General features: G+C 47.6%; 91 protein-coding genes, 1 tRNA gene and 1 pseudogene (1 of these 93 only partly in view). 42 read left to right on the top strand and 51 right to left on the bottom strand.

Features of this window, described 5'->3' with window-relative positions:
- Nucleotides 1-1,796, bottom strand: partial view of an amylo-alpha-1,6-glucosidase gene (locus tag J0L70_RS14105; protein ID WP_017291327.1) — the 5' portion only. 469 nt of this gene lie to the left of the window's left edge; 1,796 of the gene's 2,265 nt are visible here — the first part of the coding sequence; it begins with the start codon at nucleotides 1,794-1,796; its stop codon lies beyond the left edge, outside the window.
- A 411-nt stretch (nucleotides 1,797-2,207) separates the two neighbouring features.
- Here J0L70_RS14105 and pyk point away from each other — a divergent pair, with 411 nt between their 5' ends.
- Together pyk and J0L70_RS14115 are read left to right on the top strand one after the other, a co-directional pair.
- Nucleotides 2,208-3,989: a pyruvate kinase gene (gene pyk, locus J0L70_RS14110; protein WP_017291326.1), complete on the top strand. Its 1,782-nt coding sequence runs from the start codon at nucleotides 2,208-2,210 to the stop codon at nucleotides 3,987-3,989.
- 360 nt (nucleotides 3,990-4,349) lie between these two features.
- Nucleotides 4,350-5,519: an ATP-binding response regulator gene (locus J0L70_RS14115; protein ID WP_287455072.1), complete on the top strand. Its 1,170-nt coding sequence runs from the start codon at nucleotides 4,350-4,352 to the stop codon at nucleotides 5,517-5,519.
- On the opposite strand, the gene J0L70_RS14120 is transcribed toward J0L70_RS14115, so the two are convergent.
- The 4 genes from J0L70_RS14120 to J0L70_RS14135 form a co-directional block, all read right to left on the bottom strand.
- Nucleotides 5,508-6,674: an Lpg1974 family pore-forming outer membrane protein gene (locus J0L70_RS14120; protein WP_017291324.1), complete on the bottom strand. Its 1,167-nt coding sequence runs from the start codon at nucleotides 6,672-6,674 to the stop codon at nucleotides 5,508-5,510. The genes J0L70_RS14115 and J0L70_RS14120 overlap by 12 nt on opposite strands.
- 79 nt (nucleotides 6,675-6,753) lie before the next feature.
- Nucleotides 6,754-24,882, bottom strand: coding sequence for a DUF4347 domain-containing protein (locus J0L70_RS14125; protein ID WP_287455073.1), 18,129 nt, complete (start codon nucleotides 24,880-24,882; stop codon nucleotides 6,754-6,756).
- 220 nt (nucleotides 24,883-25,102) lie between these two features.
- On the bottom strand, nucleotides 25,103-25,924 hold the full coding sequence (locus tag J0L70_RS14130) for a peptidylprolyl isomerase (RefSeq protein WP_287455074.1): 822 nt from the start codon (nucleotides 25,922-25,924) through the stop codon (nucleotides 25,103-25,105).
- Between the two features lie 239 nt (nucleotides 25,925-26,163).
- Nucleotides 26,164-28,071: an acetate--CoA ligase family protein gene (locus J0L70_RS14135; RefSeq protein WP_287455075.1), complete on the bottom strand. Its 1,908-nt coding sequence runs from the start codon at nucleotides 28,069-28,071 to the stop codon at nucleotides 26,164-26,166.
- A gap of 143 nt (nucleotides 28,072-28,214) precedes the next feature.
- Here J0L70_RS14135 and J0L70_RS14140 point away from each other — a divergent pair, with 143 nt between their 5' ends.
- Both J0L70_RS14140 and J0L70_RS14145 read left to right on the top strand, forming a co-directional pair.
- Nucleotides 28,215-28,484 carry a hypothetical protein gene (locus J0L70_RS14140; protein WP_287455076.1) on the top strand — a complete coding sequence of 90 codons (270 nt, stop codon included), beginning with the start codon at nucleotides 28,215-28,217 and terminating at the stop codon, nucleotides 28,482-28,484.
- 88 nt (nucleotides 28,485-28,572) lie between these two features.
- Entirely contained in the window at nucleotides 28,573-29,424 is an 852-nt protein-coding gene (locus J0L70_RS14145) for a cyanophycinase (protein WP_017291319.1), read from the top strand.
- Between the two features lie 37 nt (nucleotides 29,425-29,461).
- Here J0L70_RS14145 and J0L70_RS14150 read toward each other — a convergent pair whose 3' ends face one another.
- A complete protein-coding gene (locus J0L70_RS14150) occupies nucleotides 29,462-29,704 on the bottom strand; it encodes a hypothetical protein (RefSeq protein WP_287455077.1) in 243 nt (80 codons plus the stop codon).
- Nucleotides 29,705-29,794: 90 nt separating this feature from the next.
- Nucleotides 29,795-32,419 (bottom strand): ATP-dependent chaperone ClpB, encoded by a 2,625-nt coding sequence (gene clpB / locus J0L70_RS14155; RefSeq protein WP_190652586.1) that lies wholly within the window; start codon nucleotides 32,417-32,419, stop codon nucleotides 29,795-29,797.
- Between the two features lie 159 nt (nucleotides 32,420-32,578).
- Between clpB and J0L70_RS14160 the strand changes: the two genes are divergently transcribed.
- Complete coding sequence (locus J0L70_RS14160) at nucleotides 32,579-32,824, top strand: DUF5678 domain-containing protein (protein ID WP_268242191.1); 246 nt, start codon at nucleotides 32,579-32,581, stop codon at nucleotides 32,822-32,824.
- 19 nt (nucleotides 32,825-32,843) lie between these two features.
- Complete coding sequence (locus J0L70_RS14165) at nucleotides 32,844-33,266, top strand: pepsin/retropepsin-like aspartic protease family protein (RefSeq protein ID WP_287455078.1); 423 nt, start codon at nucleotides 32,844-32,846, stop codon at nucleotides 33,264-33,266.
- A gap of 81 nt (nucleotides 33,267-33,347) precedes the next feature.
- On the opposite strand, the gene J0L70_RS14170 is transcribed toward J0L70_RS14165, so the two are convergent.
- From J0L70_RS14170 to J0L70_RS14185, 4 genes are all read right to left on the bottom strand, one after another.
- On the bottom strand, nucleotides 33,348-34,244 hold the full coding sequence (locus tag J0L70_RS14170; RefSeq protein ID WP_287455079.1) for a hypothetical protein: 897 nt from the start codon (nucleotides 34,242-34,244) through the stop codon (nucleotides 33,348-33,350).
- Between the two features lie 89 nt (nucleotides 34,245-34,333).
- Nucleotides 34,334-34,492: a PCP reductase family protein gene (locus J0L70_RS14175; RefSeq protein ID WP_017291315.1), complete on the bottom strand. Its 159-nt coding sequence runs from the start codon at nucleotides 34,490-34,492 to the stop codon at nucleotides 34,334-34,336.
- A 174-nt stretch (nucleotides 34,493-34,666) separates the two neighbouring features.
- Nucleotides 34,667-36,829, bottom strand: a complete 2,163-nt coding sequence (locus tag J0L70_RS14180) for a tetratricopeptide repeat protein (RefSeq protein WP_287455080.1) — start codon at nucleotides 36,827-36,829, stop codon at nucleotides 34,667-34,669.
- An 84-nt stretch (nucleotides 36,830-36,913) separates the two neighbouring features.
- Nucleotides 36,914-37,375, bottom strand: a complete 462-nt coding sequence (locus tag J0L70_RS14185) for a hypothetical protein (protein WP_287455081.1) — start codon at nucleotides 37,373-37,375, stop codon at nucleotides 36,914-36,916.
- Between the two features lie 237 nt (nucleotides 37,376-37,612).
- Between J0L70_RS14185 and J0L70_RS14190 the strand changes: the two genes are divergently transcribed.
- A complete protein-coding gene (locus J0L70_RS14190) occupies nucleotides 37,613-38,152 on the top strand; it encodes a C39 family peptidase (protein ID WP_287455082.1) in 540 nt (179 codons plus the stop codon).
- A 5-nt stretch (nucleotides 38,153-38,157) separates the two neighbouring features.
- On the top strand, nucleotides 38,158-38,466 hold the full coding sequence (locus J0L70_RS14195) for a hypothetical protein (RefSeq protein WP_287455083.1): 309 nt from the start codon (nucleotides 38,158-38,160) through the stop codon (nucleotides 38,464-38,466).
- Nucleotides 38,467-38,582: 116 nt separating this feature from the next.
- Here J0L70_RS14195 and J0L70_RS14200 read toward each other — a convergent pair.
- The 4 genes and pseudogenes from J0L70_RS14200 to J0L70_RS14215 form a co-directional block, all read right to left on the bottom strand.
- Nucleotides 38,583-38,762: pseudogene (locus J0L70_RS14200) on the bottom strand (DUF4351 domain-containing protein); the annotation flags it as partial.
- Nucleotides 38,763-38,934: 172 nt separating this feature from the next.
- Nucleotides 38,935-39,585 (bottom strand): peptidase, encoded by a 651-nt coding sequence (locus J0L70_RS14205; protein ID WP_268242195.1) that lies wholly within the window; start codon nucleotides 39,583-39,585, stop codon nucleotides 38,935-38,937.
- Entirely contained in the window at nucleotides 39,570-39,878 is a 309-nt protein-coding gene (secG, locus tag J0L70_RS14210; protein ID WP_263970843.1) for a preprotein translocase subunit SecG, read from the bottom strand. Before secG ends, J0L70_RS14205 begins: the two co-directional genes overlap by 16 nt.
- Before the next feature lie 3 nt (nucleotides 39,879-39,881).
- On the bottom strand, nucleotides 39,882-40,457 hold the full coding sequence (locus tag J0L70_RS14215) for a hypothetical protein (RefSeq protein ID WP_287455084.1): 576 nt from the start codon (nucleotides 40,455-40,457) through the stop codon (nucleotides 39,882-39,884).
- Nucleotides 40,458-40,808: 351 nt separating this feature from the next.
- Here J0L70_RS14215 and J0L70_RS14220 point away from each other — a divergent pair, with 351 nt between their 5' ends.
- The 5 genes from J0L70_RS14220 (at nucleotide 40,809) to J0L70_RS14240 (ending at nucleotide 45,939) form a co-directional block, all read left to right on the top strand.
- A complete protein-coding gene (locus tag J0L70_RS14220; protein ID WP_190652577.1) occupies nucleotides 40,809-41,474 on the top strand; it encodes a hypothetical protein in 666 nt (221 codons plus the stop codon).
- Between the two features lie 129 nt (nucleotides 41,475-41,603).
- Nucleotides 41,604-41,930, top strand: coding sequence for a hypothetical protein (locus tag J0L70_RS14225; RefSeq protein ID WP_287455085.1), 327 nt, complete (start codon nucleotides 41,604-41,606; stop codon nucleotides 41,928-41,930).
- Nucleotides 41,931-42,126: 196 nt separating this feature from the next.
- Nucleotides 42,127-43,797 carry a transglutaminase-like domain-containing protein gene (locus J0L70_RS14230; RefSeq protein ID WP_287455086.1) on the top strand — a complete coding sequence of 557 codons (1,671 nt, stop codon included), beginning with the start codon at nucleotides 42,127-42,129 and terminating at the stop codon, nucleotides 43,795-43,797.
- Between the two features lie 159 nt (nucleotides 43,798-43,956).
- Nucleotides 43,957-45,081, top strand: coding sequence for a glycosyltransferase (locus tag J0L70_RS14235; protein ID WP_287455087.1), 1,125 nt, complete (start codon nucleotides 43,957-43,959; stop codon nucleotides 45,079-45,081).
- Between the two features lie 102 nt (nucleotides 45,082-45,183).
- Entirely contained in the window at nucleotides 45,184-45,939 is a 756-nt protein-coding gene (locus J0L70_RS14240; RefSeq protein WP_287455088.1) for a hypothetical protein, read from the top strand.
- Nucleotide 45,940: 1 nt separating this feature from the next.
- Here the strand turns inward: J0L70_RS14240 and J0L70_RS14245 are convergent, their stop codons facing one another.
- Nucleotides 45,941-46,519: an Npun_F5749 family FMN-dependent PPOX-type flavoprotein gene (locus J0L70_RS14245; RefSeq protein WP_017291303.1), complete on the bottom strand. Its 579-nt coding sequence runs from the start codon at nucleotides 46,517-46,519 to the stop codon at nucleotides 45,941-45,943.
- 55 nt (nucleotides 46,520-46,574) lie between these two features.
- On the opposite strand from J0L70_RS14245, the gene J0L70_RS14250 reads away from it, so the two are divergent.
- Nucleotides 46,575-47,276: an esterase/lipase family protein gene (locus J0L70_RS14250; RefSeq protein WP_017291302.1), complete on the top strand. Its 702-nt coding sequence runs from the start codon at nucleotides 46,575-46,577 to the stop codon at nucleotides 47,274-47,276.
- Nucleotides 47,277-47,339: 63 nt separating this feature from the next.
- On the opposite strand, the gene J0L70_RS14255 is transcribed toward J0L70_RS14250, so the two are convergent.
- On the bottom strand, nucleotides 47,340-48,158 hold the full coding sequence (locus tag J0L70_RS14255) for a hypothetical protein (RefSeq protein ID WP_287455089.1): 819 nt from the start codon (nucleotides 48,156-48,158) through the stop codon (nucleotides 47,340-47,342).
- Nucleotides 48,159-48,330: 172 nt separating this feature from the next.
- Nucleotides 48,331-48,846 carry a L,D-transpeptidase gene (locus tag J0L70_RS14260; RefSeq protein WP_287455090.1) on the bottom strand — a complete coding sequence of 172 codons (516 nt, stop codon included), beginning with the start codon at nucleotides 48,844-48,846 and terminating at the stop codon, nucleotides 48,331-48,333.
- Between the two features lie 139 nt (nucleotides 48,847-48,985).
- Between J0L70_RS14260 and J0L70_RS14265 the strand changes: the two genes are divergently transcribed.
- Together J0L70_RS14265 and J0L70_RS14270 are read left to right on the top strand one after the other, a co-directional pair.
- Nucleotides 48,986-49,279: a DUF2470 domain-containing protein gene (locus J0L70_RS14265; RefSeq protein ID WP_017291298.1), complete on the top strand. Its 294-nt coding sequence runs from the start codon at nucleotides 48,986-48,988 to the stop codon at nucleotides 49,277-49,279.
- Between the two features lie 123 nt (nucleotides 49,280-49,402).
- Nucleotides 49,403-50,503 (top strand): glycosyltransferase family 4 protein, encoded by a 1,101-nt coding sequence (locus J0L70_RS14270; protein ID WP_287455091.1) that lies wholly within the window; start codon nucleotides 49,403-49,405, stop codon nucleotides 50,501-50,503.
- A gap of 126 nt (nucleotides 50,504-50,629) precedes the next feature.
- On the opposite strand, the gene J0L70_RS14275 is transcribed toward J0L70_RS14270, so the two are convergent.
- Entirely contained in the window at nucleotides 50,630-51,643 is a 1,014-nt protein-coding gene (locus J0L70_RS14275; RefSeq protein WP_017291296.1) for a type I glyceraldehyde-3-phosphate dehydrogenase, read from the bottom strand.
- Between the two features lie 828 nt (nucleotides 51,644-52,471).
- Between J0L70_RS14275 and murC the strand changes: the two genes are divergently transcribed.
- The 4 genes from murC (at nucleotide 52,472) to J0L70_RS14295 (ending at nucleotide 56,167) form a co-directional block, all read left to right on the top strand.
- Nucleotides 52,472-53,947, top strand: coding sequence for a UDP-N-acetylmuramate--L-alanine ligase (gene murC / locus J0L70_RS14280; RefSeq protein WP_017291294.1), 1,476 nt, complete (start codon nucleotides 52,472-52,474; stop codon nucleotides 53,945-53,947).
- 103 nt (nucleotides 53,948-54,050) lie between these two features.
- Complete coding sequence (gene murB, locus J0L70_RS14285) at nucleotides 54,051-55,076, top strand: UDP-N-acetylmuramate dehydrogenase (protein WP_287455092.1); 1,026 nt, start codon at nucleotides 54,051-54,053, stop codon at nucleotides 55,074-55,076.
- A 280-nt stretch (nucleotides 55,077-55,356) separates the two neighbouring features.
- On the top strand, nucleotides 55,357-55,704 hold the full coding sequence (locus tag J0L70_RS14290) for a YbaB/EbfC family nucleoid-associated protein (RefSeq protein ID WP_017291292.1): 348 nt from the start codon (nucleotides 55,357-55,359) through the stop codon (nucleotides 55,702-55,704).
- Nucleotides 55,705-55,771: 67 nt separating this feature from the next.
- On the top strand, nucleotides 55,772-56,167 hold the full coding sequence (locus tag J0L70_RS14295; RefSeq protein WP_190652571.1) for a hypothetical protein: 396 nt from the start codon (nucleotides 55,772-55,774) through the stop codon (nucleotides 56,165-56,167).
- Here the strand turns inward: J0L70_RS14295 and J0L70_RS14300 are convergent.
- From J0L70_RS14300 to J0L70_RS14315, 4 genes are all read right to left on the bottom strand, one after another.
- Nucleotides 56,164-57,192, bottom strand: coding sequence for a serine/threonine-protein kinase (locus J0L70_RS14300; RefSeq protein ID WP_287455093.1), 1,029 nt, complete (start codon nucleotides 57,190-57,192; stop codon nucleotides 56,164-56,166). The genes J0L70_RS14295 and J0L70_RS14300 overlap by 4 nt on opposite strands.
- 115 nt (nucleotides 57,193-57,307) lie before the next feature.
- A complete protein-coding gene (locus tag J0L70_RS14305) occupies nucleotides 57,308-57,964 on the bottom strand; it encodes a nucleoside triphosphate pyrophosphatase (protein ID WP_287455094.1) in 657 nt (218 codons plus the stop codon).
- Nucleotides 57,965-57,968: 4 nt separating this feature from the next.
- The gene (psbP, locus tag J0L70_RS14310; RefSeq protein WP_287455095.1) at nucleotides 57,969-58,520 is read right to left on the bottom strand and encodes a photosystem II reaction center PsbP; all 552 of its coding nucleotides are present in this window, start codon (nucleotides 58,518-58,520) and stop codon (nucleotides 57,969-57,971) included.
- Between the two features lie 121 nt (nucleotides 58,521-58,641).
- A complete protein-coding gene (locus tag J0L70_RS14315; protein WP_287455096.1) occupies nucleotides 58,642-58,824 on the bottom strand; it encodes a hypothetical protein in 183 nt (60 codons plus the stop codon).
- A gap of 126 nt (nucleotides 58,825-58,950) precedes the next feature.
- On the opposite strand from J0L70_RS14315, the gene J0L70_RS14320 reads away from it, so the two are divergent.
- The 3 genes from J0L70_RS14320 (at nucleotide 58,951) to J0L70_RS14330 (ending at nucleotide 61,551) form a co-directional block, all read left to right on the top strand.
- Nucleotides 58,951-59,586, top strand: a complete 636-nt coding sequence (locus J0L70_RS14320; protein ID WP_026149027.1) for a DUF3038 domain-containing protein — start codon at nucleotides 58,951-58,953, stop codon at nucleotides 59,584-59,586.
- Nucleotides 59,583-61,097, top strand: coding sequence for a DUF4335 domain-containing protein (locus tag J0L70_RS14325; protein ID WP_287455097.1), 1,515 nt, complete (start codon nucleotides 59,583-59,585; stop codon nucleotides 61,095-61,097). The genes J0L70_RS14320 and J0L70_RS14325 overlap by 4 nt, the downstream gene beginning before the upstream one ends.
- 97 nt (nucleotides 61,098-61,194) lie before the next feature.
- Nucleotides 61,195-61,551 carry a DUF6464 family protein gene (locus J0L70_RS14330; protein ID WP_017291284.1) on the top strand — a complete coding sequence of 119 codons (357 nt, stop codon included), beginning with the start codon at nucleotides 61,195-61,197 and terminating at the stop codon, nucleotides 61,549-61,551.
- On the opposite strand, the gene cbiE is transcribed toward J0L70_RS14330, so the two are convergent.
- Nucleotides 61,548-62,729 (bottom strand): precorrin-6y C5,15-methyltransferase (decarboxylating) subunit CbiE, encoded by a 1,182-nt coding sequence (gene cbiE / locus J0L70_RS14335; protein ID WP_287455098.1) that lies wholly within the window; start codon nucleotides 62,727-62,729, stop codon nucleotides 61,548-61,550. The genes J0L70_RS14330 and cbiE overlap by 4 nt on opposite strands.
- Before the next feature lie 49 nt (nucleotides 62,730-62,778).
- Between cbiE and J0L70_RS14340 the strand changes: the two genes are divergently transcribed.
- Together J0L70_RS14340 and J0L70_RS14345 are read left to right on the top strand one after the other, a co-directional pair.
- Nucleotides 62,779-62,850: transfer RNA gene (locus J0L70_RS14340), tRNA-Lys, on the top strand.
- Between the two features lie 296 nt (nucleotides 62,851-63,146).
- Complete coding sequence (locus J0L70_RS14345; RefSeq protein ID WP_144056292.1) at nucleotides 63,147-63,509, top strand: hypothetical protein; 363 nt, start codon at nucleotides 63,147-63,149, stop codon at nucleotides 63,507-63,509.
- Between the two features lie 151 nt (nucleotides 63,510-63,660).
- Here the strand turns inward: J0L70_RS14345 and J0L70_RS14350 are convergent, their stop codons facing one another.
- Nucleotides 63,661-64,326, bottom strand: a complete 666-nt coding sequence (locus J0L70_RS14350; protein WP_287455099.1) for a hypothetical protein — start codon at nucleotides 64,324-64,326, stop codon at nucleotides 63,661-63,663.
- A gap of 77 nt (nucleotides 64,327-64,403) precedes the next feature.
- Entirely contained in the window at nucleotides 64,404-68,081 is a 3,678-nt protein-coding gene (cobN, locus tag J0L70_RS14355) for a cobaltochelatase subunit CobN (protein ID WP_287455100.1), read from the bottom strand.
- Nucleotides 68,082-68,338: 257 nt separating this feature from the next.
- Between cobN and J0L70_RS14360 the strand changes: the two genes are divergently transcribed.
- Nucleotides 68,339-70,084 carry a sensor histidine kinase gene (locus J0L70_RS14360; protein ID WP_017291241.1) on the top strand — a complete coding sequence of 582 codons (1,746 nt, stop codon included), beginning with the start codon at nucleotides 68,339-68,341 and terminating at the stop codon, nucleotides 70,082-70,084.
- 28 nt (nucleotides 70,085-70,112) lie between these two features.
- A complete protein-coding gene (locus tag J0L70_RS14365; RefSeq protein ID WP_287455101.1) occupies nucleotides 70,113-70,865 on the top strand; it encodes a TRP family putative cation channel in 753 nt (250 codons plus the stop codon).
- Here the strand turns inward: J0L70_RS14365 and ispD are convergent.
- Nucleotides 70,843-71,544 carry a 2-C-methyl-D-erythritol 4-phosphate cytidylyltransferase gene (gene ispD, locus J0L70_RS14370; RefSeq protein ID WP_287455102.1) on the bottom strand — a complete coding sequence of 234 codons (702 nt, stop codon included), beginning with the start codon at nucleotides 71,542-71,544 and terminating at the stop codon, nucleotides 70,843-70,845. The two genes, J0L70_RS14365 and ispD, sit on opposite strands and share 23 nt — an antisense overlap.
- Before the next feature lie 125 nt (nucleotides 71,545-71,669).
- On the bottom strand, nucleotides 71,670-72,431 hold the full coding sequence (locus tag J0L70_RS14375) for a pentapeptide repeat-containing protein (RefSeq protein WP_287455103.1): 762 nt from the start codon (nucleotides 72,429-72,431) through the stop codon (nucleotides 71,670-71,672).
- Nucleotides 72,432-72,578: 147 nt separating this feature from the next.
- Between J0L70_RS14375 and J0L70_RS14380 the strand changes: the two genes are divergently transcribed.
- Nucleotides 72,579-73,775 (top strand): WD40 repeat domain-containing protein, encoded by a 1,197-nt coding sequence (locus tag J0L70_RS14380; RefSeq protein ID WP_287455104.1) that lies wholly within the window; start codon nucleotides 72,579-72,581, stop codon nucleotides 73,773-73,775.
- A 73-nt stretch (nucleotides 73,776-73,848) separates the two neighbouring features.
- Here the strand turns inward: J0L70_RS14380 and dapB are convergent, their stop codons facing one another.
- Nucleotides 73,849-74,670 carry a 4-hydroxy-tetrahydrodipicolinate reductase gene (gene dapB, locus J0L70_RS14385; RefSeq protein ID WP_017291236.1) on the bottom strand — a complete coding sequence of 274 codons (822 nt, stop codon included), beginning with the start codon at nucleotides 74,668-74,670 and terminating at the stop codon, nucleotides 73,849-73,851.
- A 95-nt stretch (nucleotides 74,671-74,765) separates the two neighbouring features.
- On the bottom strand, nucleotides 74,766-77,210 hold the full coding sequence (locus J0L70_RS14390; RefSeq protein WP_287455105.1) for an AMP-binding protein: 2,445 nt from the start codon (nucleotides 77,208-77,210) through the stop codon (nucleotides 74,766-74,768).
- Nucleotides 77,211-77,478: 268 nt separating this feature from the next.
- On the opposite strand from J0L70_RS14390, the gene J0L70_RS14395 reads away from it, so the two are divergent.
- Nucleotides 77,479-77,634 carry a hypothetical protein gene (locus J0L70_RS14395; protein ID WP_287455106.1) on the top strand — a complete coding sequence of 52 codons (156 nt, stop codon included), beginning with the start codon at nucleotides 77,479-77,481 and terminating at the stop codon, nucleotides 77,632-77,634.
- Here J0L70_RS14395 and hemC read toward each other — a convergent pair.
- From hemC to psbQ, 3 genes are all read right to left on the bottom strand, one after another.
- Nucleotides 77,631-78,599: a hydroxymethylbilane synthase gene (gene hemC, locus J0L70_RS14400; RefSeq protein WP_017291233.1), complete on the bottom strand. Its 969-nt coding sequence runs from the start codon at nucleotides 78,597-78,599 to the stop codon at nucleotides 77,631-77,633. The genes J0L70_RS14395 and hemC overlap by 4 nt on opposite strands.
- 305 nt (nucleotides 78,600-78,904) lie before the next feature.
- Nucleotides 78,905-79,981, bottom strand: a complete 1,077-nt coding sequence (locus J0L70_RS14405) for an NAD(P)/FAD-dependent oxidoreductase (RefSeq protein WP_287455107.1) — start codon at nucleotides 79,979-79,981, stop codon at nucleotides 78,905-78,907.
- Nucleotides 79,982-80,029: 48 nt separating this feature from the next.
- Entirely contained in the window at nucleotides 80,030-80,473 is a 444-nt protein-coding gene (psbQ, locus tag J0L70_RS14410; protein ID WP_017291231.1) for a photosystem II protein PsbQ, read from the bottom strand.
- 175 nt (nucleotides 80,474-80,648) lie between these two features.
- On the opposite strand from psbQ, the gene J0L70_RS14415 reads away from it, so the two are divergent.
- Complete coding sequence (locus tag J0L70_RS14415; protein ID WP_268242220.1) at nucleotides 80,649-81,833, top strand: HhoA/HhoB/HtrA family serine endopeptidase; 1,185 nt, start codon at nucleotides 80,649-80,651, stop codon at nucleotides 81,831-81,833.
- Nucleotides 81,834-81,853: 20 nt separating this feature from the next.
- Here J0L70_RS14415 and J0L70_RS14420 read toward each other — a convergent pair whose 3' ends face one another.
- Nucleotides 81,854-82,177 carry a DUF760 domain-containing protein gene (locus J0L70_RS14420; RefSeq protein WP_017291229.1) on the bottom strand — a complete coding sequence of 108 codons (324 nt, stop codon included), beginning with the start codon at nucleotides 82,175-82,177 and terminating at the stop codon, nucleotides 81,854-81,856.
- Between the two features lie 90 nt (nucleotides 82,178-82,267).
- On the opposite strand from J0L70_RS14420, the gene tadA reads away from it, so the two are divergent.
- Nucleotides 82,268-82,771 carry a tRNA adenosine(34) deaminase TadA gene (gene tadA, locus J0L70_RS14425; protein ID WP_017291228.1) on the top strand — a complete coding sequence of 168 codons (504 nt, stop codon included), beginning with the start codon at nucleotides 82,268-82,270 and terminating at the stop codon, nucleotides 82,769-82,771.
- A 41-nt stretch (nucleotides 82,772-82,812) separates the two neighbouring features.
- On the opposite strand, the gene hemB is transcribed toward tadA, so the two are convergent.
- Nucleotides 82,813-83,796 carry a porphobilinogen synthase gene (gene hemB, locus J0L70_RS14430; RefSeq protein ID WP_017291227.1) on the bottom strand — a complete coding sequence of 328 codons (984 nt, stop codon included), beginning with the start codon at nucleotides 83,794-83,796 and terminating at the stop codon, nucleotides 82,813-82,815.
- A 166-nt stretch (nucleotides 83,797-83,962) separates the two neighbouring features.
- On the opposite strand from hemB, the gene J0L70_RS14435 reads away from it, so the two are divergent.
- Complete coding sequence (locus J0L70_RS14435; RefSeq protein ID WP_287455108.1) at nucleotides 83,963-85,108, top strand: FIST signal transduction protein; 1,146 nt, start codon at nucleotides 83,963-83,965, stop codon at nucleotides 85,106-85,108.
- A 3-nt stretch (nucleotides 85,109-85,111) separates the two neighbouring features.
- On the top strand, nucleotides 85,112-86,167 hold the full coding sequence (locus J0L70_RS14440; protein ID WP_287455109.1) for a sensor histidine kinase: 1,056 nt from the start codon (nucleotides 85,112-85,114) through the stop codon (nucleotides 86,165-86,167).
- On the opposite strand, the gene J0L70_RS14445 is transcribed toward J0L70_RS14440, so the two are convergent.
- Nucleotides 86,159-87,337 carry a bifunctional sterol desaturase/short chain dehydrogenase gene (locus tag J0L70_RS14445; RefSeq protein WP_017291224.1) on the bottom strand — a complete coding sequence of 393 codons (1,179 nt, stop codon included), beginning with the start codon at nucleotides 87,335-87,337 and terminating at the stop codon, nucleotides 86,159-86,161. The genes J0L70_RS14440 and J0L70_RS14445 overlap by 9 nt on opposite strands.
- Nucleotides 87,338-87,407: 70 nt before the next feature.
- Nucleotides 87,408-88,355, bottom strand: a complete 948-nt coding sequence (locus tag J0L70_RS14450) for a cation diffusion facilitator family transporter (RefSeq protein WP_017291223.1) — start codon at nucleotides 88,353-88,355, stop codon at nucleotides 87,408-87,410.
- Nucleotides 88,356-88,417: 62 nt separating this feature from the next.
- Here J0L70_RS14450 and J0L70_RS14455 point away from each other — a divergent pair, with 62 nt between their 5' ends.
- The gene (locus tag J0L70_RS14455) at nucleotides 88,418-89,242 is read left to right on the top strand and encodes a Cof-type HAD-IIB family hydrolase (protein ID WP_287455110.1); all 825 of its coding nucleotides are present in this window, start codon (nucleotides 88,418-88,420) and stop codon (nucleotides 89,240-89,242) included.
- A 177-nt stretch (nucleotides 89,243-89,419) separates the two neighbouring features.
- Here the strand turns inward: J0L70_RS14455 and J0L70_RS14460 are convergent, their stop codons facing one another.
- Nucleotides 89,420-90,382, bottom strand: coding sequence for a DALR anticodon-binding domain-containing protein (locus J0L70_RS14460; RefSeq protein ID WP_287455111.1), 963 nt, complete (start codon nucleotides 90,380-90,382; stop codon nucleotides 89,420-89,422).
- A gap of 199 nt (nucleotides 90,383-90,581) precedes the next feature.
- Between J0L70_RS14460 and J0L70_RS14465 the strand changes: the two genes are divergently transcribed.
- Complete coding sequence (locus J0L70_RS14465) at nucleotides 90,582-91,301, top strand: Crp/Fnr family transcriptional regulator (RefSeq protein ID WP_017291220.1); 720 nt, start codon at nucleotides 90,582-90,584, stop codon at nucleotides 91,299-91,301.
- A 250-nt stretch (nucleotides 91,302-91,551) separates the two neighbouring features.
- Here J0L70_RS14465 and ndhD1 read toward each other — a convergent pair whose 3' ends face one another.
- A complete protein-coding gene (gene ndhD1, locus J0L70_RS14470; RefSeq protein ID WP_017291219.1) occupies nucleotides 91,552-93,156 on the bottom strand; it encodes a photosynthetic/respiratory NAD(P)H-quinone oxidoreductase subunit D1 in 1,605 nt (534 codons plus the stop codon).
- A gap of 151 nt (nucleotides 93,157-93,307) precedes the next feature.
- Nucleotides 93,308-95,380, bottom strand: coding sequence for an NAD(P)H-quinone oxidoreductase subunit 5 (locus J0L70_RS14475; protein WP_268242225.1), 2,073 nt, complete (start codon nucleotides 95,378-95,380; stop codon nucleotides 93,308-93,310).
- A 301-nt stretch (nucleotides 95,381-95,681) separates the two neighbouring features.
- On the opposite strand from J0L70_RS14475, the gene J0L70_RS14480 reads away from it, so the two are divergent.
- Nucleotides 95,682-97,457: an autotransporter domain-containing protein gene (locus J0L70_RS14480; RefSeq protein WP_287455112.1), complete on the top strand. Its 1,776-nt coding sequence runs from the start codon at nucleotides 95,682-95,684 to the stop codon at nucleotides 97,455-97,457.
- Nucleotides 97,458-97,563: 106 nt separating this feature from the next.
- Here the strand turns inward: J0L70_RS14480 and J0L70_RS14485 are convergent, their stop codons facing one another.
- The 3 genes from J0L70_RS14485 to J0L70_RS14495 all read right to left on the bottom strand — a co-directional run bounded on the left by J0L70_RS14485 (nucleotide 97,564) and on the right by J0L70_RS14495 (nucleotide 99,798).
- Complete coding sequence (locus J0L70_RS14485) at nucleotides 97,564-98,160, bottom strand: hypothetical protein (RefSeq protein WP_017291215.1); 597 nt, start codon at nucleotides 98,158-98,160, stop codon at nucleotides 97,564-97,566.
- 106 nt (nucleotides 98,161-98,266) lie between these two features.
- Nucleotides 98,267-99,517, bottom strand: coding sequence for a glutathionylspermidine synthase family protein (locus J0L70_RS14490; RefSeq protein WP_017291214.1), 1,251 nt, complete (start codon nucleotides 99,515-99,517; stop codon nucleotides 98,267-98,269).
- Nucleotides 99,514-99,798: a hypothetical protein gene (locus J0L70_RS14495; RefSeq protein WP_144056291.1), complete on the bottom strand. Its 285-nt coding sequence runs from the start codon at nucleotides 99,796-99,798 to the stop codon at nucleotides 99,514-99,516. Before J0L70_RS14495 ends, J0L70_RS14490 begins: the two co-directional genes overlap by 4 nt.
- Before the next feature lie 149 nt (nucleotides 99,799-99,947).
- Between J0L70_RS14495 and J0L70_RS14500 the strand changes: the two genes are divergently transcribed.
- Entirely contained in the window at nucleotides 99,948-102,041 is a 2,094-nt protein-coding gene (locus tag J0L70_RS14500) for a S8 family serine peptidase (RefSeq protein WP_287455113.1), read from the top strand.
- A gap of 165 nt (nucleotides 102,042-102,206) precedes the next feature.
- Here the strand turns inward: J0L70_RS14500 and J0L70_RS14505 are convergent, their stop codons facing one another.
- From J0L70_RS14505 to J0L70_RS14520, 4 genes are all read right to left on the bottom strand, one after another.
- Nucleotides 102,207-102,629 carry an ASCH domain-containing protein gene (locus tag J0L70_RS14505; protein WP_287455114.1) on the bottom strand — a complete coding sequence of 141 codons (423 nt, stop codon included), beginning with the start codon at nucleotides 102,627-102,629 and terminating at the stop codon, nucleotides 102,207-102,209.
- Nucleotides 102,596-104,074 carry a GNAT family N-acetyltransferase gene (locus J0L70_RS14510; protein ID WP_287455115.1) on the bottom strand — a complete coding sequence of 493 codons (1,479 nt, stop codon included), beginning with the start codon at nucleotides 104,072-104,074 and terminating at the stop codon, nucleotides 102,596-102,598. The genes J0L70_RS14505 and J0L70_RS14510 overlap by 34 nt, the downstream gene beginning before the upstream one ends.
- 227 nt (nucleotides 104,075-104,301) lie before the next feature.
- Nucleotides 104,302-104,652 carry a hypothetical protein gene (locus J0L70_RS14515; protein ID WP_268242228.1) on the bottom strand — a complete coding sequence of 117 codons (351 nt, stop codon included), beginning with the start codon at nucleotides 104,650-104,652 and terminating at the stop codon, nucleotides 104,302-104,304.
- Nucleotides 104,628-104,987: a DUF5674 family protein gene (locus tag J0L70_RS14520; protein WP_287455116.1), complete on the bottom strand. Its 360-nt coding sequence runs from the start codon at nucleotides 104,985-104,987 to the stop codon at nucleotides 104,628-104,630. The genes J0L70_RS14515 and J0L70_RS14520 overlap by 25 nt, the downstream gene beginning before the upstream one ends.
- A 383-nt stretch (nucleotides 104,988-105,370) precedes the next feature.
- Between J0L70_RS14520 and secY the strand changes: the two genes are divergently transcribed.
- The 4 genes from secY (at nucleotide 105,371) to J0L70_RS14540 (ending at nucleotide 108,979) form a co-directional block, all read left to right on the top strand.
- The gene (secY, locus tag J0L70_RS14525; protein WP_017291208.1) at nucleotides 105,371-106,675 is read left to right on the top strand and encodes a preprotein translocase subunit SecY; all 1,305 of its coding nucleotides are present in this window, start codon (nucleotides 105,371-105,373) and stop codon (nucleotides 106,673-106,675) included.
- Nucleotides 106,675-107,226: an adenylate kinase gene (locus J0L70_RS14530; RefSeq protein ID WP_287455117.1), complete on the top strand. Its 552-nt coding sequence runs from the start codon at nucleotides 106,675-106,677 to the stop codon at nucleotides 107,224-107,226. The genes secY and J0L70_RS14530 overlap by 1 nt, the downstream gene beginning before the upstream one ends.
- A gap of 142 nt (nucleotides 107,227-107,368) precedes the next feature.
- Nucleotides 107,369-107,800, top strand: coding sequence for a hypothetical protein (locus J0L70_RS14535; RefSeq protein WP_287455118.1), 432 nt, complete (start codon nucleotides 107,369-107,371; stop codon nucleotides 107,798-107,800).
- Nucleotides 107,801-108,979, top strand: a complete 1,179-nt coding sequence (locus J0L70_RS14540) for a cation:proton antiporter (protein WP_287455119.1) — start codon at nucleotides 107,801-107,803, stop codon at nucleotides 108,977-108,979. It begins immediately after the preceding gene.
- Here the strand turns inward: J0L70_RS14540 and J0L70_RS14545 are convergent.
- The gene (locus J0L70_RS14545) at nucleotides 108,976-110,940 is read right to left on the bottom strand and encodes an FHA domain-containing protein (protein WP_287455120.1); all 1,965 of its coding nucleotides are present in this window, start codon (nucleotides 110,938-110,940) and stop codon (nucleotides 108,976-108,978) included. The two genes, J0L70_RS14540 and J0L70_RS14545, sit on opposite strands and share 4 nt — an antisense overlap.
- Nucleotides 110,941-110,952: 12 nt before the next feature.
- Nucleotides 110,953-111,480, bottom strand: coding sequence for an FHA domain-containing protein (locus tag J0L70_RS14550; RefSeq protein ID WP_017291202.1), 528 nt, complete (start codon nucleotides 111,478-111,480; stop codon nucleotides 110,953-110,955).
- A gap of 350 nt (nucleotides 111,481-111,830) precedes the next feature.
- On the opposite strand from J0L70_RS14550, the gene J0L70_RS14555 reads away from it, so the two are divergent.
- Nucleotides 111,831-112,067 (top strand): hypothetical protein, encoded by a 237-nt coding sequence (locus tag J0L70_RS14555; RefSeq protein WP_287455121.1) that lies wholly within the window; start codon nucleotides 111,831-111,833, stop codon nucleotides 112,065-112,067.
- A 63-nt stretch (nucleotides 112,068-112,130) separates the two neighbouring features.
- On the opposite strand, the gene pntB is transcribed toward J0L70_RS14555, so the two are convergent.
- Nucleotides 112,131-113,519: a Re/Si-specific NAD(P)(+) transhydrogenase subunit beta gene (pntB, locus tag J0L70_RS14560; RefSeq protein ID WP_287455122.1), complete on the bottom strand. Its 1,389-nt coding sequence runs from the start codon at nucleotides 113,517-113,519 to the stop codon at nucleotides 112,131-112,133.
- A 9-nt stretch (nucleotides 113,520-113,528) separates the two neighbouring features.
- Nucleotides 113,529-115,217 (bottom strand): Re/Si-specific NAD(P)(+) transhydrogenase subunit alpha, encoded by a 1,689-nt coding sequence (gene pntA, locus J0L70_RS14565; RefSeq protein WP_287455123.1) that lies wholly within the window; start codon nucleotides 115,215-115,217, stop codon nucleotides 113,529-113,531.
- Nucleotides 115,218-115,343: the final 126 nt, after the last annotated feature.

The following is a 115,343-nucleotide window of genomic DNA, read 5'->3' on the forward strand; positions in this document are numbered from 1 at the left end:
TAAGCAGGCGACAAACTACTCAATGTCCGAATGCCCCAACCATTGAACATATCCGGCGCACGTAACCGTTCCGCCACACTGTAAGCTTTCTCCGGCGTGAAAATGCCCAAGCTCAAACAGTGCCCTGGATTTGAGGTAATACTATCGACTGGATTGCCATCACCATCTAATGCCAAAGCACAGAAATCTTGATCTTCCATCCAGAAATCGCGATTGAATCGAACTTTCAGATCTCTTGCTTCCTCATCCCAGCGATCGGCAAGATCAATCCGCTTCTTCATCCGGGCAATATGGCTCAGCCGAACTTTCGCAGAATACACATAGCCTTGAACCTCGCAAAGCGTAATCGCACCTTGAGCGAGTCTACCTTTACGATCGACAATACAATTCCCCGAATCTTTCCAGCCTTGATTGTCCAGCCCTCGCTTTGACGTGCGGTGATAAGCAAGATAGCCCGTTTCTCGCATATTGCGATCGATCCAATCCATCGCAGCTAGTGCAGAATTCCATAAGCGATCGAGCGTCTCATAGTCTGCTGTCCAGGAAAAATACTCTGCATACAGCATTAACCACAACGGGGTTGCATCCACCGTTCCATAGTAAGGAGTGTGCGGAATCTCCTGACAGCGCGCCATCTCACCAAATCGAATCTCATGCAGAATTTTTCCGGGTTGCTCTTCGCGCCATTCATCATCTGCTTTGCCTTGATAGTGCGCCAGAATTGCTAGCGTTTCTTTCGCAATTTGGGGATCAAGGAGTAACGTCTGAGAAGCGGCAATGATGGAATCGCGTCCAAACAACGTCGAGAACCACGGAACGCCAGCCGATAACGCTTTATTTCTGCCAAAGGTTTGTCTGAGCAGGTACACATCTTGCTCGGCTCGCTCGATCACTCGATTGAAAGTATTTTTATCCGATCGAATCTGAGTCACCTGCTGCCGCCAATGTTGCTCCTCGGAAAGTTCTGCCGCTTTGGCTTGGGAAAGCGTCATCGGCGTGCTGACTCGCGAAACCGGACGACCGTTACTCAACGGCTGCAAGCGGTAGCCAAATTTCTGAGTCTCATGCGGCTGCAATTTGAGTTGCCATAGGGCTGTATAGCCTTTGAGAAAGTGCGGCTGATGATGCACGAAGTCGATTCGGGATTCTAAAACCGAGCCATCTAACCCTTGATATGCCAGAGTCAGTTCAACCTGAGCGGTTTCTGGTGCTTCAAACGAATCCGGATCTGACTCAACTTCTTCAACAGGTTTGGTCATCTCGACGGGTAAATGTCGAAGCAGAGTGCCGCGTTGAGATCGATCAAAGCCCCGTACCTCAAACAAATCAATAAAGTCTGCATCAAAGCTAAGACTTAATTCAAACTCAATCGGTTCGGTACTATAGTTCGCGATCTCGATCTCCTCAAAGAGTCCTCCATTTAGCACCAATTCGCGTTTGATCCCGATCGTTTCAGCAGGAATGCGATCGTCAATGCGAGGATTCGTACACAGCACAGATAGTACAAATCCTTTTTCTGCCGTGCTGCTCAGCAAAATGGGAGGGCGACCATCGATCTGAAACTCTAACCGATTCAGAAAGCGCGTATCATGACAAAACAATCCTAAACCGCTACTGCGTCCCTCATCTGAGGAGCCGCCAATGTTGCCAAACGTATCCGTGAGTAGAAACAGATCATCATCTTTGAGCGTCAAAATGGGTTGGGGGCGCTCATTCAACACAGAAGCCCACTCTGGAATGGGCAACTCTTCAGCCGGAACAAACTTTTTACCGTCGATTTCAATGATTTCTGACATTGGTCAAGAAAAATGGGCAAGGGGACAGAATAAAACTTTTCGAAGTTCGTTTAAGGATTAAAACGAGTTATAAATCGTAACCATTTTAACGATGAAGTGATCCGTAGATTTGAGGTTTCGATCTTTTGCTTCTCTTTTTCTTTGATTGCAATTGTTTTAGTTTATTCATGAGTTGTCAGGCTGAACGCGACCAACAATATGTTTTGTAAGCAATTGTCTGTGCCTTGTGTAACATTTTGCTTAAAGTCTTCGTCAATCTCTGTCTGGATGCCATTTTGAGATCGACCTAAACGTGGTAGTATCCCAAGTGCCCTAGATCAGCATTTTGAACGTCCTGGGTCTTACTGCTTTTCGACGAACGGAGAAAGCAGGTTTGGTTTATTTGATCGTCTATAGAGTTGTTCACCGTACATGCCGCTGCCATCTTCCCACCGTCGAACTAAAATTGTCGCTACGATCGGTCCTGCAACCAGTAGTCCCGAAGTCTTGCGCGACCTCATTGAAGCGGGTGCAACAACACTCCGCCTCAACTTTTCCCACGGAACGCACGATGACCATCTCCGAAGCATTCGCTTAATTCGGCAGATTTCCTTTGAATTGAATCAGCCCGTCGGGATTTTACAGGACTTACAAGGACCAAAGATTCGACTTGGGCGCTTCGAGAATGGTCCAATTACGCTGAAAAAAGGCGATCCCTTCATCCTCACCAGTCGCACCGTTCCCGGAACTCAAGAGATTAGCTCAGTCACTTATGATCAGCTCTCCGAAGAAGTTCCTGAAGGTGCAACGATTCTGCTTGATGATGGCAGAGTCGAAATGAAGGTAGAAAAAGTCGATCAAGCTGATCGATCGCTGCATTGTCGAGTTGTTGTCGGTGGTCCGCTTTCTAACAACAAAGGGGTGAATTTCCCTGGCGTTTACCTCTCGATCAAAGCTTTAACCGATAAAGACCGCAAAGATTTGGTCTTTGGCTTGGATCAAGGTGTGGATTGGGTGGCATTGAGCTTTGTGCGCAATCCTCAAGATGTTTTAGAGATCAAAGAACTGATCGCCAGTGCAGGTAAGTCTGTTCCAGTAATTGTGAAGATCGAAAAGCACGAAGCGATCGAGCAAATGGAAGCGATTCTCTCGATCTCAGATGGAGTCATGGTCGCGCGGGGCGATTTAGGCGTTGAACTTCCGGCTGAAGATGTGCCGATTTTGCAGAAGCGGTTGATCAAAACGGCGAATCGTTTAGGGATTCCGGTGATTACTGCAACTCAAATGCTCGACAGTATGGTGAGCAGTCCTCGCCCGACTCGTGCAGAAATTTCGGACGTGGCGAATGCGATTTTAGACGGCACCGATGCAGTGATGTTGTCGAATGAAACGGCAGTTGGGAAATACCCGATCGAAGCGGTTTCGCAAATGGCAACGATCGCAATTCGGATCGAGCAAGAGCATTCTCAAAAACTGTTGGAAAATACAGGTCGATCGATTCCGAATGCGATCAGTCAAGCGGTCGGTAATATTGCGATGCAGCTAGATGCAGCCGCAATTATGTCCCTGACGAAGACCGGAGCGACAGCGCGGAACGTGTCAAAATTCCGTCCGAGAACTCCGATTTTGGCAATTACGCCGCACGTAGATGTAGCACGGCAGATGCAACTCGTTTGGGGTGTAAAACCTTTACTCGTTCTAGATTTGCCTTCTACAGGTCAGACCTTCCAAGCGGCATTGAACGTGGCACAAGAAAAAGGCATGGTGTCTGAAGGAGATCTAGTCGTGCTCACGGCTGGAACACTTCAAGGGGTCGCGGGTTCGACTGATTTAATCAAAGTTGAAGTCGTCACAGCAGTCCGTGGCAAAGGCGTAGGAATCGGACAGGGATCAGTCAGTGGTCGCGCCCGGTTAGCTTCCACCATTCGGGAAATCCACCAATTTCATTCGGGTGAGATTTTAGTTGCACCGAGTACAACGGCAGAGCATATTGATGCGATTCGCAAAGCGGCAGGGATTGTCACAGAAGACAGTAGCCTCACAAGCCATGCAGCGGTGATTGGCTTGCGGTTAGGCATTCCTGTGTTAGTGGGTGTGAAAAATGCAACAGGTGTCATCCGCGATGGTGAAATTGTGACGTTGGATATGCAACGAGGATTGGTTTATTCCGGTTCGAGTGGTGCGACCCAGACCGATGCAGCCTTGTCAGTCTAGATTTTAGTCTCGACTTGCGTTGAAATGAGAAGCATAAGGCACAGAGAGATAGGAAATTCTCGTGTCTTATGCTTCGATTGCTATGTAGCAATGATAGCAACTGGTACGGATTGACATTGATTCCCAAACGTCAGAATCTAATAAGGCAAAGGTTCGCATACTTAGGAATAAGAATTGATTCTCTGCAATGTCTCGAACTTGCTCTCATTTTCGATCCGTCTTCCGGTTTGGGAGCAAAGGTCGTTTAAGATGGAGGCAAAGCCGTTCAGAGTTGTAGATCATTAAATTCATGACTCTTGGCACCGTTGAAGTCTGGCTCTTTCTGCATCTTCCTCATAGGTGTTTCCCTGGCAGAATGATATGAAGCAGTTCTGCACTCTTCTCCTGATTCGCCGATCTCAGTTTGACAATGCTCTCTTTCAGCGATCGCTCAGTCAGTCCCCTGACATTGACTGGAATATCGTTGTAGCACGTTCAGGCAATGCGGCGCTGAATATTTGTTGCCATGCTGCTCCAGATGCGATTTTGATGCACTCCGATCTGCATGATATGGAAGGCGAACAATTTATTAGCAAACTCAAGCAATTTGAAGACACAGTTCCGATCGTTGTGATCGCGCACACATTAGAAATTGCATCGCAACTTCTAAAAGCAGGTGCAAAAGATTACATCCTCTCGCACAAAGTAACGCCAGAAGTATTACAACATACACTGCAGAGCGTAGTACTGCGGCAAATGATCGAGGGAAACCAAAAGGATCGATTAAATCAACAGCTTAAACAAAGTCAAATTGCGCTGAGAAGAGCGATCGCGCAACGCGAAGAAGCAGAAACCGCAAATCAAAATAAAGACGAATTTCTCGCTGTCGTTACGCACGAACTGCGCACACCACTCAATGCCATTTTAGGCTGGGCGAAATTACTGCGATCGCGCAATCTCGATTCTGAAAGTATCGATCGAGCCTTAGAAACGATCGAGCGCAATGCCCAATCTCAATCTCAATTAATTGAAGACCTCTTAGACATTTCACGCATTATTCGAGGTCAATTGCCGATCAAAGTCATGATGGTCAATTTATACGCAGTCATTTCTGCTGCGATCGAGGGCGTTCGACCAACAGCAGCAGAAAAGAACATTCAGCTTGAATTTAGCTCGATGGATTTAGATCTGGTCATTTCAGGCGATCCGAAACGATTGCAGCAGATTTTATTAAACTTGCTCACCAATGCAATTAAGTTCACTCCAGCAGGCGGAAAAGTTACAGTTCAACTCACTGAACTAGATGGAATGGCATACGTCAAAGTGATCGATACCGGGATTGGGATTCAGCCTGAATTTTTACCGCATATTTTCGATCGCTTTCGTCAGGATGAAACCAATGCTGCTTCCGCAGACGGGTTAGGGTTAGGTCTGACGATCGTGCATCAACTCGTCGAACTGCATCGGGGTTCAATCACCGTTGAAAGTGAAGGCAGCGATCGCGGTACGACTTTCACCGTCCAGTTTCCACTTGCTTCGCTAAAACTCTGAACTGATCCCAAGTTTCATAAAGAAGCCTTGAAAACTGAAATCATTCTGGCTTTCAGAAAATACGCCTGGACTCGCTCCATCGACAAATCGAATCGAATTCGACACATTAAAGAGATGTTGATATTCATAACCCGCACTCAGATTCAAAGTCGCTTGCTGACTGATTTTGGGTTGCCAACTCACTCCTAAAGCAAACTCCAAACCTGGCACAAACGTTTGATATTTATCCTGCGAAATCCGAGCAACCAGATCAGCACGATTGTTATCGGTTTCTTCGTAGCTCGTTGTCCGATTGCCCACTAGAATCATTCCTGCACCGCGACCAAACAGACTAAAATCTTTGCCCAACCTGAGATCTGCTTGAGCACCCATGCGAGGTCCAAACCCACTTAATCGATTCTCAATCCGAGCCGTTGCCTGGTTAAAATCTCGCCCATCATAGGCAACATTCATCACTTGATTCACAGTCGCAAATCGCAATCCTCCAAACACTCGCACACCCAAGCTTTGTCCAATTTTGAACCGATAAGCAAGTTCGGCATCAGTCGCAGCATAATTCATCCGCGCACTGGCGTCCGCCGTATTGGCAGAATCATTCTGAACCGGATGCGTCAACGTAGAGTACAAGAACCCTTGAGTCGGTCGAACGGCACTTTGCTGCCCGCCAGTATTGAAAAACATATGAGTTGCAGCCACTTCCCAAGCCGTCTTTTCAGGACGATAGGTTAAACCCACGCGCAGCGCCGTTGGATCTTCATATCGAACTCTTGCCAGATCCCCACTAACTGCTAGTGCTTGTCCTGAGTCTACGATCGCGAAATCCATCGCGTTACTCGTTCGAGCCTTTAAGAATAATGCTTCTGCCGAGACTTCAAACTGTTGAGGACGTTTTTCAGGAGCAGTCACCCCGACTTGATCAGAAGTAGGCTTTTTAGCAGTGCCGGATTGTGGCGAAATCTGCTGCCGTAAGCTTTCAATTTCTTGTTCTAGCTCTTGCTGCTTTTGCTCTAGTAATTGGAGCTTTCTAATTAGCTCTGCATTAGGAGAAGCTTGAGCGATCGTCGAAGGAGCAGGAGAAACTTCAGTCGCAAAAGCACTGAAAGGAGCGAGAAAAATTGCGGAAGCTGCAATCCAAGGGGCATGAATCTTTTTCACGGGAAAGTCCTAACAGGTAAGTGAGCTGGCAAAGGAAGCGTATTACTTATAACTCAATACGCTCGGCTTACTGAAAAAATTAATCCGGGAAGGAAAGCTGGAACCGTCCTTCGAGAGTGAGTTTGTTTTTCTCTTGATCTAGCTCTGAGATATAGCGCTGGAGAGCAGGACTGAGGAAGTTCACAAGATAGGCGTTGATGCGAGGATTGATGATTGTGCTGTCCCCTGCACTGGGATTTGTTGCTCGGATCACATTTGTTCCTAATGTGTCATTCAGCACATCCGTCTCTGCACCTCCAAACAAGTAATCATCTCCAGCATCTCCTTGCATCGTATCAACGCCTCGAAGTCCAAACAGGATGTCATTTCCATCGCCGCCTGTCATCGTATCTTCAGCAAATCGCGTTGCTCCTAGATTTGAATTGCGGTAGATCAAATCGTACTGATGAGGTAGACCTTGACTGAAGTTGTAAGATTCGTCGCTGGAATCGAGATAGCCTCTGACGATTTCAAAGCTGAGATTGATTTGTCGATCGACGATCGGGAGCAGCAGCGTTGCATTATCTCCTAACATCACGTCGTCGCCTGCTTCACCATTCATCACATCGTTTTGAGCAATCAGGGTATGAGACTGATTGTTATTGACATACTCAATGCCGTGATTGGTATTGTGCAGGTCGCGAATGAAGGTTCTGACATCTTCAGCAAACAGTTCGAGATCGCGTTGGAATTGTAGGCGATCGCTTTGAGTGACAGGCGCTTGATTTGCGAGCGGCAGAATCACATTACTATAACCAGCAATCATTAAGTCATTTCCAGAACCACCATTCACCAAATCGTTGCCGAGCTTCAGGTTAAACTCGCGCAGCGTAGAACGAGCAGGCTGATCACCGCCGATAAGTGCATAGTTCCAGAAGCTGCCTTTCACATAGTTGGGATTGCTGAAGTTAGGAGCAAGAACAAAAGTGTCATCAGCGAGAAGCTTGTCATCGCCACTATTTCCAGTGATTTGATCATTGCCGATCGCTAAAGTAAACGGCTGATTCATGGGTCGAGTGGTGAGCGGATCTAATACCGTATCAACGGTGCGATTGAAGTTCGCAATTAATTGCTGAAGATTTCCGACCATTGTGCTAATCGCCGCAGCATTACTCGGTGATTTAATCGTTAAGCCCCCGATCAAGAAGGCATTGTCACCCATGACTAAATCGCGATCTCCCCCTGCATCAATCACATCTCCACCGCGTGTAATTTCTCGTGCAGTCGCGCCACTCGTTCCAGTCAGCGCAAGTTCTAAGCCGTGAAGGTCATAGTTCAACTGATACAGCGATCGCATCATTAGATCCAACGATTGATCAATTCCAGCAACTCCTGTTCTCAGCGGAATGGTATTCGTATAGTTATCTCCCACAACCGTGTCTAAACCAGCACCCGCCGAAATCTGGTCATTTCCTGCTAGTAAATCAAGATGATTGATCACATCAGGAATGACAGCAGCTAGCGTTTGGAACGTTACACCCGAGGTTGTACGAAGCGCACCCGTGATCGGAGTCGGAGAATGATCGCGCGTTAAAGTCGGCGAGAGCGTCAAGGCTGGCAGCAAGCCCGAAATTGGGTCAGGCGTTAAGGTCAAGTTTGGCGTAACGATCGTCCCGAAGAAATCGAGAGCTAGGTTTGCATTCTGCTTGATCAGGTGAATCGCACGAGTGACGATCGGGAGTTCCGTATTAAACGGTGGCAGATTCGAGGTGTCATCTCCAACGATGAAGTCATCGCCTGCAAGATCATCAATGAAATCATTGCCTGCATTGCCTTCAATGTAATCATTGCCTGTTCCACCTTGAATTGTGTCGTTACCGCGCTGACCGAAGAGCGCATCATCTCCAGATCCCCCATCAATTGCGTCATTCCCATCTGCTAGGAGTGCGACCTCATATCCAGTTGATTCAGTCAGTAACAAGAGATCTGGATTTTGGAATTGTGCCGCAGTCGGTGTTCCGCTGACGGTTCCAGTCACGCGACCAACATCAGTTAGAATCACATCTCGATGCCACGAACCATTGAGATTCCGACGAGCTGAACCATCTGGATTGACATCGCGAGTAATGATACCGACATCTCCTAAAATCGTGTCTTGTCCGTCTCCACCTTGAATGATGTCATTGCCCAGTTGCCCATAGAGTTCATCATCTCCAGCACCACCATCAATGAAATCGTCTCCACGCTGACCTTGAATGATGTCATCGCCAGTTCCTCCGACCATCGTGTCATTGCCAGCGATGCGATCGACATCATCAAAGCGCACGATATCTCGAATAACCGTCGCAAACGGTGCCACAAATCGCTGCCACGCATTGTTCACCCAACGCCGAGTAATCGTGCCGTTATCACCGAGCATCACATCTGAGTCTGCTTCTCCATCCATTGAATCATTGCCATCGGCACCACCTAGCACATTGTGACCGCCAGTCATGTCATCTTCACCTGCACCACCGTACATGATGTCGTTGCCTTGCTGACCGAGCAGAATATCATCGCCTTGATTGCCATACAGCACGTCGTCTCCACCGCCATCGGCTGCTTGTGTGTCGATCGAGACGAAATTGCGATCGCGCTGCAATGCCTGATAGACGATGGCATGATCACCCATGACCAAATCATCTGATGCACCAGTGGACACAGGTTTTGAATCTCCTTGACGGTAGAGCGCTGTATCATCAATCTGCACGCCATTGATCATCCACACCGCAGCATCTCCGGTCGCAGCATCCCGCCAGACAAACTCAGCCTTACCATCGTTGTTCAAGTCACTAATCGCTTTGACTTCCCAGTTAAAGGGCACACCCGAAATGATCACGGCGGCTCCTGCCAGTTGAGTGCCATTGATCAACCACACCGCAGCATCGCCATTACCGCGATCGCGCCAGGCGATATCGCTCTTGCCATCATTGTTAAAGTCGCCAATTCCTTCAATCGTCCAATTGCTCGGAATTCCAGCTAGAACAATTCCAGATCCAGCAATTTGCAACCCATTCATCAACCAAACAGCAATCTCACCGTTCGTTTGCCCTCGCCAGAGCAGATCGGCTTTGCCATCGTTGTTAAAATCGCCAATTCCCTGAATGTTCCAGTTCAACGGCACACCGGGGAGAACAATTGCAGATCCAGCAATTTGCATACCATTCATTAACCAAACGGCAACATCGCCATTACTGCGATCGCGCCAAATCAAATCAGCATTACCATCGCCATTGAGATCATCAACGCCTTCAATGGTCCAGGTCAACGGTACGCCTGGAACGACGACTGCGGCTCCCGCAATTTGCGAACCATTCATTAGCCAAACAGCAACATCGCCATTACTGCGATCGCGCCAAATCAGATCCGCTTGATTGTCGTTATTCAGGTCAGAGATCCCTTCAATTTCCCAACTCAGTGGCACACCCGGAAGCACAATCGCAGCAGTGTCAATCTTTCTGCCGTTCATTAACCAAAGGGCAACATCGCCATTAGCACGATTGCGCCAGATAAAATCATCCTTGCCGTCTTTGTTGAAGTCGTCAATTCCTTCGATCGTCCAACTCAAAGGCACACCGGGTAAGACCACTGCGAAATCGAGTATTTCTTTGCCATTCATCAACCAAACGGCAACATCCCCCCGAACTTGATTGCGCCAAACGAGATCGGTTCGATCATCTCCGTTAAAGTCACCTTCATCAACAACTGTCCATTCCCGGGTCAAGACAACGTTTGGATCAGCTCCGTTATCGCCTGCAACAAAGTCAGAACCTGAGCCACCGATTACTTGATCTTCACCTGCACCGCCAAAGATACTATCGTCACCGCCCAAAGTTGGATCAGTAGTTGTGATGATATCCAAGGTTGATAGGTCAGAATCGGCTCCAACGACCGCATCCCCTGCAAAAGCAAAATCGAATCGACCGTTATCACCTAAGATTCTGTCATTGCCAGCATCGCCGTAGAGAATATCATCGGCAAATCCACCCAGAATCAGATCAGTCCCATCGCCCCCGGAGACGACATCATCTCCCCCAATGCCTGGGTCGATGCTATCTACGAGTTTTACCCGTCCGCCTGTTAACGTAATTTCAGCCTGATCTCCAATTAGAATGTCGTCTCCCGCATCTCCGGTGACAGTATCGTTTGCGGCTCCAGCGATCGCAATATCATTGCCGTCATTCCCTGCGATTTGATCGTTACCACCCAAGGTTGGATCAGTGGTCGTAATCAGATCGAGGGTTGTAAAGTCGCTATCGACTCCATAGTTAAGGAGTCCATTGTCACCGAGAATGATGTCTTGTCCTGCATTACCTTGAATGGCATCCGCCCCATTTCCACCAAGAATGCGATCGTCACCCTCATTGCCTTGAATATTATCGTTTCCACCAATTGCTGGCGAGGTTGTGGTGATCAAATCTAAGGTTGTGAGGTTACTATCTAGCGTGTAATCTAGGCTGCCGTTATCACCGAAGATCACATCGTTGCCTTCATTCCCTGTGGTCGTGTCGTTTGCGGCTCCACCGAATAAGAGATCGTCGCCTGTATTTCCAGCGATCGTGTCATCTCCACCTTGGTCTGCAAAAGTTGATTCAATCTTCTCAATGACATCGGCATTATTGCGAGTGATGTAAGCATGATCACCAAAGATGACATCGTTGCCTTCATTGCCTGTGATGCGATCGTTGTCTGCCCCTCCCAGGATGATATCGTTGCCCAATCCACCCGTGATGATGTCTTTTCCACCATTTGCTGGATCAGTTGAGTAGATATCATTTGCTTGAGGTGTTCCATCGGCTCGAACAATGACCCCGTGATCACCCAAAATCACATCATCTGCAAGATCAGAGCCTCCAGTAATCGTGTCATCGCCAGCGCCACCAAGAATAAAGTCGCCTTGGTCATCGCCATCGATCGCATCATTGCCACCAAGGGTAGGATTCGTTGTTTCAATGCGAGCTACAACTCCATTCGGCATCGTCACTTTCGCATTGTCTCCAGCGATGAAGTCAATTCCAGTACCACCCATGATGGTATCGTTCGCGGCTCCACCGATGAGAATGTCATCGCCTGCATTGCCTTCAATCACATCATCTCCGCCTTGAGATGCGAAGCGTGCTGTGATTTCTTCTACAACATCCGATGCATTGCGAGTGATGTAAGCATGATCGCCATACACAATGTCATTCCCTTCATTACCTGTGATGCGATCGCTCTCAAATCCGCCGAGAATCAAATCATCTCCTAGACCGCCAGAGATACTATCTTTTCCGCCACTCACGTCATCGGTTGAGAAGACATCATTTGCTTGGGCTGAGCCATCGGTACGAACAACTACGCCATTGTCTCCAAGGATAGTGTCATTGTCTGCTCCTCCCGCGATCGTATCGTCGCCAGAGCCACCCAGAATAATATCTGTGCCATCATTCCCTTGAATGGTGTCATTGCCGCCACTGAGTGCTTCTGCCGTCTCAATCCGGGCTACAACCCCATTCAGCATGGTGATTTTGCCGTTATCTCCGAGGAGGATGTCGCTACCGACATTGCCCTGAATGGTGTCATTGGCGAACCCACCGAAGATTAAGTCATTGCCATCATTACCCGTAATATTGTCGTCGCCGCCATTCGATGCGAAAGAGGTTGCGACTTGCTCAATTTGGTCGTTACTATCGCGAGTGATATAAGCATTGTCGCCAATGATCCAGTCATCGCCTTCGTTTCCTGCCAGGATGTCACCGCCTAGACCCAGTGCATCATTGCCACCAGAACCACCGATGATCAAGTCATTGTCTAACCCTCCCGTGATCGTGTCTTTGCCACCGAAGGTTGGATCAGTTGAGTAAATATCATTGGCTTCAATCGTGCCATCGGCTCGAACTACAACGCCATTGTCACCAAGTAAGACATCTCGACCGATCTCTCCAGAAACCGTATCGTCTCCAAATCCGCCGATCGCGATGTCGTTGCCTTCATTTCCAGCGATCGCATCATTTCCTCCGAGTCCTGGATCAATCGATTCAATTCTCGTTAAGATGCCTGCCGAAAATTGCGCGCGTCCGTTGTCTCCAATTAAGAAATCATCTCCAGCATTTCCAGAAATCGTGTCATTTCCAAATCCCCCGATCGCGATGTCGTTGCCTTCATCGCCATTTAGCGTGTCGGTTCCGCCAACATTTGCTTCTGTCGTTTCAATCTTGGTGACTGCACTATTCACAAAGTCAATCACACCTTGATCACCGATTAAGCGATCGTCTCCCAAGTTTCCAGAAATCACATCATTGCCGGCTCCACCAAAGAGAGCATCATTACCAATTCCACCGGAGATCGTATCGTTACCATCTCCTGCAACCGAAGCATTCGCGGCGCGAGTCACTTCTCCTGTCGGAGCAAATGTGAGCGTTCCAGTATCCCCAAAGATGTAATCCGCCGCGCCGTTATTGTCATTGAAAACCGCGATCGAGCGATTGACATCAATCGTGGCATTATCGCCAGCAATCACATCATTTCCGGCTCCACCAAACAGATAGTCCGTTCCATCTGCGACATTCGCAGTAAAACTACCTCCAACGATGTTGTCATCGCCACCTTCCCCATAAACGGTATCGCTTCCAATTCCACCGGAAATTGTGTCATTCCCTTGAGAAGTTTGCTGTGTAGCACTTGGACGCGATCCAGCAGGAGCCGTCATCACATTCGCATCAAAGGTAAAGCTGTTATAAGCCGCATCTGTTGCTTGAACCGGGAAAGTCGAATCGCCATAGATTTCATCATTTCCGGCATTGCCATCAATACGATCGTTCCCTGATCCGCCGCCGATCAAATCGTTGCCTGATCCGCCTTGTAGCGTATCGTCGCCATCTCCACCATTGAGAACAATACCGCGTGTGGATGCAGTTGCATTCACCACATCATTGCCTGCTTCACCATTTACAACTAATGTTCCACCTGGAGGGATCACCGAAACCGTTACGTTATCATCGTTTGCGCCTGCATTAACGGTCGTTGCGCCTGTATTGGATTGAACTGCGATCGTATCAGCACCCGCAGCACTATTTAGAGTCGTAGAACCTGTGTGTGTACTTTGAATCGTAAAGGTGTCTCCACCTGAACCGAGCGTAATGTCTAAAGCTTCAACAGTGTCGTAGTCGATTGCACCTGCCATTCCTAAGCCCGAGACGCGAGTGCTGGTTAAATTGCCTGTGTTTGCAGTAGTATCACCCGAGTCAATCACGTTGAGAGTATCAGTACCCGCATCCCCTTGAACCGTTAGAGTCGCGCCAATATCGTTAACAGTATTGCTCGCGTTTCCAACATTAATTGTGTCGTTGTCTGCACCTGCATTGACTGTAGTCGCGCCTGAGATCGATTGAACATTGACAGTATCCGCGCCTGCATTCGCATTGACCGTAGTTGTTCCTGCGATCGTGCTAGCAACAGTAAACGTATCAGCCCCAGAACCGAGTGCGACCTCGATCGCTTCGACTCCTGCGTAGTTGATCGTGCCTGTCATACCCAATCCGAGCAATTGAGTATTCGTGAGGGTTCCAGTGTTTGCGGTTGTATCACCTGAGTCGTCTGCTTTGAACTGATCGTTTCCGGTTCCTCCGTCGATCGTCAAATTCGCACTGATCCGATTTAGAGTGCCATTCGTATTTGATGTAGGCGTGGAATTACTGCCGATATTGATCGTATCATCACCATCTAAGGTTCTAATGGTTACAGGTGAACCCGTCGAAACATTGGTGAGATTGACGCGATCGTTGTTGCTATCTCCAGTAATTTCGACAACTGGAGCTTGGAGGGTTCCGCGAATGTCGATCGTGCTTCCCACACTATCAGCGTTGCCCTGGTCGCCTTTAATTAGAATTTGAGTTGCAGCCGCGATCGTACCCGTTGGATTCAATGTGAAGTTGTCGCCTGCAAGTAGAGAAATACTAGCACCTGTACTTTCGACTTTCGTATTGGCGACAACTTCAATGTCTTCGCCTTGATTTTGTGTATCTGTTGTCGTGACTTGAACATTCCCAGAAGCCGTCACATTCTCACTGACCGTTACCGATCCTGCATTAGTTAGAGACAGATCACCGGTGATGGTTAAACCAATCATCGGGCTAATTCCGCCGATCGATAAATTCCCAGTGTTGTTAATCCACATTCCCCCTGAACCATTCGCTTCGAGTCGAGAAACGGCTGTATCGATCGCATTACTGCTAGACCCGATTCCAGCAGTAGCTTGCAGAATTGCATTTTGAGCAATAATGTCTGCACCGACAGTATTTACATCAACTAATTGTCCAACCGTTTTTAGATTCACTGTGCCAGATTGAGCCTGGACTTTGCTAATATTTGCGGTGCCTTGAGCAATGTCAACTTTGACAGAACCTTGAGTCGAAGAGAGATTCTTGAGATTGTAAATTCCATCGATCACAACGCGAGACAGCACAAAAGTATTGAGATCAAATTGATAAATATCAGCTTGTCGAATGGCGAGATCAATGTCCTGCCCAGCTGTAATGCTGCTGAGATCTAAACCATCAAGCTGCGTAAGGCCCGTGTTGAGTGAATTGCTTGAGAGTTGAAGATTGAGAGAGATGCTCTGTCCAGCATTTGCCTCCAATGCTGCATTCGTTGTCTCATCAAACAAGCGTAAATTCAAACGATTTGTTAGATCTCCAATTCGACCCTGTGCCGCATTCAAATTCGCGCTCGCATTCTCTAGCTGGACATTGCTACCCATGAGAATACTTCCGCCTTGATTGGCGACCAGCAAGCTACCCGTTGAGTTCTCGATCAGCCCTGCAAAAATTACATTAGAAGCAGTATTGTTCTGAATAGTGATGGAAGGCAGACCGACAACATCTGTAACCGTTGTGACATTGGCGGTATTGATATCGGCTCGAATATCCAAATCAGGAGACTCAACTGCATTATTGATCGTCCGAATCCGATTAATTCGCAGATCCTTCGTTGAGTTATTCGTAATGTCAACGCTTTCTAGAACGCTATTTTTGTGAATGATTACATCTCCAGTCACCGTTCCGAAAGGAGAGTTAATTAAGATCTGTCCAGGTGGCATTGTCGTCACATCGCTGACCACGACTTCATTTCCAACAATCTGGGCTGAAATATTCCCCTGAGTCAGAACAGACAAATCTGGATTCACTACCAGAGAGGCACGACTGGGTGCACCTTGATAGATGTCGCCTGCAAGATTAATTGTATTGTTACTGGAGAAGTTACCAGAGCGTTTTGCTTCTGCTTCGCTGTTCAGAATTTGCTCAACGAGCTTGATGACTGTCCGAGTCACCCATTTCACAAACCAACCAATAATCGGAATTTTACTTACGACTTTGACGACTTCTTCTACTGCTGTCAAGACGTAGTTCACAACAGTTTTCGCAACAGTTTCAGGATCGAGAACATAGATCGCATTGCGATCTTGAGGAGAAACGGCTTCTAGTAAAATATCAATCCCAGAGAGCTGCGATTGTGACAGGATATCAATATCGGCATCGAGATCCATATTGTTATGCGCCGTCGCAAACACTGAACCTGTCAGACCTGCGGCAATTTCTGCTTTTGCTTTACTATCTGTATCAACTCCATCGATTCGCGAGATGATTTCAAGACGGTTTTGACCATTTAAACTTGCGCCAATTCCATTTGTAACTTTGGTGTCAACATCAGTATTGACATTCGACTGAGCATCCGTTGTAGAATTCGCTGCGATCGTCTTTGAGTAGGCATCTGCATCCACATCAAGTTTAGTGACTTTTGAGTGCAGTTGAATGCGATCGCTGAGTAGACTCGCACCATCTCCGATAGTTGTACGGACTTGAGAAGTGACATTACTCGTTGACTCGGTACGGTTCTTCGTAACTGCACCACCCGTTGAAATTGACCCACGACTACGCGCCTCATTACTAACCAGCGATTCAACCTTAATTGTTCCGTTAAGAGCCGTAATGCGAGTATTTACCCCGACGGATGCTGTTGTATTGTCAGTAACGATTGTGGTTCCAGAAGTACTTGCTCCAGCGAACACTCCACCTGCACCCCCGATCGCTTCTGAACGTGTCACTTGATTATCAGACTGAGCCGAAACCGTAACATTCTGTCCAGCATTAATTTGTACGTTCGTGCCTGTAGAAGCCGTACTTGCATTGTCAATTTCTGCTCGCGCTGAGGTCACTCCTGCTGCTGCTATCCCAAGCGCTTGTCCGCTGGCATAAGCATCGACGACGTTTCCGGATAGGGACTGAATAGAGACATTCCCTTCCGCTGTTAACGTCACATTACTAGCAACGGAAGCAGCTAAATTGGTTGTCATCTTAGCTTCAGCGTTCGAGCCAGTTAAGCCAATCAATGCCCCTGCTGAGGAGGTTGCAGATGCTTTGACTTGTTTGCCAGAAATAAGCTGACCGTTCGCATCTCGATTAAATCGGCTTGCAAGAAGAATATTTGTACCTGCATCCAGCATCACCCCATTTCCAACATTTGTTGTCAGGGTTGTCCTGACTTGAGATTTTGCGTCCGATAAACCAACCGCGAGTCCTCCCGCATTCACCCCAGCAACATCTGTTGAGACATTCGCAGTCCCACTTGATACAACATCAATGTTTCGTAAGGTCTTGATATCTGCTCCTGCACCAATGCTTGCAGAAATCGTCGGACTAAAATCAGCGATCGCAACGTTCGCACTCCCAGAACCAATTCCAACTGAGAGCGATCGAGTGGTTGCAGTTGCAGTGAGATTCGCATCGGCTGAGACAGACAGACTGCCGACAGTGCTGCCAGCAACCTGACCAATTTGAGCATCGTTGTCAACGAGAGCTTGAGTTGAACCCTTTCCTGTTAATCGAGCGATCGCGGCTCCAGCAACATAGCCTCCAACTTGCAGGTTAACCATTGTGCTTGTATTTGTTCGATTCGCAAGAGCATTGACCAAGACATTATTGGCTTGATTAATTCTGGCTCCGTTGCGAATTGCTGCAAGTTGACGACTATCATCGTTGACAATTACAACTTGAGCACCTAAGCCCACCAGTCCACCCTGTCCTGCACCTGCAATGCTATTTAGGGTATTCGTAAAGTTCGCAGTCACATTGATATTGTTACCTGCATTGACGATCGAGCCTTCTGCCAAGAATGCTTGAGTATTGCCGTTGATATTTGCGATCGCAACCGATCCTCCAACACCGACTGCGCCGACTGTAATGTTACCGATGCCCTGATTTAGTGTAATCGTCTCAGTCGCAGTCACATTGACATCTGCACCAGCGTTGACGATCGCATTCACACCCACAAAAGCACTGGTTCCATTCAGCACTGGAGCAGTCGCCCCAAATCCTGTCGTTCTCATCCCGACAGTCTTGCTATCAGCCTTGGTCTTCGCACGAGTCGCAAAGCTGGAATTACCCAAACCGCTATCGATTTGGCTCTTATCCAATTGTTCATCCGTTTCAGATTGAGTCGAGGCGACAGAACTCGTGCCATCGCCAGACATGCCGCTGCCGATATTGACGACAGAGACAGCACCCGCGACACCAGCCAACCCTCCTGCAAATGCCATTACACCAGTTGTTACTGTTTTGCTAGAGTCGGCATCTACAACAATATTGCGTCCTGCACTGACCGTCGCGCCGTCTCCAATCGATGCTGAAGTTGTATTCCAGATCCCCGATACCATGACCGAAATTCCAGCACCTACTGCTCCTACCCCCAGCGCTGCAACACCCCCGGTCAACGTTGAATTATTTTCAGCTTTCACTTGGACATCTTGTGTTCCAGTGCGGTACGCCAAATCTTGGTTGACTCGGCTCGTTCCATCGATCGTCGCGATCGTATCAGTTGTGAGCGAGGAAACCAATACTGTTCCAGCCACTCCTCCAAACAGTGCTGCCCCTAAAGATGCGCCGCCTGTTGTCACGCTTTCTACCGAATTTGCCTTAACTTCAGTCAGTCCACTTGCATTCGTCGTAGAGCTTGTGATTTTCGCAGTTGTAGAATTGGCGATCGTAATGACGGAAATCGTCGCACCAAACCCAACTCCCTTACCCGCAAGTCCTGCTGCTCCTGAGGCTCCAGTTGCTTCGACCCGATCATCAGCAATCACTCGCAGATTACCAAAGGTATTAATGGTCGAACCTGCAATGAATGCTTCATTCTGACTGCGAATATCACTGACTAGAAGTGAACCTGCTACCCCTGCAAAAAATCCACCTGCACCACTTGCAACAACAGACCCAAATTTTTCGCGAGTGAAGGACGTGACATCAATGCCAGCTTGAGCATTCACAATCGGAGCATTGTTAATCAAGGCACGAGTCGTATTTCCAATCACAGTTACATCAACGGTTGCACCAACACCGACTGCGCCACTCCCTGCGATCGAACCTGCTTTAATGTCAACATCAGAATGATTGAATGCCTTAACCTTGACGGTTTGACCCGCATTTGCCCCAGTGTTATTTGCGTTAACGGACGCACCATCAATCGATGCTGTCGTCTGACTTTCTAAAACGGTGACAGATGCTGTTGCTGCTACACCTGCTTTGCCACCTCCTGCAAGATTGACGGATACGACATCAACTTGCTCTTCGCTGGTCGCGATGACTGCAACGCCGCGTGTGAGTTCACTGGTTCCAGTACCATCCGCTTTTGAAATCGAACTTGTCGCGTTGCCCTTTGCGGTAACACTTGCACCTTGGCGAATTGCAGCTTGGGTTGTATTTGCGATCGTATTAACATTCGCAAGACCGCCAACCCCTGCTACGCCTCCAACCGAAATTGTCCCTCCATAAAAATCGATCGCATTTTTGCTGTTTGCCAGTACGAGTACGTTGTCATCTGCGCTGACGGTTCCACCGACGATCTCTGCTGTTGTGGTATTCCCCATCATGCTGACGGAGGCAGAACCCGCAACACCAACCTTACCTGCACCAGAGCCTCCGACAGAAATCGTTCGCACTGTGTCACGAGAATCTGCACTGACAATCACATTGCCTTGAGAACTTGTAACTGTAGAGCCTGAAATCCGTGCGATCGTTCTATTTTCTAGATCATTCACGGCCAGTGAGCCTGCAACACTCACTTTACCTGCACCTGCTAAAGCGCCCCCATTCGCCTCTAAAGTTGAAGATGCGATCGCTTCGACTTTCACATCTTGAGCCGCAGTCACTGTCGCACTATCTGCAATATGGCTATCTACTGTTTTACGAATCAAGTTAACAGAAACAGATCCCCCAATCGCAACGCTTTGAGCACCCGCGCCTCCGACTGTAATCGTTTTAATCGTTGCGCTTGCTTCAGCAACAGAACGAACCCCTGCATTTTGTGACGTAACCGTAGATTTCTCAATGTAGCTTGTCGTCGTCGTTGAAATATCATTAACTGAGATTGCTGCTCCGATCGCGGCTGTTTGAGAGCCTGCAATTCCGCCTGACAAGCCTTCGATCGTACTCGTATCTTTCGCCTCCAGATTAATTTGACCGCCTGCAAGTAGAACTGTGTTTTGGTCAATGAAAGCACGAGTTCCACCCCGGATCATATTGATCGCAACAGAGCCACCTAGACCGAGTTCTTTTCCACCTCCAACGCCTAGCGTTAGCGATTTGATTGTGCCTGAAGATTCTGCTGTGATCTCTGCTCCTGCTGTCGTCGCTAGTGTAGACTCGCTGACAAAAACTTGAGTGTTGTTTGTGATGCCATTGTAGGCAACGGCTGCGCCAAAGCCGACAGTTTGACCGCCTCCAACCGCGCCTGCTAAAGATTCAATCGTTGCAGTGTTTTTCGCAGATAGTGAGATCACGCCTGTGGGTAAAGTCGCGTTGATAGTTCGGTTCGTTTTAGTAACAGAAGCTTCTGTGGTTAGGGTAATGTTATTTACAGAAACGGTTCCCGCTGCACCGATTCCATTTTGTTGTGGAGAAATCCCAAGTGATGCTGCAATTGCTTGAATCTCAGAGCTATTCAGAGCAGACAAAGTTAGACTTGTACCAAGATCGAGCGTGGTGTTACTGCTATTCGCTTTAACCGTATTCTTAATAATATTCACACCCACGCCTGCGCCAAATCCAGCCCGTCCAACCAGACCTGCTACTGCACCCCCGAGCGCAAAAATTCGAGAGTTATCTTTCGCATCCAACGAAACGCTGCCAGCAATGGTCGCTTGTACACCATTTAAATAAGCTTCAGTTGTATTTGTAATGCGGTTGACGGAAACAGAGCCAGCGATCGCAATGCCATTCTTACCAGGCGCACCAGAACCACTCGCCGACAGTGCAAACAGATCTCCGCTGCGAATCGCTTTTAAGGAGAGTTGATCCGCTGTGAGCGCGAGTTTCTGCCCCCCTGAAGCAGTGCCCGTAATAAAAGCATTTGTCGTGCCTGTTAACGTGTTAATGCTAACAGATCCTGCAATTCCTACCGATGTTGCATTGGCGTCAGCAGATTTAGCAAACGCGGCTGAACCAGAAGCAACTCGCATCACAGTATCATTCGTTGCTTCTAGAGCAACTTTTCCACCGTTGATTACGCCTGCATCATTGATAAAGGCAGACACTCGATCGGTGGCTGTATTGATCGAAACGTCCCCAGAAATTCCAATTCCAGATTTTCCTTGATTGCCCTTGTCATTCGACGTATTTGCAGCACTGTTGTCTGGATTGGCTGCATCTGCTTGTGGAGTCATTTCTCCAAAGAGTGTCGGCAACGTAACCCCGTCTAAGGGATCATCCGAACTGCCTGGAGAATCAGCAACATCAGTCGGTTGTTCGGGAGGATCTTGAGACGCTTGGTCTTGGGGATTTTTAGATGCGATCGCAGCTGCTAGGGAGAATGACCACAAGCCACCTGTTCCCTTCGCCCCAATCGTAATATCGCCCGCATCAATGTCTGTGCCAGTAATGGGTGCCGCCGTTGCGACTTGACCAATAAAGGCAGAAACGGTTCGATCCATGTTATTGAGCGACACAGATAGACCAATCCCAACGTTGCCGCCTTTCGCAACACCCCCGACCGCATTCACGCGCGTCGTTTCGTCTGCGGCTGTAATGTTGAGTGCTCCACCTCGGAACTTCACACCGCTATCAACTTGCGCGATCGTATTGCTTGTCTGATTGGTGTAAACAAAAGTCCCACCGACTCCAAACTGTCCACCGCTTGCACCCGATTGTGCAACGTTAATATCAATGTTTTTAGACTCTGCCTTGACCGTGAGATCTCCATCTGCTCCCGTCCGAATCAGCGCTCCAGATTCAACTTTCGCGATCGTATTGCTATTGTTAAACAAGAGGAACAATGATCCACCCATGCCACCCTTACCAGACTGTGAGCCAGCCGGATTCAGGTCTGCTAGACGATCTTTGGAATCTTTCAATTCTTGAAGCTTTTCGGTCGTCAACTCAAAATCGAAGACACCCGTAATGTTAATTTGATGCAGTTCTGTTTTGGCTTCAACCGAAACCGTCTGTTCATTCGTCTGGAATGCAGCAGTTTGATTTATCTTGGCATTGGAGCCGACGATCGCTTGTGCATTACTCGTAAACTGCTGGAAGTTCACCGAACCCGCAATTCCCAATTTCTCGGCTTTTGCAGTACTCTTCGCCCAAGAGTTGAACAATGAACTCTTGAAGCCCAGAGTTCCATCATCAAAGTGTTCAACTAGACCATCAATTCCATCTTCTTTAAGCTTTCCGAGGATATCAAAATTCTCTTCAACCGTAGAGAGGAATGGATAAATGACTTCAGAACTGATCGTCGTTGCTTTTCGAGCATCAGTTGTTCCCTCAACTTTTGCGATCGCGCTATTAGAATACAAGCCAACAATGACTGCCGCACTTGCTGTTGAAGCTTGTGCGCCTTCATTCGGTTCGACACTCGCCTCTGCTTGCGTTTGATTTTTATTCTCGATCGTGGCTTTCACCGCAATGTCTGCTTCAGATTTGAGTACGCCTGTAAGTCCCACGGTCGCAGCTACAGTGTTACGAACGCTAGAGAACGCAAATGCACCTGCTGCACTAAAGTTCGTTTTAGACCCACTTCCGCCTGCGCCCGCGTTTTGAGAGACATTATTTGCAGTCATTCCCTGGATAAGACTTGCGGGATTCACTTGGGTTTGTGCTCCATCGCCGCTTTGCCCATTCGCCGTGTCTTCTTCTTCTTCGTCACTCACACCTGAGGTTGCGGAAGCTTTATCTTCACTTTCCAGTTGAGCGACAATCCGAATGCCTGGATCTTTGAGGACATGATCGGTACCCTGAACACCCGAATTAGAGACATCGATCGCGGTGTTTTCTTCAGCAGCAGCAGCAGACTCGGCAAGCTTAATGGTGTTGTTATTCACAACAATCACAAAATAAGTATTGCCATCTTCTAATCCATCAATGTCCGAACCACTGCCCTTACTATAGACAACAGCTTGCCCCTGCTTGAAGCCATGATTTGCGACGGTAATAGTGTCCGCATTGTTGTTCACCGCAACAGATGGATTAAAGATCTTTTCAGCCGTTGCACCCGAGGTCACGGTTCCATTGACGATCGCTTGAACATCTGATTTTGTGAACCCTAGTCCAACCGATACGCCCGCTTTTCCACCCTGGCTAGCTTCGGCTTCAGAACCTGCTTCTCGTTCAACCTTCCCAGTTGCAAGAATGTTTGCATTTCTCCCTGCGGTAATGGTTGCTCCTTGTGAAATCGTTGTCTTTGCTGTCAAATTTGCGTTCGCAATTGCGAGCGATACAGCAACGCCAGGAACTGAAGATTGTCCTTGTTCAGGAGGCTTCGTCTCAGTCGTCATACTTGCCGTTGTCGAGGCATCTGAGGCAAGAGTAACATCTGCTCCAGCTGTGATCACGACGGATTGTCCAATGTCGATTGTGGCAGAAGCAGTCGCATTACTCCAACCGACGCTAACAAATTCGCCTTTTGCTTCTGCACTGGCATCTGCTGCCGCAGTCGCAACAATGCTAATATCTTCTGTCGCAAGGATTTGAGAGCCATTGCCGATCGTAATATTTGCTCTAGACTCTCGAACCATCACACTAACCGGCAAGGACGGAACCTGTCCGGCATAAAAATCGATTAACGGCTGAACAATGATACCGTCTATAAATTCATTCAGTCCCTCGGTTGGATTGATATCTTTCGCTTCTGCACTGAAGCTAATATTTTGACCTTGTACAATAACATTGCTGCCTAGTGTAATTCCAGACGACTTAATGTCAGCAGAGACAGGCAGTACTCCAGGCAACAAGCTCTCTAGACTGATCCGCAAATCTTTAGCCGCAAATGCAATGTCTGCCAGCGCCTCAATCCGAACGCTATTCGATACAGTAATAGTTCTCGCTTCGATGTTGAGATTATTTAGCCCACCTGTTCCTACTAAACCGCGAATCTCAACGTTCCCTGTTGCTTTTAGCGTGAGGTTATCAAGCCCGCCTACTCCATCTCCAGTAATCCCGCTTGCATCGATCGTGATATCCCCAATCACGTCTAAAATCGCGTTGCCTGTGATCCGCGCGATCGCACCTGCTGTATTGATGCCCGTATTCGTAAGGGCGCTTCCAGTAAAGCTAATGCCTAGAACAGATTGATAGTCAGCCAGTGCAGCAGATTGAAAGACTATTCCGGCTTCGATCTTGCCGTGTTGATATTCTAAAGTCCAGTCTCCACCTAGCGCTGCGCTTCCAGTCAGATTCGTTGAAGCTGCAACATCTGCCTGCGTCAATTCGCTCAAAATATTGACAAATGCCTGTCCAATTTCGCCCTGTGCAACCTCACATCCGTAGAGCAAGATATCTGCGTCTTGAGTGAGTGCCTTTGACCAACTTCGGAACTGATCCGCATACTGCTCCAAAGCGTTGCTATCGAGCCAGTTCTGTCCTAATGTCAGTCCGCCGCTGCTTCCATGCGAAAGAATGTGAACTGCCGAGATGCTCGTGCGCTCTAGTAGAATGTCGGTGATTTGCGAAACTGCATCTTTGATGGGATCTAGAACATAGATTTCTGTTCCTGAAGCAGCGTTTGCGAGGAGCTTTTCATATCCTTGAATTCCACGATCGACAAATGCAATCGAACTCGATCGAGAGATATCGTTTAGTGCTGGACTTAAGTTAATCTCAAGCGGCGCAGGGGCAATTGCCGTTGTAGAACCTAGTAAAGCATTACGAAGTAGAGCATCAGATTGCATAAGTCGTTACCGGGATTAAGTTTGGATGAAAAGCAAAACTGCGCGATATCTAGAAGCGATCGCGCTCAGGAAATTAGCATGAATTGGATTGGGCTGTTCTCAACCAGAATGCCTATGTTATGAAGGTATTCTGTGCTTTTCAAAGTTTCTCAGTATGCGAGATTGAGGGGCAAAAGTCTGAGGCATTGGCAGAGCTATTCACCCCTACACACCTGATCAACTACATTGTCGCTACCAGTTCCCGTTCTTCTGTCTCAACGGCAGAAGCCTCAGCCAGTTGAGATCCTCCCAATCGAACAGATAACTGCTGGATCTGATCAGCAACCCATTGTTCAAACAGCTGATTTTGTAGCGCAAGCTTTAATTCACCTTCCAAGACAGCAGGAACGACTGCTTCGATGCGGAACACACACCAGCGCTGCTCAACTTCGATTGCGCCCACGGTATCGCCAGCTTGCTTTTGTGCGATCGCAGCTCTGAGATCTTCCGGCAACTGAGCCAAGGAAAAAGTCCGTCTGACCAAACTCACCTGCGGTTCTTCTGCGAGAGCATACTCTCTCGCAACCTTCTCAAAATTGCTTTCTTGTTCAATTTTGTGCTGAATTTCTTCAGCAATTTCTTGACTCGCAGCAATCATATAGTAAAGTTCAACTTGATCTAGCGCGAGCTTTTGCTGATCAAACAATGCTTGCAAATTTGGCTCTGCGATCAATGCTTTCAGCTTGTCCACTTTCAGCCCAATCACAAACCGACTTCTCAATACTGCGAAGTCGATGCCTTGATTGATTAACCATTGCTCAAAGACATCTGCATCAGACAATTGATTGTTGATTCGGAAATTAATGACTGCTTGATCTACCTCAGATTCAAGAATATTCAAGTCGTTGCGAGATTGAATCGTTTGAAAAACAATATGCTGTTCCAGAATGTCTCTAATCCAAGGCATCAGTTTTCCAGAGAGTTGAAAGTACTGAAGTACCGTGCCAAGAGAAAGGGATTGGTTGTCGATCGTCAACAGGGAGATTTGCTCAAAGTCTGACATTGGGTAATTCCTGAGAAGTAATATAACCAGTTGTGACCCTCTAAAAGTAGGGACACACTAGTTAAACGGGGCAACGTCGCTCATGCAAACCAGTAAATTTAGTAAGCACACTAACTTACCAGCTTGCTTCTTTTACGTGCCAATTAACACATAAATTCCACAAGAATCACCCAGTAAAATTACTTAATTCAGAAGAATTCTCTAGAGAACCGATATCTGTCTCTTCAAAGGCATCAGTTTTATAAGATCATTGCCGCGATCGCTTCTAGGTAAACCTGATCGAACGATTCACTTAAAGCATATTGTTCAATCAATCCTTGATATTGAGTTGAAACTTTACTGCCTTGCTTAATCACAACTTTTGCATCTTCAAAAATATTTTTTGCCAACATCATTTCGATCTCTGTTGGATCATTCAGCACAACAAGATTGCTCTTTTCATAAAACATGCCAGAGCGATCGAGAATGGATTCAGGATATTCAGCAATCAGTAAATCTAACTTAGGATTTCTCAGTAGATTCTGAATGTTGGTGTTGTAGTCTGGATGCAGTGGCTTTTCAGAGTGATTGATCAAAATACCATCTTGGCAAGCGGCTCCAATTGTCCAATGCGGATAATGTCGAAGAATGTAAGCGATCGCAGTTTGCAAGTCTGAAAGAGTAACGCGATTGAAGGTGATAATCGGAATTCGAGCTTCTGCACTTGAGTGAAAGAAGGTTTTCAAAATATGAGAAGTCACATCGACTCGATTGCCGATCGCAGGTTTTAAGTGCATAAAAATTCCAGGAGCCGCATTGATTTCAATGATGGCAAAGTTTCCTTCTTTCCAAGAGCGGCTGAGATCGCGGGTCATGATATCAATGCCGAGGCAAGTCAAGCGAAAATGTTGAGCGACATCCTGAGCTAGCACAATGTTATCGGGATGAATGTTCGGTGTTGCATCAATGCTCAGTCCACCAGCGGAGAGATTCGCGACTTTGCGCAAGAAGATTGTGCGATCGCGCTCTAGTACTGTCTCAATTGATAAATTCTGCTCAGCTAGATAGCGGTGCATCGCGTCATCGACATGAATCTTACCCATCGGCGAAGTTGGGGTATCGCTGCGTTCAGGAGAGCGATTCGCTCGGTTGATCAATTCCTCGATCGTGGACATTCCATCTCCGACTACCGAAGCAGGTTCGCGCTTCGTCGCAGCAATGAACTTTCCATCCACACACAACAATCGAAAATCATCGCCTTCAATACTCTGTTCAATAATGATCCGAATCGATTGTTCTGGTTCAACAGCTTCTACTGCTCGATCGAATGCGGCTTCTAGATCTTCATCGGATTGGATATTTGCCGTCACGCCGATGCCTTTATGTCCGACCACAGGCTTTACCGCGACTGGATAACCGATGCGATCAACTGCGTTGAGTGCTTCATTGAAGCTCGAAACAATCCGACCTTTTGGCACAGGAAATCCTAAAGTTTGCAAGAACGCTTTGCAGTCATCTTTGCGTGTCGTGAAGTCTGAATCGAGATGACTATCCCGCTCGAAAGTTGTGGCAATGCCTCTGACTTGCTTTCGCCCGTAGCCATACTGCATCAACCCTTCATCCCACAGATAGAAAGTGGGAATGCCTAGCTCTCTAGCCGATTTGAGTAAAGCATAAACCGTAGGGCCACCATACACCGATCGCCGAAACTGCGCCTGTAGCACTTCGATGTGATTTGCGATCGCAAAATCTTGTCCCTGAGTCATCGCTTCAAACCAGTCCCAAACTGAAAAGATCAGTTCTCGACTGGTTCGAGCATGTAGCGTTTCGACTGCAATACGATCGAACTGTGGATAAGCCGTGACACTCCAGTGCTGCAAATGCAGATCCATCTCCAGTGCACTCACTTTCGCGACGGTCTGAGCAAACAGATCAGCATGAGAAGTAAACGTTTTTTCTCGGAAATCAGGATAGCGATCGCTCACAATCTTGGCATACTGCTCGACGGGCAGCGCATTCTGATTTTTCGTCAGCGTAAAATCGAACACGATGGCAGCCATCGACAAATAGGGATTTGCACCAACGTAAGCACGAATATTAAAAATATCAAACGCATCAGTTTTTCTCGCATTGACGCGGTTGAGTTCGGAGATGCGATCGACAACCATAACTTCACAACATATTTGTACCTTGAGACTCTACAGAAATCGAAGCGTAAACTGCGTCTATCCCAAAGAGTAAAACTCAAGCTAGGTGTCAAAAGATTCTGACCTGTATTACAACTCAGACTAAATCAAGAAAGACTAACATTATGGATACTAATTTACGTGAAGAAGTTCATACCTTAGCGGAAGAAGCGTTTCATCTGCACTTAATTTCAGGCTATGGCGATGGTGAATATGACAATGAGTACCAGATCGTTTACAAAGGCAAACCTCGCCATCTTCCTTTAGAAAGAGCGAAGGCGTTTTTGATTGATTTGATTCAACCTGAGGTCAAGAGCTTTACTCAGCTTCGTCTGGCTTGGATGTTGTTACTTGAAAGCTATCGACGGCGATCGAGAGATTCGCGGGCGCTCTAATTTTTGTATCGAAATCTACCGTTCGGTTGTGATGGAGTGATAACCAAATATGGTTCAGTAACATCAAACTCTTATATTGGAGATGGTTATGGTAAGTCAGATTGAAACGCCTGCTCAGGATGACCCTCAAGAGAATGTCGCTTTACCTGAGACGCATGGTGAACTTGTCATTATTGGTGGAGCCGAGGATAAAGAGGGAGAGTGTAAGATTCTGCGGGAATTTGTGCGGCGATCAGGTGGACTTGATGCGCATATTGTTGTGATGACGGTTGCGACGGGCTTACCAGGTGAAGTTGGCGCGCAGTACATTGACATTTTTGAGCGATTAGGCGCAAAAGACGTTCAGGTTGTCGATACGGGCAAGCGTGAGGATGCGAGTGATCCAAGAGCGATCGAAGCTATCTCTCAATCGACCGGGGTGTTCTTCACGGGGGGAAACCAAGCTCGAATTACAGAATGCTTGAAAGATACAGAGCTAGAAGCTGTCTTGCACAGGCGCTTTTCTGAAGGCATTGTAATTGCTGGAACGAGTGCAGGTGCAGCGATGATGCCCGATATGATGATTGTCGAGGGTGAAGGCGAAACGAATCCTCGACGCGAGGTAGCTCGCATGGATCGGGGCATGGGCTTTTTGCCGAATGTGATTATTGATCAGCATTTCGCACAACGCGGACGACTGGGACGATTACTTTCTGCTTTAGCACAGCAGCCTGCTAGCTTAGGCTTTGGGATTGATGAGAATACTGCGATCTCAATCAATGGCAAAATCTTAGAAGTCATTGGTGAAGGTGCAGTGACGATCGTGGATGAATCGACGGTCACGCACAACAATATGGCTGAACTGTTGCATGACGAAGCTTTAGCGCTCTGTGGTGCAAAGCTGCATATTTTGCCACATGGGTATAAGTTCGATTTGGAACAGCGATCGCCGATTCTCTAGTTGATTCTTCAAGGTTTGATTTGGGCAGACGGGCATTCTAGAAGCATTGGTTTTTACCAAAACACTTAGAATAAAAGCCACAAATCTCGTGAGTTCGTCTCTCACGTCTGAAGATCAAAAAGAGGTGATAGCTACGATCGCGCTGATCAAATCCAATTGGAATCGTTTCAGGAAAGACAACCATGACTTCAACCTCTGCTCCAACAGAACTGTCAGGAACTTCAATCTCAATTCTGTTTCCAGGTAGCACTTTGGCTCTGATCCGGACGGCTGCTTGCATGATGGCTTTTTTCGGTCAATGATGCCTCAATTGGAATTTCATTTGCTTCTAAGCAATGAAGGGGTGAGAGAAGTCTCACCCCTTCATTGCCTATTGCGTGGTCAACACTTCAGAAGGCAAGCGTTTGAATTCTAAGCGCTCCGTTTCACCGACATCGACGAAGATCGTATCGCCTTCAGTGAAGTTGCTGCGTAGAATTTCTTTGGCGATCGTTGTTTCCAACTCCCGCTGAATTGCCCGCTTCAGTGGACGTGCTCCGTAAACTGGATCAAAGCCGACTTCTGCTAAGAAATCGAGTGCTGCATCGGAGAGCTTCAGGGACATCTTCCGCTCTGCTAAGCGACTTTCTAAGCGATGCGTTTGAATCTTGACGATCTCGCGGAGTTGAGCCTTTTGCAGACTGTGGAAGATGATGATCTCATCAATCCGGTTCAAGAACTCAGGACGGAAGTTCGATCGCATTGCTTCCATGACTCTCGATCGCATTTCCTCATAGCGATCGTCATCACCACCATATTCAAAGATGTACTGCGAACCGATGTTCGAGGTCATGATGATAATTGTGTTCTTGAAGTCTACGGTGCGACCTTGGGAGTCTGTCACGCGACCATCATCGAGAATTTGCAGCATCACATTGAAGACATCGGGATGGGCTTTCTCGATTTCATCAAACAGAATCACCGAGTAAGGACGACGACGAACCGCTTCCGTGAGTTGTCCGCCTTCTTCATAGCCGACATATCCAGGAGGCGCACCAATTAAGCGAGAAACAGAATGCTTCTCCATGTATTCGGACATGTCGATCCGAACCATTGCTTCTTCGGTGTCGAATAAGAAAGCAGCCAGTGCTTTCGCAAGCTCAGTTTTACCAACCCCTGTTGGTCCTAAGAAAATGAAGCTAGCCGTTGGACGATTTGGATCAGAAAGTCCGGCTCTCGATCGCTGAATTGCATCCGAAACTGCCGTCACTGCTTCGTCTTGTCCAATCACGCGCTGATGTAAAACATCGTCAAGCTGCAAGAGCTTTTGCATTTCAGATTCAACGAGTTTACTAACGGGGATACCCGTCCATTTAGAAATGATTTCAGCAATGTCTGATTCAAGAACTTCTTCACGGAGCAGCGTCGCTCCCGATTTCTGAGTTTGAGACAGTTGGGATTCCGTTTCTTCAACTTTACGATTGAGTTCGTTGAGCTTGCCGTACTTCAGTTCAGCCGCGCGGTTGAGATCGTAATCGCGTTCGGCTTGCTGGATTTCAAGGTTGACTCGATCGATTTCTTCTTTGAGCTTCTGAAGATCTGTGATCACGCTTTTCTCAGCTTGCCACTGAGCATTCAACTTGGATTGATCTTCTTTGAAATCAGCAAGTTCACGCTCTAATCGTTCTAAGCGATCGCGAGATGCTGCATCGTTCTCTTTCTGCAACGAAAGTCGCTCCATCTCAAGCTGAAGAATTTTACGATCGACTTCATCGAGTTCTTCTGGCTTGGAGGTAATCTCCATTTTGAGTTTGGCAGCCGCTTCGTCTACGAGGTCGATCGCTTTGTCGGGAAGGAAGCGATCGCTGATGTATCGAGTCGAAAGGGTTGCAGCGGCAACTAACGCAGAGTCGGAGATTTTCACCCCGTGGTGAACTTCATAGCGCTCTTTTAGTCCGCGCAGAATCGAGATTGTGTCTTCAACACTCGGCTGATCGACGAAGACTTGCTGGAAGCGCCGCTCTAAGGCTGCATCTTTCTCGATGTATTTGCGATATTCGTCTAGGGTCGTTGCACCGATACAGCGCAACTCACCTCTTGCCAGCATCGGCTTCAGTAAGTTTCCGGCATCCATTGCGCCTTGAGTTGCACCTGCGCCGACAACGGTGTGAATTTCGTCAATAAATAGAATGATGTTGCCACGGGAATCGGTGACTTCTTTGAGAACGGCTTTCAAGCGTTCCTCAAATTCGCCTCGGTATTTTGCACCTGCAATCAGTGCGCCCATATCTAGGGCGATCAGTTTGCGGTCTTTTAGGGATTGCGGCACATCTCCACTGAGAATTCGCTGAGCAAGACCTTCTGCGATCGCCGTTTTACCGACACCCGGTTCACCAATCAAAACTGGATTATTTTTAGTGCGACGGGACAAGATCTGGATCGTGCGTCGGATTTCGTCGTCTCGTCCAATGACCGGATCGAGTTTCCCTTCGCGAGCATACTGGGTCAAATCACGCCCGTATTTTTCTAGGGATTCGTATTTATTCTCAGGAGTCTGGTCGGTCACTTTTTGATTACCCCGAACTTGTTCGATCGCGTTTCTTAATTTTGCTTCATCGATTCTAAATTCTGACAGCAATGCTTTTCCGAATCGACTGTCTTGGGCGTACCCGAGCAAAAGATGTTCGATCGAGATAAAGCTGTCCTCGAATTGCTTGCGATATTCTTCAGCCCGATCGAGTAAGGCATCGGCACTGCGTCCCCAGTATACCGAGGTTCCACTTCCAGAAACTTTTGGCTGACGACGAATAAAATCATCGGTGCGATCGCGCACTCGATCGACGGGGACAGCGAGTTTGTTGAAGATGCTGATTGCTAAGCCATCTTGTTCGAGCAGAGCTTTCATCAGATGCTCTGTCTCGATTTGCTGCTGCTGCGCCTGTTTTACAATCTCTTGAGTACGGATGATTGCTTCCCAGACTTTTTCGGTAAATTTTTCTGAGTTGGTCGGCTGCATCGTGTTCCCCCTTCTGTGTCGATCGTGCTATCGCTATTGTAGAGAAGGGATGGAATCTGGAGAGATCGGAGTACCGTCCTTTGGTGAGCGAGATAGCCGAAAACTTCTCCAATTAGATGTCCTAGAATAGGAGCAAATCCGACAATTGAAGTAGATCAAATGAATACAGATGTACAGACTTTAGCCAAAATAATGGAAGAAGACGATCGCTGGCTTTCTGACCATTTCGATGAGTTGATCGATCGATATCCAGGAAAAATTGTTGCGATCAAAAACAGCCAACTTGTTGGAGTAGGGGATAGTGCGGCAGAAGTTTGTCGCCCATTTCGGGAGGCGGGTGACAAAGTGATGCCGCTTGTGGTTGCAATTCCTTCTGCTACAGAATGGGATAATTTATGGATTTGAAGCTTCAAGTTGAGAATGAATGACAACGGTTAGAGTTCCTTACAAGCAAATCCGAGGAAAAGTTCAGCCTATCATTCCAATTGGAATGAAGTTAGGGGAAACTTGGAAACGTTTTGAAGCTTACGTTGATTCTGGCGCAACTTACACGCTGATTCAAGCACAACAGATCGATCCAGCATTCCTTGATTTTCGGACAGGTGAAAGAGTTGCCATTCAAGTCGGAAGTGGCAGCACGATCGCAGTTTATCTGCATCAGATCCAGCTTCAACTCGGCACAGAACTCCTCACCTGCCCGGTTGGAATTTCTGATCAATTAGGCATTCGATTAAATGTCTTGGGAAAAGCAGGCATCTTCGATCGCTTTCATGTTTGCTTCCGTCAATCGCAAAGAAGCTTACTGTTTGAAAAAATTGAGGTAACCGGAGAGGATAGCAGTGGTTAACTTTGTCTGAATGGATAAACGCTTCACTTTGTGGCATAAGCTATTCTTAGCGGTCAAGTCACAGATATATCCTACGCAGGTTTAGTATTTTCGCCAGTTTGGATCGATTTGAGTCAGCAGGGATTCTGCTGTGTCGCGAGGGACATCATACTCTGATAAGTCTTTTAGATTCATTGCACCGCCGCCTGATGTGAGAACTTTCCAAGTTTCGTTCTCTTTTCTCAACAACATCATGCCGCCTGCTTCGCCTTGTTGCCATTGAATGAGAGCGGTGTTTTCGACGATCGCAGTTTTCTCGATCGTTGCTTTGACAGATCCAGGAGTATTGAGGTGCTGAAGGGCGGTTTGCTCTATAGATTGTGGCTTTGAAGTGCCCGATGGTTGACTTGCGTCTGGATCAAACTGTTCAGAAATCGTCATCAACTGATCTCTCGCACCGAGTTCTAACTGATTCCAGCGAGCTTCATCGGTGATGACATTGATTTGTCGGTTTCCGACAAGTTCAACGATCGTCTTTTTGTCTTCTGGGAGCAGAACGACGACTTCATCAGAATGAAAGTACCGAATTGCGTAAATATCGCTCTGCTCATTTAGCCAATACCCCGCGCCATCGCCTTCGTTCTTCAGAGATGAAGAGGCAGAAACAATGCGGGTAACTCCTTGCGTGTCAGTCATGCTGCAAAGGGTGTAGCGCATATTCCCGACCACTTTTTCCTGCTGTTTACAGGCTGTTTGGGTGAGCCGTTCAAACTCTGTATAAATCGACTCTGCACTGGGTTGAGTCGGCGAGGGGTTTGCTCTGCTTGAGGATGCTTCGGCTTGTCGGGGTTGCGAGGATGGCTTTTGAGGAGATGCGGAAGCGGGCTGGATAGGAGTGCTAGATAAACTTGCAGTGTTGGGTTGCCCACAGGCTAGTAAACCGAAACTGAATACAATTAGTCCGCTCAATTTGGAGAGTACAGCGATTCTTGTGGGCATGGATTTGCTTCGTGATTAGATTGCTGAGTGAGTATACCCCGCAGAGTCTAAGAATCACTTTATACTTTGGTGCAGTTCGGCGATCGAGCTTAGTTACCAAACTGTTGTTTGGCTCGATCGTAGATTTCGACGGTAATTTGAGTTGCACCCATTTCTTGAGCAAGTTTTTCGATTTTCTTGCGGGCGGCGGGTCGCACGAAGAAGGGGATTTCTTTGAGTTTTGCTTCTGCTTCGGCTGTCCATTCCATCGTTCAGAGTCCTCACACCTGGGTTGTGTCTCAATTGTGTGTTCCTATTTTATCGGGTGAATCTGTAGAGAAGCCGATTCGCGATCGAACACCTCCCAAATCTCCAAACCCATCCCCCCACCTAATCCATCTCCCCATCTCCCCATCTCCCCACTCCCCCACTCCCCACTCCCTCTACCGAGTCGATCGAATCCCCAACCAGCCCCTCAGAAACCGAACGAATCGACGCAGAGGACGCAAGAGGCGACGGAAGGCAGAGCGTGGGGGAGTTGGCGGGGGGATGGGTTGCTGTTGTTGGCGAAGGTAAACGAGATTTTTGCGGACGATTTGGGTATCGGGGTGATTGGCTCCTAAGAATTTCTCGCAGAGTTGGAGGGCTTGCTGGTAGTAGATTTCAGCTTGCTCTAGCTTTCCTTGTGCTTTGTAGAGTCCTGCGAAATTGTTGAGGCTGAGTGCCACATCGGGATGGTCGCCATCAAAGAGGCGTTTTCGCATATCGAGAGCTTGGAGATGGAGGGGTTCCGCGTCACTCAATCGTCCTTGTGAGTTGTAGAGGTATGCGAGACTATTAAGGCTGGTTGCCACATCGGGATGGTCGCCATCAAAGAGGCGTTTTCGCATTTCGAGGGCTTGGAGATAGAGGGGTTCCGCGTCACTCAATCGCCCTTGTGAGTTGTAGAGGCATGCGAGATTGTTGAGGCTGGTTGCGATATTGGGATGGTTGCCATCAAAAAGGCGTTTTTGCATTTCGAGGGCTTGGAGATAGAGGGGTTCCGCGTCACTCAATCGCCCTTGTGAGTTGTAGAGCAATGCGAGATTGTTGAGACTAGTTGCCACATCGGGATGGTCGCCATCAAAGAGGCGTTTTCGCATATCGAGAGCTTGGAGATGGAGAGGTTCCGCGTCACTCAATTGTCCTTGTGAGTTGTAGAGCAATGCGAGGTTGTTGAGGCTGGTTGCGATATTGGGATGGTCGCCATCAAAGAGGCGTTTTCGCATATCGAGAGCTTGGAGATAGAGGGGTTCCGCGTCACTCAATCGTCCTTGTGAGTCGTAGAGTGCTGCGAGATTGTTGAGGCTGAGTGCCACATCGGGATGGTCGCCCTCAAAGAGGCGTTGGGTGACAGCTAAACAGTCTGCATATTGTGATTCTGCATCTTTAAAGAGTGCCTGTCCCTTATAGAATCGTGCGAGTCCAATGAATGCCCATAGCAGTTCATCCCCTTCTAGCTCTGCTGTATATCGCTTTGAAATTTCTTGAACGTGTAATTCTAGACCCTTAAACTGATTCACCTGTTTCGTCGTTGGGTTATCCGGCATTTCACTCGCGATCGCGATCATCTCTTTCACAAACGCCGATCGAATCTCCTCTTCCTCCGGCTGATCGCGCAAGAAACTCTGAATCAAGGGATGCAACTGACAATCCCCAATGCGCTCCGGCTCAAATTCCACCAGCGACGCATTCTCTAGCCGCGCCTTCCATTTCCCAAATCGATACTCCTCCCCCTCCACCCGTTGCATCACCCGTTCCGCCAACTCCCACGGCACCCAATCCAACCCGAAATAACTCAACAACCGCGCCACCCGTTTCCCTTCCGGCTCGATCGTCTCCCAAGTCAAATCAAACGCCGCTCTCACTCCCAACTCCGCCGCCATCTCATACTGCGGCGATCGCTCAAGCGCCTCATCCTGCACCCCATTCGCGCTCAACCGCTCCCAAACCTCCGAGAGCGTCAAATGTCGATCGTGCCGCGAATAAGATCCAACCAGCTCGATCGCAAGCGGCAAATTGCCCAATCCGGCACAAATCCGGTCAGCAAATGCTCGATCGTCCTCAACCCGTCCAACCTCCTCCAATGCCGCCAAAAGCGATCGCGCCTGCTCCGGTTCCAGCCGCTTCAACGCGATCGTATGCTGCTGCGGTAAAAGATCGCGCTGTCTCGTCGTCACCAGTACCCGAAAGCGACTATCCACAGGCATCAGCGATCGTACTTCTGCCCAGTCCGCCACATCATCCACCACAATCAGCGTCGGCTCTTTCGGCAACCAATGATCCCAACACCACTTCGCGATCGCTGCCGACTCCTGCAATCGCTCTTTCGCCTTATCCAATCCAGGTAAATGCAGATCGAATTCTGCTTTGTAAATAATCTGAACCGCTAAATCACTGGCGCGACCATTCAGCCAATAGATTCCCCCTGGATACGTCGCCTTGTTCTCCGTCGCATACTTCGCCGCCAATTGTGTCTTGCCCAATCCGCCCATTCCGCTCACAACCGCGATCGCCGCAGACGAAGACGATCGCAAAATCTCCTGCAATCGAACAAGCTCATCCACCCGCCCCACAAAATTCGGCGAGACTCGATAGGGAATTTCAAAAGACGGCGTTACTTTGTCGGAACCGCGATCCGACGAATTCAGTCAATCCTTGCCGTAATTGAAATTAAAGCTGGCATTCTCTCCCGCCTGAATCACAGGTGCAGTCGAATCATTCACCTGCAAGCCTTGTCCACCGTAAATATTTTGAATGTTCTTCCCTTCAATTCTGCCAACGTTAATGATCTGTTCAGCCATTTGCCGCACCTGCGCCGCAAACTCCTGATCCTCAACCATTGCCACATTCAAATAAGCCCCAACCGTTTTCAACGCTTGCTCATCGCCACTTTCCGCTAATGCGATCGCTTGTTCCGCCGTTGCATTTCCCTGCAACTTTTTGACCACGATCGACTTCAATTCCCCTGCTTTCTTCAATCCCGCCTCAAGCGTCTTCTCACCAAGCTTTCCGACGATCGACTCAATAAACTTCTTTCCAGGTTCAGACTGAGCAAAATGACTCAAGAAAGCAAACGCAGCAATACCGAGAGCGCTTAAAGGATCAGTCATAAGAATTTTCCGAAAAGGGGCTGTATCTTTTCTACTCTAAGAGTGAAAGTCGTTCCGAAAAATCTCAGGATTTCTGTAGAAAAGCGACAGATGAGATCTTCGCTGAGATCTTGGAGGATTGGAAGTGAAAGCGTAGTCAACCGCGATCGCAAATTTTCCGCGCAATCAGCAATAATAGAAGCCTTCTAGAATGTGAGTGTCGTTCTAGAAAGGTAATCGTATCTTTACTTTTCGCGAATGCAATCAACCCCATTTGGAGCAGGAGGTCGTTGGATTGTTCTGAACGAACAAGACGACCCAACCGTCATCCAGCAGTTTAATCGAGATGCCTGTGCCGCCGCTTGTGGGGAAATCGTTCTTCGCGATCGCAATATTCAAATCAATCAAAGAGAAATTGCCGCGATCGCAGGCGGTGTGCCAATGGATTTGGAAGACTTGGCAGATGCACTCAATTCAACTCGAACTCTCACAGGACAATGGCGAGGAATTGCTGTAACCATTCCAGGCGCAAGTGATGAAGAACTATTGCAAACACTCAGCCAGACAGGTTCATGGATTGCAGGCTTTTGGGAAGATGAACAACCCATCGGACATGCTGTTGTCGTGGATGGATTTGATCAAAATGGCTATCTGTTGATTCGTGATCCATGGGGATGTGATTTCTTCGATGTATCCCAGAGCCGCACCCTTCAGTCTAAATATGGTTGCAGATATAAAATGGGTGTACAGGCATTTCTAGAAGTTTGGAGTCGGAAGGCTGTTTTTTACCTAAACTGAGTCCTATGAACATTCAAGTTTTGAAAATCGAATCGAATTCCGAAAACCAATGGAGTGTCAAACTGCTGATTGGTCAGCACGAAGCAATTTATCCCTTCACTCAAGAAGAAGTGATGATCGCAGATCGTCCGGTTGTTGGAATTGTTTCTGATCCAACCTTCAGAAAGTTCTTCAAATTTAATCAGCACATCATTAGCAAAATCACTCGCCTACTCGTTCAAAAAGTGAACGGAGAAAGCATTGAGTTTCCGGTTGAAGTGGGACATTTTTTGACCCCTGATCAAGCTCCAGAAAAAGTGCTTTTAGCAGAATAAATTCCACCTCTGCTGCACCCCAGAGCATCTTGGCTCACTGTATTTACTGCACGCTCGATCTTCAGACCATCCCGCACGCCAGAAATAGTATGGCTAAAGATCGCCACCCGCAACCTTTAGCCATGTTCAGCAATCCAATTTTCCAAATCGTCTAAGCTCCGAAAATCTAGTAAAGCTTCGCTGAGATCTTCGAGGACTGGAAGCGAAAGTGTAGTGAGACGCGATCGCACTTCTTCAGGCAATTCTTGTTGCAATCGACGATTCAACATCCGTGTGATTAGAGCGATCGCTTGCTCCTCTTTAGCTTCTCAAATCGCACGAGGTTCTTCAGACAAATTGATTCCTATCATCGTTCTAATCTCCAAGAGGCTTAAGGCTGAAAACTTGTATGCAATGATCAAGGTGACTACATCTATAATCACTTCTCAATCATTTTTCTTTCTCAACCGCGATCGCTCAAACCCTCTCCTACCAACCCAATCGAGTCGGCTGCTCATACACCCGTTTCAACGTATTTACATCTCTCGGTGAAATAGTTGGTGGCGTGCGCACCTGCGAAAAATACATTACATCGGTTTCTAGAGGGCTATGCCCCCAAATTCCTAAAGCATGACCCAACTCATGCCGCGCTGCTAGCAATAAAGAATCATTTGGACGATTGGGCTGAATCCGAATTTTCATCCGATGCCGCAAAACAGAGTTTTGTTTGTAAAGCTCGAACCGAGCATCCGCAAATCGAACTCGCTCCGTTGGAGGAAACCGGAGCGGAATAGAAGCACGATCAAACACAATTCCCGCTTCTTCTCTTTGATCGGTCAACTCTAAGGGAAAATAAGCTTTCCACTCATTCACAGCCTGGATCATCAGCTTTGCCCAAGTCGAATCTCCATGCGGAACATACACTTTGACTGGAAATTCTGACCAAATCAAATACTCCGGCTCAGTTTTCTCAACACGATCAAAATAATCGCCCGATCGATCAGACCACTGCGCCAAAATCGGTGGCATTGCGTGAATCTTTGGAGTCGCCTGCACCGAAATTGCCCAAAACAAAACGCATCCGATCGCGAAACAGATCGAATGCGCTTTGAACCAATTCCACTTTAACGACCGAGCCATCCGGCACTGAGAACCACCGTGATTCCCATACAAATCGTCATTAATAACCAGGTCAGACGATTCAGCGTCGTCTCTGCACTTTTGGTACTGGTAAACAGTTGCGCTTGACCGCCCAAACCGCCCAAACCATCCCCTTTCGGGCTATGCAGCAGCACCAGAATAATTGTTCCTACCGCAGAAACCATCCAAATTATCTTCAGCACTGCAATTAGCGTCATCTCAACAAATCCAATACGATCGACTCGTTTCTCATTATATGAACATTGCAGATACATTGAAGAATTTTCGGACATTCACTACTGCCCTGTATTACTTGGACTGGGGCTTGCAGTCGCTTCAGGAGAAGGAGTAGTCGTTGGTTCACTCGTCGATCGCGGTTGTTCTTGACGGGCAGGCTCCTGCTGTTGAGAACTGGGCGTAGAAGGCGAGGTTTGAGAGTTAGGTCTGGGAGATTCAATTCTGACTTCTGGAGCCGGAACGACGACAGGCGCACTTTGCTGAGGTTGGGGAACCGGCACAATGCGATCGCGCTCAATCACTCGCTCGCGCACCTCTGGAGACGGAGACGGAGACGGGGATGCACTCGGAACCACAATCGTGCGTTGCGGAACCGGAGTACGATCGCGCTGGGTGACAAAATATGCCAAAGCTGCACCGCCTAAAACTAATCCGGTCAACAAGATTCCAATCAAAAAACCATTCGCCGTATTGTTTTCATCTCTGGCTTGCTGTGCATCTGCATACCGCTGCCTTTCAACCGTTTGTCTGGACAAATCGTTACGGTTATAGCTTGGTGGGTTCAGTGGGTCGTTTGAAGTCGAGCCAGGATAATTTGTGCGATCTTGGGGATCACCAGGATTGGGATTTGCCATTTTTGAATAGTCCTTAATTATTTACAGCCAAAATCACTGAGGTTGATGTCTCAGATTGGTATTCATAGATGCTCTAATGCAACCAAAATACTCAAAACGCCAAGGCAAGTCACTCTGTCTGGAGAAGTGAGCCTTGGGCTGAAAAACTGAAAGTTACGTCAACCTTTAGAAAGAGAAGCGCTCAGAGCGAATGACAAGTTCAATACAGCGGGTCGCAGGTCGCAAACTTAGACTTGCCTCAAAATCCACCTTTTGATGTCTCACCCTAATTCTTTAATCGCTGCTTCAATAGAGATATTTCTATCAGGCGATCGAGTATTCTTAGAATAATAATAAGAATTGTTAACAACAATGACCTGGAATTTTTTATTGGAACTCTTTTGGTTTGACCGATCTGTGCCGCTACGGCGAAAGCGCTCTGCCTTTGAGATCGAGGATTTACCTGGATTGTGGCGCATTCATTGGCAACTGGGCAAGACGATAATTCTTTCCACCTTTTACACCCGCATCGACCAAGCTTGTATCCTCTGGGGAGTCATCTCGACTCTCATTTTTGCCACCGCTCAATTTTTAGCGATCGACTGGCAAATTCAAGCCTTCTTATGGTCGGGATTGTCATTGGTGGGCACGCTCTCAATGGCAAAACTTTCTCAGTGTTGGCGCACGATTAAGCCCCTGAAAGATGTGATCGATGCTTGGGTCATCCTGATGCTGGTAGGAATTACTCTCACGGATTTGAGTATATTTCTAAGTTGGGGAGAACTGATGGCGCGGCTGTGCCCTCTGTGGCTAGGCATTAATGCGATCGGGTATTTGTTCACAGGTATCAGGATTCGATCGCGGGCATTTGCTTGGATCGGAGGGCTAAGTTTTTTGGCGATCGCGCTCCTGCCTTATGTCGGTGGATGGGAATTTCTGACTACGGGACTCGTTACGGGAGTGAGTGCGCTCTTGATTGCTGAGTTGCAGTGGGATTCAGGAGATGTCTGCGCTCATCTCAAACGCCTCGAAAGATAGCGAGATCTAAATATTCCTTAAGTAGTATTGGTGAAATATAAACTGTCACGTAAGATACAGAATATAACCCCGAGTTTATAGATTGCCTGGGGAATCCTCAAGCAATAGCCTTTTTAGATTATCTCTCTTATGCGTCACTCCCGGCTTACTCAATCTTATTTGTCTCCGTTTCCCAGTCTCGAGGTGCGAGAAACGGAAATGGGACGGTCTGTGAAACCTTGGACTTGTCAGACGATCGCTCAAATGAGTATTCCAAAAGCTGATGTCCTGGTTGAGAAATCGCCTGTGAAGGCGCGACGACTTGGCATTGTCCGCCGCTCTCATTCTGTTGCAGACGCGCATCGCGTGACAATTCACCGGAATGTCACACGTCGAATGCAGGTTGCGAGAGAACGAGGCGATCAAAATCTTTTACGCGCTTTAGAAGCCGAACTGCGAGAAATGATCTCGATTTAAGCGTGAATTCAGTTTGTAGGTGAAGGTTAGCAGGTGGTATTGGAGATGATCCAATGCCACTTTTACTTTGTGAGATTAAATATTTTGTGAGATCAAAGCCGATCGCACAATTCAAAAACTCGCTGGCTGGGATACATTCGATCGCGCTCAGGTTTACTAGAATTCAGAAGTGTTAACTTATGGCATCTGTTTTTGAATGCTCGACTCTGGTACTTCAACTCCGCATTCCAACCCCCAAGCCGCTTCAGAGTGGTCTGCTCGATCAATCCGACCGATCGGGGCTTATGCGCTGCAAGGTTTAGCGACTTGGCACAATCAACTTGTGACGATGGATGCGATCCGAGGCTATTTGCTTCAGGTCAATCCCCTCAGTGACAATACAACAATTCTCAATTCCTATCACACCGAGCTATTTATCGAAGCAACAGGCTTTGCGGTCTGGGAGGATACGATTTGGTTTGCGAAAGGCAAAGAGGTTTATTGCTGTGACTTTGGACAGTTTGAGCCGCAGTTGTTCACTGTTCTACCTTATGAAGCCGATGGAATCGGCATTTGGGAGTCAACAGTTTATATTACGAGTCAAAAACTGGGATATATTCTGATCTACGAACGTCAAACGAAACGCAAGATTACCCAATTTCCGTTGCCTGGTGTTGGAATTACAAATTTGACGGTAAGAGATGAAGAGCTTTGGCTATGCGATCGCACCGAAGAAACGGTGTATTGTCTTGATCGCGCAACGGGTGAACAGAAGTTCAGTATGCTCACTCCGTTTGAGAATCCAACTGCGATCGCGTTCTTGAATTCAGCGCTGTATGTTTCCTATGCGGGTGAAGAAGCTTACATTCGTGACAATCCGAATGCCGACCCGAATTTAGAGCTGACCTATCGCGATCGAACGTTCATTCATCCCTTACATTTTCGCCATTATCCAGACGAGCGCTACACGTTATCGACTGGATATTTGGTGGAAATGTCGTACGTTGAGGAACTCCTTCCCCTCGATGACGTGGAATTAACCGATCTAGAATGGCGAATTGCATTGCCAACGGAAACGCATCGTCAAAAGATTCGCAGCGTTGAAGCGATCGGGATTCCGTTTACCGAAGATATCCAAGACGGACAAAGAGTTGCAGTCTTTCAATTTCCGAGACTCAAATCTCAGGAGCGGCAGATTTTCGGCTGGAAAGCGGTGCTAGAAGTTCGAGGTATTAAGTATCAGTTTTCGTTTGAGGATGTTGAACAGTCGCCAGAGCTTCCGCCAGAATTTCGCGATCGCTATTTAGTCGATGATGATGAATTGGCAATGGATAAACCAGCCATTCAACAAGCTGCAAAAGAAGCGATCGGAACGGAGACCAATGTATTACGTAAAATGCTGAAGATTCGGAATTACGTTTACGATCGGTTGTCTTATGGGATTAAACCTCATATTGATTCTCCTGATGTCGTTCTTGATCGCGGAGTTGGTTCTTGCGGTGAATACGTGGGCGTGTTGCTAGCATTATCTCGTCTGAATGGAATTGCTTGCCGAACGGTTGGACGGTATAAATGTCCGCCTTTTGCCGATCGCCAAAATGTCCCGCTTGAACCTGACTACAACCATGTGTGGATTGAGTTCTATCTGCCTGGATATGGGTGGCTACCGATGGAGTCGAATCCGGATGACATTGTTGAGCGCGGACCTTATCCGACTCGATTTTTCATGGGGCTACCCTGGTATCACGCTGAGATTGGTAAAGGCATTTCTTTTGAATCGCTGAGAAGTCAAGGAATCCCGATTGGTGATTTGATGGATTTATCGATCGGGGATTTAGCATTAAATCATATTCGATTCACAATCTTGGGAGAATTGCCTCCGCCATAATTGCTGTCTTTTAGATCCGCTCAACTTGCAAAACTCTACGTGATTCAATGCCAGAATCTTCTGCGGGTTGAGCGGATCTGAGACCCAAACACCACGATAAATTGAATGTTGTATCCAAACCGATGCGATCCTTAGATCAGACGATCGCGAAACTTAAAAATGTTCTGGCTCGAAATTTTATTAACTATCCCAGTGCTAGGTTCAATGGTCTTTTACCTCGCCTGTGCCTACTTCACACTGCAATTTTTCTCAAAATCTCACTCGATCGCATCTTCCGAAGATCCTGTCTCTGTCTTGGTTCCGATTTGCGGTCTCGACGAAGGTGCATTTGAAAACTGGTCATCTCTCTGTACGCAAGACTATCCGACCTACGAAGTCTTATTCGGTGTTGTCGATGAAACCGATCCAGCCGTCCCTGTGCTCTATCGCCTCAAAGAAACCTACTCGGATCGGGTTCAAGTCTTCGTCGGACTTCCCCCACGCGGAATTAACTTCAAAGACAGTACCCTCAGCTACCTTTTAGAACAGACCCAATACGAAACTCTCATCTTTGCGGACAGCGATATCCGAGTCGCTCCAGACTATATTCGCACTGTCACTGCTCCACTCGCTCAAGTTGACGTCATCACCTGTGGCTATATCGCGCATCATCCTCAGTCTTTAACTTCCGCGATCGCGTCTCTGGGGCGCTGCTGTGACTTCATCCCGAGTACTTTAATTGCCCGTACTCTCGATCGAGGATTAAAATTTGCCATCGGCGTGACGATCGCGACTCGCAAATCAACGCTAGCCAACTTTGGCGGACTCCAACTCAACCGCATCGGCTCAGACTATAACCTCGGTAAACGGGCTGCTCAAGCTGGTTACACCGTCGAACTTTCCCACCTGATTCTCGAATCCGATACAGGAAAAGAAAGCCTTTGGGATCTCTTTCAGCGAGAATTACGTTGGTCAAGAACGATCCGCTTCAACCGAGGTAGCATTTATTACAGTATGATCTTTTGCTACGGAACAATATTGTCTCTGCTGTTGCTTTTAGTGTCGAAATTTGCAGCTTGGGCAATCGTGCTGACTGGATTAGTCTATGTGATTCGTTATACTCAAGCAGCGATCGCAGCATTCAGCATGGATGCCTCTGGGCTATTGCGTTGGTTATGGGTTCTGCCATTTCGAGATGCATTGAGTTTGGTAATTTGGGCGATCGGTGGATTTGGGCGAGAAGCCTACTGGCGTGGGCGAAAACTGCGTATTGAAGGAGATGGAATCATTCAGCAAATTGACTAAGTGCAATCCATTTGAAGCTTTCATCAAGAAGCAGGGCGTTTACCGGATTGTGAAACCTGAGTGTGCTAGTTTTTAACACATGTTGCCATTGGGAAGAGTGGAATGTTTGGTTTAACGAAAATCAGCTTAACCAAATCGCGCAAAATTGCTCTTGTAGTCGCAGGCGTTGCTGCTACAGGAGGCATGATTGCGATCGCGACTCAGGCGAGAGCACAATTTCGGCTCTCTCAAGTAATGCCTGCTCCTGCTCCTGATACTCCTGATGCTTTCGCTGCACCGAGCCAGATTGGCATTCCAGGCGCTCCACCCGCCCCGATTACCGCTCCGCCCGCTCCTGCGCGCCCAACTCGAAGACCTCGCCGCATCCCCATCGATCCAGTTCCCATGCCTGGAGATGCCCGCGCTCCGCTGCCTGAACTTCCGAGACCACTCGACATTCGCACGCTTCCTGGTTCTCCGGTCACTCCAATTAGCGGCATCTCTGGCAAAGTAATGTTCACTCCTATCTGTTCTGTCACCGCTCCATCCGCTTCCTGTCGTGTTCGTCCCTACACAGGTGCGATTAAGATCACGACAGTTGCCCGCGATCGCGTAACACGTCTTGTCACTGACCCCGAAGGACTCTTCCAAATTCGTCTGATTCCCGGCATGTACGTGATCGAGCCTGACTCTCCCGACTTCCCGATCGGAACCAGTCAAACGATTACTGTTCTGAACAATGTGATGCGTCAAATGGAATTCAACTTTCAGGGAAATCCGGCAGCAGTCGGTGCAACCCTGCCCCCGATCCGGACTGCCCCCGGCACACCCGGTATGGGTGCAGCACCCGCGCCGCTTCCAGGGGCAATGCCTCGATAAATCAAGGATTCACTGCTTCCATGCTCCAATTACCTTGATGCAAGTGATATTGATGTCGATTCTGCGGGTCGCCTCTGAGTTCTAAGTGATCTACAGAAAGCGGCTCAAGTAAGAGTAAGCAAAACTGCGGCAAAGGTTCCGGCTGATTTGGGATAGGCGGCGAGAATGTCTCTGCGGCAGCGCGAGGGAGTCCTGGATGTGCCCAAGCGAATTGAATTCTGGCACTGTCTGACATGTCTTGCCATGCTTGCTGTCTCGCTTTTTGGAGCTTTTCATCTGAATTTGCGCGATCGATGAGCTTCAACTCTCCTGCAATCCGAAACTGTTCACGAGTATTCGGAAAATACCAGCACACCTCTCCCCAAGGGCAATGCTCGATTTGCTGAGGTTTCTCACTGCGATCGTCTGTGACGAATTTAAGCTGATCCGTCTCTTCTAAAAAGCCTCGGAAGACAATAGTGCGATTTGCGGGCTTGCCATCCGGACGAACCGTTGCCAGTTGGACATACCGGGCATTAGGCAGAGCGCGATTTCGATGCAGCGCACGAGCAATCAGAGAACGCCAAGGAGCTAGGGGCATAAACAGTACGATCGAGAAATGCTTTACAATTCTACATAGATGTTCTCTTGGTGTTATGCCTTTACCGACTGTAATTTTGCCAGGCTATCTTGCAGGCGCGATCGACTATCGCGAAATGCAGCAAACTCTCATTGACCTGGGAATTCCAGCCGTAACCGTTCCTTTGGTGAAGCGGGACTGGCTGCCAACCTTGGGCGGTCGATCTGTGTTACCGATTTTAGACAAGCTTGATCGCACTGTTCAAGAAATTCGGCAGACTTACAATACCGAGAAAATTAATCTCATTGGGCATTCCGCAGGCGGATGGATTTCTCGCATCTACTTAGGCGCAAAAGCTTACGACATTCACGGCAGGGTTAGCGATCGCGTTTATAGCTGGCAGGCACATCAATTTGTTTCAACCTTAATCACATTAGGCACACCACAAACAAGCTATGAACGCTGGACATTGAAGAATTTGAACTTTGTCAATCTGACGTATCCAGGTGCGTTTTACCCAGAAGTCAAATATGTCTGTATTGCAGGCAAGTCGATTTTTGGAGTGCGGCGGGTTGGAAGTTGGCTAGCTTATAGCAGCTATCAATTGACAGGAGGCAGAGGGGATACTTGGGGGGATGGAATTACCCCGATCGAAGCCGCCCACTTAGAAGGAGCAGAGAATCTGACTTATGAAAACGTCAGTCATTCTCCACGATCGAGAGGCAAGTGGTATGGCTCTGCTGAGATTGTCCAACAATGGGCAACCTATCTCAATTAAAAAAGAGGGGTGCAATTGCCCCCTCCTTGAAAGAACTAGTAATTCAACTGACCTCGATTCAACTTACCAAAGAGCACGTACTCCACCAGAACTATCGCTGTCATTTGTGTTAGAAGGCGTGGTGGTCGAATCTGGAGTGGTGGAGCCGCCAGGCGTGGTGGTCGAATCTGGGGTGGTGGAACCGCCAGGTGTTGTAGTTGAATCTGGAGTAGTGGAACCGCCAGGCGTGGTGGTCGAATCTGGAGTGGTGGAACCGCCAGGTGTTGTAGTTGAATCTGGAGTAGTGGAACCGCCAGGTGTCGTCGGGACAATCACATCTCCAGAAGGACTCGGCGAAGTTGGGCTAGAAGTTCCCGGAGTTACTGTTGATGGAGTGCTGCTTGGAGACGATTGGGTTGGACTGGAAGATTCGCTCGGGCTAGCCTCAGTCGGAACCGTCGAAGGATTCGATCGTGGAGAAGTCGGCTGCTGAGAAGTCGCTGGGCTGGAACTAGAACCCGGAGCCACAGAACTGCCCGGAGTCATAGAGCCACTGGGCATCGTACTGCTAGGAGCTAGGCTAGGAGTTGAAGTGTCAGGTGATGCCGCAGCAGAGCGATTATAAGGCGCTTCATTAAAAATACTGGGATTGGGATTGACCTTTCCTAGTGACGGTGTTGAGTTACGAGGCAAATCTGTGTTTGGAGAACTAGAAGGCGCGATCGTAGAAGAATCTGGAGTTGCCTGAGCCAAAGCCCGTGTATAAGGTGCTTCGTTAAAAATACTAGGATTCGGATTCAATGGCGACTGTGCCATTGCAGGTAGCGAGAGCAAAGAACCAAAGCTTGCGACCCCGATTGTCCCTGCTAATTTTGTAAATGCGTTTCTATTCTTTCCGTTCATTCGGTCTCTCCTGTATACCTAAAAGGGTTTTTGCAGATTGAAACTCACCGAGTTTCCGGAAGCGAGAATCCGAGTCTGGATTACCACCACAGGTTGTAGTCTAGTGATTGCGAAAAAAGACCTACTCCCCCTCTGGTTTGATTTATCCGAGTGCAAATTTTATGATTCGGGATCAGTTCTTCACGACAACTTCTGTCCCTACTCGAACTTTGCCAAAGAGTTCTTCAACATCTCGGTTGTACATACGGATGCAGCCATGTGAAGCCGCTGTTCCCACGGATTCTGGATTCGGTGTGCCATGAAAGCCAATCCAATTCTTGCCGTCTGTCCAGAATCCAATCCAGTATCGCCCGAGCGGATTGTCAGGGTCGCCTCCCGGAATGGTGTAGCCCTCTAAAGGATGAACCCAAGCTGGGTTCCGAATCATTTGGCGAATTTTATAAGTTCCAGCGGGCGTTTCCCATCCTGCGCGCCCAACGGCGATCGGATAACTTTTCACTTTGGTATCGCCGCGATAAACCGTCACTCGTTTCTGCTTCAACCGAATTTCTAATCGCATCGGTTGAGTTTGCGGCTGAGTTTCTGGGGCGGACTCAATCGCAGGTGGAGCCGAGAAACTAGGTTGCGGCATCAGAATCGTTGCACAGGTCAGCAGAGCGACCCCACACCAGAGTTTTTTTCGCTGCATCAACTTGATTTAGGATTAGCTACGTTAAGACAAAATCAAATTTGCGTTAGGTATTGCATCTATCATCCGCAGGAAATTCTACGATGACCTCGCATCTCACATTGCGATATCATCGGGATCGACGCAATAGAGAGAACTTATGTCTGAGTCAGTCAGTGAAGCCTTTTCGCCTGCGATTAGCGATCGCATCTGCGGTCATATGAATAAAGATCACGGTGATGCAGTCTTAGTTTACGCCCAGTATTTCGGCAAAATCAGCGACGCAACTGCTGCTGAGATGAAATCTATTGACGCGAAAGGCATGGATCTTTCAGCACAGGTAAATGGAGAGACGGTTCCGGTACGTGTGAATTTCGATCGCACCTTAAAGGATGCAAAAGAAGCGCATGTGATCCTCGTAGAAATGCTGAAACGAGTCCGCCCCAGCGACTAACAGACGCAGGATATCAGCTGCGTGTTCATACGACTGTTCGATCATGCGGCGATTTTGGGTATTCAAAAAGAGGGTAATCTGATGCTCTTCTGGGCGGACTGCGGTTCGCCCTTTTTCCTGTTTATGGCTCACCACGTTTTTGTCTTTCTCGAAATTCTCTCGTGCGAAGGCGGGATTCAGTCCTATGTCAAAGATATTCTGCAAGCCTATTCGCAATTAGAAACCGCAAACGCTGATATTTTCCTGCTTCGAGATGGCGCTGATGCTGAGAATCCATTGGTGTCTGAACACATGCGATTTCACTATTGCAAAATGGATTCCGCCAAACTCGGACGTGCCAAACTGGCGATCGCACTTTTCACCCATCTCCTCAAGCATCGTCCTAGCCGCGTCTTTTGTGGACATATTCACCTCGCGCCACTGGTCGAGATGCTCTGCAAACCGTTGGGCATTCCTTACACGGTTCTGACTTACGGAAAAGAGGTGTGGAAGCCGTTACCGAGCCGAAAACAAAAAGCGCTACAAAATGCCGATCGCATTTGGACAATCAGTCGATATTCGCGCGATCGCACCTGTGCAGCGAATGGGATTGATCGCGATCAGGTCGATTTTCTCTTCTGTGCAGTCGATGGCAACGTATTTCGTCCCCAAGCCAAAGCGCCGGAGTTAGTCCAGCGTTACCACCTTGAAAATCATCAAGTGTTGATGACGGTTGCCCGCTTGTGGTCAGGCGATCCCTACAAAGGTGTTGATGTCACTATTCGTGCGCTGCCCGATATCCTCAAATCTTGCCCCGATGCGAAATATTTAGTCATTGGGCGCGGTGATGATCAGCCCAGATTACAAAAACTTGCCGAAGAATTGGGAGTCAGCGATCGCGTTGTGTTTGCGGGGTTTGTTCCCTCTGAGGAATTGCCAAAGCATTATTGTTTAGCAGATGCGTATGTGATGCCTTCACAAGAAGGATTTGGCATTGTGTATTTAGAAGCAATGGCTTGCGGGGTTCCAGTACTGTCTGGTAATGCAGACGGCTCTGCCGATCCCTTACAGGATGGACGGTTTGGTTGGCAAGTGCCGTATCGCGATCCGGTTGAAGTCGCGTTCGCTTGCATCGAGATTTTAAAGGGCGAAGACCAGCGCTGTAATGGACACTGGCTCCGAGAACAAAGCCTATCGATTTTCGACAAACCTGCCTTTACTCAACGTCTAAAGGCACTGCTATAAGAACTTCATTGAGCGCGTTGCTGTAGCGATTCCCCACTCCCCATCTCCCCGCTCCCCACAAAAATTGCCTCTGACGTTCAATCAAACGTCAGAGGCAAGCAACATTAGATCAGAAAAAGGAATATCTTACTTTTCCCAGTTCTTCGCAACAACTTCCGCTAAGTCTACAACGCGTTGAGAATAGCCCCACTCGTTGTCATACCAAGCGACAACTTTCACCATGTCGCCGCCCATCACCATGGTCAGAGCCGCGTCAATGATCGAAGATTCATCGGTTCCAGCATGATCGCTCGAGACCAACGGCAGATCGCAGTACTTGAGAACGCCTTTCATCGTCGTCTCAGCTGCTTCCTTGATCACCGCATTCACTTGTTCCGCGATCGTGCTCTTCTCAACTTGCACAACCAAATCTACAACAGAGACGTTCGGAGTCGGAACCCGCAACGCAATCCCGTTTAACTTACCTGCTAATTCAGGCAGAACCAACGCTACCGCTTTTGCAGCACCCGTTGAAGTCGGCACAATATTGATTGCTGCTGCCCGTGCGCGTCGCAAATCCCGGTGGCTCGCATCGAGAATCCGCTGATCTCCGGTATAGCTGTGCGTGGTGGTCATTGTCCCTTTGATAATGCCGAAATTGTCATTCAGCACTTTCGCAATTGGAGCTAAGCAGTTGGTTGTACAGCTTGCATTACTAATAATGTGGTGTTTGTGGTGATCATATTCATGATCGTTCACACCCACAACGAAGGTTCCATCTTCGTTTTTACCCGGCGCAGTGATCAGAACTTTTTTCGCACCCGCATTCAGGTGCTTGGTTGCGCCTTCTTTGGAGATGAACACGCCCGTCGATTCAATAATCAAATCGATATCCCACTCTCCCCACGGAAGATTCTCGGGATTGCGATCGGACGTACATTTGATAACGTTACCGTTCACCGTAATGGTGTTTTCGTCCGCGCTCACCTCGCCGGAAAACTTACCCAGCATCGAGTCATACTTGATCAAGTGAGCGTTGGTTCTGGGATCAGACGTGTCGTTAATCGCAACCAATTCGATTCCCGTCTGTTGTCGCCCTGCCCAGCACCGCAAAAAGTTGCGTCCAATGCGTCCAAAGCCGTTGATCGCTACTCTAACCACTGCGTCTTGCCCTCTGAATATAAATACCTATTGATGCAGACATCATACCGTAAAACAATGCGCTCATCTCAACTCAAAATCAATCTGGGATCAACAGATGGTGACAAGCAGGAAAAATGAGTCGCAGCGACTGATCCCTGAAGCATGCTGAGATGAATGGGCGATCGGGCAATCTCGGTGAACTTGGAAACGACCACAATTCGCTTGAGAAGCAAAAACATGTTTCTGACTGTGCAAAAAAATTGTGCATCAGCCATCTGTTGAATGCAGCCCTGAATCTAATCTGAGTCTTTACCAATACTTGTGTTCTTTCTGGCTTGCGGGGAACCCTAGGCAATCTAAAGAGTAGATGCCAATTCAAAATACTTGTGGCAAAATCTGTAGCGACTCTACAACTGTCGTATGGTGAAAAACTTGAGAAATGGAGCAGATTTAAGAAAAAGGTACAAAATTAAATCACGATCAAGTTGAGAATCGATGCAAATTGGCTAAAAAGTTGAGAGCATTTCTCACAAACGTTTAGTACCTTTAGAAGTACACAATTTAGGCTTGAATTTGTTGACAGATTGCGGATTGCAATTCAATTATTAAAAAGTTGAATTCTGTCAGGAATTGGAGCAGATCGACTTGTATCTCGTTGATTACAGCTTGTTCTGATTCAAACTCCCCAATTAAGAGCGTTCAAACTAAAATTATTTTGAACTGTTCTAAATGGACTCGATTTAGATAAGCAGATTTGCTATCAAAATGTTTTCTATTACCGTATCGGTAATAGAAGATCCTTGATATGATAGCGCGTGACATTGGTGTGGTGTTTAAGGAGCAAAAATGCTGAGTTCCGTTGACTTCAGCGGCAGACCATTTCATTTCATCGGCATTGGTGGAATTGGAATGTCAGCCCTAGCTTATGTCTTGTTAGACCGTGGGTTACCTGTTTCTGGTTCGGATCTCAGATCCAGCCACATTACTGAACGACTGCGAAGCTTGGGCGCGCAGATATTCATCGGACAAGATGCGTCGAATTTGGATCATTATCAAGTCAGAGCACAGCTTGCTCAACCCGTTGCCGCTGGTGCAAATGTTGTCACATTGCCTGCACCCGTCAAGGATCTGCCCCAAGTGATTTGCTCGACGGCGATTAATCCTACAAATTCTGAATATCGAGCGGCGCTAGAGCTAGGATGTCCAATTTTTCATCGCTCGGATCTCCTTGCTGCGTTAATTCGAGAGTATCGCAGTATCGCCGTCGCTGGAACGCATGGGAAAACAACGACGAGCAGCATGATCAGTTACATGCTCTACAATGCGAAGCTTGATCCGACGGTCATTGTGGGTGGAGAAGTCAAGGCTTGGCAAGGAAATGCCCGGATTGGACGGGGTGAATACATGGTTGCAGAAGCGGATGAGTCAGATGGCTCATTGGTTAAATTTGCACCTTATATTGGCATCATCACGAATGCAGAATTAGACCACCCCGATCACTATAGCGATTTGGATCAAGTCGTTCAAACGTTTCAAACGTTTGCCAGCCAGTGTCAAGTCACAGTCGGCTCGATCGATTGTCAAACAGTTCGCGATCGCATTCCCCCCAACATTACGTACAGTCTCGATCCGGCGACAAAGGCAGACTACACCGTGGATCAAATCCAGTATGCAGGGGATGGAACGACGGCGAGAGTGTGGGAACGGGGGCAGGTGTTAGGAGAAATCAAGCTGCGAGTGCTTGGACAACACAATTTGAGTAACGCGCTGGCTGCGATCGCGGTCGGTCGCCTCATTGGATTGGAATTTAGTACGATTGCTGCCGCGATCGCGCCGTTTGAAGGTGCGCGGCGGCGGTTTGAACACCGGGGTGATTTTAACGACATTTTATTTATTGATGACTACGCGCATCATCCCAGTGAATTACGGGTCACACTAGAGGCAGCAAGACTGCAAGCTGGCAAGCAATCGCCGCGTCGTCGTGTCGTCGCCATTTTCCAACCGCATCGCTATAGCCGCACTCAAACGTTTTTAGCGGAATTTGCGGAGTCTTTTGGAGATGCTGATGTCGTGATTCTCAGTGATATTTACAGCGCTGGAGAAGTCAATACAGGCGAAATTAGCGGTCAGATCCTTGCTGATCTTGTCGCAACACATCATTCGTGCGTGCATTACCAACCCTCGCTACCTGCGATGGGCGATTTCCTGAACAAACTTCTTGTGCCGGGAGATTTAGCAATTTTTCTAGGAGCTGGAAACTTGAATCAAATCATTCCAGACGTCATGGCGGCTCAACAACGAGTTGAGAAAGCTGCTTCCTAGAAACTTCGTGTTTGTTGTGTTGAATGCAATGTGAGATCTGAACCGTGATTTCTGATTACATTGCGGTAAGGGTCTCAGGTTTAAGCTTACCTGTGACAATGTTATGACACTCTCTATTGATTCCCGGACTGTTCATTCACCCGTTATTTCCGATTTCTCTCGCAAGTCTAGCTCGGTTGCCACTCCGTACTCGTCTAGTGAAGCCACTGCAAAACCTGCACGCAAGATACTCACTCTTCCGCTCCCTGGTACTGACGCTGTGCTAAAAGCCAATGTTCCTCTCGCTTCGTTGACCTCTTTCCGGGTCGGTGGTCCTGCTGAATGGTACGCTGCCCCCCGCACAACTGAAGAATTACAAGCGAGTTTAGAATGGGCGCATGCTCAGGATATTCCAGTGACGATGTTAGGGGCTGGCTCAAATTTATTAGTCAGCGATGCTGGATTGCCAGGGCTTGTGATTTCGACTCGGCATTTGAGATTGACTGAGTTTGATGATGCGACGGGTCAGGTAACCGTGGGTGCGGGTGAGCCATTGCCGAGATTGGCTTGGAAGCTTGCCGATCGCGGATGGCAAGGCTTTGAATGGGCGGTTGGGATTCCAGGAACGGTGGGCGGAGCCGTTGTGATGAATGCTGGCGCGCACAATAGCAGTATTTCCGAAATTCTGGTCAAGACGACAATCTTGCTGCCAGACGGCACGCTGCAGGTGCTAAAACCTGAAGAGTTACAGTATGAATATCGCACGTCTGCTCTGCAAGGCAGTTCGCGCTATGTCACATATGCCACGTTTCAATTGCAGCCTGGGGCTGATCCAACGGCGGTGAATGCAGTGACGGCAAATCATAAGCAGCAGCGACAAAACACTCAGCCTTATCATTTACCGAGTTGCGGCAGTGTATTCCGCAATCCCGATGCGTACAAAGCGGGTTGGTTAATTGAGCAGGTGGGCTTGAAAGGACATCAGATCGGTGGTGCTCAGGTGGCGCAACGACATGCGAATTTTATTCTAAATTGTGGCGGTGCAACTGCATCTGACATTTTTGAGTTAATTCATCATGTGCAGCAACGAGTGCATCAGGAATGGTCGCTCTTGCTGGAGCCGGAAGTGAAAATGTTGGGTGAGTTCTGATTGTTGGGTTGGAATCTCAGATCTAGGTGGGGAATGAGGAGATGGAGAGAACCTAAACTCAACTTGCTCTCTATTTCCCCATCCGATCGATTATGGTGCGAGTCGTCGAGATCCCACGATCGATAAAATTTAGGTCTTTTGAGTAGGGAAATCCCTAATCAGATTGGCGCAGCTAGAGTGCGTCGGATTTGCATCCCGGTGTCATAATTAAATCTGTTTGATTGTTGCCCTGTTCGGGTTGAGCAGGCGACAATATCCACTCATTATTCACTAAAACGTTATGTCACAAGGACAGGGATTTGGCTTCGGTCTGGGCAAAATGCGCGAATTGACCGACGCAATTAAAAAGGCTCAACAGGTTCAAGAAGGCGCAAAACGGCTTCAAGAAGAACTCGAACAAATGGAGATTCAAGGCGAGGCAGGCGGCGGTCTTGTCAAGGTGACAATGAGTGGAAATCAGGAGCCACTGAAGGTTGAAATCTCACCAGACGCGCTGAAAGAAGATGCGGAAACCTTGTCGGATCTCGTACTCGCTGCGACTCGTGCGGCTTATGAACAATCCACGGCAACGATGCGCGAGAAGATGGAAGACTTGACGGGTGGGTTAAATCTGCCTGGCTTAGGTTAAGCGATCGGTTTGACAGATCTTTACATGAAACCGGACTATGAGTTGATAGTCCGGTTTTTTAGCGTTTATGAAAGGGTTGATCGGTTATCTGGCTGAACTCAAAGTCGGGAAAGCGGCGCTTTGGTGCTATCTCATTTGGTATCTTGTGACGCTTTCGTTTCATTTCGATCCTGCCCCTGCTATTTGGATCAATTCGATTGGGATGAGCGCTGTGATTGGAACGGGTCTGGTTTTCAGTGTTGCTTCCCAGACGGCAAAACTGCGCAGTTGGCAAACCTTACGGCTCTATTTGATGCCTTTTTGTGTTTCAAGTTTTGCAGCTTTGATTAAAGGAAAAGGCTTTATTGTCGTTGTCTCACCCGATTTACGGGAGACATTCGTTGCCGTTGCTTGCTGTATTGCGTTTCTATCGATTGTGATGGCAGTCAAGTTCATGAAACGGCGATCGTTGCTCACCCCTTAACGGTTTTTTTCATGTGACTGTCTGGCTGCAAGGCGAGCTTGCCACGCTCGAATTGCGATCGCGGTTCTGACCAAGGGTGAAACAAATTCTAGGTTTTCCGGTTCCAGTTCAGCTTGAGATAACGGGTAATGACTCAAACAGGGGCGGAGCGTTTCTAAGTGATCTTCGAGTTCTAACATTCGCAAAATCTCATCGGCTGATTTGAAGCGATCGTGCGTTGAAGATTTCAGCATTTTGTCCAGAATTCGCTCAAAATGATCACTCACCCGCGCCAGATTTTGCCAATTTAATTCTCCTGTGTAGGGGTCGTAATCTTGCTCATTGGGGATTCTGCCCGACATGAGATAGAGACAAGTGACACCGAGCGCATAGAGGTCGCTCGCATAGGTCGGACGCATGGCAATTTGTTCAGGAGGCGCAAAGCCAATCGTGCCGACAAAATGAGTTGCCATCGATCGCTCAGAGTAATCCGGCGCAACACAGCGTTCTTTCACTGCACCAAAATCAATCAAAACCCAGCGTCCATCTTCTTTACACCAGACAATATTAGACGGCTTGATGTCGCGGTGAATCACCTTTTGTCGGTGGACGTAATGCAGGAGCGGCAGAAATTCTTTTAGAAACTGTTTCACCGCCTGTTCTGACCAAACGCCTGACTTACGGATATCTTGAGCCAGGGTGCGACCTCGGACGAATTCTTGAGCGAGATAAAACTCGCCCTCAATCTCGAAGTAATCTAACAATTGGGGAATCTGAGAATGGCTGCCCAATCTCGCTAAAGTTCTCGCTTCCTGCTCAAAGCGTTGACGTGCTTTTTTCAGGGCAGAGGGATCTTGAACCTTAGGACAGAGCTGTTTAATCACACAGCGAGGTCTTCCCGGCAGCTGCATATCTCGCGCTATATATGTGACTCCAAAGCCACCGCGTCCCAGCACCCGTCCGATCGCATATCGATCGTGTAACAGATCATCAGAACGTTGTTCTGGACTCGCCTCATGCCTTGAAGAATTCACAGGTAACGTCATGCTGGATAAGCGCCAATCTCGAAGGACTTCGGTAAGAGTTCTAACCTATTGTCTCTCTGTGTTCTTCTAGTTTAGGGGCGCTCGCTCCGGATCACGCTAAATCTTTAAACTCGGCTCATGCCCAAAAGTCAGTTACGTCATATCCCAATTCTGCTAACATCTGCCGTAAGAGCGGTAAGCTCAATCCAATCACGTTGGTATGACAGCCTTCTAGTTTTTCGACAAATAAGCCGCCTCGTCCTTCTAAGGCAAAACAGCCGGCACAATTCATCGGTTCTTGAGTGGCAACATAGGCTTCAATTTGGCAATCGCTAATGTCTGCAAAATAAACCTGCGTCACCTGCGTTCTGACGAGCGGTGGATAAGGCATCAATGCGCCTTGCTCCGTTGTGTAAGGCTGCAAAAATGCATGTCCTGTAAACAATTCGCCCACATTGCCGCGCATCATTTTCCAGCGCGCGATCGCCTCGTCAGGGTCTTTCGGCTTGCCGTGAATTTCACCGTGAATCGCCAAAACTGAATCACAGCCAAGAATCAATCCTGGATGCGTAGAGAAAAAACCAGGCGGTAATTCAGCCTGACGATCGAACAAATCGCGCATCGTCGATCGCGCCTTCCCTTCAGCCAAAACCTGCACGAGTTGTCCGGGGTCGGTAATTTGAATTTGCGACTCGTCAAAATCGCTCGGGTAAACCATGACAGGAATCCCAGCCATCGCTAAAAGTCGCTTTCGAGCCGGAGAAGCAGACGCAAGCACAAAGGGAACAGGCATCGATCTAATCTACCTTGAAGGACTTCACAGATTTGGTCAGCAGCGGAGCCATTTTCTCCCAACGCGTCTCAGAGGTAGACGCATTCATGGTGTAGAGCTTGCCCCGATAGACGATCGCACTTGCCAAATTATGACGCTGCTCTTGATTCGGCAACGTGACCAAATATTCCAACAGGTAATAGGTGCGATCGGCAATCTGACGCTCCTCAGCGCTAATCAATTCAGCCTTGCGACCTGAATCAGGGGGAGCGATCGCGCTTTTGCCCAACTGATATCCCACGTCTGAAGGTGTGCCCAAATCCGACAGCTTCTTCTTACCGGGAACGGGGTTGATCACCATACTGATATTCTCGGTCTGCTCGATAATGTCATGAAACACCACATCAGGACCGTTTGCGACCTTGACCGAAAGCCAACCGTTGGGATAGAGGAAGCGATAGCCGTCGGTGCTATCCACAAAACTATTCAGCCCACCCACGCCAGACACACAGCCCTGCAAACCCAGTGCCAGCAGCATCAGCAAAACGGCAACGACTCGTTTGAAATTCTTCAACATACATCCAATCAATTAACGCAGGGCAAAACAATGAGATCTATTGTCCCACTTCCCTCATAAAAATCTGCGCTGAATTGCGATCAAATTTGTCAAAATGGAGCAGCACTGTGCGAGAAGTCCGCTAGACTGTAATGCTGTCTGGGAAAATTTTGATTTCAGCAATTGTATCGGTTGCAACTTCCCGCAACTCTACGGAGGCAGGAATCGGACTTCGCCCACAGAATTTGCTAGGTGCGTTGCCAGACTTCACCCGCGAATTCGTCATAAATTCTCGGTACAATGCTGGCAATTCGTAATTTACCATGCGTGATTCGTAGTTAGGAGCAGTGAATGATGGAATGAAGCATTCTCAAATTCTGGGTCTTTCAGCCTTGAAGAAATAAGGTTGCTTCAGACAAATCGTGTAGTGTGACTAGCTAAATTTAAAGGAATGAGTGTCTCCGTGAATGTAATGCAGTTGAATAGCCCACCTGCTCCGCCAACTCCCCCAACTCCGATTATTCTCGATGGTCTGCCCGATCCACCCGTTGCCGATGGCGTTTGCCCCCGTCGCACCCGGATGCAGATCGATTTGTTATTGCTCGCGATCGAGGCGTTAGATCTCACTGGATCAGAGGCAATCTTGGCGGTTGCAAACGATTTTGACCTGCGCGGAGTCCTCAAAAATCGAGTGGCGCTGTGGCGGATGCGATCGACGAATCCATTCCGTCGCTATGCTCAACGTCGCCCTTTAACGTTAGTTGAAGCCAAAGCGTTAGTCCTGATCACTTGCTATTTGGCACGTCGTTTAACCGTGTTGATTCGGCAATTGCTTTTGGCATATCAGCAGTTGAGTGAAAAGAATCTGTCTCCCGATCATCATTTTCGACTCTCAGAGTATCTAGAGCGATTTCGGGCGCATTATCGCAGCCGGATGAATTCCAAGCGGGCGGGAGTTTTGGCGTATAGTTCAGATGAAAAACTGAACGAATTGGCGCTGGATTTGTTAGAGCAATTGCTGTTTTGTACGGGGACTTCCGGTGTACAACGGCTGTGGATTAGTTTGTTTGACGGAGAAGTGCAATGACGAATGCAATGACGCTACAACGGCAATACAGTTTGCCGAATTGCACTTTGATTTTGGAAGGGCTATCTGATCCAACTGCCACTGGACAAGCCGATATTCGTCCGGTCATGTCGCTTTTAATCAATGCAGAATGTCATCTGCCTGGGCAAGAAACGCCTCTCAAGGGCGGGCGTGAATTCTTTGAAAGCCTGGTCACAGCAGTGAGTTTGTATGCTCAAGAGTTTCTCAGTGGCGTTCATTTACCGCGTCATACGTATAGCGATCGTCCTTCTTTCGTGACCTTAGAGCGTCTCGATCGGTCTCATCACCGCCTCAGTGTCGGAAAAGATCCGAATAATCCGGCGAGTGAAGAACGCTCTGCGGATTTGACCACGGTGCAATTATTTGATCTCGTTGAAGCGATCGATCAATTTGTGGCAGATACGCAGACTCTGCCGTTTTGGTCACTAAATCTTTCTCCTGTACCGAAACGCTATGCTCGCTCTGGCGAACCGCTTGCAAAACAAGTCGTTCCGGCTTCGATTGGGGTTTCTGGTTTAGCATTGGCAGCGGTTGCCTTTTTCTCTCTGCCCACAATGCGGGTGAAAACTCCGGAATGTTTGAGTCCGGGTGCGCCCGATTGTCCGGCTGCGATTGCTAAAAATTCTCCGAGTCCGAGTCCGAGTCCATCGATTAGCCCGAGTCCTACGCCTTCTCCAACGGCTGCGGCAAGTCCCGATCTGACCCAACTGGAAACGGCGCTGAATGCTGCCCCTGCGATTACCGATGTGGCGGAGTTGAAAACATTAGGCGATCGCGTCACTGAGCAGATTCGCGGTAAATGGACGACTCAGCCTGCGGTGACTGAAGAGTTAGCCTATCGAATTGGCGTTGCCAGAAATGGCGATATTGTCGGCTTTAAAGCTGAAACGCCAGTTGCATTAGAAAAAGCAAGACAACAAACACCGCTCTTGGATTTGCTCTATCTTCCACCTGGAGGAAGTACGCCGAATTCTGAGCCACTGGCACAGTACCGAGTGGTTTTCAAACCACAAGGCAATCTTGAAGTGACTCCTGCGAATGCTGCTTCAGCCGTTCCGAGTGCAACGGTTGCGGCATCCCCCAGTCCAGATGCAACGGTTACCGCATCGCCTAGCCCAACTGCGACGGTTGCGGCATCCCCCAGTCCAACCGCTGCTGCCACGCCTGCGACCGAATTGACTGATGCTGAGACTTTAGAGAATTTGCAACCAAAGCTCTATGATGCGATCGACAAAAGTTGGCAAGGCAGACCACCGTTTGACAAAGATTTAGTCTACCGAGTCCGCATCAAACCGGATGGCACGATCGTGGGATTCCAACCCGATAATCCTCCTGCAAACGAGTTTGTGAAGAGCACACCCTTGCCGCAATTAAGTAAGCAGATCGATCCAAATGCACCTGCCGAGTCAGCAGCCTCATTTAAGGTGGTGTTCAAACCCAGTGGTGTGCTGCAAATTAATCCTTGGTATGGAGTTGTGAGGAAGAAATAGAGCCTGTCAATTCTTTGCAAAATCTAAACTCAGTCCGGGTCGTTGCTCAAGTGCGATACCATCAAGGAACTCTAAGCGTTAGCTAGAACACAATTTCATGGAGCAAGACTCACTACCAACAGAGGTTATTCTGACCCATCCGCGTCGCTCTCTTGGCAATGTCCAGTTAGACTGGTCGCCCCAGCCCGGAGCCTATCTTGACTTGGAGGGTCAGACTTATGCCGTTTTAGAACGCCGTCATCGCTACCAACTCAACTTAGGGCGCTATCGACTCCATAAAGTCGCGCTCTATGTCCAAACAGCTCAACGCCCACTCGAGCGATCATTCGTCGATGGGCGTTGGTTTTTGGGAGATGCGAGTTGTGAATTTAATGCGCGATCGGAGTTAGTCCGATGTGCTGTCAATCCAGATGGTCCTTGCGAAGGGTGCCGTCACTATAGTCCGTTGGATTAAGGTTTTGTGACACTCCATTGCGTAATCGGTGACATGGCTTTCCAGCCTAGAAATTTCCCGATCGCTTCTGCTCTTTGAACCGCAATGCGAGTGAGTTCTCCCCCGAGTTGACTTTGGCAATAGAATAGTTTGGCTTCTGTTTCGACGGTGACTGCATTTGCCACGAGTCGTCCTCCAGATCGCAGCGATCGCCAACAGGTTTCCACAACATCCGGGACAGTTAATCCGCCTCCAATAAAAATTGTGTCGGGTTCGGGTAAATCTTGAAGTGCGATCGGCGCTTTGCCCGCAACGATCTTTAAATTGGGAACGCCGAGGGTATTGGCATTTTGGGCGATGAGTTTGAGGCGATCAGCGTTGGATTCGATTGCGATCGCGCGGCATCTGCGATCGGATCGCATCCATTCGATTGCGATAGAGCCACACCCTGCGCCGACATCCCAGAGCAATTGTCCTGGATGCGGAGCCAGGGTGGATAAAGTCACTGCTCGAATTTCGCGCTTTGTCAGTTGCCCGTCGTGGATATAAGCCGAGTCAGGAAGACCTGGAATTCGTGCAGGTAAGGGAGTAGAAGCACAAGTAATGGCGATCGTATTTAAGTCAGCGAGATGCTCGAAGTCTCCTCGAACAATTCGTTCTTGAGTGCCGCCTAGGTGTTCTAGAACAACGATTTCGCTGTCGTCTAAACCGCGTTGCTTGAGGAGATGCTGAACAATTGCAGGGGTTTGTCGATCGGCACTTAACACGAGAATTTTTGCGCCTGGATACAATACAGCATTCAGCAAAGCTGGATCGCGCCCACAAAGGCTCAGCGTTTCGACTTCTTGGAGTGACCAGCCTAAGCGCGCACAGGCGAGGCTAAAGGCTGAAGGCGCGGGTACGATCGTTATTTCTGCAAGGTCAACGTGACGGGCTAAGGTTGAACCAATTCCGTAGCACATCGGATCGCCGCTTGCGAGGACGCAGACGGATTGTCCTCGGTAAGTGAGAAGTTTTTGAATCGAATGATCGATTGGGGAAGTCCAGTGGATTTTGAGGCGTGAATCCGCTGGCAACATGGCTAAATGTCGATCGCCCCCGAAAATAATTTCGGCGCGATCGATGAGTGTTCGACTCACTGGCGAAATTCCGTCGATTCCATCGTCGCCAATTCCAACGATCGAGAGCCACTTGTCCATACCCTATCCTGATTTGAGCAATCCTGATATGATATGAGGAGAACTTCTCGGATGACTAGCTCAATGGTAGAGCATCGGACTCTTAATCCGCTGGTTCTGGGTTCGAGTCCCAGGTCATCCATCAATTTTAGGCTTCAAAAAAATATTTCAAAAGTGCGCGGATGCAGTGCTAAGTGATTCAACCAATCACACCAATTGCGATCGTGGCCAGTATCAATGCCCAAGCAAGTGTCGAGTGCATTCTTCCATCATTCACCTCTCATCTCACTGACTGCTCAGAACTGTTCTAAATCTGCTCTAGAGAACTAACTACAGATTGTTGATGTTCCAGGAGAGATAGAAATGAAATGAGAAATGCATAAGATCAAAAACAGAGTCGTAGGGACCAGTACAGCCTCTAGACAAAAGGAGAACCCTATGAACACAAGGAATCTGCTCTCTGGACTTGCACTGTTTGCTCTACCGATGGCGCTTGGGTTAGCTATGCCCTCACTTGCTGTGCCGAACAACGGTGGAAGTGGAACGAAGATGGACGAGTTAAAGAAAGGTGGATATACCTGTGAAAGAGTGTCAGTCAACTTCATTGAATGTACAAAGGATGGCAGTCCTACGTATTGGTGTACAGACAATGGGGAATGCCAACAGCAAGCTAGAAGGCATGTAACATTTCCTGGTCAGTTACCAGGAGCAGCAGATCCAGGAAGACCAACTGTAGTCATTGAGGCTCAACCGATTCTTTCTCCGTCCAACCTTGGAGTTAGAAACGGTGCTCAATTTTAAGACTCTGCGGACAAAGACTTTGCACATATATCCCTTTGTCCGCAGAGTCTTTGTCAAACACCTGTAACAACTTGGGAATGGAGTACGCATTGGTATTGCTTGGAGTTAGTCAGATGTTGAGGAGTTTGCCTCAATCGTTGGCTGCAATGTTTTATTTCAAAAGTGCGTCGCGGCTCAGCGATCGATGAACTAGCATTGGCGGACGCAGGCACAAGTAAACCAACGCACCCAGTAGAGGAATCCAAGCAATCCGAGATAGCTGAGAATCCGCTGTCAATCCGCGTCGTGCCATGTCATCCTCTAGCAACGTCGGATAGGGAAATAGAAGACAAAATAACCCATTTGCGAGCGTCATCCCATGCACAAATCGATTCGTCATAAACTCTTGGGCAAATCCAGTCCAATCTCCCCAAGCGATCGCATAAACAACTAAAACGATAGTGCTAATGGTGAGAATGATGCCTGTTTTCTGAGCATCGAGAATCGCAATCCAGGAATCTTTCTCACCCTCAAATGATTGATTGGGCTGACGTAGTGCTAAGTATGGGATGAGACCAATCACGCCAGTCGAGATCGCGGCTAGCATAAATGCCCAGGCAGGTATCGATTGCATTCTGCCATCTGCAAAGATCAAGCAACTGTAAATCAAGAGCCAGATCCCAACCAGACTAAACAGTGCAATCAGAACTGGATTAATCGACAACAATTGTCCTGAGAGTAACGGTTGAAACGTATCGACTGCAATCGGTGGGGCAAAGAAGAGGACGTAAACAATAAACCCCACCCAAATCAACCAAAGAACTTGCGATCGTGCCATGATTTAACCCTCATCCCAATATGCTTGATTGTTGAGATTGAGAGTGGTCAAATCCACCCTCTAAAGGCAGATTGAACCTAGCTGATGTGCGCTTCGATCGTGCCTTCCGCTTCTAGTACGATCGCTTTTAGTTGCTCCAAGGTTTTCACATCTGCACTTTGCCACAAGCCTCGTTGATTCGCTTCTAGTAATCGTTCTGCCATGTCTCGCAGTGCCCAAGGATTCTTAGATTGAATAAAATCCTGAACCTGTTGATCAAACAGATATGCTTCAGCAACTCCTTGGTACATATAGTCTTCAACACAGTGAGTTGTTGCATCATAGGCGAATAGAAAGTCGATCGTAGCAGCTAGCTCAAACGCTCCTTTGTAACCGTGCCGCATTGCTCCAGCGATCCATTTAGGATTAATGACTCGCGATCGATAGACTCTTGCAATTTGTTGTTTGAGCGATCGTATCTTCGGATTTTCTGGGAGTGAATGATCGCCGAAGTAAGTTGTTGGGTTCTTTCCTTGGCTTGTCCGAACTGCCGCTGTCAGTCCACCTTGGAACTGATAGTAATCGTCGGAATCGAGTAAATCATGCTCTTGATTGTCCTGATTTTGTAGAACAATTTGCATGGAATTCAATCGATTTTGGAACGCTTCGGGAGCAGATTGGGCAACACTAGAACTCATATAGGCGTAACTACTCCAGTTAATATAAGCTCGTGCTAAATCTTCTTCGGTTTCCCAATTCTGAGATTCAATCAATCCTTGCAAGCCTGCCCCGTATGCGCCTGGTTTTGAGCCGAAGATGCGATGTCGCGATCGTCGATCTGCCTGCTCAGGCGTTAGACCTGTTGCTTCCCACGTTTGCGTCTCTTCTTTGACCTGAGCCGCGAGTGGATTTTGATCAGCGGGTTCATCGAGTTGAGCGATCGCAGCAACAGCTTGATCAAATAAATCAATCAAATTCGGAAATGCATCACGGAAAAAACCTGAAATTCGCAACGTGACATCGACCCGGGGGCGACCGAGAAACGAGAGCGGTAAAATTTCAAAATCGACGACTCGCCGAGAAACACCATCCCAAATTGGTTGAACGCCAAGCAATGCGAGAGCTTCTGCAATGTCATCGCCGCCCGTTCGCATTGTAGATGTTCCCCAGATCGACAACCCAAGGGTACGAGGATATTCGCCGTTCTCTTGGGTGTAGCGTTCCACGATCGCTTCTGCTGCTTTTCGCCCGACTTGCCAAGCACTTTCAGTTGGAATTGCTCGAATATCAACCGAGTAAAAATTGCGTCCGGTTGGTAAAACTTCAGGTCGTCCGCGGGTCGGTGCGCCAGAAGGAGCAGCCGGAACATAGCCCCCATTCAACCCATGTAAGAGATAGCCAATCTCTTGATGCGTATTTTGCAGAGCCGGAAGCAGAAAGCTTTGAATCCACTTAAGTTCTGCCGTGTAAATATGTCCTTCTGCAAGGTCATTTTCGAGTAAGCGATCGACTAAGCGAATTGCCTCAAGCTCGATTGCTTCGATCGCGTCTCCAGCATTTTGATAGCCTGGAACTGCATCACTTGGATCAGCAGTGAGTGGATCAAAATCTAAGTTCCAATCTTCTGCGATCGCACGAGTCAATCCCATCCGATTGGCTTGAGGATGACGCGCGATCGCAATGATCAAATCTCTCAACTGCCGATTCTCTGGGCATTTCCCAAAAATATGTAGTCCGTCTCGAATCTGAGCTTCTTTTAACTCACAGAGATAGCGATCAGTATTCGTAATCAGATCAGAATCGCCTGCTAGCTCGTTTTGAAGATTGTCTTGTTCTACTAAGTTGACAATGCGATCGCGAACTAGCTCTAATCGCGAAGGATTGAGATCTTGAGCTTCGTAGTACTCATCAATTAAAGCTTCTAATTTTTGCAAATCCCCATAAAGCTCTGCACGGGTCATTGGGGGAGTCAGATGATCTAAAATCACAGCTTGAGCGCGACGTTTTGCTTGAGAGCCTTCGCCTGGATCATTGACAATAAAGGGATAGAGGTGAGGTAAAGCCGCGATCGCAGTTTCAGGAAAGCAATTTTCAGATAGTGCAACACTTTTACCTGGTAGCCATTCTAAATTTCCATGCTTGCCGACATGAACGATCGCTTGTGCTCCAAAGCTCTGGCGCACCCAATAGTAGAAAGCTAGATAAGCATGAGTCGGCTCTAAATCCGGAGCATGATAGTTCAAAGAAGGATCGAGATCATAGCCTCGCGCAGGCTGAATGCCTACAAATACATTTCCAAGTCGAATGCCCGGAATCGGAAATGATTCGGTTGCAGCATTCCAGCGATTCAAAACAGATTGCTGAATCGATGCAGGCAAGGTTGAAAAGTAAGCTGTGTATTCTGCTAGAGGTAATGCTTGATGAATGGTGCGTAGCTCTCTTGCTTCTGGATCATTCGTTACGCCTGTGGTTAGCAACTTTACTAGCTCGTCTCCAGTTTCAGGAATGTTTTCAACATAATATCCCTCATTCTGTAAAGCTTTGAGGATTTCAATACAGCTTGCTGGCGTATCGAGTCCCACACCATTTGCTAAACGTCCATCTCGGCTAGGATAGTTTGCCAAAATCAGCGCAATTTTACGATCGCATTTTTCACTCCGTCGCAAGTTCACCCAATTCTGTGCTAGATCTGCGACAAACTCTACTCGATCGCGAACTGCTTGATAAGTGACTACTTCAGTCTGCAATTCTGGATGCCACGACTGTACCGATTTAAACGAAATTGCTCGACTAATAATTCGTCCATCGACTTCAGGTAACGCAACATTGATCGCAGTATCACGTGGCGAAAGTCCTCGTAATTGATCATTCCATTGTTCAACACTGCCACTACTTAAAATCACTTGTAGCACTGGAATATCTAAAGCTTGCCAAAGTCCCGGCACCGTTGAAGAAGGCGACGCGATCGAGAAACTGGTTGTATTCAGCAACAGATCAATCGCTGGTTGCTCTTTCGGCTGAAAGTAACTCAACAATTCACTCTGAATATCTGGATCGCGTAGCGAAGAAACAAAGACGGGAACCGGGCAAAGATCGCGATCGCATAATGCTTTCGACAATTCATCAATTACCGTCGTGTTACCCGATGAATAATGCGCCCGATAGAATAAAATTCCTACCTTGCGCCGACTACATACGGAGCGATACGGGCAGCTTTCTCCCGCCCGATACAATCCCACACGCGGCACAGGCTGAGGCTCAGCAACCGAAGAATTGAGATCAAAATCCAAATAACGCTGCGCCAAAAGCTGAATCACATTGCGATAGTTTTCAACGCCTCCCTCATTGAAATAGCGCCAAACCCGTTCCACTTGAGTAAATGGAACCGTCGAATGGCTCATCAACTCTAAATCCGGTCGATCGTCTCCGGGCAAGACAATCAATGTTGCCCCCGACTGCCGCACAGTTTCACGCACGACTTCTAGTCCATACGACCAATACGATCGTCCTCCAATAATTCGCAGCACAATCACTTTTGCCTGCTCTAAAACTTCTTCGGCATAAGTATCGATCGTCAATTGCTGCTGAAGCTGTAACAAATTCACGCCTCTGACTTCGGGAAACGGAGTCGGCAACTGCGAAATTGCCCCTGCTAAAGTCTGAATATCCGTATCCGCTGCCGTCATGATGACGATCGGCGCGGGAGTCTGTTCTATGAAGACAACCCCTTCTAGATCAGGAGTCCAACCGCCAGGAGTTGCAGCAATCCGATGCATAAAAATCACACAGTATTATCAGCTTTTCACTCTATCGTGACTCCTTCAGCTTTGCCATCTCTGCCTCTTGAAAGATGGGCAGATATTAAGACTTATATAGAATTGCAGAGATATACCTTTGCCTAATAAACTAGAGCGTTACAAATTCCAGTGCATTCAAATTCAGATTAATAATAAAAGAAAGGCTCATAGAGATCGCGGCATTCTTTTTTGGATGCGATCTCTCCTTTACCACCCTCTGCGCCCGCTCCCCGGATATGACAAGCTCCCGAACTCATTCTGTCGGTCAACTCCTGTCTTGGGCAATATTTCACCAAGTAGTAGATCTGCTACAAGCTACAGTTGGAACAGATGCGATCGTTCTGACTGAAAATCAGGCTCCCAAACGGTTTTTCCTGGCAGCTTCACCGAGCTTTAGTGCACTCATTCAAGCTGATGCGATCGATGCCGATTACTGTCAGTTGCATCTCACGTTCTCGCCTGACCAAATTTCGGCTTTTTTAGAAGAAATCAATTATGCTTTGCCGTTCCTGCTGCAAGAAAATCAAAGCGATCATCAAAGCGAATTCACCTTAAATCTGATTAAACTTTTTGCTCACTCTGCGCACCCTTCAATTCAGCATCAAGTTGAACAAGAACGCTTGATCAATCAAGTCACGACCCTGATTCGCCACAGTTTAAATCTGCCCGTGATCTTAGAAACGGCAGTGCATCAAGTACGTGAGTTTCTCGAAGCCGATCGCGTGATCATTTACCAGTTCAATTTTCCGGCACCTTCTTGCCTGATCGATGGCGAAGTTCTCACAGCCGATCCGACTGTGCCAAATCTGGATGGCATTACTTATGAAGCGCGTAGCAGCGATAGAATTCCGTCTATTCTCAATTTGATGAATGAGTACAGTGCAGCGAGCCTGAAGCACTTGCAAAAACGCCACAGCGATTCTGTAACTTGGGCAGCCAACAGCACAAAATCCAAGAGTTCAACGGTCGCGTCTTTACTCGATGAGCCTACTGCCATTTCAATTCAAGCTGAACTTGTCACGCCGATCATGGTTCAAGAGGAACTCTGGGGACTGCTAATCGTGCATCAATGTCAGCATCCGCGACAATGGCTGGAGCGCGAAAAAATTCTGCTCCAGCGAATCGCTGAACATTTAGCGATCGCAATTTATCAATCCAAACTCTACAGCGAACTGCAACAGCAAAAAAATACCTTAGAGCAGCAAATTATCGATCGCACTCAAGAACTGCGAGACACATTAATTGCAGCCGAATCGGCTAGCCTTGCCAAGTCCGAATTTCTCTCGACGATGAGCCATGAGCTTCGCACCCCGCTGACGACAATTTTGGGAATGGCAGCCACGCTGATTCGCGCGTTCCAAGATACCAACTACATTCTCACGCCTCAAAAACAAATTGAATACTTACAAATCATTCAAGAACGAGGCGAACACCTGCTGGCTTTGATCAATGATTTGCTAGATCTCTCGGAAGTTGAAGCCGGAAAAATGATTCTGGAATGCAAAGAGGTTTCTCTATCAAAATTGGCTCAACAGTCGATCCAACTGGTGCAGGGAAAAGCCGATGCGAAACAAGTCGCATTGTCGCTCGAACTGTTACCGCCAGGAGAGCGAACATCCCGTGATTTTCGATTTCAAGCTGACCCGCTGCGGGTGCAACAAATCTGCCTCAATCTGCTAAGTAATGCCATCAAATTCACACCAGAGAAGGGACAAGTGACCATGCGTGTGCGAGTGAGTAGCACTACAGCGATTCTGCAAGTCGAGGACACAGGCATTGGAATTCCTGCTGAGCAGCGATCGCTGCTGTTTCAAAAATTTAAACAATTGGATGCATCCTACCATCGCAAATATGAAGGGACAGGATTAGGACTGGCATTGACCAAGCAATTAGTGGAACTGCATGGGGGTACGATCGAGGTAGACTCGAAAGTCGGGGTGGGATCAAAATTTACCGTCTTTTTACCTTTGCCAAGAGCTTGAATATTTGTTTTGAAGCTAAAATTTTGAAATGTCAACCCCCTTTGTTGTGAAATTTCAAAGTCACGAAGCTGCGATCGCGACCGTGCAATCATTGCAGGAGATGAAAGCAGCGATCGCTGATATGTCTATCTCTGTCAATTGTCCAGTGCTGGTGGTGATTGGCGGAGCCAGTAAGATTAGTGCTGCTGATTATGAACTGATACAGCAACTGTTTGTAAAAGTTCTTGCCCCGATCGCTCAAAAATGGCAAGCAGCGATCGTCGATGGTGGAACGGATACGGGTGTCATGCAGTTAATGGGTCGAGCACGGCAGCAGATTCAAGGAACATTTCCGCTGATTGGCATCTCTCCAGTTGGGCTGGTGACTTTGCCAGGTCAAGCAATTGACTCAGAACAGGCTGCACCCTTAGAGCCACATCATTCTCATTTCCTACTCGTTCCAGGATCAAATTGGGGCGATGAATCATCCTGGTTAGCAGCAGCAGCATCCGAGATTGCGCAGTCGGCACCCTCTGTGACGGTTTTGTTAAATGGCGGCGAGATCACTTGGGAAGATGCTTTGCAAAATGTCACGGTTCAGCAGCGACCTTTGATTGTGATTTCAGGCAGTGGACGTGCAGCGGATTTGATTACGGCAGGCTTGCGAGGAGAACCAACTGACGATCGCGCGATTCCTTTAATCGACTCGGGACGAGTTCAAGCGATCGAGCTAACCGACTTAAACCAATTGGGCAAGACGATCGAGGCGATGTTTGCCGCTAATCCCGTTGACGCAGGATAAATTCCGCAATTGCTAAATCCATTGGCGTTGTGACTTTCAAATTCGTCTCTTCTCCTGGAAGAATTTGCACAGGCAGTTGACACTGTTCAAATAACGCTGCATCGTCTGTGACTTCCCAGCCTTGAGTGCGTCCTTCTAAATGACATTTTTTCAACAAGGGCACCGAAAATCCTTGCGGAGTTTGGGCTGCCCACAATTGTGATCGCTCTGGAGTCGAGGCGACTAGACCCTCTGAGACGACTTTAATCGTGTCTTTGACAGGAATTGCCGCAACCAATCCATCACAGGTTTGCAGGGCTTCTGTACAGCGATCGAATAGTTCTGGAGTCGCTAAACAGCGTGCGCCATCGTGAATGAGCACCTGTTCTGCTTCGGGCGGCAGGGCTTGAAGTCCGTTGTAAACCGATTCTTGGCGAGTTGTGCCGCCTTGAATAAAGTGGACAGGTTTAGTCAACTTCAGAGATGTCACGATTTCTTTAAAGTCATCCCAATCGAACGGCTGTCCGATAATGCCAATCCACTCGATTGTCTGAGATGCTTCTGCGGCAAGCAGTGTCCAAGCCAGAATCGGCTTTCCCAAAAGATCAAGCAGTAATTTGTTGCGGGGAGCTTTGTTCTGGCGTTGCCACGCGCTGCCCATGCGCTGCCCTGAACCTGCCGCAGGAATTAATAAATACACGTTCTCTCAATCCAAGTACACTGACAAAAATAAGGCGATCGTGCCCTCTATCTGCTCACGCCTGCTCGCTTACAGGCAAGTCAAATCAAGACAAAAAATTGATTTGCTGTTGTCAGTTTATCAGCCTAGCGACAGCCTAAACTCACCCGAGTATCAGTGTTCGTCAAGGTATTCGAGCCGCCTGCTGTCTGACACAGTTGAGCGACAGTGTCCGGATCGAGTCTTGCACCCGAAAAATCAGCATTCGCGATCGTTGTACTTGTAAAACTAACTCCGCGCAAATCAGCATTTCTAAACACCGCATTGGTCAAATCGCTCGAATCAAACCTGACTCCTGCGAGTTGAGCATTATCTAATCGAGCATTTCTGAGATACACCCCAACCAACGGCTGATTCGTGAAGTTCGCACCTGTCAAATCTGCTCCACCAAAGAATGTGTTGCCTAACGTTGCGCCTTGAAACACTGCGCCTACTAATCGAGCCGATCCAAAATCCGTATTCAGCAGATACGCATTTGTAAAATTTGCTTGGGCGAGAATCGCTCGGCTCAAAGAAGCCCGACTAATATCGGCTCCTGTGAAATTCACTCCTGAAAAGTCACTAATTCGGCGCTCACTCGATCGTGCATTCACGATCAGTTCCCCGGCTTGAATCCCGCTGAGATTTGCTCCACTGAGATTAGTGCCTCTAAAATCTGTGCCAAACAATGAGGTATTAATCAGCTTTGCATTACTGAGATCGAGGTTTGCCAAACTCGTGTTTGTGAGATCGCAACCGTAACAGGTCTTGGTCGATCGAAATTCTTGAAGTTGCTGCGAATTTTCTGCCCGCGCTGAGACTGCCAATAAATTCGTCAAAACTGCGATCGTCAACCAGCTTTTTTTCATCACGTTCTTTCCAATCCAAAAATCTAAAATCCTTTGCGTAGATCTAGCTAGACCTTATCAAAACTTTAACGAGAGTTCATCAGTAACACCGTAGAGCGAATCAGACTCAGAGTGAACACTGGCGGTGATCCCCCTTGGTGAGAAGCTATGTTCCAAGACTCATCGATCGAAGAAATGCCTATTGTGTTGGATCGCCTTCCTGATTCAGTCTCCGATTTGTTTCAAGATGCTGGAGTTTGGTTTGATCCAGTAGACTACCCGCTACGTGAAGGAGATCCGGATTGCGATCGCATCTCTCCATCTCTTAAGAAAACAGTACAATCCGATTTCACCACTAGAAAAGCCACTTTACATGCTCTGCAAACTTTGAATCCTGGCAATGCTTTGCGACGTATTGCGCTACATCCTGATGGGAAAACACTTTTAAGCGTTGGTTCTCTTACCCGTACTAGCCCATCTGAACTCACGAATACGGTGCAGATTTGGAATTGGCGCACGGGTCAGCGGCTCTTTTCCTTGCAAGGACATACCGCTCCAATTACCGCAATGGCGCTGAGCCAGGATGGCAAGACTTTAGTCACCGGAAGCCAGGATTGCACGATCAAGGTTTGGCAAGTTGCCACCGGGGAAGAACTAACGACGCTCAAAGGTCATCACAGCCCAATTACCGCGATCGCCATTAGTGCAGACGGGCAGATGGTGGTCAGTAGTGGTTGCAATCAGTATGAGTGGCTAGGTCGTCGCGCGGATCTGACGGTACGCGATCGCAGCTTACGCATCTGGAACCTGCCTCAAGGCGAAAATACTCACATCTTGCCTTGTCTGACTGATGTTCCGATTCTTGCGGTCGCCATGAGTGGAAAAGGCTTGCTCAAGATCGAACAGCGCCCCGAAGCCATTAGCTTAAAGACGGGCGAAGCTCGCTTTAGCTTAAATTGGCTCACACCGTATGAGCAATGGCTCGACATGACTCCAGATTGGCAACGTGTTGCAACGATCGTGGGTCGGCAGGTCTGGATCCGCAAAGTGGCAACGGGTGAGATCCGCTGTCGAATTCAGCTTGACCCAGCCGATGGCGCGCCACATGTCGCTGCGCTCAGCCCCAATGGTCAATGGTTTGTCGCAGGCTATCAGCGAGTTGATATCCATCCGAAACACCGAAATTATGCGCGTCGCCAGAATCTTTTGAGAATTTGGGATGCAGAGACGGGGCAATTGTTAAATAGCCTTGGGCAAGCAGATTTAGGTCAAGGACTGTGGCAAGCTGTCCAATTTAGTCAAAACAGTCGCTACTTAGTGACCAGCGTTGAGAGTGGGTTAAAAGTTTGGCAATGCGATCGCTAAAAACGACAGTTTCGACTGCGCTCAACGCTCTAGATCCTGGATCTTTGGGAGTTGAGTGCAGCCGAATCCGAACCTAAATAATCTTCTCTAATCCATAGACTAAAGATTTCAACGAAATCACTTTCCGAATCGAGAGCAACACTCCAGGCATGTAGCAAGTGCGATCGGTTGCGTCATGCCGCAAGGTATAAATTTGCCCCGCTGCACCGAAGATGATTTCTTGATGCGCGACTAGTCCAGGGAGGCGAATGCTGTGAATGCGAATGCCTTCTTCTGCCTGAGCGCCTCTTGCTCCTGTGATCTTTTCGGTTTCATGCACAAGCGGCTCATTGTAAGTCTTACCCAGTTCTGCTAGCATCTGCGCCGTTTGAACTGCTGTTCCGCTCGGTGCATCTGCTTTTTGATTATGATGAAGTTCAATAATTTCAACATGATCGAAATACTGGGAGGCTTGAATTGCAGCTTGCTGCATCAGCACAACCCCGATCGAGAAATTGGGCACGATCAAACAGCCCGTACTTGCCTTATCTGCAAATTCTGCTAATTCTTGAATCTGTCCCGCACTCAGTCCGGTGGTTCCGACAACAGGACGCACCCCATACGCGATCGCGGATCTGACATTGTTATACACAGCATCGGGGTGAGTCACATCCACGACGACTCCCAACTCTTTTTCTTGAGAGAGCATTGCCATCATCGATTCATATTCGTTGGTCACGGGGACTTCCAATGCTCCGCAACCAATGACTTCACCGATATCTTCTCCGAGATATTTGGGATTTTTCGCCAGTGCGCCGATTAAATTCATATCCGGCGACTGCGAGACGGCTTTAATAATTTCCCGCCCCATTTTTCCGGTCGCTCCATTGACGACCACTGGAATCCGACCCGCCATATGATGTTCCCAAACTCAGCTTTCTTATCTTAAGGGGCGATTCTGCCAACCCGCTAAACAATTCTTCTGGTTGACACAGAATCCGCATGCGGATTTTATAGGGCAGTTGCATCGATCTCAGCTTGAGTCGATCGCCGATTTGCCAGAAAGGACTGTACGGTTTGAACTCCTGCCCACACTGCAATTCCGCCGAAGATACCTGCAACTGTATTCACCCAGGGATTCTCGGTATGTCCGACAGTACTGACGATATGGATAAGGATCATGTGGAACAGATAGATATAGTAGGTTGCGGCTCCAACAGTTTGGAGTGGCGATTTGATGAATTGAGGAATTGGAACGGTAGGAATCCAGAGCAGTAATGTGCCTCCGAGCACCATCCACACGGCATAGGTGTAACTGATATAGGCATAGCTCAGACGAGTTAAGATTGGAACCAGTGCCCAGAGTAGACTTGTTGAGACTGCTTTTTGTTGTTTGGTGTGAGCGAACTGAATGATCCAACCCATCGAGAACATCCAAAGTAGCATGTGGGGCAGTCGGTCATACAAGTGAGCAGTATTCCAAACCGCGCCTACTCCAAGCTTGGCAATAATTCCGATAACTAGGGTCGCTAATCCAAATTCCCAAGGAGAGACTCGTGCAAATTGTCGCAGAGGTTTGAGGGTGAACAGTAACGAGAAAAGCAGAATGATTTGGACTAACACACTGACAAACCACACTGGGAAAATCGCAGAGACTTCTGGATTCACAAAGTTACTGAATAAGAAGAGCACACTCAAGTCGAAGTCCCGTTTCCAGAGTTGATAGCTGAGGGAAATGATGAGATAAGGCGTGACCAGGTTGCGGAGCAGGGAGAGAATGGGTTGAACGAGTCGCCCTTGCACCAAGGCTTCAGATTGAAATCGAGCGAGGTTGGCTCCTGCGATCATCAAGAGTAGGAATGCGCCCCCAGAGAAATTCATGAGCCCCGCGTGATCGGCAACGACGACGAAGATCGCGATCGCTCTCAAAATGATATTAGTTTCAATCGGGCTGAACGCCTTTTTCTCAGGTGTGAGTGTTTCTAACTGGGCGATTGACAGATGCTCCCAGCCTTGTGGCAAGTAGCCTAGATGCCGCTCCAGTTCCATCGCGAGTTGCACATACGACAACGAATCTCCACCCAGTGAGATAAACGTATCTTCAGGCTGAAGATGCCGCAAGTTCAACAACCGACAGAACGCGGATTCAATGTAATTTTTCCGCTTCGGATCGACTGTTTCGACAGTCGCGGTTGGTGTCTGCTGAGTATACCAGTCTGCAAGTTGTCGGCGTTGCACTTTTCCGGTTGCTGTTTTTGGAAGTTCATCGAGTTCGACAATTGCGATCGCATTGCCTGCATTGACGCCAAACTCTTGAGTTGCTTCTAACACAGCGTCTCGAAGTTGAGATTTGTCGATCGTCACTGCCGGAGTTACGGCAACCAAAAAACCTTCTCCCCGTACTGGATCTGGTTTACGACAAATTGCCAGCCCGGTTGTATACCCAATTTTTTCATAGAGTTTTGTCTCAAGGGCTTCGGGATGAACTTTCAGCCCTCCACAGTTAATCACATCATCGGCTCTGCCTTTGTAATACAGCAGCCCATTGTCCAAATTCCCTAAATCTTTGGTGATCAGCCATCCGTCTGCATCTGTAATTGGGGCTTCTTCTCCGTAGATCAGATAAGTTTGCGCTACATGCTCTCCTCGAATGGCAATCCGCCCATCTTCGGTTAACTGCACCTCAACCGAGCCGATCGCTTTGCCAACGGATTCGAGTGCTTCTCCCTCAGCGTTATGCAGTTCGAGTAATGTTGTTCGAGAAGCCTCAGTTAAGCCGTAATGCTGAACAATCCGCGCCTCTGGAAAGAGAGCTTTCATGGCTTCTTTTTCCTGTCGGCTCATGTACTGGCTTCCAATCTCGATCCAGCGCACACGTCTGCCCGCATTCCCAATCAAATCTGAATTTGCCAATAACACTCGCCACAGGCTCGGAACCGCTGAAATCGCGTTAATCTCACCGCGTTTCAGCATCGCACCGATTTCAGCTGGATTGAAGCCTGTTTCCGGTAAGTAAAGCTGTCCTCCAACCGATGAGATCGCTCTTGCTCGCCCAAATCCGAAAGAATGATAGACCGGAACGCCAATATACTCCCGAATCTCATCAGTGACCTGCATCAAGCCATTGAGTCGGCTAACGACTTCTGCCAAATTGCCGTGAGTCAGTAAAACGCCTTTTGGTTTGCCTTCAGTTCCAGATGTAAAAGAAATAACCGCAGGCTCATGACTCGTAGAAGGTTTGAAGCCTCGACTCATCCAGCCTGCTTCGGAGGTTGGAGTGAAGACACGATCGACTTTTGCAGCATTGATGCGATCGTGATCGTCTCCGTGTTTAAGCGGGACTGCAATTTCTTCGGATTCAAGACAAGTCAATATCGCATCAAGATAGCCTGTGGAATTTAGGGCGACAATTCCAAGGCGCGTTCTCACTGAGTTTCGAGTTTCATCGATCGTCATAGTTCAAGTCAATTTTGCTTGCGACTGACGATTTACCCTAGCTAATTTTGCTTAGATTTAGCAGTATTCTGACGAAGACTTTGTAATAACAAAACAATTTTACGCAATACTAACTCAGTAATCTCCCGCAGGCTAAAACCGTTAATTCAACCGGGGTATAGAAATATCTTGGATTACTATTAGTCTACATTCGGTGAATAATTTAGGAAAACTTGATGGAGCGTGTTAATCGCGATCACCGATTTGCCAAAAATGCTTGCAAGGTTTGATGCTGAGCCAGACACTCAGTCCACCTCATGTTGCTAAGATTGAACAAACTGAATCAGCGCATCATACCAACAGACCAAAGCGATCGCATTCCTCTCAGACTGATCTAGAAGGGATGCGATCGCTCAAGTACACTAGTGCAGCAATTGTGGGTTAGCCGCGATTAATTGTTGCAAAGATATCGTTGAGAATTTCTTGTGCGCCTTGCTCTTTTGCTCGGTGGGCCAGTTCGGTTCCTAATTTCTCAGCATCGACTGCCGCACCAGAAACGCTATCTTTCACAAGCTTTTTGCCATCTAAGCTAGCAACAATTCCGGTCAAGGTGAGTGTGTCGCCTTCAATCTTGGTATTGACACCGATCGGAACCTGACAGCCGCCTTCTAGTTCTCGCAAGAAAGCCCGCTCTGCATAACACCGATAAGCAGTGGGCTGATGTTCTAGCACTTTGAGAATTTCAAGAATCTCAGTATCGCCTTCACGACATTCAATGCCTAATGCACCTTGTCCAACGGCATGTAGCGAGATGTCAGATGGAATGAGTTGATGAATACGATCGCTTAAATCCAACCGATTCAATCCTGCCGCCGCCAAAATCAGCGCATCATACTCACCCGAATCCAACTTTGCCAATCGCGTGATCACATTTCCACGCACATCTTTGAAGCTGAGATGTGGATAGTGATGCCGCAATTGTGCTAGCCGCCGCAGTGAAGAAGTTCCAATCACTGAACCTTCGGGTAACGATGCTAAGTCTTTATCCTTGTGCTTTTCATGGACGACCAAAGCATCTGCGGGGTCTTCGCGTTCCGTCACGCAACCTAGCATCAACCCTTGGGGCAATCGAGTCGGCAAATCTTTCAAGGAATGCACTGCGAAATCGGTTGTGCCATTGAGCATTCCATCTTCAAGTTCTTTGGTAAATAAACCTTTGTCCCCAATTTTCGCCAATGCCACATCAAGGATCTTGTCGCCTTGAGTGTTCATCGTATGAACTTCAAACGTGTGTTGAGGAAAAGCTTTCTGTAACTGCTCCTGCACCCAATAAGTCTGAACTAAAGCAAGCTGACTTTTGCGTGAAGCAATCCGAATAGTACGAGTTGGGCTAGAAACAGTTGAGGACATAATTAACGGAAAGTTGGTACGTGCTTATCAAGTGACTATTCTTCACCTTACCGCAGTGTGTTGCCCGATTTGCGCGTCAACTCCGCCGAATTCGTTACAGATGATTAAGCAACTGATTGTAATTGAGGATTGAGAAATCGCTCGATGGTGTCTTGGGTTTGGCGTAGTCTCCAAACTGTACGTCTGTGGAAAAGGGGAATCAGGTAAGGCGTGTCAGTTTAGCTCTTTCGGTAAAGGTTGATTGAATGTGTAAAGCTGGAGCATCGAAACCTGCTGTTCAGATTCAGTATTACTGCCTGTCGAGATTATATAGATGAATCAATTTGTAGAATTTTTGCTTTGACTTGCTCTGCGGTTGCAGGGGCAAGCAATACTCCATTTCGATAATGTCCAGATGCGAGTAAAACATTGGGCTGAACTTCTTCAATCACTGGAGCCGGACGACCCTGCGGACGCGGACGCAACCCAAACCACGATCGCACAACTTCCGCCCCTTTGAGATTTGGACAAAACGCGATCGCTTGCTTCATCACCGCCTCAAACATTTCTCGATCGGGCGGCAACACTTCTCCTGATTCTGTTGGAAACTCAACGGTTGCACCGACCCAGTATTCAGCATTTCCAAGTGGGACAATATGCACGTCGTTTCCTGTAATCACGGGCAGATTTGAATCACTTAACGGTTGAGGTAAGCGTAGATGAATCGCTTGTCCTAAGACAGGACGAATATCAACGGCTGAAATCTCACGCGATCCAATTCCTGCTGAAATTACAAGATAGTCCGAGTCGATCGAGCCTTCAGAAGTTTGAGTCTGGTGCCCTTGCATCCCCAGTACTTTTGCTCCAAACTTGAAGGCTACACCGCGCATTTTTGCGCCTTCAATCAAAGCTTGAGTGAGTGCGATCGGATGAATTTGTCGATCGCTCGGTGAATAAACCGCAGCACTGGCTTGCTGTAAAAACGGAAACTCTGCATTCAACCGTTCTCGATCCCAAAGCTCTAACGGTAAATCCTGGTTGCGTCGCACTTCAATCAAACGATTCCAGACGGTCAAATCATCTTCTGGAAATTGCAGCATCAAAATTCCCTGACGATTAAACAGAATGGATCGTCCGGTTAATTCTGCTAATTGAGGAACTAAGTGGTTATAGTACTGAATTCCAAACAGTCGCATTCTCAAATTGCGACCTTTTTCTTTTTTACTAATTGCACCCATCAAAACGCCGAGCGCTGCCCCTGTTGAGCTTGGGCACTCTTTCACATCGGCTTGAATTGGGGTCGGCTGCGCGTCTACAACTGTAATCTCGAGGTCTGGAACTTGGCTCAGTTCATAAGCGATCGTAGCGCCAACTACACCACAACCTGCGATCGTCACTTTCATAAATGATTAAGGCGGAGAAATCACACTTTTCATTCTCCGCCTTAAGCCTTAACCTTGCGGAATCAATTTATAGAATGATTCCACGTCTTTCACCGTTTCTCCATAGTAGCGAACAGCGACTTTGTAGTTATTTTCTGCAGATGCTTGGTCGATCTCAACCAAATCATTCGCGATCTGTTTTGCGAGATCCCGTGCAGCTTTTTGCTCTTTTGGCAACAAATCAGTCGAAATGCGACCCATCAGGATGCGCATTTCTCCCAAAGGCCCATGAATGAAATTGCGCGCGAAAATGAAATCTTCTTTCTGAATTAACTCTTGCAATTCGGGCAATCGCTCAGTTAACTGCTGCAAGTCCGCTGTATGACCCTGAATTTCAGCAATTCTGTCGGGAGTGTAGGTCGGCTTCACCGCTGCCGGTCCGCCACATCCCACCATCACAATTGCCAGGAGAGTACAACAAATGAGTCCCAAAATAGACCGATACTTTGACATAACCTTAATTTCTAAATCACTGGGTTACCGCGCTCTCAAAGGGTTTTGAGTCACAGCTTATGTAAAGGAGTGTATCTCAAAACGTGCCTACACCAAAGCCTCCTGTTTACAAATCGCCACCGTAATCGAAAGGCAAAGATAAACTAGGATTGTCACTGTTTTTTGCGCTTAAGTTATGGTTCTCTCCTTCAGACAGGTCGCGATCGCCGCTTCATTATTGACGGTCGGCGGCGGCGCGGGTTTGGTTGCCAATCATTATTTGGTCAATCGCGGTCAGGGACAGCCGTTTCAGGTGCAGCTTGCTCCACCGAGTTCGGTCTCCGTTGCGGCGAATGGCAGAAATAATGAGAATTTTATTTCGTCTGCTGTCGATCGTGCAGGTCCCGCAGTGGTGCGAATTAATGCCGTACGACGGGTGTCGAGCAATGTGCCAGAAGCTTTGCGTAATCCAGTGTTTAAGCGATTTTTTGGCGACCAACTCCCTGCGCCTGAAGATCGAGTGGAGCGGGGAACGGGTTCAGGCTTCCTATTAACCGCAGATGGTCGATTGTTAACGAATGCGCATGTGGTCGATGGAACGGATACGGTAGAAGTGACGCTGAAGGATGGGCGTACGTTTGAAGGGCGAGTCGTTGGCAGTGATCCTGTAACCGATGTCGCGGCGGTGAAGATTGACGCGAATCAGTTACCCACAGTGACGCTTGGCAATTCTAAATCAATTCTGCCGGGGCAATGGGCGATCGCGATTGGCAATCCCCTCGGCTTAGATAACACGGTGACGGCGGGAATTATTAGCGCGATCGGACGATCGAGCCGAGAAGTGGGCGTTTCCGACAAGCGAGTCAGTTTTATTCAAACCGATGCCGCGATCAATCCCGGCAATTCGGGTGGTCCGTTACTCAACGATCGTGGAGAAGTGATTGGGATCAATACGGCAATTCGAGCCGACGCTCAAGGGCTAGGATTTGCGATTCCGATTGAAACGGCTCAGCGCGTTGCAGAACAGCTTTTCACCAAAGGTAGCGTCGATCATCCCTATCTTGGAATTCAAATGATTGATCTCAGTGCTGCGATTCGGGATGAACTAAATAAAGAATTGGATGGCAAAACTCAGGTGACTGAGGAGCAGGGCGTATTTATTGCTCGAGTTGCAGAAAATTCTCCAGCCGCACAGGGGGGGCTGAAACCAGGCGACATCGTTCAAAAGATCAATGGTACGCCTGTCAAAACATCTTCGGATGTACAAGCACAGGTGGAAAGTAGCCGCATCGGAACGCCGCTTGGAATTGAGGTGAAGCGTAGCGGCAAAACTGAAACGTTGCAAGTCCGCCCAGGTGCATTTCCGAAGCGATCAAACTAGAGAGAATTGAGGCGATCGATTTAAAGGTCGCCGATTTGATCTTCAAGTTCCATGCGCTGTTCCATTTGGCGCAAGAAGTAGCCTGTCAGCATGGCAGAGGCGAGCAGTCCTGCGAGATTTTCGCGATCGGTGGTAATTTTGACGTTGAAGCCGTCACTGGGTAGGACACCGACTAAGCCTTGAACGTTGTGCGAAACGATTTGTTTGACTTGTGGGCTAACGGTACGCGCAACACGTTCTAAAACTTCCGGAGGTTGATGCTGGAGATAACGAAGGAGCGCATTCGCATCATTCGCTTCTGCATCGGTATGAAGGAAATTTGCACGATCAGGATTAAATGCCATTGAGTTCCATTAAAACCTATCCAATTATTTTGGCATTTCTTTACAGATTCGCCCACACTGAAACGAGACAAAATCAAGTCTTTAAACTGTATGCCGTTCCGGATTGCCCCCCCTGAGATTGATCATCCTGAATATCTTCGCCATCGCAATTGGATGCAGCGATCGCTAGAACTTGCAGAACAGGCGGGAAATGCAGGAGAAGTGCCAGTAGGGGCAGTAATTGTGCGAGGCGATACTGTGATCGCAGAAGGCGAAAATCGGCGAGAACGCGATCGTGATCCGACGGCTCATGCCGAAGTTTTGGCGTTAAGGCAGGCAGGACAGGTGTTAAACAGTTGGCATTTAGAAGACTGTACACTGTATGTCACTCTGGAGCCTTGCCCAATGTGTGCGGGTGCGATCGTGCTCGCGCGCTTAGGATTGTTAGTCTATGGTGCGGATGATCCGAAAGCAGGAGCGGTCAGAACTGTATTGAATCTGCCGGATAGTCCAGCCTCAAACCATCGCTTAACCGTGTTAGGTGGAATTTTAGAAGCACCTTGTCGGGAGCAGTTGCGGGATTGGTTTCGGCAGAGGCGCGATCGTCGGAAGTAGGGGAGTCGGGAAACTTCTCCATGCCCCGATTCCCCATTAGACTACGCTCCTAACCAACGCGCAGCATCTTTCGCATGATAGGTGAGAATTAAATCTGCACCCGCGCGCTTAAAGCTGAGCAAGGTTTCCATCACCACCCGTTCCTCATCAATCCATCCATTCAGCGCTGCTGCTTTCACCATTGCATACTCGCCCGACACATTGTAGGCAGCGACCGGAAGGTTGCAGGCTTGCTTCACCTGATGAATGATATCCATGTAAGCTAGGGCAGGCTTCACCATGAGCATATCTGCTCCTTCTGCAATGTCCAGCTCGATCTCTTTAATCGCTTCGCGTGCGTTGCCTGGATCCATCTGGTACGTGCGGCGATCGCCAAATTGCGGAGTTGATTCTGCGGCATCGCGGAATGGGCCATAGTAAGCCGAGGCATACTTCGCGGCATAAGACAGAATCGGAATATCCTGGAATCCTGCTTCATCCAATCCTTCCCGAATCGCAGCAACGAAGCCATCCATCATTCCAGAAGGCGCAATGATATCGGCTCCAGCTTTGGCTTGAGAAACCGCAACTTTCTTCAACAGGTCCAACGTTGGATCATTTAAGACGCGACCTGTTAAATCGCCGACTTCCAAAAATCCACAATGACCGTGCGAAGTATACTCACACAAGCAAGTATCTGCAATCACAATCAACTCTGGAACCGCTTCTTTCACCGCCGTTGCTGCTTTCTGAACAATGCCGCAGTCGTGCCATGCTCCAGTGGCATCTACATCTTTGTCGGCTGGAATCCCAAACAAGATAATCGACGGAATGCCCAAGTCGTAGACTTCTTTGGCTTCTTCAACGATTTTATCGATCGATAATTGATACACGCCAGGCATTGATCTGACTTCGGTCGCCACACTTTCACCTGGAACGGCAAACAAAGGATAGATCAAATCACTCGTTGTTAGGACATTTTCGCGCACCATGCGGCGCAGTTGAGGATGGGTGCGTAACCGACGAGGGCGATGAGTTGGAAACATAGGAATATCAACTTCGATAAAAAATCCGAATCAATTCGGGGAGACTTTACAAGTCTAAAACGTGGCTGGAACCGAACGACTGAAGGTAACGAACTGTAAAATGCCTTTGTTAGGTTAATTTGCGCGATCGGGCATGTTAGGGGAAATCTCACCTTGGAGAAGCCCTATGCTGAAAGCGATTGTCGGACACAGTAACGATCCAGATTCCTCCAGCGCCGTTGCAGAAGTCATTGCTCAATGTCAAGCTGCACTGAATGGATTAACACCGAATGCAGGCATGTTATTTGCCGCGATCGACTTTGACCACGCTTTGATTTTGCAAGAGATTGATCAAGCCTTTCCAAACCTTGAACTGATTGGCTGCACAAGCGATGCAGAATTATCCGATACGCTGCAATTTCAATACGATTCAATCGTGCTGACGCTCTTTTGCTCAGATGAAATTGAAATCCGCGCCGGGGTCGCGCGGAATCTTGGTGAAGATGCGATCGCTGCTACTCGATTGGCAGTTGAACAGGCAACAGGTGCTCAACCACCTCGACTTTGCATCACCATCCCAGAAGGCATCAAAACCAATGGAACCCTGATTCTCAAGGGATTACAAGCTGCATTAGGAGAACAGTTTCCGATCTTTGGCGGCATGTCAACTGACAATTATCGGTTTGAAGCGACCTACCAGTTTTATAAGACTGAAGTATTGACCGACGCGGCTCCGATTCTGCTGTTTTCTGGTGCAGCGCTGAAATTTTCATATGGAATCGCCAATGGATGGGAGCCAATTAGTGTCTCTAGCCAAGTGACCAAAGCGCGAGGCAATTGCGTTGTAACGATTGGAGAGCAATCTGCTTTATCGTTTTTTCGTGAACAACTCGGTGGTGCAGATCCCGTTCCCCAGAATCCTTTAGCAGTTTTTGAAGCGGGAGAGCCTGAGTTTTACTTGCGGGGGTTTAGTGGATTTGATGAGACAACAGGAGAGGTGCACTGTCTAGCAGATGTGCCTGAAAACTCGATCGTCCAAGTGAGTACTGCAGGTCGTGAAGATATTCTTGCTGCGTGCAAAACTGCGATTCAGCAAGCGACCCAATCTTATCCCAGCCCCCATCCAACGATCGCTTTAATTTTTAGCTGTGACTGTCGCTTCAAACTGTTAGGCAGTCGAGTCACAGAAGAATACGATTTGATTCGAGATTGTCTACCTGCTGAAGTAGTTTGTAGCGGTTTTTATACTTATGGAGAACTTTCCCCACTTCATGAGTATGGGGCAACTCGGTTACATAATATGACGATCGTGACCTTGCTTTTGGGGACTTGATGGATGGATTGCGAAGCGTTAAAACAACGAGTGCAAGAACTGGAAAAAGCAAATCGGATTCTTGAGAAGAAATTAAAACGCTCGGAATCGAGTCAGGCTGAACTGGAAAGAACGAATGATCTGAAAGAGGCTCTCTTTAGAAAAGCAATTCGGGATTTACAAGTTTCACAGGAGACCGTTCAAAAAAGTCATGAAATCCTACAGCAGCAGGCTGCCGAACTCGAACAAGCATTGTCGAATCTCAAACTGACTCAAGCTCAGTTGATTCAGAGCGAAAAAATGTCGAGTTTGGGGCAACTGGTGGCTGGGGTAGCGCATGAAATTAATAACCCAATCAGTTTTATTTATGGGAATTTACGCCATGCTCAGGAGTACGCAGAAATATTAGTGCAGATGATTCGGGCATATCAGAATAGCTCGATCGAGGAAATTCAAACGCTCAGCGAAGAAGTCGATCTCTCGTTTGTGTTGCAAGACTTCTCCAGTGTGCTGCGATCGATGTCATCAGGAGCGGAGCGCATTGAAGAGATTGTGAATCTATTACGGACATTTTCGCGGCTGGATGAAGCAGAACTGAAGTCAGTCAGTCTGCATGAAGGTCTGGAAAGTACGTTGATGATTTTGGGATCACGGCTGCGGGGCAGAGTGAATCGGCAAGAAATTCGGATTGTGCGCACCTATGGAGAATTGCCCAAGATCGAATGCTATGCCGGGCGAATAAATCAGGTGTTCATGTCATTGTTGAGCAATGCGATCGACGCGTTGGATGTGCGATCGCAAAAATCAGAACCCGACTGGCAACCCCAACTGACGATCCGGACAGAAATTGATTCGGACTGGGTACGAGTCGGAATTGCTGACAATGGAACAGGGATTCCAGAAGCGATCCAAACGCGAATTTTTGACCCATTCTTTACGACAAAGCCGATTGGTCAGGGAACAGGATTGGGCTTGTCGATCGCTTACCAAATCATCACAGAGCACCATCGCGGCAAATTGAATTGTCATTCTGTTGTTGATCAGGGCACAGAATTTTTAATTGAGCTTCCACTACTTTGAGAACAAGCGGAAATAAAGCGACTGAAAGAACTCCTTGATCGGAAAAAGAATGTAAGTGATCGGATTAATCGTCACAATGATGTCGCGAAAATCTCGTTTCGCGAGTGCCACGATCGCCCAAGCGACTCCAGAGGCAGACATCACCCCATAAGGATTTAACTGACTCTTAAAGGGTCCTAAAACCAACTTGCGGATAATACAAGGTGCATCTAATCGCCGCAGGGTAATCAAATCTCCTAAAGCTCGCTTCGATAGCTCATAAAGCGGACTCAGCGCCGGATTCACTTCAGCCTCAGAGGTATTAATCCAAAGTTCTTTGAGCGCTTTGTGCGAAGATTCGGTGACTGTTTCAAGGAATAGCTCTGCGAGTCTCCAAGTTGAGAATGTATTCACTTCATAGGAAGTCTGGATTGCGGCTGGTGTGCGATCGCCATAGACATTGACGCCATGATTCAGAATAAAGATGTCTACCTTTTGCAGCCGCGATCGCAATTCTTCTTCCGCTCCAATTTGCCAGTGCAGCACTTCTATGCCTTCAGCAAACGCGCGATCGCTCGTCGTTAGCGCAACAACTTTCGCCCCATGCTTCGATAGCTCTGCAATCAATGCTTGCCCTAATGCTCCGGATGCGCCAGTAATAGCCACTGTTTTGCCTTTCAGCGCCAAACTTGTCCCTAACAATTTGTCCACAATTGTAAAATGACCACAATAATAAGCATTCTGATCATCAAAATGATGTCGCCAATGGTAGGTTCGATTCACAATCCAAGGCTTGGGCAACTCAATTAAGTCACCGGGCTTATGAGTCACATCGGTTTGCAGCAGTAACCCTTGCGATCGGGCAACGGCTGGAATTAAGAAGACCAGCGAATACAAGCAACCGATCCATAAAACAGGCAATTGAGTACAGGCTGCCAGAATTGCAGCGGCACCTAGCATCGCGATCGCTTCTGGCACATCATTATTGAGTTGCGCCTTTTGGTACATCTCTAAGCTTGTGATTGTTAAATCAGGACGATAAGCCTTGTGATGTAAATTGTGTCCTCGCTTTAATGGCTGCCAGTAGTGTCCAGCAATGTGGTAAGCGTCTCGCACCAGTTCCGTGAACACGATCGCAGACGCTCCCAAGAGGCATTGAATAGCAATCTGAGGCAAAAGGGAGAAATCCATGAAGTGGGTATAACGTAATGCTTCTTAATAATTCTTTCCCTACTTTACCTTGAGTCTGTCGATCCAAATCTTAATTCCAATCCATTTCGCGACTGGATTGATCCGATCGCAGTGTTTCAAAGGGATGTTGTAAATCGTCTTGCGCTTCTTCGATCGAGATGCACACCTGTACCGGGCCATAGCGATCGCGAATGGCTCCATCGATCTGCTCGATAATCCATTCACTCGCTCCCAGAAAGTCTGGATGCACGAAAACTCGCATTTCGACTAAAACTTGTCGCCCGACGATTCCGCGCGATCGCACGTCATAACATTGGGTCACCCCTTGCACCTGTCTGACCATTTGCCCGATCGCTTCAGGTGCAATGGCAACTTGTCTGACCATTAACGGTAATTGCCAATTTAAAACCCGCCAGCAGCTCAATCCGGCGGTAATTACCATGACGATCGCCAACAAGGGATCAAGCCAAGCATATCCCTTCCAAATTCCCAGGAGTCCCAGGAGCAAAAACATCGTCAGCCAAGCGTCCTGCAAAATCTGACGCGCATTCACTTTCAAAATCGAGCTATCGAGCGTCCGTGCCACTTTTCGCTCAAAAAACGCTAAGCCCACACTGGCGAGAGACACGATCGCGAGCAGTCCAATCACAGATAGCCGCATCCGAATCGGTGGCAGGATAGCTAGCGTCGGCTGATTGGCTAATTGCTCGATGGCGGTTCCAGACAAACTGAGGCAGGCAAATCCTAATAATGCGACTAGCAGCAACGCCAACATTGCTTCCAACCGACTATGCCCCCAAATTTCTCGCCCTGGGATGCGATGGGGTGAAGAGATTGCAATTAAACCGAGCACTGTACTGAAGCCATCAATAACAGTATGAAGACATTCAGCCACGATCGCTAAAGATTTTGTTGCCCAAGCTGCACCCACTTTTACAACTAACATGAGTAGCGTCAGCCAAAGTGTCATCAATAGAATTTGGCGGCTTACTCCTTTTTGATTTCTGACTTCAGCCATAACGCGCTCTAAGGTAGGAGGATGATGGAAAAGGCTGACATCCCTCACCCTGAATTTAAGTTATGCAGCACTCTGATATTCGATTATTGGTCTTAGACATTGACGGGACAATCGCAGGCAAGTCTAATAATATCCGCGAACCTGTGCTTGCAGCGATTTCCGACGCACAGAATTCTGGGGTGCAAATTGCGATCGCGACGGGTCGCATGTATCGCTCTGCACTGCGCTTTTATCAAACCGTGGGGTCTTCTCTGCCGTTAATTGCCTATCAAGGCGCATGGATTCAAGATCCTGCGACGAATCAGGTTCTACGGCAATGGTCAGTGCCCAAAGCACAAGTCTTGGAACTGCTCGACTATTTTGAGCAATCGCATCTCCGAGAATTGTTATCAATTCATTTCTATATCAATGACGATCTCTATATTCGATCGATGACTCCGGAGACGGCAGCTTATGTTCAGCGATCGGGCATTGTCCCAATCGAAGTTGGGGATCTGCGGAATACATTAGATATGGAACTGACAAAAGTTTTGGCGCTCAGCGACGACACTGAACTCATTGATACGATGCTGGGGTCGCTTCAGAAGCAGTACACTCCTGCTGAGCTTTACCTAACAAAATCTGTCGCAACGTTCTTTGAGGCAACGAATCCGGCTGCAAATAAAGGAACGGCTGTGAAGTATTTAGCTGAAGAAATTCTGGGTCTGAAGCCTGAGAACGTGATGACGATCGGTGATAACTTCAACGATCTCGAAATGATTCAATATGCTGGAATTGGGGTGGCAATGGGAGATGCTCCGGGCGGAGTCCAACAATATGCCGATTGGGTTGCGCCGAGCGTTGAAGCAGATGGAGCTGCGATCGCCATTCGGAAATTTTTGCTTTAAAACAGAAAGAACGCCGACGACTGGCCGTGTTTCGTCTCGGCGTTCTAACTGGTTCGCTCCTCACACTCCAATACTATAGGCGGGTTCAATAGCTTTGTCACGTGTTTGTCGATAAAAATTCGTTATGTCGATAACATGACGACGGTGTGACAGGATAAAACGCTCCCGAAGCGAAAATTAAAGTGTTTCCGGCGCTACAACACCAAGTCCCTGCTCTAAAAGCTGTTTTAACAGCCAATGAGTAATCATTACTAAAGCTAATCGACATTGTGCCACCTGAAGATGAATTGTGTCGTACTTTACAATTTGGCAATTCTGATAAAAAGTCTGAAAGGCTTCACTCAGAGAAATAGCAAGGGTTAGAGGATTTGTCTCCTCCCATTCATCTAGCGTCGCGATGATTTGAGACAGCAACTCTGATTCTTTTTGTAATAAAAATTTACTTTCATTCAGCCATTTAGCTGAATCATTTTCTACACTTTTATCTATGTGATTGGAACGAGATGCCATCTCGATCAGGGCGGTGCATCGCGCGTAACTGTACTGACAGAGGAAGATTTTAGAGTCACCAGAGGATTCGCGCTTCAGTCTGAGAAATGACCTGTCAGAAGCTCTGTTCGTCTCATCGGTGCAGTGAGAAAGGATTTCCTGAAGATATTTGGAGATCGCGCGATCGCCAAATTCAAATACCAATCTGCCCGGCTCTAGGTAAGTCACCGTGAGATCACGGAGAAGCTGATTTTCAGTTTCTTCATCCGAAAGATTAGATGGAGAGTGTCGCAGAAAGTGAATGATTTTGTCCGCAATTTCCGCAGGTGTTGAACTGGATCTCGCCCCCAATTGCAAGGCGATTGTCGAGGCATATGCCACTACCGAAGTCGCACTTTTAACTCGTTTTAAAGCAGGGCGAGGCGCTAGAAGCTTGATGATTTCTCGGTTTTTTTGAAAGTCTGAATTCTCGATCGACTGATTTGCTACTTGAACATCTTTCCGCAGGGAGATTGCTTCATAAATTTTCAGCAGTAACAATGAGCGGAGCGTAGGATAAGTGATCTTCGGTAGGTTACAATTCACAGTAATTACGGTTTGCGCTCTGAAATGGGATAGGTTTCGGTTTAAAAAGTTCAAAAATACCAGCATTTTATGGTCAATTCTGTAAAGATCACCGTGATCTCACTGGCGATATGTCATTTTCTAAGTATGATCTCGTAAGTCAGTGAAATTTAGGCAACCTTACAGCGATTGATCATCCTACCTGGTTCGCCTGTGACTTGATTGCAATCTCGCTGACAACTCAGCGCTTGTCAAAGTCCCATTGTTCTCAAACAGCCTATAACTTATGTACTCAGTTAATTCTCCTCAAAATTCCGATGCGGCTCGTCCATTCCTAACTTGGCAACGAATTATCGATTGGGCACAAGAGCATTATCGTGTCCGCAATTTTAGTAAAGATGAGCGGGTTCCGACTCGCCCCGGTTTGCTCTATTTGGTTCAGAAAGGTGCGGTTCGGTTAGTTGGAACGGCGCAGGTGAATGCGACAGGCGGCAATGCATCCCGTTTGGCTCGCATCAGTCCTGAAGAAGCATTTTTGGGATTTGTTGGAACGGGTCAACCGTTTGAAATTGTGGCTCAATCACCGTTTACGCTCCAAGCCTACGCACATGTGGATCAGACTTCGGTCGTGTGGATGTACTGGCACGATCTGGATAATTGGCCACATTTTCGTCGTGAGGTATTGGATGCGTTCCGGTATCAGCATCAGCGGAAGTTGCTGTGGTTGAGTACGTTAGGTCAGCGTCGAACGATCGATCGCTTACTGGGCTTCTTGACGCTCTTGATCGAAGAGTATGGGGAACCGACTGATGAAGGGTATTGCCTACCGTTCCCATTGACGCATGCGCAAATTGGAAGCGCGATCGGATCTACACGGGTGACCGTGACGCGGTTAATGGGTAAATTGCGTCAGAAAGGCATGATTAAGACTCAGGGTGACAATCTACTATGCTTGCCTACCGATTCAGTGATTACTCGGTCAGAAGGAAAGTTGAACGAAAATTAGATTGGGCTGGTAGCTGTAGAAGGTTGAAGTTAAAAAACGCGGGGTTCCTAAGTGGAATGCCCGCGTTTTTTCAGTCACGTAAATGAAGAGAAGCATCTAGTCAACCGCATTAATTTTGCGGAGTGGGGAGATGGGGAGTGGGGGGTAGCAACCATGATTTCAGATCTTCACTTTTATCCCCTATCCTTCTATCTCCCCATCGAATTTAGGTGAACTACTTGGAGATGATTAGAGAGTTGAATCTAGCACATTAGCGAATCGAAGGAGCCGAGACTGCTGGCGTGATAGCAGCTTTGCTGTCGCTGAGCGCGATCGCATTCGTTCCCTTGCGATCTGCTAAGGTCGGCACTTCATCTCGCAGACGTGCCGTTAACTGCAAAGTTTTCGAGTCATAAATCTGTGTCAGCATTTTCGGATAGAAGCCGATGCCGATAATGGGAACCAGCAACGAGGCAATGATAAACACCTCACGCGGCTCTGCATCGATCAGATTTTCGTGCGACGTTAACTCTTTATTTTCAGGACCGTAGAAGATCTCACGCAGCATCGACAATAGATAAATCGGGGTGAGAATGACTCCGATCGCAGCCAGTGCCACGACAATTACCCGGAACGTCATGCTGTAAGCATCACTGGTCGCAAACCCAACAAACACCATCAATTCCGCTACAAATCCGCTCATTCCAGGCAATGCCAAGGATGCGAGCGAACATGCCGTAAACATCGAGAAGATCCTCGGCATCTGTTTACCAACGCCGCCCATCTCGTCCAGCATCAAGGTGTGAGTACGATCGTAAGTTGCTCCCACTAAGAAGAACAAACTCGCTCCGATCAAACCATGCGACACCATTTGTAGCACTGCACCGCTTAAGCCTAAATCCGTAAACGATGCGATCCCAATCAGCACAAAGCCCATATGGGAGATCGAAGAGTAAGCAATTTTCCGCTTGAGGTTGCGTTGTGCAAATGAAGTTAATGCCGCGTAAATGATATTCACGACACCCAGAATCACTAGTGCTGGAGCCACGATCGCATGAGCCGCAGGCAGCATTTCTGCATTCATCCGAATCAAGGCATATCCGCCCATCTTCAAGAGAATTCCAGCCAGCAACATATGCACGGGTGCAGTTGCTTCCCCGTGAGCATCCGGCAACCACGTATGCAACGGGATAATCGGCAACTTCACCGCATAAGCGATTAAGAAAGCCGCATAAATCCATAACTGAAAGTTGACCGGGAAGCCTCGATGCGCCAAGGTTTGCATATCGAACGAAGGCGTATCGCCATAAAACGCCATCGCTAATGCCGCAACCAAAATGAACAGCGAACCGCCTGCGGTGTACAAGATAAACTTTGTTGCTGCATACAACCGCTTTTTCCCGCCCCAAATTGCCAGCAAGAAATAGACCGGAACGAGTTCTAATTCCCACGCTAGGAAGAACAGCAGTAGATCTTGAACGGCAAATACAGCGATCTGTCCGCCGTACATTGCCAACATGAGGAAATAAAATAGGCGTGGCTTGAAGGTCACAGGCCATGCTGCCAAAATTGCCAATGTCGTAATAAATCCAGTCAGAATCACCAACGGCATCGACAGCCCGTCCACGCCAACTGACCAATTGAGATCAATTTGAGGAATCCAGGCATAGCGCTCGACGAGCTGCATCTCTGGGTTGGAGAAATCGTACTGGGTGTAGAACGTATAGACAATGAGCAGAAAATCAAGCAATCCGACAATTAGGGAATACCAGCGAACGGTTTTGCCATCTTTGTCGGGGAGGAAGGGAATGGCGAGTGACGCAACGATCGGGAAAAGAATGATCGTGGTCAGCCAAGGAAAATTTGCTGTCACCATGCGTACTGGTAAGATTTGTTTATGAGTAGCAAAAGAATTCGTATGGATTCGTGATATGACAATCCTAGTCGGTTCTTTTTGAAACCTCAGGATTGTTAAGACTATTTGCAGATGGAGCAGGGTGAGGCGAACCCCACCCTGTGCCAGCTAATCAGGTGATACCGGAGAAGACGACTAATCCTAGAACTGCGATGAAGATAATCAGCGCATAGAATTGAGCGCGCCCATTCTCGAAGTATTTCAGTCCTTCGCCGGTTAAGACGGTGGCGAGTCCAGCGAGGTTGACGACCCCATCTACGACTTTGGAATCCACTTCTAAGACTTGGCGAGCCAAGCGGCGGCTTCCCATCACAAATACTTCGTTGTAAATCTCGTCGAAGTACCATTTGTTCTTGGACAAGCGATATAACGCAGGGAATTTGGCTGCGATCGCGCTGGGATCGATTTTGCCTCGCAGATACATCAGCGATGCCAACGTGATTCCAATCAAAGCGATCCCAACTGAATTTCCGCCCATGATCAGGAATTCCGTCAGGTTTTCCTCACCCGCTTCCGCCGCAACTTGTACAGCCTCGCTCGGTGCATGGATGAAATGTTCAAAGTAGTTTGCGAACGGCGTTCCGACTAAACCAATCAGCATGGATGGAATTGCCAGAATCATCAACGGCAGCGTCATCGTAATCGGAGATTCATGCGGTTCGCTGTCGTGGTGATGATCGTGATCATGATCATCTGCGGGTGCTTCGATCGTGAGTTCACGGGGATCCATTGCTCCAGGACCAAAGGCTAAACCTGCGAGTTGAAGCTGCTCGTTTTTGATGGTTTGTTTGACATCAGCGCTCTCGCCGCGAAATTCGCCTTCAAACGTTGTGAAGTACATTCGGAACATGTAGAACGCTGTGATGCCAGCCGTTGACCAGGCGATCGCCCACATCACCGGATTGACAGCAAAGGTCGAACCCAAAATTTCATCTTTCGACCAGAATCCAGCAAAAGGTGGAATTCCACAAATTGCTAACGTTCCAATCAAGAAGGTCGTGGCAGTAATCGGCATGTATTTCCGCAAACCGCCCATCATTCTCATATCTTGAGCGTAGGCTGCATCGTGACCAACCACTGCTTCCATGCCGTGGATCACTGAGCCGGAACCTAAGAACAGCATTGCCTTGAAATAAGCGTGAGTCATCAGGTGGAATAATCCAGCGCTATAAGCTCCAACGCCCATTGCCATCACCATGTAGCCAAGCTGCGACATCGTTGAATACGCTAAGCCTTTCTTGATGTCGTTTTGCGTAATGGCGATCGATGCTCCCAAAAAGGCAGTAAAGCATCCTGTCCAAGCGATCGTATCCATGACCACCGGAATGCCCTCAAAGACGGGGAACATCCGCGCGATCAAAAACACACCCGCAGCAACCATCGTCGCTGCGTGAATCAAAGCCGAAATCGGAGTCGGACCTTCCATTGCGTCTGGCAACCAAACATGCAAAGGAAACTGCGCCGATTTTGCGACTGGTCCTAAGAACACCAAAATCGCGAACAATGCTGCGATAAAGCCACTGAGCGATCCCGTTGCCACCATTTCTTGCAAGCGGGTGCCGATTTCTCCGAAGTCAAAACTTCGAGTTGCCCAGTACAAGCCCAAAATTCCAAGTAATAATCCAAAGTCACCGACTCGGTTGGTTACAAATGCCTTTTGACAAGCATCTGCCGCAGCTTTGCGGGAAAACCAGAACCCGATCAGCAAATACGAACACATCCCCACCAATTCCCAGAAGATGTAGACCTGTACCAGGTTTGGACTGATCACCAAGCCTAACATTGAGGAGCTGAAGAGGCTCAAATAAGCATAAAAGCGTACATAACCCGGATCGTGTGCCATGTAGCCATCGGTGTAGATCATCACCAAGAAAGCTACAGTCGTGACAACCACCAGCATCAGCGAGGAGAGTGGATCAATCACATATCCCATCGTTAGACGGAAATCTCCGGCTGCTGCCCACTCGATCGATTGAGTGTAGGGGGCATGTCCTTGAAATTGGCTCCAGAAGAGAGCAAACGCATAGGTCATCGCCGCGCCGATCAAAGACACGATGAAGATAGAGTTCGCTTTTCGGAGCTTGTTGACATCCTTATTGAAGGTAATCAGCCCGAAGCCCACTAACATCGCGCCTGCCAGGGGCAAGACGGGGATGAGCCAGGCGTATTGATAAATCGATTCCATCGCTCGCGCCCAAAGTTTAAGAGTTCGTTACATTACCAGAGTAGTCAATTTCGGTTGCCCTGGTTCATTCTGGATTGTAAGCCAGAGTTATCAATTTTCTTGATAGTCTCTATCATCCAGGATTTCCAATTTGTTTATAGACAACATCTGCATACAGAAGGGTAAAACTGGTAGATTCTCTTAACAATTCGCAGCAAAATTCAGCGATCTTTTAACTGCGTGAATAAAAATTGCGGCTCTAAAAGTCTCAGCTTTATCTGGTTTACACTCAGATTCGACATGCTGTGTAGCATTAAATACAATGAAACCCCAATTTTTTGCAGTTAAGCTGGCAATTCTCACCTGTTTAGTTCCGGTAAGTGCTCAGGCTCAAGCGATCGCAGGGTTTACAATTTTTGGTGACAGTCTTTCAGATAATGGCAATGCGTTTAGAAATACAAATGGTTTAGTTCCACCGAGTCCGCCATATGTAAATGGTCGTTTTACGAATGGAGTTGTTTGGATTGAAGATCTTGCGACAAAATTGAATTTGACCCCGACTACGATAAATTTTGCATTCGGCGGAGCCACAAGCGGCACTAACAATACCATTACGCCGCTACTACCTGGGGTCACAACTCAGGTGAATGGCTTTTTACAATCTTCGCCTTCTGTTAGTCCAAGTCAGGCGTTTGTCGTTTGGGCAGGAGCGAATGATTATCTGGGCGGTGGAATCACAAATCCAGCGATCCCGGTTGGAAATATTGGTGCGATTTTGCAGCGTTTGACAGCAGCAGGAGCGAATAAGCTAGTTGTACCGAATCTGCCGGATTTAGGGCGGGTTCCAGGGACGGTAGGAAATCCGGTGCAAAGTGCGGGATTGACGCAGCTTTCAACCGCGCATAATCAAGGATTGCAGGCTACTTTACGATCGCTTGCCCAAAGTAATCCGAATTTGAGCATTGTTCCGATCGACATTAATGCGCTATTTAACCAAGTTCTCAACGATCCGGCACGATTTGGCTTTACGAATGTGACGCAGGCTTGTCTTGGAACTGGTGCAAACTGCGACCAGTTTTTATTTTGGGATCAATTGCATCCGACAGCCAGAGGGCATCAGATTATTTCAGAATATGCGTTCTCGCTGTTGAGTGCGCCGTTGTCGATCGCGCCTCAGACTGAAATTGCATTAGGCGTGGCACGTCGTCCTTCCAGGGATTTAGACGGTCGAATTTTAGCGCTTCGGCAAAACCCTAACCCAGATCAAAAACTGGGCGTATTCGTGAATGGAGATTTCAATTTTGGGAATTGGGATAGCAACAACGGCATCGTTGGCTACGATTTCGATACCAAGAGCGTCAGCATTGGTGCAGATTATCGTGTGACCGATAACTTAGCTTTAGGCTTAGCACTGAACTATGGACAGAATAATAGTGAACTTAACAATAATCTTGGAGAAGTAGATGTGAGTAGCTTCTCGGTTTCAGCCTATGGCAGCTATAGCCAAGAGAAGTTTTATGCGGATACGTTGATTAATTTCGGATGGAATAAATTTGACATTACACGAAATCTGAACGTGACTGGATTTCGTTCTGCGACTGCGGAGCCAGATGGAAAGCAGTTCTCGGTTCGGTTCAATTCTGGATACAACTTTGGCTCAAATGAACTCTCAGTCGGTCCGATGATTGGAGTGCGATATACCAAAGTGAAGATTGATGGCTACACCGAACGGGATGGCAGCATTTTGAATCTGACTGTGCCTGACCAAGAGGCGGATTCGGTAATTCTAAATATCGGCGCGCAGCTAGCTTATGATTTTCGTTCTCCCTCTGCAACCATTACGCCGTTTATTGCAGCGAACTATGAACATGAATTTGCGAATGGTAGCCGCGAGATTGTGACGGAATTAGCGAGTCAGCCGGGGATTCCTAATCGAATTCGTACCGGAGAACCCGATCGAGATTTTGTCAGATTAAGTACTGGCGTGCAGGCGCAGTTTGCCAACAATCTTTCGGTTGGGGTTGGGTATGAGACGGTGTTAGGAAAACAAGATGTGAGTGATCATGCGGTGCAGGCGCAATTGCGATATCAATTTTGATTTCAGGACATTCTTTAGGAAGATCGCGTAGATCAAGATTAAAGCCGTGACGATCGTCGATCGTCACGGCTTTATTTAGCTTTGAACAAAATTTGCTCTGCTGATTTTACTGACCCGCACTTTGAGGCGGATCAACAAAGCCGAGTTCTTGCAGTTGTTGATAAGCTTGTTTGCCCAAATCCCGCGTCGGTTGTTGGCTACGGATAATTTGCACTAACAAAGGCACAGCCAATTCAGGCTGATTCATTGCCCGATGCGCTACCGCCAAGCGATAGGTTGCTTGATCTCGTAATTGTGCTGTCTCCAACGCTTTTTTCCGCTGGCTATCTGCGACACGAGTATCAATCCCAGAAAAGCTAGCTGCCAAATCTTGGTGGAAGTTGGACAACTGATTGTAGACTTGGCGAGCTTCTTGCAGCTTTTTCACCGCCAAAGGCATATTCTGCGATCGAATCGCTTGCTCAGCTTCATTCATGAGCTTTTGCCCACCCTGTAAACTCAGAACACCCCCTTCACCCTGGGTCGCGGTCGGGCGCACCACATTTGGATCAGTCAGATCGATGGGACGGGGCTGACCTGCTCCGGGTGCAGGTTTGGGAGTCTGTGCTTGGACAGCAGGAGCCGCAAACATCACACCTGCAAGCATTGAGAGCGAAAGAATGCCAGAGATGGAAAGAGGTTGAATCGTTCTCAGATGAGCCATGAATAATTGCAGAATGTTTTTAATAGGACAACTTGGAACTCTCGGATCTTATCACTGAAGAATCCTTTTTCAAATGAAGTAAAAAAAATCCAAAAGTTCGTCCGATTTAATTCGCAATTCCGATTGGACACCAATAAGAATAGTCATCGGTTATTTTGCCTTCTGAAACACGAAGTCCGATTCCGGCGGGAACAAAATGATCCGTTCCATCGTTAAATAACCAGGTACTCCATAAGGCGGTCATCTCTTTATTCGCAAGGTCGATCGTCGGAAATTTCAAGAGTTCCTGATAGACATAAAATTGATCGGTGTACCAAGGATCTTGATTGGGGCTTTGGTCACTGATTTCTCCTGCAATTACGGAAAAACATCCTTCTCCTTGTCTGCCAAATACAGGTTTTCCAAAGTAAGTGTCACCCATTTCTTCAGAAGTTTGAACTGTTTTTGGAAACAAATCAAAGACGGTTTCAGCCTGTTCTGGAGAGAAGAAATCTAATCCCAAATCGGTAATTAAAGCGAAAATACTTTTTGGCTGCAATGCAAAAGCAGATGCAAAATTGACGATCACTAGCTTTCTTTTAAGAATCAATTCTTCTAGCGCTGACCACAGTTCTTGACCATTTGGATCGCGATCGAAAATTGCCCATTCGACCGGATACCACATAAATAAAATGTCGATCGCTTCTCCTGATCTCTCGTTAAACAAGTATTGATGATCTTTAATGCGAAGTTGTTCAATCTCAAAGACCTGATGCGGTTGATCGACAAATTTGCTTAGCCAGCGCATTGTTCCCATATCTTCGGGATTGTCCAGCGTGGTCATCGCAATGTTACAGCGATCGAGGGATTTCCCTAACCAATTTGCAGCGCGTTTAATCGCTTGATTAATTGAATTTCTGAGAACAGGTTGAATCTGAGTTTCAGCAGGCTTGAATCCAAAATGTTCTGCAACTTTTGTGTTGCCTTCTAAACATTCAAACCAAAAACTCGGGGTTTGAACATTCGCTTCAATGACTTTATAAACTTCTTCTTGTTCGTTCCAGCACCAATCGAGCCGCATACAAAACGGCGGCAATCCATCAAATTTGATCACTCGAACGGTTTCTTCTGGAAATCCATATTCGAGCAAGGTTTCTTCATCAAATCCACGAATTACTGACCAGAGATGACTCAGCACAGTGCCAACTCGTTCTGCTGCATCTTTCATCCGAGAAATTTGCTGTTGTGAAACGGGATGACAGTGATACAGCGCATACGGTTCTAGCGAAACGCCAGCGTTTGGAACGAGGTTGTACCAAGGCATTTGAAGTTGGCGGAAGAGACGATCGCGCTCTGTTCCAGTAAATAAACTACTCATCCTCCAGAACGACCTCCACCGAAGCTGCCAAATCCACTCCGACCGGAAGCTGGACTAGACACGCGGCTTCCAGACGAGCTACTTCCGCCAGAACGATAGGAGCTACCTGAAGAACTCCCGCCTGAATAACTTCCGCCTGTCGGTGAGCATCCGGGAGGAAGATATCCTTGAGCATTGGGCTGGCAGTTCTGTGTCGAAGAAGATGAACAGGCTGTAAAAAGCGAGAGTATCATGGAGGACACTGCCAAGCTACACAGCACTTGATAGCGATTAGATTTCATAGATTTCCTGTGAACAGGCACATATATATGTCAGATACAAGCTAATCTCAAGATTCCCGAATCGTTGAGGTTAAAAACCGTAAAGCAGTCGCGAAATTCAGTGAGCGACAATTGAAATTGAATCAGTGAAACCGTTGGAGAACAGCGCCATGACGAACGCATCTACCCCTCAAGGAAATGCCAGTATTCCTGATGAGAATCGCGGCAAAATTCTACAACGCGGTGGAGAAGAATTACTGGTTGAAAAATTAGACGATCGCTTTGCAGTGAATGCGACTTCTAAACAGCAGGCTTGGGATTTGGTGAATAAAGTTCCAGTTCAGATCAATCCGGGTGCGGCTCCTCCTCAATTGACAGAATTTATTGTCGATCCGGCACAAAAAGATCAAGTCTTAAATCAAGTTCGCTCTGATGCTCAGGTGAACTATGCGAGTCATGTTTATCAGGTTCAGGGTAGCCCTGGTTCTCAACTTTATGTGACGAATCAAATTACGATTCAATTCGATCCTGCTGTCAAAGCTGAAACGATGAGCGCGATCGCGCAAGAATTTGGTTTAGAACAGGTGAAACAGATTGCAGGAATTCCAAATACTTTCGTGTTTCAACTGACCGCAGATTCAAAAGAGAATCCGCTGAAAATTACAAATCGGCTCATTTCGCGATCGGAGATTCTTACTGCCGAACCTAATATCATTGTTCGCCAGCAAGCGCACTATCGCCCCAAAGATTCGCTGTATTCAAAGCAATGGCATCTGAATCATTCAGGCGGGCAAGATCTGGCAACTGGAGCGCATGTATTTGCAGAGCAAGCTTGGGATATTACACGTGGAAGTCGATCGATTGTCGTTGCTGTGATGGATGATGCTATTGATCTGGGTCATCCTGACTTTCAAGGCTTGGGTAAGGTTGTTGCGCCGAGGGACTTTAAGGGCAGAGACTTTAATCCAGCACCAGAGGACTTGGGTGAAGATCATGGCACTTCTTGTGCAGGCGTTGCGGTCGCTGAAGAGAATGGATTTGGGACAGTGGGAGCGGCTCCGGGCTGTGCTTTGATGCCGATTCGGACAACGGGATTTTTGGATGATCAAACGATCGAGGATTTATTTGGTTGGGCAGTCGATCGAGGTGCTTCAGTCATTTCTTGCAGTTGGGGACCGAGTGCTGTTTACTATCCGTTATCTTTGCGCCAAAGAGCAGCAATTACTCGTGCTGCGACCGAAGGGCGGGATGGAAAAGGCTGTGTAATTGTCTTCGCTGCCGGCAATGCCAATCGTCCGACCAATGGAACCATTAATGAATCGGGCTGGCGGAACAATGCAATTAGCGGTAGGACGAGTTGGTTAGGTGGTTTTACTGTGCATCCTGACGTGATCGCGGTTTCGGCTTCTACTAGCTTGAATAAGAAAGCAGCCTATAGTAACTGGGGGGCTGAAATTTCAGTGTGTGCGCCGAGTAACAATGCTCCTCCCGGAATGGGACTGCCGGGAATTGGGTATGTGGCAACGCCTCCAGAAGTTCGGACTGCACTGCGCGGTTTGGGGATTGTCACTGCCGATCGACGAGGAAACGAGGGCTATGATACGGGCGATTTTACTTACGGATTTGGTGGAACGTCGAGTGCTTGCCCTTTGGTTGCAGGCGTTGCTGCATTAGTACTGTCTGCAAATCCAGATCTGACGGCTCAAGAAGTGCGTCAAATCTTGCAACAAACCGCCGATAAGATTGTTGATCCAGATCCAGATCCGCAGTTTGGACTGCGCAAAGGAACGTATGAAGCGAGCGGTCGCTGTGATTGGTTTGGCTATGGGAAAGTTAATGCGGCGAAAGCAACTCAAGCCGCGATCGCGAGAAGAGTCTCGTTAACGGTTGCGCGATCGCTGGTGGTTGAGAATAGCAAGATGGTGATGATTCCTGACAATAGCTCGGTTGGAATTGCGAGCGAAATTCAGATCAACGAGTTTGCAACGATCAAAGATATTCAAGTCACCGTCAACATTACACACGATTTCCTGGGTGATATTGAAGTCAGTTTAGTTTCGCCTTCAGGCAGCGAAACGTTACTCCAAGGTCGCACGCTCGGACGGCAGACGGTGCTGAATCGAACTTATTCTCTGCAAACGACACCGCCGTTGAGAAGAATGCTAGGACAGCCAGTACAAGGGCGTTGGCAGTTGCGAGTGGTTGATGCGATCGCAAATGATACCGGGATTATCAATAGCTGGAAATTAGCGATCGGGGTTTAGCAGATGATAGGAGATTATCAATAGCTGGAAATTAGTGATCGAGGTTTAGCAAATCTTAGTTGAAAACTTTCTCAAGACTTTCAGCCTGTAATGGTTATTTGACGTAATAGCTATTACAGGCTGAATTCTCATGTAAGAGAAATACTAATAATAAATAGAAGGTGATTAGCAACTTCTAATTGAATCGAATGAATCCTTTTCCAGATATATATAATTCTGTGGAGCAACCAATGACTTTGAGATATGTTCCAAATCAATATATTGGCTAAGTTGATAAACTTCACCTATCTCTATAGCAACTCCTTGATTCATATCGCCATAATAGTTCTGAAACGCCCCCTTATCTATTCCTGCGACTTCTTTGTAAGATTTCCATAATTCTGTTGGAGCTGCCACCTGAATTTTTTGAATTTTAAAGTATCCAATCACCTTTTTGATTGGAGCGGTTGCATAAATTACGACGTAGGAAATATCTAATGAGAAGCGAGTTTTACGAAACTCTACTCTCTTCTTTCCATCTAGAATTAGTTGTGCGAACTCTGGATGAATAGACATTAAGGCTGCTTTATAATCTGTTCTTTTAACCATATTGCTGCTTTGAAAGATAGACTAGCGATGGATTGAGGCGCTTTCTTAATAATGTTCTGATCTATTAAAGCTTTCAGAGAGATTGTTGTGGTATTAGAGCGAGATAAACGAAAAAGAACGACAAGAACTTCCCCTTTTTTACACATTCCTTCAATTTCAGGATATGTATAAACTGTCCTTTTCCCAACAGCTCTAGCGATCTGATCAGGATTACTAGAAACAATTATATCTTCGACTACCCCATAAGTGGTAACGCCGCTTTGAATTCCTGAACGGTAGAAGAAAACAATATCGCCAAGAGCAATTTTTCTAATATTGGAATGGCACAAATAGGCTTTACGGATGCCATTGCCAAAGGGGTGTTTTCCTGGCAGTAATTCCAATTGCGCTTCTGCCTCTGGAAGAAGTATCTTGTGATATTTGGGGACAATTGGGATTAGAAATGAATTGGCATTATCAAACTTAACTTGGTTCGGACCAAATTTAATATTGAACTCTAAAGGCGTTAAAACGCTGTATTCTTCGTCTGAAAACTTAAGCATTTTGAGAAGAACACACTCACCCCTATTGGAGGTGCTGATAATCTGAAATCCAAAGTTATTTAAGAGATTTAGCAGTTCAACTTGCTTTTCAAAAGTTGTAATGTAAATTGATGCTTGTTGATTCTGATCCGCATAATCAAAGATGGTTTTGAGCAGTAATTCGCCAAACCGATACCCGCGCCAATTCTCGGAAATCTTAAAGCTACATATCTTTAAGCAGGGTTCAGGCATACCTTCGTACTCCGGCGCATCGTTAGGCTTGATAATACAAATGCCGCCGATTTTGCCAATGTCAGGCTCAATAGTCCAAACTGGTCGGTGTTGGAGCTTACATTTCCTGAACCATTCATCGAATTCTTGGTAGTCTAATCGAAAAGAGTCAAAGATTGGGTCTTCTAAGTCTATGTCATGAGCATAACGACTTTGAACAGCAGGGGGTGGGAAAGGTATGACTGGGAAGAGTGACCGGATGATTAGAATGGCTTCATCAGGAGTTGCAACACGACTTGCTAATCCTAATTGGGCTGCTTTTTTATGGAGAGCTACATCGTTTGTGACTAAATAATCTACTGCATCTGCATCTACAGCAGACAGAAGCGTTAAGTCGATCTGATCATGCTTGTTGAGAGTTGCAATTGAGAGAGAATCTTGGATTTTCTTTGTAAATCCTGGGGGACTAGGCAAAAGAGGATACTTATCAAGAAGTACCTCACGCATTTGCCAGCGCTTCTTGTTTTTATCTCCACTTAATTCCTGAATAGATGCGCTATGTATGTAATACTGCTGTTGCCCTTCGTTAAAGCGTCGTAATAACTCAGTGATTAAGGGAGTGCCAAGCTCAATATTTTCTAGCTCAGTTGGTTCTGCTGGAATGATTATATTTGTGTCTAGTAGAAATTTCATTGCTTTACACCACTATGAATTCCAATAGCGTTAGTAATGTAAAGCACTTTGACAATTTCTTGGAATATGACTCTCAATCTGGTTAGATATCGACTTCGTTAGAAGTTGTACTCCTCTGAGAATGGAGCAGAGCAGGATATTTAGTGAGATGGCGATCATCGCTGATGTTTAACGGTGAATCGTTAAATGGGCGAAAAATTAAATTGCTCTCTACATTGAGGTCTAGCCTAATGCGCTACGCAAATCTGGAGTCGATCGCTCCACTGTTGCGCCAATTTTCCTAGAGAAGCACGATCGCTTTCCCAAATCTTGTCCCAATCTAATTTCCACTCGCTTAACTGACGCTGTAGATCAACTAATTCAGTTGCAATCTGAAAATCAGTTTCTAAATCGATCGTGGGTACTGTCCATTCAATTAAATACTGGCTCTCTCGCACCAAATGCCGTGCGACCTGTCCATCCTCGCCACTATTCGCCAGGGTTTGAATTCTGGTCAAATTCAGCGTGATACTTTCCAACTGAGCCGCACGATTTGTTTGCAGGTAACGTTGCTTTAAAGCATCCCAGTTGATTCCCATTGCACACCACCTAATAATCGATAAACAACTTCATCAATCTGCGATCGAATTCTCGGATCTTCTACGTTCATCGAGCGATTATTTGCACTTGCTCGAATATTAATAATTGATTCATACCCAACGGTCTGGCTGAATGGATACCAATCTGCTCCCCAGAGGTCAGATTGTCGGCTTCCATCTCCCAGCAAAAATTTCTCGCAATCTGCATGAAGTTCTCCGCCTCCTGCCAGTATTCCTTGCTCTACATCTACTGCCAACTTAACATAGATACCTAATTCTTCTAGCATTGAAGTCATTTGCTCAGAAGTTGCACGAGTCCGAATAATCTCAATCATATCGATCTAATCAATACCGACAATCCTGCGTAAGAACTCGTTTCTTCAACAGAATGCTGCTCACTAATTCTATTTTCTCACTTTATAGAGGATAGGCTCGGTAGAAATCATTTTGCGATCGCAAATGATACCGGGATTATCAATAGCTGGAAATTAGCGATCGGGGTTTAGCTGCTGCCAGATCCGGTGATGCGTCGAACTGAAATTCTCGCTCCGCCGGATGGATTCATCGTCATCCTTCACGCTTGAACCGCTAAAATATAGGATGTTCGTCGTTTTGGCGGCTCAACTTGGGCTGAAAAAGCGCATAAAACTAACTTTATTCAACTTGGATTTGGGGCAGAGTCCGCAAATCCAAATTGCTGTCACGAGGAATTCCTTATATGGTCGAGAGTCGAGATAGAACGCCCACCGCCCAGGAAACCTTTGCTCAAATGGCACAGGCGGCTGGATTGCGGGGACGGATACTGGTAACGATCGGGCTTTTGGTGTTCGTTCGACTGGGAATTTTTATCCCGCTTCCCGGTATCGATCGAGCCGCCTTTTCACAAGCGATTCAAAGCAATAGTGCGCTGAGTTTTGTAGACTTATTCGCCGGGGGCGGTTTGAGAACCTTGGGTCTATTTGCCCTAGGGATTCTTCCCTTCATTAACGCCTCGATTATTATTCAACTGCTCACGGCTGCGATTCCTTCTCTAGAAGACTTGCAGAAGAATGAAGGCGAGGCAGGTCGGCGGAAGATTTCCCAGATTACCCGCTATGTGTCCGCCGGGTGGGCTGTGGTACAAAGTACACTTTTAACGATCGGGTTATTACGACCGTTCGCTGAAAGCTGGAGTCCCATGTTCGTTGTGGAAACCGTGTTGGCGTTGACGGCTGGCTCTATGTTTGTCATGTGGGCAGGCGAACTGATCACCGAACGCGGTATTGGTAACGGTGCTTCCCTGTTGATTTTCTTGAACATTGTTGCCACTTTGCCGAATACATTAGGTCAGGCATTCGACTTAGCGCAAACGGGCGATCGCGCAGTCGTCAGTAGTGTCGTAATTCTCCTGCTGGTCTTCCTGGCAATGGTGGTTGGGATTGTCTTCGTTCAGGAAGGGACAAGACGGATTCCGATCATTTCAGCGCGTCGGCAAGTTGGACGACGCGTCATGATGGAAAGAAGCAGTTATCTACCCTTACGCCTCAACCAAGGCGGTGTGATGCCGATCATTTTTGCCTCGACCGTGTTGACGATTCCGGTGATTATTGCCCAATCGTTTAATAATGCAGATCTGGCAAACTTCATTGGCAAATATTTAGGTCCGGCTTCGATTTGGCATAACTTGCTGTACTTTGTGCTGATTCTGTTCTTTAGCTTTTTCTATGCGTCGCTGATTATGCAGCCGGATGATATGGCGAAGAACTTGAAAAAAATGGGATCGAGCATTCCAGGGATTCGCCCGGGGAATGCAACCACGGAGTACATTGAGGGCGTACTGAATCGTTTGACCTTCTTAGGTGCTATCTTCTTAGGAATCGTGGCGATCGTGCCTTCGATTATCGAAAATGCTACGCCTGTTAAGGTTTTCCAAGGCTTTGGGGCGACTTCATTGTTGATTTTGGTCGGGGTCGCGATCGACACTGCTAAACAGATCCAGACATATGTGATCTCTCAACGTTATGAAGGAATGGTGAAACAATAGTGGCGCGACTGATTTTTGTAGGACCTCCTGGAGCCGGAAAAGGGACTCAATCCAAGTTTTTGGCGGATGCTCATCAGATTCCGCATATCTCGACTGGAGATATTCTCCGGGAGTCCGTGGCTGCGAAAACGTCGCTCGGTGTGCAGGCTCAAGGCTATATGGATCGCGGGGAATTAGTTCCGGATCAGTTAGTGATTGATTTGATTCGGGAACGTCTGAGCAAGCCGGATGCACAATCGGGCTGGATTTTAGATGGATTTCCTCGCAATGTGGCACAGGCTGAGTTCTTAGATGCCTTGCTGAGTGAGTTACATCAAGGCTGCGATCGAGTGGTGAATTTTGATGTTCCAGATCCGGTACTGCTGGTTCGGCTTTTGAGCCGGGGTCGGAAGGATGATAACGAAGAAACAATTCGTCGTCGTCTAGAAGTCTATCGAGAGCAGACTGCACCCTTGATTAGCTACTATGAGTCTCAGCAGAAGTTAGTCACAGTCGATGGCGATCAATCGATGGATGAAGTCGCTGCAGCATTGAATCAGGTTGTCGCTTAGCTTTGTTTGATGAAATGAACCTGGCTCGATTTGTTCGATCGAGCCAGGTTTTTGTTTGTAAATCAATCTATCAATTTAGGCAGAAAGCACTGGGTGTAGCGGATATGATGCTCTTATTCATCCTGGAAACGAAAGCCTACCTATGACCCCAACGCTCTTTGGTCGATGGCAAACTCGCATTCTGCTGTTATCTACGATCGGGGTGTTCGTCACTCTTCCCTTCTCCCTAGGCATAATAGCTGAGCCATCTGATAATTACCTTGGGATTCTGATTTGGATCGCAATTCTAGGATTAGGCTGGGATGTTCTGTACGACAGAATTCAAAAATTTCGCTGGGATCGGGATTGGCCCGCGAGTTTTCAGTTGCTTGCAGGAATCTGGGAAGGACTCTTTCTGCTCTTTGTGTTGAATGGATTGGAAATCGCTTTGCCTGGAGTTGAGAGCATCCCGATCGAGATGGGTATCTTCATTTTCCATTACAGTCTTGTTTGGCTCACAGTGTTTATTGCTTCCCAGAGCCTGATGCGAGTTTTCTTTCCACGCTGGCGATTCCGTGGAGGTAAATGGCTCTAAATGTATGGAATTTTAAGCGTTGCAGGATTACCTTTAGCTGATCCAGTCTATCTTTTTAGCCTGATTCTTGGATTGATCTTTGTGGCAATGAAGCTTGCAACTTGGTTGCGGTTGCCGATGATCGTTCTCTTGATTGTATTCGGTGCGATCGTAGGAATGAATGGCTTGGGCTTGATCGCGCGGGATGCTCAACTGATTTTGCTAGAGCGAATTGGATTGCTCTACATTATGCTTTTAGCAGGACTAGGATTGCAGCTCGATTTCCTCCATCATGCAGGTAAGAAAGTCCTCACCTTTGGGCTGCTAACGTTTGGTGTGCCTTTTGCGATCGGCTTTGTGACTGGACAGGTTCTAACTCAGAATTTACTCGTTGCAGTACTGCTGGGGATTCTTTACTCGCCGCATACTTTAATGGCATATCCCATTGTTGTTGCATTTGGGATTGGGCAGCAAGAAGCAGTTTCTGTTGCAGTGGGCGGATCAATCATCACGACAGTTCTAACCCTAATGGCATATGCGATCGTGAAAGCAATTCAAACTGGGGGAATTGGAATCGACCTGTGGATCAAACTGCTTGTCCTGCTGCCGATCGTGATCGTTAGCTGCTTGAAAGGATTACAGTATCTAGCACAGCGGGTGATCAAAGATGAAACCCATCCTCAGCACGCATTCGTATTTGTGCTTGCGGCAATGTTTTTAACTGCAAGTCTGACTCATGCCATTGGCGTAGATGCCATTGTGGGTGCGTTTATTGCAGGGTTAGCTTTAAGTCGCTCCGTGCCGAGTCAGCTCATGCAGCAGCTTGAATTTGTGGGGAATAGCTTATTTATTCCGATTTTTGCTTTGTCAGTTGGCGTGTTATCTGATCCAAATGTCCTGATTCAGCATCCAGAAAACTTAGGTATTGCAGCTTTCGTGATTCTGGGTGCAGTTGGGGCAAAATTTTTAGCAGCTTGGCTGACTGGATATTGTTTCAAATATGATTGGGCAGCCATTTTTACGATGTTTGGCTTAACAATGTCGCGATCGGCGTTAGTCCTCGTCATTGCTTTATTTGGGCGCAATGCTGGTTTACTTAGCTCCGGAGTATTTAATGCGATCGTTGCTTACATTGCGGTCACTTGCTTAATCGGACCTGTCATTACAACCGTTGCAGGCAAAGCGATCGCCGCACGTTAGGGGGCTTGATTTTGAACCCAGCGTAACCATTGAGTAAACGATCTCAAACCATTCAAAGGCTTGATGCCCGGAACCTGCGCCGTGCTCAGATCATCGACGGCAACCAATGCTGCATACTGAAGTCCTAAGAAGCTATCGACGGCTGCATAGGGACCTCCCAAGGTCATTGCCCCTGCTGCATACATCCGTCCTGCACCATTTCTCATGCCATGCATTTCAAACTGATTTGAGACTGAGAGCCGTTTCGTGGGATTGAGATCGAGCTTATACCGCAGCACCAAATCTTTGAGCAAGGGGCTAAACTGAACCTCATTGGTGAGTCCTGTGGCATCAATCAAAAAATCGACTTTGATCATCTGCTCATTGTTCTGAGCTTCGGCTTTGTCTAATACATCAATGCGTAAGCGATCGTGCTCTCGCTGCAAATCCTTGATCTCGCCAAACAGAATCCGATACCAACCGGAACGAATCCCTTGATCAATCATGTCCTGCCAGTCGTGACGGTCTGCCGTAGTTGTCCCGCCCCAATCACTAAGTAACCGTTTCCGTTCTTCAGGGGGTGCTTTTTCTAAAGCTTCTCTAAGTTCACCGCCCCAACATGCTTTGGGCCAATTAAACGGCTGAAGCTCTTGGTGATTTTTCACAAGACGAGTTGAGCTTTGATAGCGATGTCCTTGAGAGACGGGCGATCGCATCATGTGAATCAACTGAATCTTCGTATCTTCGTATTTTCGCATTTCATCAATGCGTTGAATGATCCGAGAGGCAACAATGCCCCGACCTTGCAACACAACAACTCCGCCGCCTCGTTGTTTGAGCTGCTGATAGACATGTTGATGGTCTTCATAGGCATTGACAACTAAACGATCGTCAAATGCTTCTTGAGTCTTTTCACGATAGGTAGTCACAAGCGGCAGATACCGCAGTGCAGGATATCCGATCGCAATCTGGACATAACGCGCAACCACATAATGATAGCTCCGTCCACTCGCACTACTGCGTGAATAAGCAATCACATAGCGATCGTCTGTGGTTTTGCGAATGGCTCGTACATCACCATAGCGAAACATCTGCTGCCATCCTATTCGGCGGGTTTCACGATCGATCGACGCAAAGACATTCCCCGACTTAGGTGTATAGGTTTCGATGCCTGTCGGCTCTGAAAAAACTTGGTAGAGCAGCTTGAACGCATGACCAAGCTGACCTTTTCCCAAATCTGACCAGGCTTCTCGCAGTGCATAGCTAGGAAATCCCCAGATATTATCTGGGCAAGAATCCGAGTTCGATCGTAATCGTTCATGCGGTGGAATTTGAGAAAATTCGCACAGTTGTTGATAGTTCCAATAGGGCTTCTGTTCTGAGTCGAGACGAAGCTTGCCCTGTTGATCGAATTGCACCTTACCTAAGACACGAATCTGATCGGCTCGAATTCCAGATAGCCTGAGCAAATTTGCCCAAATATAGCTCCCCAATCCACCGCCAACCGCTGCAAAATCAATTTGCTCAACCTCAATCCGATCTCGGTCTAAATCCGAGAGGGAAATGTGTTCAGCTTGAATGAACCAAGGAGGCGGAAAGCTAGATTGTGTGCGAGCAGGTGCAGAAGGTGCAGCGACAGAGATACGCGACGGAAACTGGGTGCGAAGAATGGAAACCTGAAACGGGCCTACTTGTAGCACATCGCCATCGACTAAAGCTGCCTGCGTCTGAGCGCGACCATTCACAAAGAGTCCATTACTACTGTGTTGATCGCTGACTATCAAGTTCCCGTCTTTCCACTCGATCAGGGCATGAAACCGTGAAACTTGTAGACTATTGAGAATCACATGCTGGTGATCAGGAATGCCCTGTTGGCGCATCGTTTCTGAACTTCGCCCAATGGCGATCGGAGTGACCGCAACGATTTCTTGCTCAGCTTCAGTAACAGGATCATTCCAAAAGAGAGTAACGGTAACTGGCATACTTTCGTTAGTTTAGGGAATATAGATAGAAGCTCCATGTAAAAAGAAGCCATCTTTCGGACAGCGTCCATTAAATTTTGTGGCTTCCTCGTAGGTATAGCCTGATGCACAGTGCGGGCAAGTCAGGGGCAAGGCAGATGTTGGAGCACCTTCCGCTTTGAGATCCGCAGGCGCGGTTGGAGCAATCACGATCGGGGTGTGGAGCACAACCGAGATCTGGAACACTCGTCTGCCGAGCTGCAATTCTCCATCATGATCAAGTGGCACAGGTACGTCATCCACCCAATTCCCGTACAGCTTAGGAGGATTGCTTTTGCCTTTGAGATTGCGGAGATAAAACTGGTCTGCAGGGGGGGCAAAGTAGATTTCGACATGTAACTTCGATACGGTTAAGTCTTCCTGTGTGATCGAAGGCAAGACTAAATCACAAGTGACTGGATCTCGACCAATTCGCAATTGCGGGTGAGCAATTCCAGGGTGAGTAGAGTAGAGAGTGCGAGTCATCGTGCCCTTGTTCCAGGTAAGAATCAACTCTTTCATGTTCGATGTCAATTTTATGAGAGTAGAACGGGGTAGCATCTCATCTTGCAATGACTACTGAATGCTGTAGAGCGATTCTGCATTGTTATGGGTAAATTTTCATCACGGATGAGGACGTTGCTTGAATCTAGCGCGCTCCTACAATATTTATCACGCCGTCCTTTTTAGAAAACGTTACATCAACAAAATAATACAAACGAATCTGTAGAATAACTATCTCGTTGCATCCACGGCTCTCGCTCAAAGCAGTCTCAGATCCGATCTCTCCAAATTCGTTGAGCCTTTGCTCCGGCTCAGCTTTACTTTTGGCTAGAATTGTCAACCCAATTGAATCCGATTGAAGTCAGCGTATGCAGATCCCCAACTATTACGCTCGCACGGAAACGAATCAACGCGATAACACTGTGTTTTTCTTGCTCGACGATCGAGCCGAACAGATTCCCGTTTTGGTGGTTGCAGATGGGATGGGAGGATATGAGCATGGCGAGGATGTCAGCTGTCAAGTCGTTTTAAAAGTAGAAGATTTTCTTAAGCTAAAAAAATCGCCTGTCGAATGCATTCAACGAGGCGATTACCATGACGTTTGACCTTGTAAAGACGTAAAAGCGTTTAAGCTCTTACGGTTGCTTCTTGATTCAGACGCAACGGGGTTAGGCGACGACTAATGCGTTGAGTTTGCTGAGAATTGCATCAGTGTTCTTCTTCGCATCGCCAAAAAGCATGTGAGTGTTTTCCTTGTAGAACAGGGGGTTTTCAACGCCTGCATATCCACTGCCTAAACTCCGCTTTAGCACGATCGTTGTTTTTGCTTTCCAAACTTCCAGAACAGGCATTCCCGCGATCGCACAATCCGGATCTTCGACAGCGCTAGGATTCACCGTATCATTTGCCCCAATCACTAAAACGACATCCGTTTCAGGAAAATCGTCATTGATTTCGTCCATTTCTAGCACAATATCATAGGGCACTTTTGCTTCTGCTAGTAACACATTCATATGTCCTGGAAGTCTTCCGGCAACCGGATGAATGCCAAACCGAACCTTGATTCCGCGATCGCGCAAAATCTTCGTGATTTCAGAAATCGCATGCTGTGCTTGTGCAACTGCCATGCCGTAGCCTGGAACAATGATTACGCTACTAGCATTTTCTAATTGCTCGACTGTGTCTTCTAGCGAAATCGATTTCGCTTCTCCCGTCATCTCTTTTGCCTGAGCACTCTTCCCAGTTCCAAAGCCGCCCAAGATGACACTGATAAACGATCGATTCATTGCTTTACACATGATGTAGCTTAGAATCGCGCCACTACTGCCAACTAATGCGCCCGTAATGATGAGCAAATCATTTGACAACATAAATCCAGCAGCAGCAGCAGCCCAGCCAGAGTAACTATTCAACATCGAAATCACGACGGGCATATCTGCACCCCCGATCGCCATCACCAGATGCACGCCGAGAACTCCAGCTAGCACACTCATGATCAGCAATGCCAACGTCGAATCATGATTCAAAAACTGTGCGCCCAAAGCAACACTTGCACCGAGTAAACCAAGGTTCAGAATGTGCCGTCCTGGAATCATTAACGGCTTACTGCTAACTAAGCCTCGAAGCTTACCAAAAGCAACGATCGAGCCTGTAAATGTCACTGCTCCGATAAACACACCAATAAAGACTTCGACTTGGTGAATCGTTGCTTCGGCTCCCGTTAAAGTCTGCGGTTGAAGATGGTTCGCAATTCCAACGAGTACAGCTGCCATCCCGACAAAGCTATGCAGCATGGCAACTAGCTCAGGCATTTCAGTCATTGCAACTCGCCCTGCGAGAATTGCGCCGATAATCGCTCCCGGCACAATCACAGTCGCGAGAATTCCATACCCTGTCACATCACTGCGGAGAATGGTTGCGAGAAACGCGATCGCCATTCCAGCAATTCCATACCCATTCCCTTTCTGAGCCGTTTCCTGGTTAGAAAGTCCGCTCAAACTCAAAATGAACAAAGCACTCGCGGCAATGTACGCCACATTAGAAAGACTATCAAACATGGCTCACCTCTATTTCTGGAACATTTTGAGCATCCGCTGAGTGACTAAGAAGCCACCCGCGATATTGATGGTGCCGATCAGAATTGCGATCGCGCCTAAAATGGTCGTTGCAGAAGTGGCAGTTCCCGAAATCTGCAGCATTCCACCCAAGATGATGATGCCGCTAATCGCATTCGTCACACTCATCAAAGGCGTATGCAGTGCGGGTTTCACATTCCAAATCACTTGCCATCCCACAAAGCACGCCAGTACAAAGACGGTAAAGTGGCTGAGGAACGATACAGGCGCGATCGTGCCAATTCCAAGCAAGCCCAATCCGAAGAGAACTGTCCAAATCCAGCTTGTGGATTTGCGAACCTTTGAGACTTCAGCTTTGACTTCAACCTTCAAGGCTTCAGCTTTCGGTGCGGGTTCAACTTTCGAGGTGGGTTCAACTTTCGGCAAAGGCTCGACTTTTTCACCTTGATGTAGAACCAAAGCACCTCGAATCACTTCGTCTTCTAAATCCACGTGATAGTGATCATTTCTGCCCATGTCATCGAGCAAATGACACAGATTTTTGCCATAAAGCTGACTGGCTTGAGCCGCCATCCGACTCGGCAAATCCGTTAGACCAATGATCGTTACCCCATGATGCCGAGCAATCTGTCCCGGAGTTGTCACTTCGCAGTTTCCACCCTGCTCTGCTGCCAAATCAACGACAACTGAGCCTTCTTTCATGCTCTCTACCATTTCTTTGGTAATCAAGGTGGGAGCTTTCTTGCCGGGAATCAGAGCGGTTGTAATGATGATATCGACTTCTTTCGCCTGAGCCGCGAACAGTTCCATCTCTGCCTTGATAAATTCAGGACTCATGGTTTTGGCATAGCCGCCTTGTCCAGTGCCATCTTCCTCAAATTCCAATTCGAGGAATTCTGCCCCTAAGCTTTCCACTTGTTCTTTCACGACGGGGCGAGTATCGAAGGCGCGCACAATTGCACCGAGCGATCGTGCGGTTCCCACCGCTGCCAATCCGGCAACTCCTGCGCCAATTACCATTACCTTTGCAGGTGGAACCTTGCCAGCCGCCGTAATTTGTCCGGTAAAAAATCGTCCAAAATGTTCAGCCGCCTCAATCACCGCGCGATATCCAGCGATGTTTGCCATCGAACTGAGTGCATCTAATTTCTGAGCGCGGCTGATCCGTGGCACGGCATCCATCGCGAGCACGGTCGCTTTACGATCGGCTAAATGCTTGATTAATTCTGGATTCTGAGCCGCCCAAATAAAACTAATTAAGGTTGCCCCTTCATGTAATAAATCGGCTTCATGTTTGTTTAAGCTGGAATTCCAAGTTGGCGGACGAACTTTCAGCACTAGATCTGCATAAGACCAGAGCGTTTCAGTATCGACAATGATTCGGCAACCGGCATCTAAATAAGCTTGATTTGAAAAGTTTGCAGCTTCTCCGGCTCCCGATTCAACTAATACTTCAAATCCATATTTCTGTAAGATCTGAGCCGTGTCAGGTGTTGCGGCGACTCGGCATTCGCCTAGATAAATCTCTTTTGGAATTCCAATTTTTCTATACAGGGCAGGGGTTTGATCGGGTGTCCGCTCTGCCCCTGATTCTTTATCGATCGCGATCGTCATAGCATCTCCTGATATGTGGAGGTTTGTAACAACATGTCCCTTAATTCCCAAGCCTTTCTCATTCATACTCGAAAACACAAGGCGAGGTGTCGCTTGTGTTTCAAAAAGTAATTTCTGAGGCAAAGGTTCAGAAATTATAGAGTCAGTATATGAGCGACAAGATGTAAGTTTGTATGAGTTTAAATATCTGAA

The organism is Leptolyngbya sp. UWPOB_LEPTO1, from assembly GCF_017302695.1.
Lineage (GTDB): Bacteria > Cyanobacteriota > Cyanobacteriia > Leptolyngbyales > Leptolyngbyaceae > Leptolyngbya > Leptolyngbya boryana.

What these genes read in the sequence shown, in the direction of transcription:
- J0L70_RS14300 (WP_287455093.1), bottom strand. Translation starts at nt 57,192, where the DNA reads ATGACGTTACCTGTGAATTCTTCAAGGCATGAGGCGAGTCCAGAACAA.
- cbiE (WP_287455098.1), bottom strand. Translation starts at nt 62,729, where the DNA reads ATGGACAAGTGGCTCTCGATCGTTGGAATTGGCGACGATGGAATCGAC.
- J0L70_RS14170 (WP_287455079.1), bottom strand. Translation starts at nt 34,244, where the DNA reads ATGCCCACAAGAATCGCTGTACTCTCCAAATTGAGCGGACTAATTGTA.
- J0L70_RS14150 (WP_287455077.1), bottom strand. Translation starts at nt 29,704, where the DNA reads ATGCAAGCAGCCGTCCGGATCAGAGCCAAAGTGCTACCTGGAAACAGA.
- J0L70_RS14515 (WP_268242228.1), bottom strand. Translation starts at nt 104,652, where the DNA reads ATGGGAATCAACTGGGATGCTTTAAAGCAACGTTACCTGCAAACAAAT.
- hemB (WP_017291227.1), bottom strand. Translation starts at nt 83,796, where the DNA reads ATGTTTCCAACTCATCGCCCTCGTCGGTTACGCACCCATCCTCAACTG.
- J0L70_RS14375 (WP_287455103.1), bottom strand. Translation starts at nt 72,431, where the DNA reads ATGAAAAAAAGCTGGTTGACGATCGCAGTTTTGACGAATTTATTGGCA.
- J0L70_RS14440 (WP_287455109.1), top strand. Translation starts at nt 85,112, where the DNA reads ATGGATTGCGAAGCGTTAAAACAACGAGTGCAAGAACTGGAAAAAGCA.
- J0L70_RS14225 (WP_287455085.1), top strand. Translation starts at nt 41,604, where the DNA reads ATGCGTCACTCCCGGCTTACTCAATCTTATTTGTCTCCGTTTCCCAGT.
- J0L70_RS14535 (WP_287455118.1), top strand. Translation starts at nt 107,369, where the DNA reads ATGACCCCAACGCTCTTTGGTCGATGGCAAACTCGCATTCTGCTGTTA.
- ndhD1 (WP_017291219.1), bottom strand. Translation starts at nt 93,156, where the DNA reads ATGGTGACAGCAAATTTTCCTTGGCTGACCACGATCATTCTTTTCCCG.
- J0L70_RS14445 (WP_017291224.1), bottom strand. Translation starts at nt 87,337, where the DNA reads ATGGATTTCTCCCTTTTGCCTCAGATTGCTATTCAATGCCTCTTGGGA.
- J0L70_RS14540 (WP_287455119.1), top strand. Translation starts at nt 107,801, where the DNA reads ATGTATGGAATTTTAAGCGTTGCAGGATTACCTTTAGCTGATCCAGTC.
- J0L70_RS14550 (WP_017291202.1), bottom strand. Translation starts at nt 111,480, where the DNA reads ATGAAAGAGTTGATTCTTACCTGGAACAAGGGCACGATGACTCGCACT.
- psbP (WP_287455095.1), bottom strand. Translation starts at nt 58,520, where the DNA reads ATGTTGAAGAATTTCAAACGAGTCGTTGCCGTTTTGCTGATGCTGCTG.
- J0L70_RS14380 (WP_287455104.1), top strand. Translation starts at nt 72,579, where the DNA reads ATGTTCCAAGACTCATCGATCGAAGAAATGCCTATTGTGTTGGATCGC.
- J0L70_RS14475 (WP_268242225.1), bottom strand. Translation starts at nt 95,380, where the DNA reads ATGGAATCGATTTATCAATACGCCTGGCTCATCCCCGTCTTGCCCCTG.
- J0L70_RS14125 (WP_287455073.1), bottom strand. Translation starts at nt 24,882, where the DNA reads ATGCAATCTGATGCTCTACTTCGTAATGCTTTACTAGGTTCTACAACG.
- J0L70_RS14265 (WP_017291298.1), top strand. Translation starts at nt 48,986, where the DNA reads ATGTCTGAGTCAGTCAGTGAAGCCTTTTCGCCTGCGATTAGCGATCGC.
- J0L70_RS14245 (WP_017291303.1), bottom strand. Translation starts at nt 46,519, where the DNA reads ATGCCCCTAGCTCCTTGGCGTTCTCTGATTGCTCGTGCGCTGCATCGA.
- J0L70_RS14465 (WP_017291220.1), top strand. Translation starts at nt 90,582, where the DNA reads ATGTACTCAGTTAATTCTCCTCAAAATTCCGATGCGGCTCGTCCATTC.
- J0L70_RS14320 (WP_026149027.1), top strand. Translation starts at nt 58,951, where the DNA reads ATGAGTGTCTCCGTGAATGTAATGCAGTTGAATAGCCCACCTGCTCCG.
- J0L70_RS14115 (WP_287455072.1), top strand. Translation starts at nt 4,350, where the DNA reads ATGAAGCAGTTCTGCACTCTTCTCCTGATTCGCCGATCTCAGTTTGAC.
- J0L70_RS14555 (WP_287455121.1), top strand. Translation starts at nt 111,831, where the DNA reads ATGCAGATCCCCAACTATTACGCTCGCACGGAAACGAATCAACGCGAT.
- J0L70_RS14395 (WP_287455106.1), top strand. Translation starts at nt 77,479, where the DNA reads ATGCTGAGCCAGACACTCAGTCCACCTCATGTTGCTAAGATTGAACAA.
- secG (WP_263970843.1), bottom strand. Translation starts at nt 39,878, where the DNA reads ATGTCCGAAAATTCTTCAATGTATCTGCAATGTTCATATAATGAGAAA.
- J0L70_RS14260 (WP_287455090.1), bottom strand. Translation starts at nt 48,846, where the DNA reads ATGCAGCGAAAAAAACTCTGGTGTGGGGTCGCTCTGCTGACCTGTGCA.
- J0L70_RS14510 (WP_287455115.1), bottom strand. Translation starts at nt 104,074, where the DNA reads ATGAAATTTCTACTAGACACAAATATAATCATTCCAGCAGAACCAACT.
- J0L70_RS14450 (WP_017291223.1), bottom strand. Translation starts at nt 88,355, where the DNA reads ATGGCTGAAGTCAGAAATCAAAAAGGAGTAAGCCGCCAAATTCTATTG.
- J0L70_RS14145 (WP_017291319.1), top strand. Translation starts at nt 28,573, where the DNA reads ATGGTAAGTCAGATTGAAACGCCTGCTCAGGATGACCCTCAAGAGAAT.
- J0L70_RS14365 (WP_287455101.1), top strand. Translation starts at nt 70,113, where the DNA reads ATGTCAACCCCCTTTGTTGTGAAATTTCAAAGTCACGAAGCTGCGATC.
- J0L70_RS14435 (WP_287455108.1), top strand. Translation starts at nt 83,963, where the DNA reads ATGCTGAAAGCGATTGTCGGACACAGTAACGATCCAGATTCCTCCAGC.
- J0L70_RS14490 (WP_017291214.1), bottom strand. Translation starts at nt 99,517, where the DNA reads ATGAGTAGTTTATTTACTGGAACAGAGCGCGATCGTCTCTTCCGCCAA.
- J0L70_RS14480 (WP_287455112.1), top strand. Translation starts at nt 95,682, where the DNA reads ATGAAACCCCAATTTTTTGCAGTTAAGCTGGCAATTCTCACCTGTTTA.
- J0L70_RS14485 (WP_017291215.1), bottom strand. Translation starts at nt 98,160, where the DNA reads ATGGCTCATCTGAGAACGATTCAACCTCTTTCCATCTCTGGCATTCTT.
- pntA (WP_287455123.1), bottom strand. Translation starts at nt 115,217, where the DNA reads ATGAATGAGAAAGGCTTGGGAATTAAGGGACATGTTGTTACAAACCTC.
- psbQ (WP_017291231.1), bottom strand. Translation starts at nt 80,473, where the DNA reads ATGTCAAAGTATCGGTCTATTTTGGGACTCATTTGTTGTACTCTCCTG.
- secY (WP_017291208.1), top strand. Translation starts at nt 105,371, where the DNA reads ATGGTCGAGAGTCGAGATAGAACGCCCACCGCCCAGGAAACCTTTGCT.
- J0L70_RS14500 (WP_287455113.1), top strand. Translation starts at nt 99,948, where the DNA reads ATGACGAACGCATCTACCCCTCAAGGAAATGCCAGTATTCCTGATGAG.
- J0L70_RS14160 (WP_268242191.1), top strand. Translation starts at nt 32,579, where the DNA reads ATGAATACAGATGTACAGACTTTAGCCAAAATAATGGAAGAAGACGAT.
- J0L70_RS14405 (WP_287455107.1), bottom strand. Translation starts at nt 79,981, where the DNA reads ATGAAAGTGACGATCGCAGGTTGTGGTGTAGTTGGCGCTACGATCGCT.
- J0L70_RS14455 (WP_287455110.1), top strand. Translation starts at nt 88,418, where the DNA reads ATGCAGCACTCTGATATTCGATTATTGGTCTTAGACATTGACGGGACA.
- J0L70_RS14315 (WP_287455096.1), bottom strand. Translation starts at nt 58,824, where the DNA reads ATGGTAAATTACGAATTGCCAGCATTGTACCGAGAATTTATGACGAAT.
- J0L70_RS14290 (WP_017291292.1), top strand. Translation starts at nt 55,357, where the DNA reads ATGTCACAAGGACAGGGATTTGGCTTCGGTCTGGGCAAAATGCGCGAA.
- J0L70_RS14270 (WP_287455091.1), top strand. Translation starts at nt 49,403, where the DNA reads ATGGCTCACCACGTTTTTGTCTTTCTCGAAATTCTCTCGTGCGAAGGC.
- J0L70_RS14415 (WP_268242220.1), top strand. Translation starts at nt 80,649, where the DNA reads ATGGTTCTCTCCTTCAGACAGGTCGCGATCGCCGCTTCATTATTGACG.
- J0L70_RS14205 (WP_268242195.1), bottom strand. Translation starts at nt 39,585, where the DNA reads ATGGCTCGGTCGTTAAAGTGGAATTGGTTCAAAGCGCATTCGATCTGT.
- J0L70_RS14235 (WP_287455087.1), top strand. Translation starts at nt 43,957, where the DNA reads ATGTTCTGGCTCGAAATTTTATTAACTATCCCAGTGCTAGGTTCAATG.
- murB (WP_287455092.1), top strand. Translation starts at nt 54,051, where the DNA reads ATGACACTCTCTATTGATTCCCGGACTGTTCATTCACCCGTTATTTCC.
- J0L70_RS14230 (WP_287455086.1), top strand. Translation starts at nt 42,127, where the DNA reads ATGCTCGACTCTGGTACTTCAACTCCGCATTCCAACCCCCAAGCCGCT.
- pntB (WP_287455122.1), bottom strand. Translation starts at nt 113,519, where the DNA reads ATGTTTGATAGTCTTTCTAATGTGGCGTACATTGCCGCGAGTGCTTTG.
- J0L70_RS14325 (WP_287455097.1), top strand. Translation starts at nt 59,583, where the DNA reads ATGACGAATGCAATGACGCTACAACGGCAATACAGTTTGCCGAATTGC.
- J0L70_RS14520 (WP_287455116.1), bottom strand. Translation starts at nt 104,987, where the DNA reads ATGATTGAGATTATTCGGACTCGTGCAACTTCTGAGCAAATGACTTCA.
- J0L70_RS14390 (WP_287455105.1), bottom strand. Translation starts at nt 77,210, where the DNA reads ATGACGATCGATGAAACTCGAAACTCAGTGAGAACGCGCCTTGGAATT.
- tadA (WP_017291228.1), top strand. Translation starts at nt 82,268, where the DNA reads ATGCCGTTCCGGATTGCCCCCCCTGAGATTGATCATCCTGAATATCTT.
- J0L70_RS14345 (WP_144056292.1), top strand. Translation starts at nt 63,147, where the DNA reads ATGAACACAAGGAATCTGCTCTCTGGACTTGCACTGTTTGCTCTACCG.
- J0L70_RS14360 (WP_017291241.1), top strand. Translation starts at nt 68,339, where the DNA reads ATGACAAGCTCCCGAACTCATTCTGTCGGTCAACTCCTGTCTTGGGCA.
- J0L70_RS14135 (WP_287455075.1), bottom strand. Translation starts at nt 28,071, where the DNA reads ATGGTTGTCGATCGCATCTCCGAACTCAACCGCGTCAATGCGAGAAAA.
- J0L70_RS14460 (WP_287455111.1), bottom strand. Translation starts at nt 90,382, where the DNA reads ATGCTGGTATTTTTGAACTTTTTAAACCGAAACCTATCCCATTTCAGA.
- J0L70_RS14255 (WP_287455089.1), bottom strand. Translation starts at nt 48,158, where the DNA reads ATGAACGGAAAGAATAGAAACGCATTTACAAAATTAGCAGGGACAATC.
- dapB (WP_017291236.1), bottom strand. Translation starts at nt 74,670, where the DNA reads ATGGCGGGTCGGATTCCAGTGGTCGTCAATGGAGCGACCGGAAAAATG.
- clpB (WP_190652586.1), bottom strand. Translation starts at nt 32,419, where the DNA reads ATGCAGCCGACCAACTCAGAAAAATTTACCGAAAAAGTCTGGGAAGCA.
- cobN (WP_287455100.1), bottom strand. Translation starts at nt 68,081, where the DNA reads ATGCATCGGATTGCTGCAACTCCTGGCGGTTGGACTCCTGATCTAGAA.
- J0L70_RS14495 (WP_144056291.1), bottom strand. Translation starts at nt 99,798, where the DNA reads ATGAAATCTAATCGCTATCAAGTGCTGTGTAGCTTGGCAGTGTCCTCC.
- J0L70_RS14175 (WP_017291315.1), bottom strand. Translation starts at nt 34,492, where the DNA reads ATGGAATGGACAGCCGAAGCAGAAGCAAAACTCAAAGAAATCCCCTTC.
- J0L70_RS14185 (WP_287455081.1), bottom strand. Translation starts at nt 37,375, where the DNA reads ATGACTGATCCTTTAAGCGCTCTCGGTATTGCTGCGTTTGCTTTCTTG.
- pyk (WP_017291326.1), top strand. Translation starts at nt 2,208, where the DNA reads ATGCCGCTGCCATCTTCCCACCGTCGAACTAAAATTGTCGCTACGATC.
- hemC (WP_017291233.1), bottom strand. Translation starts at nt 78,599, where the DNA reads ATGTCCTCAACTGTTTCTAGCCCAACTCGTACTATTCGGATTGCTTCA.
- J0L70_RS14305 (WP_287455094.1), bottom strand. Translation starts at nt 57,964, where the DNA reads ATGCCTGTTCCCTTTGTGCTTGCGTCTGCTTCTCCGGCTCGAAAGCGA.
- J0L70_RS14165 (WP_287455078.1), top strand. Translation starts at nt 32,844, where the DNA reads ATGACAACGGTTAGAGTTCCTTACAAGCAAATCCGAGGAAAAGTTCAG.
- J0L70_RS14240 (WP_287455088.1), top strand. Translation starts at nt 45,184, where the DNA reads ATGTTTGGTTTAACGAAAATCAGCTTAACCAAATCGCGCAAAATTGCT.
- J0L70_RS14330 (WP_017291284.1), top strand. Translation starts at nt 61,195, where the DNA reads ATGGAGCAAGACTCACTACCAACAGAGGTTATTCTGACCCATCCGCGT.
- J0L70_RS14295 (WP_190652571.1), top strand. Translation starts at nt 55,772, where the DNA reads ATGAAAGGGTTGATCGGTTATCTGGCTGAACTCAAAGTCGGGAAAGCG.
- J0L70_RS14130 (WP_287455074.1), bottom strand. Translation starts at nt 25,924, where the DNA reads ATGTCAGACTTTGAGCAAATCTCCCTGTTGACGATCGACAACCAATCC.
- J0L70_RS14215 (WP_287455084.1), bottom strand. Translation starts at nt 40,457, where the DNA reads ATGGCAAATCCCAATCCTGGTGATCCCCAAGATCGCACAAATTATCCT.
- J0L70_RS14420 (WP_017291229.1), bottom strand. Translation starts at nt 82,177, where the DNA reads ATGGCATTTAATCCTGATCGTGCAAATTTCCTTCATACCGATGCAGAA.
- J0L70_RS14545 (WP_287455120.1), bottom strand. Translation starts at nt 110,940, where the DNA reads ATGCCAGTTACCGTTACTCTCTTTTGGAATGATCCTGTTACTGAAGCT.
- J0L70_RS14250 (WP_017291302.1), top strand. Translation starts at nt 46,575, where the DNA reads ATGCCTTTACCGACTGTAATTTTGCCAGGCTATCTTGCAGGCGCGATC.
- J0L70_RS14505 (WP_287455114.1), bottom strand. Translation starts at nt 102,629, where the DNA reads ATGGTTAAAAGAACAGATTATAAAGCAGCCTTAATGTCTATTCATCCA.
- J0L70_RS14190 (WP_287455082.1), top strand. Translation starts at nt 37,613, where the DNA reads ATGCAATCAACCCCATTTGGAGCAGGAGGTCGTTGGATTGTTCTGAAC.
- murC (WP_017291294.1), top strand. Translation starts at nt 52,472, where the DNA reads ATGCTGAGTTCCGTTGACTTCAGCGGCAGACCATTTCATTTCATCGGC.
- J0L70_RS14220 (WP_190652577.1), top strand. Translation starts at nt 40,809, where the DNA reads ATGACCTGGAATTTTTTATTGGAACTCTTTTGGTTTGACCGATCTGTG.
- J0L70_RS14195 (WP_287455083.1), top strand. Translation starts at nt 38,158, where the DNA reads ATGAACATTCAAGTTTTGAAAATCGAATCGAATTCCGAAAACCAATGG.
- J0L70_RS14350 (WP_287455099.1), bottom strand. Translation starts at nt 64,326, where the DNA reads ATGGCACGATCGCAAGTTCTTTGGTTGATTTGGGTGGGGTTTATTGTT.
- J0L70_RS14140 (WP_287455076.1), top strand. Translation starts at nt 28,215, where the DNA reads ATGGATACTAATTTACGTGAAGAAGTTCATACCTTAGCGGAAGAAGCG.